Source organism: Actinoplanes lutulentus (assembly GCF_003259845.1).
Lineage (GTDB): Bacteria > Actinomycetota > Actinomycetes > Mycobacteriales > Micromonosporaceae > Actinoplanes > Actinoplanes lutulentus.
In genome coordinates this window covers 1-111,700 of sequence record NZ_QLMJ01000016.1, presented here as the reverse complement: position 1 = coordinate 111,700, position 111,700 = coordinate 1, and the positions used below count along the sequence as shown (strand labels likewise).

Annotated in this window: 109 protein-coding genes and 1 pseudogene (1 of these 110 cut by a window edge); 57 read left to right on the top strand and 53 right to left on the bottom strand. The window is 69.5% G+C overall.

Annotation, left to right across the window (positions count from 1 at the left end):
- The 3 genes from B0I29_RS30170 to B0I29_RS30160 all read left to right on the top strand — a co-directional run.
- On the top strand, window positions 1-2,141 hold the 3' portion of the coding sequence (locus B0I29_RS30170) for a chemotaxis protein CheA (RefSeq protein ID WP_111652508.1). The gene continues 16 nt to the left of window position 1, outside the view; 2,141 of the gene's 2,157 nt are visible here — the last part of the coding sequence; its start codon lies off the left edge, out of view; its stop codon occupies window positions 2,139-2,141.
- 309 nt (window positions 2,142-2,450) lie between these two features.
- Window positions 2,451-3,686 (top strand): RNA-guided endonuclease InsQ/TnpB family protein, encoded by a 1,236-nt coding sequence (locus tag B0I29_RS30165; protein ID WP_111652647.1) that lies wholly within the window; start codon window positions 2,451-2,453, stop codon window positions 3,684-3,686.
- Between the two features lie 96 nt (window positions 3,687-3,782).
- On the top strand, window positions 3,783-4,151 hold the full coding sequence (locus B0I29_RS30160; RefSeq protein WP_111652507.1) for an MFS transporter: 369 nt from the start codon (window positions 3,783-3,785) through the stop codon (window positions 4,149-4,151).
- Here B0I29_RS30160 and B0I29_RS30155 read toward each other — a convergent pair.
- A complete protein-coding gene (locus tag B0I29_RS30155) occupies window positions 4,103-4,951 on the bottom strand; it encodes an SDR family NAD(P)-dependent oxidoreductase (protein WP_111652506.1) in 849 nt (282 codons plus the stop codon). The genes B0I29_RS30160 and B0I29_RS30155 overlap by 49 nt on opposite strands.
- Complete coding sequence (locus B0I29_RS30150) at window positions 4,948-6,447, bottom strand: flavin-containing monooxygenase (RefSeq protein ID WP_111652505.1); 1,500 nt, start codon at window positions 6,445-6,447, stop codon at window positions 4,948-4,950. Before B0I29_RS30150 ends, B0I29_RS30155 begins: the two co-directional genes overlap by 4 nt.
- A gap of 116 nt (window positions 6,448-6,563) precedes the next feature.
- Here B0I29_RS30150 and B0I29_RS30145 point away from each other — a divergent pair, with 116 nt between their 5' ends.
- On the top strand, window positions 6,564-7,793 hold the full coding sequence (locus tag B0I29_RS30145; protein ID WP_181558041.1) for a PucR family transcriptional regulator: 1,230 nt from the start codon (window positions 6,564-6,566) through the stop codon (window positions 7,791-7,793).
- A gap of 21 nt (window positions 7,794-7,814) precedes the next feature.
- Here the strand turns inward: B0I29_RS30145 and B0I29_RS30140 are convergent, their stop codons facing one another.
- Window positions 7,815-8,678, bottom strand: coding sequence for an LLM class F420-dependent oxidoreductase (locus B0I29_RS30140; RefSeq protein WP_111652503.1), 864 nt, complete (start codon window positions 8,676-8,678; stop codon window positions 7,815-7,817).
- A gap of 75 nt (window positions 8,679-8,753) precedes the next feature.
- On the opposite strand from B0I29_RS30140, the gene B0I29_RS30135 reads away from it, so the two are divergent.
- A complete protein-coding gene (locus B0I29_RS30135; RefSeq protein ID WP_111652502.1) occupies window positions 8,754-9,305 on the top strand; it encodes a dihydrolipoyllysine-residue succinyltransferase component of 2-oxoglutarate dehydrogenase complex in 552 nt (183 codons plus the stop codon).
- 63 nt (window positions 9,306-9,368) lie between these two features.
- Here the strand turns inward: B0I29_RS30135 and B0I29_RS30130 are convergent, their stop codons facing one another.
- Complete coding sequence (locus tag B0I29_RS30130; protein ID WP_111652501.1) at window positions 9,369-10,628, bottom strand: YhgE/Pip domain-containing protein; 1,260 nt, start codon at window positions 10,626-10,628, stop codon at window positions 9,369-9,371.
- Between the two features lie 124 nt (window positions 10,629-10,752).
- Between B0I29_RS30130 and B0I29_RS30125 the strand changes: the two genes are divergently transcribed.
- Window positions 10,753-11,334 carry a TetR/AcrR family transcriptional regulator gene (locus B0I29_RS30125; RefSeq protein WP_111652500.1) on the top strand — a complete coding sequence of 194 codons (582 nt, stop codon included), beginning with the start codon at window positions 10,753-10,755 and terminating at the stop codon, window positions 11,332-11,334.
- Here the strand turns inward: B0I29_RS30125 and B0I29_RS30120 are convergent.
- Entirely contained in the window at window positions 11,300-12,283 is a 984-nt protein-coding gene (locus tag B0I29_RS30120) for a GlxA family transcriptional regulator (protein WP_111652646.1), read from the bottom strand. The two genes, B0I29_RS30125 and B0I29_RS30120, sit on opposite strands and share 35 nt — an antisense overlap.
- Window positions 12,284-12,350: 67 nt before the next feature.
- Here B0I29_RS30120 and B0I29_RS45980 point away from each other — a divergent pair, with 67 nt between their 5' ends.
- The 3 genes from B0I29_RS45980 (at window position 12,351) to B0I29_RS30110 (ending at window position 14,625) form a co-directional block, all read left to right on the top strand.
- Complete coding sequence (locus tag B0I29_RS45980; RefSeq protein ID WP_181558040.1) at window positions 12,351-12,701, top strand: DUF6616 family protein; 351 nt, start codon at window positions 12,351-12,353, stop codon at window positions 12,699-12,701.
- On the top strand, window positions 12,698-13,360 hold the full coding sequence (locus tag B0I29_RS30115; protein WP_181558039.1) for an HD domain-containing protein: 663 nt from the start codon (window positions 12,698-12,700) through the stop codon (window positions 13,358-13,360). Before B0I29_RS45980 ends, B0I29_RS30115 begins: the two co-directional genes overlap by 4 nt.
- Before the next feature lie 131 nt (window positions 13,361-13,491).
- The gene (locus B0I29_RS30110; protein WP_111652498.1) at window positions 13,492-14,625 is read left to right on the top strand and encodes a glutamate--cysteine ligase; all 1,134 of its coding nucleotides are present in this window, start codon (window positions 13,492-13,494) and stop codon (window positions 14,623-14,625) included.
- A 3-nt stretch (window positions 14,626-14,628) separates the two neighbouring features.
- On the opposite strand, the gene B0I29_RS30105 is transcribed toward B0I29_RS30110, so the two are convergent.
- The 4 genes from B0I29_RS30105 to B0I29_RS30090 all read right to left on the bottom strand — a co-directional run bounded on the left by B0I29_RS30105 (window position 14,629) and on the right by B0I29_RS30090 (window position 18,204).
- Window positions 14,629-16,215, bottom strand: coding sequence for a peptide chain release factor 3 (locus B0I29_RS30105; RefSeq protein ID WP_111652497.1), 1,587 nt, complete (start codon window positions 16,213-16,215; stop codon window positions 14,629-14,631).
- 93 nt (window positions 16,216-16,308) lie between these two features.
- Window positions 16,309-16,812 (bottom strand): glutathione peroxidase, encoded by a 504-nt coding sequence (locus B0I29_RS30100; protein ID WP_111652496.1) that lies wholly within the window; start codon window positions 16,810-16,812, stop codon window positions 16,309-16,311.
- A gap of 52 nt (window positions 16,813-16,864) precedes the next feature.
- Window positions 16,865-17,191, bottom strand: a complete 327-nt coding sequence (locus B0I29_RS30095; RefSeq protein ID WP_111652495.1) for an STAS domain-containing protein — start codon at window positions 17,189-17,191, stop codon at window positions 16,865-16,867.
- A 224-nt stretch (window positions 17,192-17,415) separates the two neighbouring features.
- Entirely contained in the window at window positions 17,416-18,204 is a 789-nt protein-coding gene (locus B0I29_RS30090; protein WP_111652494.1) for a GNAT family N-acetyltransferase, read from the bottom strand.
- 84 nt (window positions 18,205-18,288) lie between these two features.
- Here B0I29_RS30090 and B0I29_RS30085 point away from each other — a divergent pair, with 84 nt between their 5' ends.
- Entirely contained in the window at window positions 18,289-18,657 is a 369-nt protein-coding gene (locus B0I29_RS30085; protein WP_111652493.1) for a YciI family protein, read from the top strand.
- Here B0I29_RS30085 and B0I29_RS30080 read toward each other — a convergent pair whose 3' ends face one another.
- From B0I29_RS30080 to B0I29_RS30045, 8 genes are all read right to left on the bottom strand, one after another.
- Window positions 18,658-19,875 carry a right-handed parallel beta-helix repeat-containing protein gene (locus B0I29_RS30080; protein WP_245972820.1) on the bottom strand — a complete coding sequence of 406 codons (1,218 nt, stop codon included), beginning with the start codon at window positions 19,873-19,875 and terminating at the stop codon, window positions 18,658-18,660.
- Between the two features lie 37 nt (window positions 19,876-19,912).
- Complete coding sequence (locus B0I29_RS30075; RefSeq protein ID WP_181558038.1) at window positions 19,913-21,391, bottom strand: dienelactone hydrolase family protein; 1,479 nt, start codon at window positions 21,389-21,391, stop codon at window positions 19,913-19,915.
- Window positions 21,392-21,450: 59 nt separating this feature from the next.
- Window positions 21,451-22,158: a hypothetical protein gene (locus tag B0I29_RS30070; RefSeq protein WP_111652491.1), complete on the bottom strand. Its 708-nt coding sequence runs from the start codon at window positions 22,156-22,158 to the stop codon at window positions 21,451-21,453.
- A 28-nt stretch (window positions 22,159-22,186) separates the two neighbouring features.
- The gene (locus B0I29_RS30065; RefSeq protein ID WP_181558037.1) at window positions 22,187-25,021 is read right to left on the bottom strand and encodes an NACHT domain-containing protein; all 2,835 of its coding nucleotides are present in this window, start codon (window positions 25,019-25,021) and stop codon (window positions 22,187-22,189) included.
- A 319-nt stretch (window positions 25,022-25,340) separates the two neighbouring features.
- Window positions 25,341-26,315 (bottom strand): LacI family DNA-binding transcriptional regulator, encoded by a 975-nt coding sequence (locus B0I29_RS30060; RefSeq protein ID WP_111652489.1) that lies wholly within the window; start codon window positions 26,313-26,315, stop codon window positions 25,341-25,343.
- A gap of 31 nt (window positions 26,316-26,346) precedes the next feature.
- Complete coding sequence (locus B0I29_RS30055; RefSeq protein ID WP_111652488.1) at window positions 26,347-27,117, bottom strand: hypothetical protein; 771 nt, start codon at window positions 27,115-27,117, stop codon at window positions 26,347-26,349.
- Between the two features lie 766 nt (window positions 27,118-27,883).
- Window positions 27,884-28,534 carry a response regulator gene (locus tag B0I29_RS30050; protein ID WP_111652487.1) on the bottom strand — a complete coding sequence of 217 codons (651 nt, stop codon included), beginning with the start codon at window positions 28,532-28,534 and terminating at the stop codon, window positions 27,884-27,886.
- On the bottom strand, window positions 28,531-29,733 hold the full coding sequence (locus B0I29_RS30045) for a sensor histidine kinase (protein ID WP_111652486.1): 1,203 nt from the start codon (window positions 29,731-29,733) through the stop codon (window positions 28,531-28,533). Before B0I29_RS30045 ends, B0I29_RS30050 begins: the two co-directional genes overlap by 4 nt.
- Window positions 29,734-29,857: 124 nt before the next feature.
- Between B0I29_RS30045 and B0I29_RS30040 the strand changes: the two genes are divergently transcribed.
- The 16 genes from B0I29_RS30040 (at window position 29,858) to B0I29_RS29965 (ending at window position 48,251) form a co-directional block, all read left to right on the top strand.
- Window positions 29,858-30,583, top strand: coding sequence for an ABC transporter ATP-binding protein (locus B0I29_RS30040; RefSeq protein ID WP_111652485.1), 726 nt, complete (start codon window positions 29,858-29,860; stop codon window positions 30,581-30,583).
- Window positions 30,580-31,272 carry a hypothetical protein gene (locus tag B0I29_RS30035; protein WP_111652484.1) on the top strand — a complete coding sequence of 231 codons (693 nt, stop codon included), beginning with the start codon at window positions 30,580-30,582 and terminating at the stop codon, window positions 31,270-31,272. Before B0I29_RS30040 ends, B0I29_RS30035 begins: the two co-directional genes overlap by 4 nt.
- Window positions 31,273-31,361: 89 nt before the next feature.
- Window positions 31,362-32,534 (top strand): LLM class flavin-dependent oxidoreductase, encoded by a 1,173-nt coding sequence (locus B0I29_RS30030; RefSeq protein ID WP_111652483.1) that lies wholly within the window; start codon window positions 31,362-31,364, stop codon window positions 32,532-32,534.
- A gap of 20 nt (window positions 32,535-32,554) precedes the next feature.
- Window positions 32,555-33,739 carry an LLM class flavin-dependent oxidoreductase gene (locus B0I29_RS30025; RefSeq protein WP_245972819.1) on the top strand — a complete coding sequence of 395 codons (1,185 nt, stop codon included), beginning with the start codon at window positions 32,555-32,557 and terminating at the stop codon, window positions 33,737-33,739.
- 17 nt (window positions 33,740-33,756) lie between these two features.
- Window positions 33,757-35,112: an NtaA/DmoA family FMN-dependent monooxygenase gene (locus tag B0I29_RS30020; protein ID WP_111652481.1), complete on the top strand. Its 1,356-nt coding sequence runs from the start codon at window positions 33,757-33,759 to the stop codon at window positions 35,110-35,112.
- A 350-nt stretch (window positions 35,113-35,462) separates the two neighbouring features.
- Window positions 35,463-36,512: an ABC transporter substrate-binding protein gene (locus B0I29_RS30015; RefSeq protein ID WP_220091431.1), complete on the top strand. Its 1,050-nt coding sequence runs from the start codon at window positions 35,463-35,465 to the stop codon at window positions 36,510-36,512.
- Window positions 36,509-37,300, top strand: coding sequence for an ABC transporter ATP-binding protein (locus B0I29_RS30010; RefSeq protein WP_111652479.1), 792 nt, complete (start codon window positions 36,509-36,511; stop codon window positions 37,298-37,300). The genes B0I29_RS30015 and B0I29_RS30010 overlap by 4 nt, the downstream gene beginning before the upstream one ends.
- A complete protein-coding gene (locus B0I29_RS30005) occupies window positions 37,281-38,132 on the top strand; it encodes an ABC transporter permease (protein ID WP_220091430.1) in 852 nt (283 codons plus the stop codon). The genes B0I29_RS30010 and B0I29_RS30005 overlap by 20 nt, the downstream gene beginning before the upstream one ends.
- Window positions 38,129-38,788, top strand: coding sequence for a YcnI family copper-binding membrane protein (locus B0I29_RS30000; protein ID WP_111652478.1), 660 nt, complete (start codon window positions 38,129-38,131; stop codon window positions 38,786-38,788). The genes B0I29_RS30005 and B0I29_RS30000 overlap by 4 nt, the downstream gene beginning before the upstream one ends.
- A 3-nt stretch (window positions 38,789-38,791) precedes the next feature.
- Window positions 38,792-40,339, top strand: a complete 1,548-nt coding sequence (locus B0I29_RS29995) for a copper resistance CopC/CopD family protein (protein ID WP_111652477.1) — start codon at window positions 38,792-38,794, stop codon at window positions 40,337-40,339.
- A 10-nt stretch (window positions 40,340-40,349) separates the two neighbouring features.
- On the top strand, window positions 40,350-41,228 hold the full coding sequence (locus tag B0I29_RS29990) for a MetQ/NlpA family ABC transporter substrate-binding protein (protein WP_220091429.1): 879 nt from the start codon (window positions 40,350-40,352) through the stop codon (window positions 41,226-41,228).
- Window positions 41,225-42,718 (top strand): MFS transporter, encoded by a 1,494-nt coding sequence (locus B0I29_RS29985; protein WP_111652475.1) that lies wholly within the window; start codon window positions 41,225-41,227, stop codon window positions 42,716-42,718. Before B0I29_RS29990 ends, B0I29_RS29985 begins: the two co-directional genes overlap by 4 nt.
- Before the next feature lie 284 nt (window positions 42,719-43,002).
- Window positions 43,003-44,061: an aldo/keto reductase gene (locus B0I29_RS29980; RefSeq protein ID WP_220091428.1), complete on the top strand. Its 1,059-nt coding sequence runs from the start codon at window positions 43,003-43,005 to the stop codon at window positions 44,059-44,061.
- Entirely contained in the window at window positions 44,058-45,380 is a 1,323-nt protein-coding gene (locus B0I29_RS29975; RefSeq protein WP_111652473.1) for an acyl-CoA dehydrogenase family protein, read from the top strand. The genes B0I29_RS29980 and B0I29_RS29975 overlap by 4 nt, the downstream gene beginning before the upstream one ends.
- A 20-nt stretch (window positions 45,381-45,400) precedes the next feature.
- Window positions 45,401-46,618, top strand: a complete 1,218-nt coding sequence (locus B0I29_RS29970; protein ID WP_111652472.1) for an acyl-CoA dehydrogenase family protein — start codon at window positions 45,401-45,403, stop codon at window positions 46,616-46,618.
- A gap of 10 nt (window positions 46,619-46,628) precedes the next feature.
- Window positions 46,629-48,251, top strand: coding sequence for an alpha-amylase family glycosyl hydrolase (locus B0I29_RS29965; protein WP_111652471.1), 1,623 nt, complete (start codon window positions 46,629-46,631; stop codon window positions 48,249-48,251).
- On the opposite strand, the gene B0I29_RS29960 is transcribed toward B0I29_RS29965, so the two are convergent.
- From B0I29_RS29960 to B0I29_RS29950, 3 genes are read right to left on the bottom strand one after another with little or no spacing between them, the layout of a single operon-like run.
- Window positions 48,241-49,332 (bottom strand): alpha/beta hydrolase family protein, encoded by a 1,092-nt coding sequence (locus tag B0I29_RS29960; protein WP_111652470.1) that lies wholly within the window; start codon window positions 49,330-49,332, stop codon window positions 48,241-48,243. The two genes, B0I29_RS29965 and B0I29_RS29960, sit on opposite strands and share 11 nt — an antisense overlap.
- The gene (locus tag B0I29_RS29955) at window positions 49,329-49,652 is read right to left on the bottom strand and encodes a transcriptional regulator (RefSeq protein WP_111652469.1); all 324 of its coding nucleotides are present in this window, start codon (window positions 49,650-49,652) and stop codon (window positions 49,329-49,331) included. The genes B0I29_RS29960 and B0I29_RS29955 overlap by 4 nt, the downstream gene beginning before the upstream one ends.
- Complete coding sequence (locus B0I29_RS29950; RefSeq protein WP_111652468.1) at window positions 49,645-50,376, bottom strand: hypothetical protein; 732 nt, start codon at window positions 50,374-50,376, stop codon at window positions 49,645-49,647. Before B0I29_RS29950 ends, B0I29_RS29955 begins: the two co-directional genes overlap by 8 nt.
- Window positions 50,377-50,478: 102 nt before the next feature.
- Between B0I29_RS29950 and B0I29_RS29945 the strand changes: the two genes are divergently transcribed.
- Entirely contained in the window at window positions 50,479-51,258 is a 780-nt protein-coding gene (locus tag B0I29_RS29945) for an alpha/beta fold hydrolase (RefSeq protein ID WP_181558036.1), read from the top strand.
- Here B0I29_RS29945 and B0I29_RS29940 read toward each other — a convergent pair.
- From B0I29_RS29940 to B0I29_RS29925, 4 genes are all read right to left on the bottom strand, one after another.
- The gene (locus B0I29_RS29940) at window positions 51,244-53,328 is read right to left on the bottom strand and encodes an iron ABC transporter permease (RefSeq protein ID WP_111652467.1); all 2,085 of its coding nucleotides are present in this window, start codon (window positions 53,326-53,328) and stop codon (window positions 51,244-51,246) included. The two genes, B0I29_RS29945 and B0I29_RS29940, sit on opposite strands and share 15 nt — an antisense overlap.
- Window positions 53,325-54,377, bottom strand: coding sequence for an ABC transporter substrate-binding protein (locus B0I29_RS29935; RefSeq protein WP_111652466.1), 1,053 nt, complete (start codon window positions 54,375-54,377; stop codon window positions 53,325-53,327). Before B0I29_RS29935 ends, B0I29_RS29940 begins: the two co-directional genes overlap by 4 nt.
- The gene (locus B0I29_RS29930) at window positions 54,377-55,207 is read right to left on the bottom strand and encodes an ABC transporter ATP-binding protein (RefSeq protein WP_111652465.1); all 831 of its coding nucleotides are present in this window, start codon (window positions 55,205-55,207) and stop codon (window positions 54,377-54,379) included. The genes B0I29_RS29935 and B0I29_RS29930 overlap by 1 nt, the downstream gene beginning before the upstream one ends.
- A gap of 105 nt (window positions 55,208-55,312) precedes the next feature.
- The gene (locus B0I29_RS29925) at window positions 55,313-56,149 is read right to left on the bottom strand and encodes a helix-turn-helix transcriptional regulator (RefSeq protein ID WP_111652642.1); all 837 of its coding nucleotides are present in this window, start codon (window positions 56,147-56,149) and stop codon (window positions 55,313-55,315) included.
- A gap of 77 nt (window positions 56,150-56,226) precedes the next feature.
- On the opposite strand from B0I29_RS29925, the gene B0I29_RS29920 reads away from it, so the two are divergent.
- Window positions 56,227-56,844 (top strand): DUF5701 family protein, encoded by a 618-nt coding sequence (locus B0I29_RS29920; protein ID WP_111652464.1) that lies wholly within the window; start codon window positions 56,227-56,229, stop codon window positions 56,842-56,844.
- Between the two features lie 10 nt (window positions 56,845-56,854).
- Here B0I29_RS29920 and B0I29_RS29915 read toward each other — a convergent pair whose 3' ends face one another.
- The 4 genes from B0I29_RS29915 to B0I29_RS29900 all read right to left on the bottom strand — a co-directional run bounded on the left by B0I29_RS29915 (window position 56,855) and on the right by B0I29_RS29900 (window position 61,011).
- Window positions 56,855-57,967, bottom strand: a complete 1,113-nt coding sequence (locus tag B0I29_RS29915; protein ID WP_111652463.1) for a flavin-containing monooxygenase — start codon at window positions 57,965-57,967, stop codon at window positions 56,855-56,857.
- Window positions 57,968-58,015: 48 nt separating this feature from the next.
- The gene (locus B0I29_RS29910; RefSeq protein ID WP_111652462.1) at window positions 58,016-59,407 is read right to left on the bottom strand and encodes an FAD-dependent oxidoreductase; all 1,392 of its coding nucleotides are present in this window, start codon (window positions 59,405-59,407) and stop codon (window positions 58,016-58,018) included.
- 21 nt (window positions 59,408-59,428) lie between these two features.
- Complete coding sequence (locus tag B0I29_RS29905) at window positions 59,429-60,361, bottom strand: LysR family transcriptional regulator (RefSeq protein WP_111652461.1); 933 nt, start codon at window positions 60,359-60,361, stop codon at window positions 59,429-59,431.
- Window positions 60,362-60,465: 104 nt separating this feature from the next.
- Window positions 60,466-61,011, bottom strand: a complete 546-nt coding sequence (locus B0I29_RS29900) for an adenylyl-sulfate kinase (RefSeq protein WP_220091427.1) — start codon at window positions 61,009-61,011, stop codon at window positions 60,466-60,468.
- 23 nt (window positions 61,012-61,034) lie between these two features.
- On the opposite strand from B0I29_RS29900, the gene B0I29_RS29895 reads away from it, so the two are divergent.
- The 5 genes from B0I29_RS29895 to B0I29_RS29875 all read left to right on the top strand — a co-directional run bounded on the left by B0I29_RS29895 (window position 61,035) and on the right by B0I29_RS29875 (window position 64,750).
- Window positions 61,035-61,433, top strand: coding sequence for a PPOX class F420-dependent oxidoreductase (locus tag B0I29_RS29895; protein WP_111652641.1), 399 nt, complete (start codon window positions 61,035-61,037; stop codon window positions 61,431-61,433).
- An 83-nt stretch (window positions 61,434-61,516) separates the two neighbouring features.
- A complete protein-coding gene (locus B0I29_RS29890; RefSeq protein ID WP_111652640.1) occupies window positions 61,517-61,996 on the top strand; it encodes a cupin domain-containing protein in 480 nt (159 codons plus the stop codon).
- A gap of 101 nt (window positions 61,997-62,097) precedes the next feature.
- Window positions 62,098-63,048 (top strand): MetQ/NlpA family ABC transporter substrate-binding protein, encoded by a 951-nt coding sequence (locus B0I29_RS29885; RefSeq protein WP_111652459.1) that lies wholly within the window; start codon window positions 62,098-62,100, stop codon window positions 63,046-63,048.
- Complete coding sequence (locus B0I29_RS29880; protein WP_111652458.1) at window positions 63,049-64,089, top strand: methionine ABC transporter ATP-binding protein; 1,041 nt, start codon at window positions 63,049-63,051, stop codon at window positions 64,087-64,089. It abuts the gene before it with no gap.
- Between the two features lies 1 nt (window position 64,090).
- Entirely contained in the window at window positions 64,091-64,750 is a 660-nt protein-coding gene (locus tag B0I29_RS29875) for a methionine ABC transporter permease (protein WP_111652457.1), read from the top strand.
- Between the two features lie 149 nt (window positions 64,751-64,899).
- On the opposite strand, the gene B0I29_RS29870 is transcribed toward B0I29_RS29875, so the two are convergent.
- The 6 genes from B0I29_RS29870 to B0I29_RS29845 all read right to left on the bottom strand — a co-directional run bounded on the left by B0I29_RS29870 (window position 64,900) and on the right by B0I29_RS29845 (window position 70,329).
- The gene (locus tag B0I29_RS29870) at window positions 64,900-65,775 is read right to left on the bottom strand and encodes an STM4011 family radical SAM protein (RefSeq protein WP_111652456.1); all 876 of its coding nucleotides are present in this window, start codon (window positions 65,773-65,775) and stop codon (window positions 64,900-64,902) included.
- On the bottom strand, window positions 65,762-67,054 hold the full coding sequence (locus B0I29_RS29865) for an STM4012 family radical SAM protein (RefSeq protein WP_111652455.1): 1,293 nt from the start codon (window positions 67,052-67,054) through the stop codon (window positions 65,762-65,764). Before B0I29_RS29865 ends, B0I29_RS29870 begins: the two co-directional genes overlap by 14 nt.
- On the bottom strand, window positions 67,051-67,848 hold the full coding sequence (locus tag B0I29_RS29860) for an STM4013/SEN3800 family hydrolase (RefSeq protein ID WP_111652454.1): 798 nt from the start codon (window positions 67,846-67,848) through the stop codon (window positions 67,051-67,053). Before B0I29_RS29860 ends, B0I29_RS29865 begins: the two co-directional genes overlap by 4 nt.
- Window positions 67,836-68,873 (bottom strand): STM4014 family protein, encoded by a 1,038-nt coding sequence (locus B0I29_RS29855; RefSeq protein ID WP_245972817.1) that lies wholly within the window; start codon window positions 68,871-68,873, stop codon window positions 67,836-67,838. The genes B0I29_RS29860 and B0I29_RS29855 overlap by 13 nt, the downstream gene beginning before the upstream one ends.
- A complete protein-coding gene (locus tag B0I29_RS29850; protein WP_111652452.1) occupies window positions 68,843-69,763 on the bottom strand; it encodes an STM4015 family protein in 921 nt (306 codons plus the stop codon). The genes B0I29_RS29855 and B0I29_RS29850 overlap by 31 nt, the downstream gene beginning before the upstream one ends.
- Before the next feature lie 188 nt (window positions 69,764-69,951).
- Window positions 69,952-70,329, bottom strand: coding sequence for a VOC family protein (locus B0I29_RS29845; protein WP_111652451.1), 378 nt, complete (start codon window positions 70,327-70,329; stop codon window positions 69,952-69,954).
- 78 nt (window positions 70,330-70,407) lie between these two features.
- Between B0I29_RS29845 and B0I29_RS29840 the strand changes: the two genes are divergently transcribed.
- Window positions 70,408-70,614 carry a hypothetical protein gene (locus tag B0I29_RS29840; protein WP_111652450.1) on the top strand — a complete coding sequence of 69 codons (207 nt, stop codon included), beginning with the start codon at window positions 70,408-70,410 and terminating at the stop codon, window positions 70,612-70,614.
- On the opposite strand, the gene B0I29_RS29835 is transcribed toward B0I29_RS29840, so the two are convergent.
- Together B0I29_RS29835 and B0I29_RS29830 are read right to left on the bottom strand one after the other, a co-directional pair.
- Complete coding sequence (locus B0I29_RS29835) at window positions 70,595-70,960, bottom strand: GntR family transcriptional regulator (protein ID WP_111652449.1); 366 nt, start codon at window positions 70,958-70,960, stop codon at window positions 70,595-70,597. The two genes, B0I29_RS29840 and B0I29_RS29835, sit on opposite strands and share 20 nt — an antisense overlap.
- A complete protein-coding gene (locus tag B0I29_RS29830; protein ID WP_111652448.1) occupies window positions 70,957-71,721 on the bottom strand; it encodes a hypothetical protein in 765 nt (254 codons plus the stop codon). Before B0I29_RS29830 ends, B0I29_RS29835 begins: the two co-directional genes overlap by 4 nt.
- 80 nt (window positions 71,722-71,801) lie before the next feature.
- Here B0I29_RS29830 and B0I29_RS29825 point away from each other — a divergent pair, with 80 nt between their 5' ends.
- The 4 genes from B0I29_RS29825 to B0I29_RS29810 are packed head-to-tail and all read left to right on the top strand — an operon-like array spanning window position 71,802 to window position 74,442.
- Window positions 71,802-72,608, top strand: a complete 807-nt coding sequence (locus tag B0I29_RS29825) for a hypothetical protein (RefSeq protein WP_146616921.1) — start codon at window positions 71,802-71,804, stop codon at window positions 72,606-72,608.
- Entirely contained in the window at window positions 72,559-72,966 is a 408-nt protein-coding gene (locus B0I29_RS29820; RefSeq protein WP_220091426.1) for a VOC family protein, read from the top strand. The genes B0I29_RS29825 and B0I29_RS29820 overlap by 50 nt, the downstream gene beginning before the upstream one ends.
- A gap of 40 nt (window positions 72,967-73,006) precedes the next feature.
- Window positions 73,007-73,333 carry a PadR family transcriptional regulator gene (locus tag B0I29_RS29815; protein WP_111652445.1) on the top strand — a complete coding sequence of 109 codons (327 nt, stop codon included), beginning with the start codon at window positions 73,007-73,009 and terminating at the stop codon, window positions 73,331-73,333.
- Window positions 73,330-74,442 (top strand): periplasmic substrate-binding domain-containing protein, encoded by a 1,113-nt coding sequence (locus B0I29_RS29810; RefSeq protein WP_111652444.1) that lies wholly within the window; start codon window positions 73,330-73,332, stop codon window positions 74,440-74,442. Before B0I29_RS29815 ends, B0I29_RS29810 begins: the two co-directional genes overlap by 4 nt.
- A 917-nt stretch (window positions 74,443-75,359) precedes the next feature.
- On the opposite strand, the gene B0I29_RS29805 is transcribed toward B0I29_RS29810, so the two are convergent.
- The 4 genes from B0I29_RS29805 to B0I29_RS29790 form a co-directional block, all read right to left on the bottom strand.
- Window positions 75,360-77,297: an ArnT family glycosyltransferase gene (locus B0I29_RS29805; RefSeq protein ID WP_245972815.1), complete on the bottom strand. Its 1,938-nt coding sequence runs from the start codon at window positions 77,295-77,297 to the stop codon at window positions 75,360-75,362.
- Between the two features lie 88 nt (window positions 77,298-77,385).
- Window positions 77,386-77,868 (bottom strand): hypothetical protein, encoded by a 483-nt coding sequence (locus B0I29_RS29800; protein WP_111652443.1) that lies wholly within the window; start codon window positions 77,866-77,868, stop codon window positions 77,386-77,388.
- A complete protein-coding gene (locus tag B0I29_RS29795; protein ID WP_245972813.1) occupies window positions 77,865-78,365 on the bottom strand; it encodes an RNA polymerase sigma factor in 501 nt (166 codons plus the stop codon). Before B0I29_RS29795 ends, B0I29_RS29800 begins: the two co-directional genes overlap by 4 nt.
- A gap of 148 nt (window positions 78,366-78,513) precedes the next feature.
- Window positions 78,514-78,945: a hypothetical protein gene (locus tag B0I29_RS29790; RefSeq protein WP_146616920.1), complete on the bottom strand. Its 432-nt coding sequence runs from the start codon at window positions 78,943-78,945 to the stop codon at window positions 78,514-78,516.
- 449 nt (window positions 78,946-79,394) lie between these two features.
- Between B0I29_RS29790 and B0I29_RS29785 the strand changes: the two genes are divergently transcribed.
- Genes B0I29_RS29785 through B0I29_RS29775 form a run of 3 tightly spaced genes read left to right on the top strand, consistent with a single transcriptional unit; the run spans window position 79,395 to window position 82,687 of the window.
- The gene (locus B0I29_RS29785; RefSeq protein ID WP_111652638.1) at window positions 79,395-80,315 is read left to right on the top strand and encodes a glycoside hydrolase family 16 protein; all 921 of its coding nucleotides are present in this window, start codon (window positions 79,395-79,397) and stop codon (window positions 80,313-80,315) included.
- A 3-nt stretch (window positions 80,316-80,318) separates the two neighbouring features.
- Window positions 80,319-81,959, top strand: a complete 1,641-nt coding sequence (locus B0I29_RS29780; RefSeq protein WP_111652440.1) for a glycosyltransferase family 2 protein — start codon at window positions 80,319-80,321, stop codon at window positions 81,957-81,959.
- On the top strand, window positions 81,956-82,687 hold the full coding sequence (locus B0I29_RS29775; RefSeq protein ID WP_111652439.1) for a biotin/lipoyl attachment domain-containing protein: 732 nt from the start codon (window positions 81,956-81,958) through the stop codon (window positions 82,685-82,687). The genes B0I29_RS29780 and B0I29_RS29775 overlap by 4 nt, the downstream gene beginning before the upstream one ends.
- Window positions 82,688-82,742: 55 nt before the next feature.
- On the opposite strand, the gene B0I29_RS29770 is transcribed toward B0I29_RS29775, so the two are convergent.
- From B0I29_RS29770 to B0I29_RS29735, 8 genes are all read right to left on the bottom strand, one after another.
- Window positions 82,743-82,946 (bottom strand): hypothetical protein, encoded by a 204-nt coding sequence (locus B0I29_RS29770; protein ID WP_111652438.1) that lies wholly within the window; start codon window positions 82,944-82,946, stop codon window positions 82,743-82,745.
- 140 nt (window positions 82,947-83,086) lie between these two features.
- The gene (locus B0I29_RS29765) at window positions 83,087-83,752 is read right to left on the bottom strand and encodes a hypothetical protein (protein WP_111652437.1); all 666 of its coding nucleotides are present in this window, start codon (window positions 83,750-83,752) and stop codon (window positions 83,087-83,089) included.
- 143 nt (window positions 83,753-83,895) lie between these two features.
- Window positions 83,896-84,396, bottom strand: coding sequence for a GNAT family N-acetyltransferase (locus tag B0I29_RS29760; RefSeq protein ID WP_111652436.1), 501 nt, complete (start codon window positions 84,394-84,396; stop codon window positions 83,896-83,898).
- A complete protein-coding gene (locus B0I29_RS29755; protein ID WP_111652435.1) occupies window positions 84,393-85,391 on the bottom strand; it encodes a quinone oxidoreductase family protein in 999 nt (332 codons plus the stop codon). Before B0I29_RS29755 ends, B0I29_RS29760 begins: the two co-directional genes overlap by 4 nt.
- Complete coding sequence (locus B0I29_RS29750) at window positions 85,388-85,750, bottom strand: hypothetical protein (protein ID WP_111652434.1); 363 nt, start codon at window positions 85,748-85,750, stop codon at window positions 85,388-85,390. The genes B0I29_RS29755 and B0I29_RS29750 overlap by 4 nt, the downstream gene beginning before the upstream one ends.
- Window positions 85,747-86,610 (bottom strand): DODA-type extradiol aromatic ring-opening family dioxygenase, encoded by an 864-nt coding sequence (locus tag B0I29_RS29745; protein ID WP_111652433.1) that lies wholly within the window; start codon window positions 86,608-86,610, stop codon window positions 85,747-85,749. The genes B0I29_RS29750 and B0I29_RS29745 overlap by 4 nt, the downstream gene beginning before the upstream one ends.
- A 13-nt stretch (window positions 86,611-86,623) precedes the next feature.
- Window positions 86,624-87,391, bottom strand: a complete 768-nt coding sequence (locus B0I29_RS29740) for a citryl-CoA lyase (protein ID WP_111652432.1) — start codon at window positions 87,389-87,391, stop codon at window positions 86,624-86,626.
- Window positions 87,376-88,512 carry a CaiB/BaiF CoA transferase family protein gene (locus B0I29_RS29735; protein ID WP_111652431.1) on the bottom strand — a complete coding sequence of 379 codons (1,137 nt, stop codon included), beginning with the start codon at window positions 88,510-88,512 and terminating at the stop codon, window positions 87,376-87,378. Before B0I29_RS29735 ends, B0I29_RS29740 begins: the two co-directional genes overlap by 16 nt.
- Window positions 88,513-88,679: 167 nt before the next feature.
- On the opposite strand from B0I29_RS29735, the gene B0I29_RS29730 reads away from it, so the two are divergent.
- The 5 genes from B0I29_RS29730 to B0I29_RS29710 all read left to right on the top strand — a co-directional run bounded on the left by B0I29_RS29730 (window position 88,680) and on the right by B0I29_RS29710 (window position 93,501).
- Complete coding sequence (locus B0I29_RS29730; RefSeq protein WP_111652430.1) at window positions 88,680-90,113, top strand: amidohydrolase family protein; 1,434 nt, start codon at window positions 88,680-88,682, stop codon at window positions 90,111-90,113.
- 4 nt (window positions 90,114-90,117) lie between these two features.
- The gene (locus B0I29_RS29725; protein WP_111652429.1) at window positions 90,118-90,921 is read left to right on the top strand and encodes an IclR family transcriptional regulator domain-containing protein; all 804 of its coding nucleotides are present in this window, start codon (window positions 90,118-90,120) and stop codon (window positions 90,919-90,921) included.
- Between the two features lie 51 nt (window positions 90,922-90,972).
- Window positions 90,973-91,668: a hypothetical protein gene (locus B0I29_RS29720; protein WP_111652428.1), complete on the top strand. Its 696-nt coding sequence runs from the start codon at window positions 90,973-90,975 to the stop codon at window positions 91,666-91,668.
- A 9-nt stretch (window positions 91,669-91,677) separates the two neighbouring features.
- Window positions 91,678-92,148: a hypothetical protein gene (locus tag B0I29_RS29715; RefSeq protein WP_111652427.1), complete on the top strand. Its 471-nt coding sequence runs from the start codon at window positions 91,678-91,680 to the stop codon at window positions 92,146-92,148.
- Between the two features lie 63 nt (window positions 92,149-92,211).
- A complete protein-coding gene (locus B0I29_RS29710; protein WP_111652426.1) occupies window positions 92,212-93,501 on the top strand; it encodes a metallophosphoesterase in 1,290 nt (429 codons plus the stop codon).
- A 3-nt stretch (window positions 93,502-93,504) separates the two neighbouring features.
- Here B0I29_RS29710 and B0I29_RS29705 read toward each other — a convergent pair whose 3' ends face one another.
- Window positions 93,505-94,473, bottom strand: a complete 969-nt coding sequence (locus B0I29_RS29705) for a quinone oxidoreductase family protein (RefSeq protein ID WP_111652425.1) — start codon at window positions 94,471-94,473, stop codon at window positions 93,505-93,507.
- Between the two features lie 150 nt (window positions 94,474-94,623).
- Here B0I29_RS29705 and B0I29_RS29700 point away from each other — a divergent pair, with 150 nt between their 5' ends.
- Window positions 94,624-95,046: a DUF6188 family protein gene (locus tag B0I29_RS29700; RefSeq protein WP_111652424.1), complete on the top strand. Its 423-nt coding sequence runs from the start codon at window positions 94,624-94,626 to the stop codon at window positions 95,044-95,046.
- Between the two features lie 20 nt (window positions 95,047-95,066).
- Here the strand turns inward: B0I29_RS29700 and B0I29_RS29695 are convergent, their stop codons facing one another.
- Entirely contained in the window at window positions 95,067-96,347 is a 1,281-nt protein-coding gene (locus B0I29_RS29695; protein WP_111652423.1) for an aminotransferase class I/II-fold pyridoxal phosphate-dependent enzyme, read from the bottom strand.
- A gap of 270 nt (window positions 96,348-96,617) precedes the next feature.
- The gene (locus tag B0I29_RS29690; protein ID WP_111652422.1) at window positions 96,618-97,175 is read right to left on the bottom strand and encodes a CGNR zinc finger domain-containing protein; all 558 of its coding nucleotides are present in this window, start codon (window positions 97,173-97,175) and stop codon (window positions 96,618-96,620) included.
- An 85-nt stretch (window positions 97,176-97,260) separates the two neighbouring features.
- Between B0I29_RS29690 and B0I29_RS29685 the strand changes: the two genes are divergently transcribed.
- The 9 genes and pseudogenes from B0I29_RS29685 to B0I29_RS29645 all read left to right on the top strand — a co-directional run bounded on the left by B0I29_RS29685 (window position 97,261) and on the right by B0I29_RS29645 (window position 107,621).
- Entirely contained in the window at window positions 97,261-97,722 is a 462-nt protein-coding gene (locus tag B0I29_RS29685; RefSeq protein ID WP_111652421.1) for a mycothiol transferase, read from the top strand.
- Entirely contained in the window at window positions 97,719-98,813 is a 1,095-nt protein-coding gene (locus B0I29_RS29680) for a MalY/PatB family protein (RefSeq protein WP_111652420.1), read from the top strand. Before B0I29_RS29685 ends, B0I29_RS29680 begins: the two co-directional genes overlap by 4 nt.
- A gap of 31 nt (window positions 98,814-98,844) precedes the next feature.
- Complete coding sequence (locus tag B0I29_RS29675; RefSeq protein ID WP_111652419.1) at window positions 98,845-99,339, top strand: GNAT family N-acetyltransferase; 495 nt, start codon at window positions 98,845-98,847, stop codon at window positions 99,337-99,339.
- Between the two features lie 49 nt (window positions 99,340-99,388).
- Entirely contained in the window at window positions 99,389-100,384 is a 996-nt protein-coding gene (locus tag B0I29_RS29670; protein WP_111652418.1) for a LacI family DNA-binding transcriptional regulator, read from the top strand.
- 117 nt (window positions 100,385-100,501) lie between these two features.
- On the top strand, window positions 100,502-102,652 hold the full coding sequence (locus B0I29_RS29665; protein WP_111652417.1) for a carbohydrate-binding protein: 2,151 nt from the start codon (window positions 100,502-100,504) through the stop codon (window positions 102,650-102,652).
- A 24-nt stretch (window positions 102,653-102,676) separates the two neighbouring features.
- Window positions 102,677-104,617, top strand: coding sequence for an alpha-galactosidase (locus tag B0I29_RS29660; protein WP_111652416.1), 1,941 nt, complete (start codon window positions 102,677-102,679; stop codon window positions 104,615-104,617).
- A 9-nt stretch (window positions 104,618-104,626) separates the two neighbouring features.
- Window positions 104,627-105,937 carry an ABC transporter substrate-binding protein gene (locus tag B0I29_RS29655; RefSeq protein WP_111652637.1) on the top strand — a complete coding sequence of 437 codons (1,311 nt, stop codon included), beginning with the start codon at window positions 104,627-104,629 and terminating at the stop codon, window positions 105,935-105,937.
- 17 nt (window positions 105,938-105,954) lie between these two features.
- Window positions 105,955-106,743 (top strand): annotated as a pseudogene (locus B0I29_RS29650) (carbohydrate ABC transporter permease); the annotation flags it as partial.
- 65 nt (window positions 106,744-106,808) lie between these two features.
- Complete coding sequence (locus B0I29_RS29645) at window positions 106,809-107,621, top strand: carbohydrate ABC transporter permease (RefSeq protein WP_111652415.1); 813 nt, start codon at window positions 106,809-106,811, stop codon at window positions 107,619-107,621.
- Window positions 107,622-107,683: 62 nt separating this feature from the next.
- On the opposite strand, the gene katG is transcribed toward B0I29_RS29645, so the two are convergent.
- Window positions 107,684-109,918: a catalase/peroxidase HPI gene (katG, locus tag B0I29_RS29640; protein WP_111652414.1), complete on the bottom strand. Its 2,235-nt coding sequence runs from the start codon at window positions 109,916-109,918 to the stop codon at window positions 107,684-107,686.
- A complete protein-coding gene (locus tag B0I29_RS29635; RefSeq protein ID WP_111652413.1) occupies window positions 109,915-110,361 on the bottom strand; it encodes a Fur family transcriptional regulator in 447 nt (148 codons plus the stop codon). The genes katG and B0I29_RS29635 overlap by 4 nt, the downstream gene beginning before the upstream one ends.
- Before the next feature lie 129 nt (window positions 110,362-110,490).
- On the opposite strand from B0I29_RS29635, the gene B0I29_RS29630 reads away from it, so the two are divergent.
- Complete coding sequence (locus B0I29_RS29630; protein ID WP_111652412.1) at window positions 110,491-111,096, top strand: hypothetical protein; 606 nt, start codon at window positions 110,491-110,493, stop codon at window positions 111,094-111,096.
- The last annotated feature ends 604 nt before the right edge of the window (window positions 111,097-111,700 follow it).

Below are 111,700 nucleotides of genomic sequence, written 5' to 3'. Positions count from 1 at the left end.
ACATGCGCGAAGCGCTCGACATGTTCGTGACCGAGGCCCGCGACCTGGTGCAGGGTCTCGAAGAGGGCCTGCTGGAACTCGAGGACCAGCCGGCCGGCGGTGAGACCGTCAACGCGGTGTTCCGGGCCGCGCACACGCTGAAGGGCTCGTCCGGGCTGTTCGGCCTGCGGCACCTGGTGGAGTTCACCCATGTCGTCGAAACCGTGCTGGGCTCGGTCCGCGAGGGCCAGCTGGACGTCACACCCGGGCTGGTCAGCGCGCTGCTGCCGTGCACCGACCACATCTCCGCGATGATCGAGGGGATCGCCGAGGGACGCCTCGAACCGGACGCCTCGCAGCTCGCCGACGGCACCCGGCTGCTGGCCGGGCTCTCGCCCTACCTCGACGGTGGCGCGGCACCCGCCGCCAGTGTCGCCACGCCCGGGGCCGAGGCGGCGCCGGCCGAGGCGGCCTGGCGGCTCGGTCTGCGGTTCGGGCCGGACTGCCTGCGCAACGGCATGGACCCGCTGTCGTTCCTGCGGTACCTGTCCACCATCGGCACGGTGACCGGCGTCGTCACCGACGCGAGCGGCCTGCCGGACGCCGAGGAGATGGACCCGGAGTCCTGCTACCTGAGCTTCGACGTGGACCTGGTCACCGCCGCGCCGAAAGCCGAGATCGAGGCGGTCTTCGACTTCGTCCGCGAGGACAGCGACATCCGGATCACGCCGTCGGAGAGCCAGCTCGACGCGTACGTGCGGGCCATCCGGGCGATGCCGGAGAACGACCGGATCGGCGACGTGCTGGTCACCAGCGGCGCGGTCACCGAGATGGAGATGGCCGAGGCGCTGCGCGTCCAGCAGGAGCGGGCGGTCCGCGAGGGCACCCAGCCGGTCCCGATCGGGGAGATCCTGATCGAGCAGGGCATCGTCCAGCGCGACATCGTCGACGCCGCCCTGACCCGGCAGCGCCGCACCACCGAGACCCGGTCCCAGGACACCCGGACCATCCGGATCGACGCGGCCCGGCTGGACAAGCTCATCGACCTGGTCGGTGAGCTGGTGATCGCCCAGTCGAGCACCGGTGTCACGCCCGGTGTCTCGGCGGAGACCTCCAACGAGGCTCAGGGCGAGGTGATGCGGCTGGTCGACGAGGTGCGGCACAGCGCGCTGTCGCTGCGGATGGTCCCGATCGGCACCACCCTGCGCCGGTTCGAGCGGGTGGTCCGCGACGTCAGCATGGAGCTGGGCAAGGAGGTGTCGCTGACGATCACCGGCGGCGACGCCGAGATGGACAAGGCCCTCGTCGAACGGATCAGCGACCCGCTGCTGCACCTGGTGCGCAACTCGCTGGACCACGGCATCGAGCCGGCCGCCGAACGCCGTAAGCACGGCAAGACCCAGCAGGGCACGCTGCGGCTCAACGCGTATCACGACGCCGGCAACATCGTGATCGAGGTGGCCGACGACGGCTGCGGCCTGGACCGCGACCGGATCCTCGGCAAGGCGATCGAACGCGAGCTGGTCGCGCCGGGCACCGCGCTGACCGACGCCGAGGTCTACAACCTGATCTTCGAGCCGGGGTTCTCCACCGCGGAGAAGGTCTCCAACCTCTCCGGCCGTGGCGTCGGCATGGACGTGGTGAAACGCAACGTCACCGCGCTGCGCGGCAGCATCGAGGTGGAGACCACCCGGGGGATCGGCACCACGATCCGGATCCGGCTGCCGCTCACCCTCGCCATCATCGACGGGTTTCTGGTCGGGGTCGGGCCGTCGTCGTTCATCGTGCCGCTGGACCGGGTCACCGAGTGCGTCGAGCTGCCGCCCGGCCCGCTCGGCCGCGACTGCATGAACCTGCGCGGCGAGGTGCTGCCGTTTATCCGGCTGCGGCAGCTCTTCGGGATACCCGGCGAGCCGGCGCGCCGGCAGAACGTGGTCATCGTCGAGCAGTCCGGGCAGCGTACCGGCCTGGTGGTGGACAGCCTGCTGGGTGAGCTGCAGACGGTGATCAAGCCGCTCGGTGTGCTGTTCAGCCGGGTGCGGTGCATCAGCGGGTCCACGATCCTCGGTAACGGCGAGATCGCGCTGATCCTCGACGTGGGCACGCTGATCGCCGGTCACTCCGACCGTGAGCACACCCGCCAGGCGGTCGCCGTCGGCTGAGCAGGGAGGTACTGCCGGTACCTGGTCCGGCAGGGACTCCCACACCGTTGAGCCGGCTGATCTGCTGAATGCCGGATCGGAACCTCAACGAACAAGGACCATCTCTCATGCGTACGCCGGCCGGCCCAGCGGTGATCCTGACGATCATCTGCCTGAGCTACCGGAATGCGGGCCAGTGCTCCGGCCTTCAGGCTGGGGGTGAAGGCCCGCGCTGGGAGGGCCGCCAGGCCCGAGCAGTGCCTTAACCAGGACGGCTCTGCTGCTCGATGGCATCGGGTTTTGTCATACCCCAGTGGCACAGTGCTTCTCGTGCAGCTGCGTTACAACTTCCGTGTCTACCCGACGCCCGGCCAGCAGATCGATCTGGCGCGGGCGTTCGGGTGCGCGCGGGTGGTTTTCAACGACGGGCTGCACCTGCGCCGGCAGGCCAGTGAGGCGGGTGAGAAGTACGTGTCGGACGGCGAGTTGTCGCGCCGGATCATTACCGAGGCCAAGGCGACCCCGCAACGGGCCTGGCTGGGCGAGGTCTCGGCCGTGGTGTTGCAGCAGGCCCTCGCCGATTTGAACACCGCGTACCGCAACTTCTTCAACTCTCTGGCCGGCAAGCGCCAAGGCCGCAAGATCGGGTCGCCGCGGTTTCGGTCGCGTAAGGACAACCGGCAGGCGATCCGGTTCACCAAGAACAGCAAGTTCAAGGTCCTCGGCAACGGCCGTCTGCGGCTGCCGAAGATCGGCGACCTGCCGGTGCGCTGGTCGCGTAGCCTGCCGTCGGATCCGTCCAGCGTGACGATCATCAAGGACGCGGCAGGCCGGTATTTCGCCTCGTTCGTCGTGGCCATCGGCGAGGACGAGACGTCGCCTGCGGTCGACGCCGAAATCGGGATCGACCTCGGGCTGACCCACTTCGCCGTGATGTCCGACGGCACGAAGATCGCCGCGCCGAGGTTTCTGCGCCGCGCGGCCCGCAAGCTCAAGCGGTTGCAGCGAGCACTCGCGCGCAAGACCAAAGGCAGCAACCGTCGCAAGAAAGCTGTCGTGCAGGTCGCTCGCGCTCACGCGCGGGTGGCGAATACCCGGCGGGATTGGCAGCACAAGCTGTCCACGACGTTGATCCGCGAGAACCAAGCGGTGTACGTCGAGGATCTGTGCGTCGCCGGTCTCTGCCGGACCAGGCTCGCGAAGTCCGTGCGCGATGCGGGGTGGGCCAGTTTCACCGCCATGTTGCAGTACAAAGCGGAACGGTACGGGCGCACCTTCGTCAGGATCGACCGATGGTTCCCGTCCACCCGGATGTGCTCGGCCTGCGGCCGGATCAACGACAAGATGGCGCTCAACGTCCGGGAGTGGGACTGCCCGTGCGGCAGCCATCACGACCGGGACGTCAACGCCGCCATCAACATCCTGGCCGCCGGACAGGCGGACAGGCTAAACGACCGTGGAGCGCACGTAAGACCAGGACTCGTCCCGGCGGCGCGCAGAGAAACGGTAACCCACCCAGACGCCGCGCGGTCCACGCGCAGCGTGGAGGGAATCTCCGTCCGTTAGGGCGGAGAGGATGTCAATTCATGGTCATCCTCGACAACGGCCTGGCTCAGCCGCGCCGGCGCGGGCAGCGACTATCTCGTCGCGGTCGCGCTGCCGATGATCCTCATCGGTGCGGGGCAGGGGCTGGCGTTCGCGCCGATGACCTCCGCCGGGCTGGCCGGTGTCGCCACTGCTGACGCGGGCGCCGCCTCGGGGCTGATCAACACCTTCCACCAGCTCGGCAGCGCCCTCGGGCTGGGGATTCTGACGTCGGTCGCCGCCACCGCCGTTCCGCCGGGTGCCGCCGCGCAGACGGCGCTCGTCGACCGGTTCGGCGCGGCGCTGACCGGTGGCAGCGTCCTGCTCGCGGTCGCCCTGCTGCTCGCCGCCGGCCTGATTGCCGCACACCCGCGCCGCGAGCGGCCGGGTCAGCCGGGTCAGCCGGACAGGGTTCGGCGTTCGAACAGGACGGTGAGCCGCGGGTAGAGCCGGGGCAGCAGCCGGACCATCAGGTCCACCGCTTTGACGTCGCTGCCGACCAGGATGCGGGGCTTGCCGGCCTCCACCCCGTTCACCACGATCCGCGCGGCCTGGTCGGCGGGCATCTTCAGCAGCTTGTCGTTGTAATTCCGTACCCTTGCCTGTCGGTCTTGACTGACCGCGCGGCCCTGCTGCTGGGCGTAGGCAAGCGACGCTGTCGCGATGTTGGTCTTGACCCCACCGGGGTGGACGACGGTGACCCGCACCGGATGGTTGTCGAGCAGCATCTCGGCGCGCAGGCTCTCGGTGAAGCCGCGGACGGCGAACTTGCTGGCGCAGTAATCGCTGCTGCGGGCCTGGGCCATGATGCCGTTGAGGCTGGACAGGTTGACGACGTGCCCGTCACCGGAGGCGATCAGGTGCGGCAGGAACGCCGTGGTGCCGTGGATGACGCCGAAGAGATTGATGCCGAGGGTACGGTCGTATGCTGCCTCGTCGTTCTCCAGAACGGTGTTCCCGAGCCCGGCGACGCCAGCGTTGTTGTAGAGCTGGTGCACCACGCCGAACTGCGTGACGACCGTGGTGGCGTACGCGTGCACGGCGGCCCGGTCACTGACGTCGAGTGGCGCGGCGTGCACCTCGGCGCCGATGGCTGTGATCTGGCCGGCGGTCTCGGCGAGGCCGCTCTCGTTGATGTCGGAGACGGCGAGCCGGGCGCCGCGGCGGGCGAGTTCGAGGGCCAGCTGCCGGCCGATGCCGGAACCGGCACCGGTGACCACGGCGACCTTGTCGCAGACGCTGCTCATGAGGGTGCTCCGATGCGATGGTCGGCGGAGTGGGCGAAATGCAGCTCCGGGTCGGTGACGCTGTCGGCGCGCAGCAGCTTCACGTCGGCGTGGTAGCTCATCGAGGTCAGCCACGGCATCCGGTCGCCCTGACGCGGCAGCTGGTCGACGGCGCGCCGGATGTACCCGGCGCCGAAGTTCAGGAAGGGCCGGGTCGGCATGTCCGGATCGGCGAGCTCGGGCCGGCAGATGTCGTACCCGTGCGCGTCCATGTGCTTCAGCAGGCGGCAGAAGTGCTCGCAGAGCAGGCCGATCTTCAGCGTCCACGAACTGTTCGTGTAACCGATCGCAAAGGCCAGATTCGGTACGCCCGACAGCATCATGCCCTTGTACGCGATCGTGTCCCGCAGCGCGACGGGCTCGCCGTCGACGGTGAAGCCGACGCCGCCCATGGCGTGCACGTTCAGGCCGGTGGCCGTGACGATGACGTCGGCCTGGAGTTCCCGGCCGGACTCCAGCAGCACACCCTTCTCGGTGAAGGTCGCGATCCGGTCGGTGACGATCTCGGCGTCGCCGCTGCGGATCGCCCGGAACAGATCACCGCCGGGCACCGCGCACAGCCGCTGATCCCACGGGTCGTACGGGGGGTTGAAGTGCTCGTCCACCGGATAGCCGGCCGGCAACTGCTGGGTGTTGACCCACCGGATCAGCCGCCGGGCCGCCTTGGGATAGCGCTGGCAGAGCCGCCAGACCGCGGTGCCTTTCAGGATGTTCTTGCGGCGCGTCAGGGCGTACCCTCGCTGTTCGCCGAAGATCCGGCGCAGCCGGTTCGCGAGAGCGTCCTTGGCCGGGACCGGCAGGATGTACGACGGGGTGCGCTGCAGCATCGTGACGTGCGCGGCGGTTCCGGCCATCGCCGGCACGAGGGTGACCGCGGTGGCGCCGCTGCCGATCACCAGCACCCGCCTACCGGTGTGGTCGAGGTCCTCGGGCCAGTGCTGCGGGTGCACGATCTGGCCGGTGAACCGTTCCCGGCCCTCGAAGTGCGGCGTGAATCCCTCGTCGTACCGGTAGTAGCCGGCGGCGCAGAACAGCCAGCCGGCGCTCAGCTGAATACGCTCGCCGGTGTCGGTGCGCTCGACGTCGACCAGCCAGCGGGCCTCGGCACTGGACCAGGCCGCCGCCACCAGCTTGTGGTGGTACCGGATGCGGTCGTCCAGGCCGTTCTCGGTCGCCGCCTCCCGCAGGTACCGCAGGATGCGCGGTGCGGACGCGATGGACTCCTCGTCGCGCCAGGGCTTGAACTCGTACCCGAAGGTGTGCAGGTCGGAGTCCGACCGGATGCCGGGGTACCGGAACAGGTCCCAGGTGCCACCGGAGGCGCCGCGGGCCTCCAGGATGGCGAAGGTCTTCGACGGCAGCTCGGTCGTCAGGTAACGCCCGGCCCCGATCCCGGAGATCCCGGCGCCCACGATCAGGACATCGAGGTGCTCGACCGGCGGCTGATCGGTGGTCATAACGGCACTCCAAATACGGGATCGGTACGGCTGGGTGCCAGCATGCGCGTCGCGAACCACCGGGCACCAGGACATCGCGCACCAGATTAGATGCCCCGCTGGTGCATACTGCTGCGATGGCATCGGAGTGGCCGGTCGTGTCCCCGCGAGTCCGGGAGTTGTTCCGGCGCGGCGCGGAGGTCGCCGCGAACCCCCGCGCCGACTGGATCGAAGAACTGCACCGGGCATCGCTGAGCGGCGCCCGGATGCGGGCGGTCGTCGACGACCCGGTGCTGGCCGCCGCGACCCGCCGCGCGAACCTGGCGAACCTGCTGCACTGGGCCGCGGCCAACGTCCGTGATCCCGGCGACCGGGTGCCGGTGACCTCCGGCCCGGAAGTCCTGGAAGCCGCCCGCGACCTGGTCCGGCGCGGCCTCGACCAGGGCGGCCTCGACGCGTACCGCACCGCGCAGAGCGTCGCCTGGCGCCGATGGATGGAGATCTGCTTCGACCTCGGCCCCAGCCCGGCGGACCTGCGCGAGCTGCTGGACATCTCGTCGCTGTCGATCAGCACCTTCATCGACGACACGGTCGCGGCCATCGCCGAACGGATGGCGGCCGAGCGCGCCGAACTGACCCGGGGCGCCCACGCCGAACGCCGCGCCACTGTCACCCTGCTGCTGGAGGGCGCCCCGATCAGCCGGGTCCGTGCCGAGGCGCAACTCGGTTACGGACTCACCGGGCCGCACACCGCGTTCATCCTCTGGAGCCCGGCGGCCACCGGCACCGGACCTCTCGAAGCCGCGGCCGAGGCCGTCATGCGGGCCACCGGCGCGGCACACCGGCTGACCGTGCTGGCCAGCGCCGCTGCCCTCTGGGTCTGGCTGCCCGCCGCCACCACCTGTGACAGCGCCGAGGTCACCGAGCGTCTGGCGCGCACTCCCGGCGTCCGGGTCGCGGTCGGCCGTCCCGGCACCGACGTCGACGGATTCCGCCGCAGCCACCTCGACGCCATCACCACCCAGCGCATGCTGACCCGGCTGGCATCATCCCAGCAGATCGGCCGTTACCGGGACGTCCAGCTCGTCGCCCTGCTCACGGCCGACCCCGCCCGGGCCGACGAGTTCCTCACCGACACCCTCGGCGACCTGCTGCACGCCGACGCGACCCTGCACGAGGCGGTCCGGACGTATGTGCGGGAGCTCGGCAACACCTCCCGCACCGCCGAACGGCTCTTCACCCACCGCAACACCATCCTGCGCCGCCTGGCCCGGGCCGACGAGCTGCTGCCGCGCCCGCTCGCCGACGACATCGTCACCGTCGGCGCGGCCCTGGAGGTGCTGCGCTGGCGCACCGGCTCACCCTGATCTCAGATCAAGATCCTGATCTCAGATCAAGATCCCAGCGAGGGTACGGAACGCGCCGGCCGGGAAGCTGCGGGCGTCGCCGCCGTTGAGCACCTGGATCGCCACCTCGTCCGCACCGGCCTGGTAATGCTTCTCTAGCCCGGCCGCGACCTTCTCGGGCGTACCCCAGGGGATCAGTGCGTCGACCAGGCGGTCGCTGCCGCCACCGGCGAAGTCGTCGTCGGTCCAGCCGAAGCGCCGCAGGTTGTTGGTGTAGTTCGGCAGGGTGAGATATCCGGCCGTGTACTGCCGGGCGGTGGCCCGGGCGGTCTCCGGGTTCGCGTCGACGACCACCGCGACCTCGGGGGCCAGCAGCCGGTCGGGTCCGAGCGCGGCGCGGGCCTCGGCGGTGTGCTCCGCCGTGGTGAAGTACGGGTGCGCGCCGGTTGACCGATCGCGGGACAGCTCCAGCATCCGAGGTCCGAGCGCCGCCAGGATCCGCGCCTCGGCGGGCAGCCCGGCAGCGTCGAGACCGTCGAGGTACGCCACCATCTTCGAGTACGGCTTGCGGTAGTCGGTGCCGTCGTTCTCCACCAGCACCGCGTGGCTGGCGCCGAGACCGAGCAGGAACCGGCCCGGATGGTCGTGCTGCGCGTCCTGGGCGAACACGGCCACCTCGGCCGGCGACGAGTGCCAGATGCTCACGATCCCGGTGGCGACCCCGATGCGCTTGGTGCCGTCCAGGATCTCCCGGAATCGTGGGTGGACGTTCTCCCCGAAGCCGCCGGAGAACCAGATCCGCGAGTAGCCGAGCTCCTCCAGTTCGATCGCGGCGTCGATGGCCGCGTCCTGACCGGCCTTGCTGAGGAAGAACGGTTGCCAGACGCTGACGAGTCGCTGTGTCATAGGAGAACCCTACGACTGTTCAGATCGTGCCCCGCGTTGCCGACGGTAGGAGCTCCCTCTTCTAGGAGTCTTCTCATGCGGATGCGCCGTACCGCTGTCGCTGTCGCCATGACCGTCGCGGTCGTGGTTCCCGCCGTGAGCACGGGCGTGGTCGCCTATGCCCAGGCGGGTTCGTCGCCCTCGACCGGTCAGGTGGTGGCGGCCAAGAAGCCGACCGCTACGCCTACTAAGAGCTCGGGTAAGAAGGTGAAGGCGACCTTCTCGGCGACGGGCACGGTGACCGCTGTCGATGCGGCGAAGGGTACGGTCACGGTCGCGGTGAAGGGTGGCACCAAGGACGTGAAAGGCCGGACCGTGACGATCGGTGTGCCGTCGAGCGTGCGGATCCTGTTGAACGGCAAGAAGGTCGCGGTGAGCGCGCTCGCCGCCGGAAACAAGATCACTGTGGCCGGCACCCGGATCGATGCGGCGTACACCGCTACGAAGGTGCAGGCGAGCGGGAAGGCCAAGCCCACGCCACGGCCGAGCGTCACGCCCACCACGCCGGCGCCGTCCACCGCACCGTCCGCGACGCCGTCGGCCGAGCCGACCGAGTCCGAGGACCCGGAGGCGGACGAGACGCCGTGACCGCTCTCCCGGATGCACGGGCCGCGGCTCGCGGGTGCCCGGCTGTGGCTCGCGGGTGCGCGGTCACGGCTGCGGTACGAGGACCGGCGCCGGCGTCGCGGTGACCGGATGCCGGGTCAGGCGGGGGTTGCGGTCGTAGAGCCACGCCGCGAGCAGGCCGAGGGCCGCTCCGGCGACGGCGCCGATGCCCAGCCGGATCCAGGCGTGGCCGAGGCCTGCCGCGCCGCGGGCGTCGAAGAACAGGATCGCGCGGACACCGTCCAGGACCGGATGCATCGCGGTGACAGTGGTGAGCGAGCGCAGCCAGCCGGGCAGCGCCTCCACCGGAACGGTGGGCCCGGAGGCCAGGGACAATGCCACGAAGAAGAACGTGTTGAGGAGCGCGCCCGGGCTGCCGAACGCCGCGAAGACCGACAGTGCCCCGATGCCGACGGCGACGATCGTGGCGGTGAGCAGCAGCCACAGCTCGACCGGGTGGCTCACCGGCACGCCGATCGCCGTCGTGGCGACCAGTTGCAGCAGGGCGGCCGCGAGGGGCGCGACACCGGCCAGGACCGCGAACTTCGCGAGCAGCGTGGTGACCCGGCCCGCCCACTGGTACGGGCGGCGGCTGGTCAGCGGGCCGAGTTCGCTCGGTGTGAAGCCGATCGCGGCGTCCAGGGACGGGTGGATCGTCGACGCGCCGATGAAGCCGATCAGGATCGCCACCAGGGCCAGGTAGAACGGCGTCAGGCCGTACCCGGACCTGGCCGGCAGCACCTCGTGCGGCACCGTCGACACGGTGAACGGCTCCCGCAGCACGAGTGACTGCGCGGGGGTGAGTGCGGTGCCGGCGGCGGCTCGCAGCTGGTCGCCGAGGGCGCGCTGGGCGGCGGCGAGCACGGGTCCGAGGTTGCCGCTCACCAGGCCGGCCGCCAGGCTGCCGTCGCCGGCGTTGGTACGCACGGTGACCACCGGCCGCACGATGGCGGCGTCGCCGGTCAGCGTGGACAGCGAACGCTCGAAGTCGGCGGGGATGACGACGGCTCCGTAGATGTCGTCGTCGGCGAACCGGGTGGACATCTCGGTGGCCGACATGGTGGTCATATCGAGTTTGTCCGGGTCGGCGCCGGCGCGGATGCCGTCGGCCAGAGCCTCGGCGGCACCGGCCGGGCCGCCGGGTTCCTGGGTGGCGAGCACCAGAGCGACCGGCAGCTTGCGCAGATGCCCCTGTGGGTCCGCGATGCCGCTCAGATAGCAGGCCGGCAGGGCGATGCTCAGCAGCACGATCATGATGACCGGAATCCGCCAGACGCGCGGATTGCGGAAGTGGCGAAGTCGCATTTCTGTCACCGTTCGTCGAGGCCCCAGGGCTCTCGGGGCCGTTCACCGAGATTTATACGCTCATCGGTAAACAGGTGTAAACCGTTGAGTGGGGCGTCACAGTAAACGCGTGTAAAGTGTTGGCGTGACGAGGACTCAGAACACCCGGGGGCAGGGCGAGCGACTGCGCGGGGAGCTGGTGGACGCCGCCTTCGGCGTGCTCGACGAGCAGGGTCCGGCGGGCGTGACCCTGCGAGCGGTCGCGCGCGCCGCCGGGGTCACCGCACCGGCCGTCTACCGGCACTTCGCCGACCTGCCCGCCCTGCTGGCAGAGCTGCGCCGGGACACGTTCGCGCAGGTCATCCAGGTCACCGCGGCCGCCGAGGACGGTCTGCCGTCGCCGGCGGCCCGGCTGCTGGCCCGCGCTCGTGCCTATGTGGAGCTGGGCCTCGCCCGCCCGGCGCGGTACGCCCTGATCTTCACGCACGTGCCGGGCTCCGACGCGCTGGCCGGCGCGGCACTCGACAAGATGGTGGAGCTGATCGCGGCCTGTGCCGCTGACGGATCCTCAGCCTCGGCCGACCCGCGCACCGACGCGGTCCACCTGCTGGCCGCCCTGCACGGCGTCATCGGCGCGCGGCTCTCCGCGCCCGGGTTCGGCTGGCCGCCACTGGACCGCACGGTCACCGAGATCACGACCCGCCTGACGTTGCTCCGGGCATCGTGACGCCAAAAGTCCGCCGGTAATGCGACGGGCTGGTGCGGGTGTGCGCGTGGAAATGCACCCGCAAGGATTCGGCCGAGCCGAAGCCGCAGCGGTGGGCGATCTCGTCGACACCCAGCGACGTGGTCTCCAGCAGAGCGCGAGCGCGGGCCACCCGCTGCAGGATCACCCAGTTGAGCACGCTGGTCCCGGTCGCCTCGCGGAAGCGGCGGCGCAGCGTCCGCGAGCTCAGGAGGCTGTGACCGCTGATCAGCTCCAGGGTGAGCGGCTCGTGCAGGTTGAGCTGGATCCAGGCGAGCAGCCGGGCGATGTCCGGGTCGCCGCGCGGAGTCATCGGCTCGATGAACTGTGCCTGGCCGCCGTCGCGGTGCGGCGGGCTGATCAGAAACCGGGCCATGTCGTTGGCCGCCGCCTGGCCCAGATCGGTGCGGAGCAGGTGCAGGCACAGATCAGTGCCGGCCAGCACGCCGGCTGACGTGTAGACGCCGGTGTCCGTCACATACAGCTCCGCCTCGCGGACCTGGACGGCCGGGTGGCGGTCCCGGAGCAGCCCGGCCCATCGCCAGTGCGTCGTGGCCGCCCGGCCGTCCAGGATACCGGCCGCTGCCAGGGCGAACGCGCCGGTGCAGATGGACACCATGCGGCTGCCCCGGGCGTACGCGGCACGCAACTGCTCGACGAGGGCCGGGTCCGGGGGCACCGACGGATCGTCGACACCGGGCACGATCACCGTCCCGGCCGACGCGATGCGCTCCAGCGGCTGAAGGTCACGGGGCACCAGCGGTCCGTCGATCGGGCCCGCGCCGGCCACGGCCAGCGTGTACGGGTTGGCCGCGGCCAGGTGCTCCGGCCAGCGGCCGAACACCTGGATCGGCACGGCCAGGTCCAGCGCGACCGTGCCCGGCTGGACCACCACCGCGACGTTGGCCAGATCCTTGGGATCAATGTCCATCAGGCCATCGTACGGGGGCCAGCCCCGCTCGTAGCGTGGTGCCACACCCCGAGAGAGGACACCGACCATGTACGTCGTCGTTGAGATCTGGACACCGAAGCCGGCCTTCCACAGCGCGGACGAAGCCACCCGTTCCGCCCTGTTCGCGGGTATCCGCGAGGCGATCAAGCAGCTCGCCGGGATCGGCGTGGTGACCCTCGGCTGGGGCGCCGCCGATCAGGACGTCGCCTACGCGAGCCCGCACCAGTGGTTCGCCGTCTGGCAGGCCCCGTCGCGGGAACTGGCCGCGGCCTTCCTGGCCGGCGTCGAGCAGTCCGGCTGGTACACGTACTTCGAGCAGACGAACCTCGCCGGCGAACTGCGCGACGCCGAGACGGTCATCGCGGACCACGTGGCGCTGACGGAAGCCGTACGGTGAAGGACCTGACCGCTCTTCCGGAGCTGATCGGCAGCTGGCCGCGCACCGCGGCGGCCGAGGCCGCGCTGCGGCTGGCCACCGAGCACTCGCCGGCGTTCCTGCTCAACCACAGCGTGCGCAGCTACTTCTACGCGCGCAGCATCGGCCTGGGGCGGGGACTCGTGGCCGGGGCCGACTACGACGACGAGGTGTTGTTCGTCGCCACCGTGCTGCACGACATCGGCCTGACCGGGGAGGGCGACGGGCCGAACCGGTTCGAGGTGGACGGTGCCTTCCGGGCCGCGGAGCTGGCTCGCGAGTACGGCTTGCGGGAACCGGCTGTCACGCTGATCTGGGACGCCGTCGCGCTGCACACGTCACCGGGCATCGCCGCGCACAAGCGGCCCGAGGTCGCGCTGGCGCACTTCGGCATCGGTGCGGACATCTTCGGGTTCGGCGCCGAGGAGGTGGATCGGGCCGTGCTGGAGTCCGCCCATGCCGCGTTCCCGTGGCTGGACCTGCGGGAACGGCTCATCGAGACGGTGGCGCGGCAGATCGATCACCAGCCGTCGAAGTGGGCGCCACTGTCGTTCGTCGAGGCCGCGTACCGCCGGGCGCGACCGGAGAACCCGTTCCCCGGCATGGACGAGCTGGCGGCCGCTCCGGTGCTGCCGGGCTGAGATGGTGGAGGGTGGCGGCGAGCCACCCTCCACCGCGTCGCGGGCGGGAGGAGTGGGGCTGGCCACGGCCCATCGCATCGATCGGAGTTGACGGGTAAGATGTGAATCATGATCATCGGCGGGGCCGGTTCATGACCATTGACTTCGGCTCCTCGGTGAGGTCGCGTCTCGGCATCGAGTGGGAGATTGCGTGCGTCGACCGGCGCAGCGGTGAGCTCGCCCCGGCCGCGCCGGAGCTGCTGGCGAAACTCGGGCCCGCGGAGTCCTTCCCGCACGTGACCGGTGAGCTGCTCACCAACACCGTCGAGATCGTCAGCGCGCCGCACCACCGGACCCGGGACGCCGTCGACGACCTCACCCGGCTCGTCGAGCGGGTCAGCGGGTTCGCCGAGCCGATGGGCGTCGACCTGCTGTCGTCGGGCACGCACCCGTTCAGCCAGTGGTTCCAGCAGCGGGTCACACCGGACAATCCGCGATACGACACGCTCATCGACCGTACCCGATGGTGGGGCCGGCAGATGATGATCTGGGGCGTCCACGTCCATGTGGCGGTCGAAGACCGCCGCAAGGTCTTTCCCATCATCGACGGGCTGCTCAGTTACCTGCCGCACTTCCAGGCGCTCAGCGCGTCGAGCCCGTTCTGGGCGGGGGAGACCACCGGGTACGCGTCCAACCGCGCCCTGATGTTCCAGCAGCTGCCGACCGCCGGGCTGCCGCCGCAGTTCACCGACTGGGGACAGTACGAGTCGCTGGTCGCCGACCTGAAACACGTCGGCGTCATCGAGGAGCTCAACGAGCTGCGCTGGGACATCCGCCCGTCGCCGAAGTGGGGCACGATCGAGGTGCGCACCTTCGACGGCATCCCGACCGCCCACGAGATCGGCGCGATCGCGGCGCTGACCCAGTGCCTGGTCGAGCACTTCTCCCGCGAGCTCGACGCCGGGCGCGAGGTGCCGAAGATGCAGCCCTGGTTCGTCCGGGAGAACAAATGGCGCGCCGCCCGGTACGGGATGGACGCCATCATCATCCAGAACGCGGCCGGCGACGAACGGCTGGTCACCGAGGACCTCGGCCACCTGCTGCCGGCCCTCGCCCCGATCGCCGACGCGCTCGACTGCGCGGGCGAGCTGGAGCACGTGCACGACATCATCCGGCAGGGCGCCAGTTATCAGCGGCAGCTGAAGGTCGCCGCGGCCAGCGGCGGAAGCCTCAAGGCCGTCGTGTCGTCCCTTGTGAGGGAACTGCACGACGGCCGGCCCGGCTGAGGGTCAGTCGTCGAGACGCAGGTCGGGGTGCCGGCCCGCGACGGAGCGCATCCGCCACCGGTGCGGGAAGAGCGCGAGCAGGGCGCCGTCGCGTACCCGGGTCATGACCTCGACGTTCGACTCGGTCCGCAGGATCTCCCGGCCGGCCTCGTCGGTGCGCGCCGCCACTTCGTACGGAAGGTGGTTGAGCTGGGTCTTCACCCCGAACTCGGCCTCCAGGCGGTGGGTGGCCACCTCGAACTGCATCGGGCCGACGGCCGCGAGCACCGGGGACTGGTCGCCACGCTGATCGGAGCGCAGCACCTGGACCACGCCCTCGCCGTCGAGCTGTTCGATGCCGCGCCGGAAACGCTTGAACGCCGCGGTGTCCGAGGTGCTCACCACCGCGAAGTGCTCCGGCGGGAACGACGGCAGGGCCGGGTACTTCACCGGCTCGCTGACGTAGAGGGTGTCGCCGATGCCGAGCGCGGTCGCGTTGACCAGACCGATCACGTCGCCGGGGAACGCCTCGTCGATCGTGTCGCGGCCCTGGCCGAAGATCTGCTGGGCGTACTTCGTGGTGAACGGCCGACCGGTGTCGCCGTGCGTCACGAGCATGCCGCGCTCGAAGCGGCCGGAGCAGACGCGTACGAAAGCGACCTGGTCACGGTGGGTGCGGTTCATGTTCGCCTGGATCTTGAAGACGAACCCGGAGAACGCGCTGTCGACCGGCTTGTCGGTCCCGGACACCGTCGGTCGCGCCGACGGCGGCGGCGCCAGCTCCAGAAGAACATTCAACAGCTGTCGTACGCCGAGGTTCGCCACCGCCGCGCCGAACAGCACCGGCGTGCTCCGGGCCGCCAGGAACTCCTTGTCGTCGAAGTCCGCGCCGGTCATCGCGAGCAGCTGCAGTTCCTCGTTCGCGGTCTCCCAGTCGGCGCCGTAGAGCTCGGCCGCCGCCTCGGGGCTCATCTCCTCCTCGATGGCGAGGTCGGCGCCACCGGGGGAGCGCTGCATTCGGGTGAACACCTCGGTGCGGCGGTCGATCACGCCGCGGAAGTGCCCGGCGATGCCGACCGGCCAGGTCAGCGGCGTCGGCTTCAGCCCGATCCGCTCCTCGATCTCGTCCATCAGGGCGAGAGCGTCGTGGCCGGGCCGGTCCCACTTGTTGATGAACGTGATCACCGGGATGCTGCGCTGCCGGCACACCTCGAACAGCTTCAGCGTCTGCGGCTCCAGGCCTTTCGCCGCGTCCAGCAGCATGACCGCGCTGTCCACCGCGGTCAGCACCCGGTAGGTGTCCTCGGAGAAGTCGGCGTGGCCGGGCGTGTCCAGCAGGTTGATGACGACGTCCTGGTAGGAGAACTGGAGCGCGGCCGAGGTGACCGAGATGCCACGCTCCTGCTCCATCGCCATCCAGTCGGACACGACGCCCCGGCGGTCACCCTTGCCGTGCACCGCGCCGGCCTGCCCGATCACCCGGGCGTGCAGGGCGAGGGCCTCGGTCATCGTGGACTTACCGGCATCCGGGTGCGAGATCACCGCGAACGTACGCCTCCGGCCCGCCTGTGCGGCAACCCCCGCCGACGACGCCAGCACGTTCTGACTCACGATCCGCTCCCCATTTTTTCGACGATCCTGTAGGTGACTCTATGTCGTCGCCTGCCGTGACCGGTCTCACCCACCCCGGGGTCAGGGCGTCGCTTATTTGACCGCCGGCAGCGCCGCTTCGATGGCGGAGACCACGGCGGCCTCGTCGGGGCTGGTGCGCGGGCCGAACCGGGCGACGACACTGCCGTCCGCACCGATCAGGAACTTCTCGAAGTTCCACCGGATGTCGCCGGTGTACCCGTCGGCGTCCGGCTCGGTGGTCAGCGCGTCGTACAGCGGGTGCCGTCCGTCGCCGTTGACCTCCACCTTCTCGGTCATCGGGAAAGTCACGCCATAGGTCGCGCTGCAGAACTCGGAGATCTCCTCAGCGGTGCCGGGCTCCTGGCCGGCGAACTGGTTGCACGGCACGCCGAGCACGCTGAAGCCCTGGTCGGCGTACCGTTTGTGCAGCTCCTCGAGCACCGCGTACTGCGGGGTGAGCCCGCAGCGTGACGCCACGTTGACGACCAGGGTGGCGGTGCCGCGGAACTGGGCGAGATCCAGCGGCTTGCCCTGGAGATCGGCGATCGCGACGTCGTAGATGACCGGCTGGGTCATGGAGCCCTCCTGGGGTTCTGATCTTGGATGCGAATCGTAGCGCCGGCGCCGGTCAGCCGCCGAGACCGAACGCCGCCGACAGGCCGGTCACCGCGATGGCCTTCGCCACCGGCGGCGACGGGTGGATCAGGGTCAGCGTGACGCCCGCCGCGGCGGCGGTGTTGCGGGCGCTGATCAGCGCGCCGAGGGCGTACGAATCGATCAGATCGACGCGGGAGACGTCCACCTGCAGGAACCGGCACTGCGAGGCCTGCGCGGCGGCCGCGAGGTTGTCGCGGACCTCGTCGGCGTCCGCGAGGTCCAGCTCCCCGGCCAGCGCGGCGCGCAGGGTGATGCCGTCACTGCTGGTCTCATACATGATCAACGCGTTGCCCGACATGTGTCGACCGTATCGGCCCGGCGCCCGGCCCGCCTGGTGAGGGTCTCCTGCGTGGGGTCAGCCGGAGCCGCTGCACTGGGGTGCGGCGTACCTGCCCTCGGCGGTGGTGGAGGCGAGCAGCTTGCCGTCCACGGTGATGGTGCAGGTCACCGGTCCGGCGTCACCGCCGTCCTTGCGCTGCGCGATGAGTACGAACGGCGGCCACCCAGCGCCCGCTGGGACGTCTACTTCGGTGGGTTCCAGTGGTAGTGCCTCGATGTCGTGATTTCCTGGAAGCCGCGGCGGCGCAGGATGGGGGCGCTCTCCGGTGACGCGTCGACGTGCAGCAGCCGGAAACCGCGGGCGGCCGTTTCCTGGGCCCGGGCGGCGAGCAGTGCGCCGTACAGGCCACGCCCGCGCCACTCCGGCAACGTCGTGCCGCCGAGCAGCGCGACAAAGTCGGAGCCCGAGTGGTAGATCACCCAGGCGGAGCTGACGACCCGGCCGCCGGCCTCGGCGACCAGGATGGTCATCTCGTCGGGGCCGGCGTCCACCCGGGTAGTGAGGTCGTCCTCGACCCAGGAGCAGTCGAACCCCCACACCGCGGTCTGCTGCTCGGCGATCCGGCGCATGTCCGCGGGCTCGCTGACCTGGCGCAGCACCACACCGTCGGGCAGGACCGGCTCGGCCGCGACCTCCTCGGCCATCCCGATGAGCACCGCCGACGGTTCCCCGGCCACGAAACCGGCCGCGACCAGCCGCTCGGGAAGATCCGTGGGCAGGTCGTGGCCCCGCACCTTCCACTCGACGCCCTCGCCGCGGGCCTGGAAGTAGTCCCGCTGCCGGGCGATCAGCCGGTCCAATGCGGCACCGGTGACACCGATGTCGCGCGGTGCCCGGACCCGCCCCACGTGCGCGCCGACCACCCGCAGGACCGGTCCGTCGTGCTCGTGGGTCACCCCGGCCGGGACGGCACCGGGCGGCATGCGCATCTGCGCGTCATAGGCGGCCAGCAGCGTTGCGGTATCGACCATCGCCACATCATGCCCGAGTCGGGCACCGCCGGCTGTCCGGTCGCATACTGGTCCGGCTGACCGCGACTCGGAGGGAGTCATCCGATGACCCACTACCTGATCTCGTTCGACGACGGCGCGATGAGCCACATCCGCGACGAGGACTGGCCCGACGTCGGCAAGGCCTCGCACGCGGTGGTTCAGGAGGCCATGGACGCCGGGGTCTGGGTCCTCGGTGGTGGCGTCGAACGGCAGACCGCGACCATCGTGGCCACCGACGGGACGATCGCCGAAGGCCCGGACCCCGCCGCCAAGGTGGCCGTCGGCGGGTTCGCCGTCGTCGACGTGGCCACCCGCGAGGAAGCCCTCGCGTGGGCCGCGAAGATCGCCGCCGCCTGTCGCTGCGCGCAGGAGGTCCGGGAGATCATGCCCGACGCCGATCAGGAGGCCTGGCTCCGCCAGACCCGCAGGTGATCAGATCTTCGCCCCCACCGCTGATCCGTTCGCCGGGACGAGGAAGCTCGACGACGGGATCGAGCCGTCCGCGGCCCGCGCCCCGGTGATCACCGATGTGCTGGTGCTCAGCAGCGTCCAGGTCCCGCCGATGTTCCACGAGTTCCCCGAGGCGGTGGACTTGCCGAGCGCCACCGCGGTGCCGTTACCGGACGCGAGGTTCGCGGTCAGCTTCGAGGTCGAGCCGCCGTCGACGTCGAAGCCGGTCTTGACGTTCTTGTACGCCGTGGACCGCCCCACCGTGATCGCCCCGGTGTTCCCGTTGTCGGTGAAACCGTGCGCGGCGTTGCTGAACGCCATGCTGTTGCTGACGGCGTGGCTCGCGGCCGGCCCGGTGCCGCTGCTGCCGCCGAGCTTGAAGCCGTTGCCGTCGCCGGAGAAGTTCGGGATGCTCCAGCGGTTGTAGCCGTTGCCGTACGCGATCGAGTTCTGGATCGTGATCGGTGAGCTGAAGCTCCAGGCGTCGAATCCGTCGTCGACGTTGTTCCACAGCCGGGCGCCGCGCACGATGTTGCCGGTGCCGCTGCCCTCCTTGATGCCGAGGCCGTCGGCGCTCTCGCCGTTCTTGCGCGGATCACGGTTCTGGTAGCTGTCCAGGTTCAGGATTAGGTTGTTCGCCGAGGCGCCCTGCAGCTGGAACCCGGTCTCGTAGTTGTCGTGCACGACCAGCCGGTCGAACGTGTTGTTGTTGCATTTGTTGCAGTACACGCCGTAGGGCCCGTGGGTGATCTCCAGGCCGGACAGCTTCCAGTACGACGCCTCCATGTGGATCGCGCCGCGCTGCGCGGCCGGGATCGAGGAGCCCACGGCGCCCGGGGTGTATCCCAGCGCCTCACCGTCGATGATCACCTTCTCGCTGTTGTAGGCGGTCAGCGTGATCGGTGCGGCGGCCGTGCCGCTCTTGGTGATCTGAATGTTGCTGGTCAGCGCATGCGTGCCGCCGCGTACCGCGATCGTGCCGCCGGCCGCGACCGCGCCGATCGCTTTCTGGATGGTCGCGAACGGGGCGGCGAGGGTGCCGGCGTTGCTGTCGCTGCCGGTCGTCGCGACGTAGAAGGTGGTGGCAGTGGCGGCGTCGGCCGTACCGATCGCGGCGATGCCGGCGCCCGCCACGGTGAGGACGGACGCCGCGGTGATCGCGGCTTTCTTCAGCAGCGTGCGGCGAGAATGTGTGGTCACAACCGGACAAGTGGCCGCCGGACGCGAAAAGGTTGCCTCAGATGAGGGGCAGCGCTACCGCGAGCGGCCACGCCACGACGATCGAGCCGGTCAGCGCGATCACCCAGGCGGATACCGCGAACCGGTTCAGGATCGCGCTCCACACCGCCTGCCACAGCATCAGGCCGATCAGAGGGAACAGCGCCAGGATCACAAAACCGTGGGTCAGCCCGGTGACGGCCGCGGCCGCCAGGACGATCACGAAGACCGCGGCGATCGCGAGCAGGCTCAGCGCGTCGCCTCCGGCGACACGTTCGCCGCCGTAGGCGAGCAGGGCAAAAGCCAACCAGAGGATCAAAAGCAACCACCAGCGGTTCCCCACCGGCCAGGCGTGGGTCATTCCCACATGCACGGGTACGGAAATAGCGAGCACCGCATACGGTACGGCGAGCAGCAGACGGGGACGGCTGATCGCGGTTTTCGTCGATGCGGGGCGGGTCCTCGCGTACGCGTACAGAAGGACTCCGGTGACGGCCGCGTACCCGATGACGTATCCGGCGATCGCCAGCGGCAGCCGGGTCGTCGGCAGGAACCGGGCGATCACCGCGCCGATCACTGCCGCGACGGCCGCCACCGCTGTGAGCCGGGCTGTCGTCGCGATGCGGGCCTTCATCGGCCGCGGTTCGGCCGCCGGGTTTCCCAGACGCGGCCGGGGATCGTTGGCCGGGTCGGCGAGCAGCGCGACGAGCGGATAGAAGCCGATCAGGAAGGCCAGCACCAGCAGAACCGTGCCGGCGAGGCGTCGCGCCGGGAACGGGATCGATGCGGTGTCGCGGTGCCGATCGAAGCTGGAGTCGAGCCACGTGACTGTCTCACGGTGCGCCTCCGGGGCGTACAGAATGGAGATGTGCTCGACGCCGGGGACGATCCGGACCGCGCGGTCGCCGCGCTGCGCGGCGACCGTGGAAGCGACCCAGCGGAAGCCGGAGAATTCCAGGGCGCCGGCTATGGTGAGCAGGCGTGCGGGTCCTTCGGGGGAGGCGACGGCGTCGTCCGGCAGCGAGATCGCCACGGTCGCTGTGACGTCGGGGTGCGCGGCGGCGTAACGGGTGACGGCGCCGGCGCCCATCGAGTGCCCGACCAGCGCGACCTGGGCGGGGTCGACGTCGGGCAGGGAGCGCAGGTGGGCGAGCGCGACGCCGAGATCGTGCTGCAGGGCACGGGTGGACGCGTCGGTGCCGGCGGCCTGATCCGGCAGGGGTGTGGTGTTGGCGCCGTGGCCGGTGAAATCGAGCAGGACGACCACGTAACCGCTGGCCGCGAGGGTGTCGCCGAACGGCGCCATCAGCTTCGCCGACCCGGAGAATCCGTGCGCGACGACGACTCCGGGGTGACGGCCGGTGGTGGCCGGGTGGACCACGTCGAGCGGGACGCCGGCAGAGGTGACGTGCTCGCGGCGCAGGTCGTGAGCGGCACCGGCGATCAGCCAGCCACCACCGGTGACGAGGACGAGCAGGAGGAGCAGGGTGCGTTTCACGGAGCTCTCCCTGCGATCATCCGGCGGAAGCCGGATGGTACCGGGGCCGCGCACGGACCTCACATGCCGACGGCGGCGTTGAGCTGGTCGATGCCGTGCTGGGCCAGAACCTGCACTTCATTCCGTGCGGCAGTCGCGGCGATGGGCATGAGGAACCCGCGGAGTGCGGCGACGGCCCGGCGCACCCGGCGTGGCTCCGGCTGAGGCCGGCTGACCTCGGCGAGGACCTCATTGGCGGCGTCCTCGGCATCCTGCCGGTCGTCCGGGTCCAGGCCGTACGCGGGGAGTCCGGCGAGGATCGTGGCCACGGCGTGGGCCAGCGGCTCGAACCCGGGCGCGATCTCCGTGACCGTGTGGTTCTGCGTCACGTCGCGATTACCCCATGCCCATTGGCCTCCCTGGGTATTGCCGTGAAATACCGGTCCCTGGTTGATGGTCGGCCCGTAACCACGCTGGTTGCGGAGGTACTCTGCCACGTCGCCCTTCCAATCGGTGGCGCAATCTATGCCGTCGGTGGTGATGTCCGCCCGGATAGGACCCCGGATCTGGGGGACGACGGCACCCTCGATCAACTTCTTGTGGGCGAGGTACTCGGCCGCGTCCTGTACCTCGCTCGACGAGAAGGGGACGTTCTCCCACACCGCGGTTTCGTCGTTGGCGAACTCCGCCGTGATCGGCAGATAGACGTTGGCGATCCGCTGCTGATAGAACCAGCGCAGAAGGCTGTTGCGGCAGGCGCGGGAACGCTGTTCGGGACTTTCCGGCACGGGATATTCCTCGGGTAGATGATCTGGATCAAAGGCTGTTTCCGATAATCGACAGGCGGTTGGAAGCATTGAGCTGGGCGCGGTCACGGATCGGGCGCAACGCGTTGTCAATGGCGGATATCCGATCGCGGTAACGCAGTGTCAGAAAATAGGACTGCGCAACGAGAAAGGCGAGAGCGGCGACGGCTACCGGCCAATTCGTCCAGCTGGCGACGGCACTCAACGCCAATGTTGTCAATCCGCTGACGGAGACCGCGGCCCAGAGCGCCACCGCCCACGGGTACCTGCCGACGAATTTCTCGAGGAAGTCCACAAGCGGATCGGCGAAATTGAAAGCGTCGAAGATGTCGTTGATGAACGCGAAGAACGCGACAGCCAGAACCGGAATGACCAGGATGGTGAGAACCGCGCTGAGGCCGGGCGGACCCCAGGGCCAGACGCCGGCGACGGTGCCGACAGCGCGGCCGATGCCCAGCACGATGAGGCAGGCGACCAGGAGTCCGACCGACAGGTACGCACACGACTTCAGAAGCCGGGGCTTCGCCGGGTCGTCCTGGACGGTGAGCCACTGCTCCTTCGACGCCTTCGGCCGGAAACGGCAGAAGACCCGGACGATCGCCTCGACGTAGGTCCGGTCGTCCATCATCCGGATGATGCGCTTGCGGTACGGCGAGACGTGGTGGGCGTCCAGGACGTGGTCGCAGACGGAGGCGACCCGAGCTGGCATCGTGGTCTGATAAAAGGAACTCAAGGCGCGTTCACCCGCCAGCCAATGCGGAAACTGCCGGACGTTGAGACCGAGAGAGCCGAATTCCCGCATGAGGTCCTCGCTCGGTGACGTGTCCACGGGCTTCAGTTCGGAAACCGCGGCAATGATTCCTAACGGAATGGCCAGTCGAGGGTCGATCTGCTTGACCTCGGAAGGAATCTCCTGGATGAATCCTCGATCGACGAGATAGGCGACACGGCCGACGATGATTTCGAACTTGGTGGAGGCCCCGTTGCTGAACGGCTGCCACACCCAATCAATCCTTTTGCATTCGGTCCGGACGCTGACGTCACTGAGACGCAGATTCGCCTCGATTTCCGAATTCTGCATGAGAGCGGCAAGATGCCACGCCGACCGTACTGCTTTGGCGTCGTCGTTCCAGAGCATGGAGGTGAGCGCTTCGCTGGCCGCCGGTGTGCCGACGACGGCCAGGTCGTCGAGGGCTTGCAGCGAACCTGCCCAGGCCGCGGACGTCAGCGCGGTGATGGCTTGCTCTCCCATGGACCGTAGCGCCGCGCGTGCCTGCGGATCGCCCGCTGCGGCGAGCTCGGAGAGGAAGGCGGCGGCGCGGGGGAGCCGGGTGCCGGCGAGGGCGGCCATCGACCATCGCGCTCCAGGTTCCTCGCCGCCCTTGGCTTGATCGACGAGAAGGTTGAACGTGAACTCGCCGCGCGGCCTGCCGTCCGCGGCGACGGCTGCGAAAGCGGCCGTCACCGCCCTTTCGTCCCAGCTCAGGGACGTCGTCGCCCGCATCGAGTCGACGATCACCTCACGGGCGAACGTGTCGTCGATGCGTTTGGCCTCCGCCAGGCACTCCAGGGCGAGGATCTGGTCCCCATGACTTGCCGAGTTGAGGATCGTGCGTACGACGTCGGTGCAGTCTCTGCTGGAGGCTCCGCACCAGAGCTTGACGGTCTCCCGCCACGCGGGCCGATCGGCGAAGTAACGCTGCAGCAGCGTCTCCGGCTGGGCGGTCAGCTCGACCGCGGCCAGGTACTCCTGGAGGGTGAGGTGCGGAAAGGCGTACCGGGAGCTGCGCCTGTCGAGCTTCACGAGGAGCTGACTTCGCTGATCGATCTCGTCGATCAGCAGCTTCGCGTGCTCCGGGCCCAGGTTGAGGTCCGGCAGGATCCGCTTGGTGATGGCGATGAGCTCGGCGCCGTCGATCGATCGCCGGTCAGGGCGGGTCGTGGGGGTCTCCTGCAACGTCAACGCGATCTTCTGCAGGACGGCGAGCTTCTCCTGCCAGTCGTATACGGAGATCGCGTTGTGGCGTGCCAGGTCATGATCTCGTTTGAGGAGGTGGTCGATGGCCATCTCGTAGAAGGCTGGTCGATTCCCGGGCAGGCTACGCCCGTTTTTCGCGAGAACTTCGGTGTGAATGTAGGCGATCATCGTCAGTAGTAACGGACTCGCCGCCAGGCGCATCAGATTCTGATTGTGCTGAAGGTCGTAGAAAAGCCTGGTCGAATCCGCGTCCGTCATGTTCGGCCAGTTCGTCAGGAACCGTCGAATGTTGGCATCGTCGAAATCCGCGACCTGCACGTGCTCCATGAATTCCGTCTGCAGCTGGCCGGAATAAGCGGCGGAACGACAGGTCACCAGCATTTGGCACCCTGAGTACTTTCGCGCGAAGTCCCTCAGTAGCATCGACACGCGATTCTGATCCTCCTGGCTCACCTCGTCCAGGCCGTCGAGCAGAAGTGCCAGCTTGCCCTCGCGGAGCGAGATGTCCAGGAGAGCGGGGTTCATGCGGATGTCGTTGCGGGACAACTCCTCATGGATCATCTGATCGAGTGTGGTGTTGTTGGCATTGCAGCGATGGAGGTCGATCAGGACCGGCAACCGGGCTGACCTTGGGGTGCTCTCACCAGCCCAGATGAGCATCGAATGCTTGAGCAGCATGGATTTTCCGGCGCCGGGTGGGCCAAGGATGACCACCCGCATCTGACGGCGTAGCCACTCGTAGACGTCTTTGCGTTCCTCGCCGGCCTGATATTCCAGGGGCACGTATATTTTCATCACGTCGACCGTGCTCGTGGCGGTCTGTTCGTTGACGAAGCCGAGGCGGTGACGTGCGAAATTCTCCTTCACGGCTCGGCGGTACCGTCCGACGAGCCGCTTGGGTAAGAGTCGCCCTGAAGATCCCCGGGCGAGACGTATGGCAGGCCACGACGCGTGCCACAGGCTTTGGCGATCCATGGGCCGTATTATGTTTATTTGATCATGTTGGAGCAACTTACTGGTGGAACTGTAAACGTGATCTTACTCAGCGATATGCAAACAAGATCTAAAAGGCGGACTTCGCGAGTGTGACTCGCATTTAAAGTGGCATTGCGCATTGCCTGATCTTGTGTGCTGGCGGATTTATGGATCATTGGCTCGGGGAGCGTTTGCTGCCCCGAGTCAAGCTTCAGCTGGAGCCGCGGACCGTCAGGGTGGTCGGCAGCCGGCCCGGTGCCGGCAGGGCCGGGTCGAGCAGGTGGTGGATCGCCGAGGCGGCCTCGTCCTCGACCGGCATGTACACCGAGGACAGATCGGCGGCCTCGGCCAGGGTGCTGCCGTCGAAGCCGACGACCGCGACGTCGTGCGGCACCCGGCGGCCGGCCTCGCGCAGCGCCTGGAGCACACCCATCGCGGTGACGTCGCAGGCCGCGAAGACCGCGTCGAGCCGGGGCTCGCGGGCCAGCAGTTCGACGGTCGCCGCGTACGCACGGGCCCGGGTGAAGTCGCCGTCGGCGGCGACCACGGTCTGGGCCGCGCCGGCCATCACCCGCAGGAATCCGGCCCTGCGTTCCAGCGCGCACGGCGTGGGCGGGCCGAAGACCGCGCCGATCCGCTGGCGGCCGGTGCTGACCAGATGCATGGCGGCCTGGTAGCCGCCGCTGTCGTTGTCCGGGGCGACGAATGTGACGCCCGGCGCCGACCGGCCCAGGGCGACCGTGCGGGAACGTCGTGCGTACGCCGCACCGGCCGGCCCCGAAACGTTGATGAGCAGGCGTCCGAACGGTGGGTCGTCGTCTCGGGTGCCAGGGGCTGCCGGGGCCTCGGCGACACGGCGTACCTCCAGGGAGATGTCCTGATCGCCGAGCGCGCGCATGGCGCCGGTCAGCACCCGGCCGTAGAACGGCTTGGCGCTCATCGCTGCCGGATCCGGATCGACGATCAGCACCTCGATGCGTTCACGCCGCGCCGCGCTCGCTTTGCCGGTGGCCAGCGCGCGGGCCACCGTGTGCGGCTCGAAACCGAGCCGCGCGGCGACCGCGCGCACGTGGTCACGCATGGTCTCCGACGTGCCGTACATGCCGTTGATCGCCCGGGATGCGGTCGCCCGCGAGACCCCGGCCACGCGGGCGACATCAGCGAGGGTGGCGCGCTTCCCGTCCATGCCGGCAACGATAACGCCGATCGATGCCGGCCTACGGACGCGGGAAGCCCATCGTCGGGTGCGGCGGGCCGTCCAGGGCCGCGGAGACGAGATCGGCGAGCTCCCAATACGACACTTCACCCTGCTCCGAGGCGTGGTACGCCAAGGCGTTGACGATTCCCTCCCAGTCCGAACCGCTCATCGTCACCTGCGCCCGGGATGACGTACTCCTGGCAGCGATCGCGATCGGCTCGTGGGCCGAGGTGCCGCCGCCGACGTATGTCTCGACCGGCCCCATCACGTCGCTGATCCTGCGCCAGGTCGCGGTGGGCAGCACGACGTCGTATCCGCGGCTGTCGTCCAGACCGAGGTCGTCCAGGGTCTTGCCGGCGATGGTGAACTCGCACCACGGCGACCAGCCGCCCGCCGGAACGGACGGCGGGGTGCCGCGCACCCGCCAGCGGTACGACTCACCCTGCCGCAACCGGGTCCCGAGCATGGCGAGATCCAGTTCGGCGGTCAGGACACGCTCACCGAAGCGGTAACCGGGCTGGTCGAGGTCCTGAGCGTGGGCGCGGTCGCTGATGCCGCGCAGCTGAACGGTCGAGGCGATCTCGGTAAGGCCGGGCACTGGCGTGAACGACGAGGACAACACCGGGAACACCGTGTCCAGGACCGGCCTGTTCGGCCCGGTCACGCAGCCCCGGCCGTCAGTGGACAGGCCGGTCGGCAGAGCGGCGCCGGCGTATTCGGGGTCGGCGGGGTCGGCGGGGTCCTCGTTTGATCGTCCGGCGGTGCTGGTCCAGGTGTAGTCGCAGGTCACCGCGTCAGATCTGGGGTAGGGGCGCGTTGCGGTGGCGATTTGACAGGCGGCAATCGAGAGGGGCGCGCCGGACTGGGAGGTCGAGGGTCCGGTGCTGGTTGGTTCGGTGCTGGTTGGTTCGGTGCCTGTCGGTTTGGTGCTTGTCGGTTTGGTGAGCGTCGGCGCTGCGCTTGTCGAACCGGTAGGTTCCGGCCCGGCGAAGCGGGTTACTCCGGCCACCGTGAAGACGACAGCCACCGCCCCGATCGCGATCCACCGACGTGCCATCCGACCCCCTCCTGCCGATCCGAGTAGATCGGCAGGAGGGGCGGTGGGTTGAGTATTTTCGGCTGGGTCTTGTGGCGCGGCCAGTCGAGCCGGGGTGGTGAGCTGAGCGGGGGCGGGGTGCCGAGCCGGGGGTGGCGAGCTGAGTCGGGGGGTGGCGAGCTGAGCCGAGGCGGCCAGCTGAGCAGACGCGTGCGGGTGCGGCGACGCGTGCGGGTGTGGCGAGCATCCGGCGTTCCCGGATCAGGGCGCGCCTGAGGCCGGGCCGAGGAGGTTGGCGGGGTGGCTGGTGGTCGTTGGTTTCGGGCCAGGCTCAGGGCGCCCGTGGCTGGGGTGGCGGCGGTCGGCGGGGATGGCGGTGGTCGATGGTGGCCGGTGGCCGGTGGCCGGTGGCCGGTGGCCGGTGGCCCGTGGCTGGCGGCCGGTGGCCCGTGGCTGGCGGCCCGTGGCCCGTGGCTGGCGGCCCGTGGCTGGCGGTCGTTGGTCGCTGGTGGTCATTGGTTCAAGGGGCGACGAGGCCGGCGCGGTAGGCGAGGATGACCAGCTGGATTCGGTCGCGGGCGGTGAGTTTGGACATCAGCCGCCCGACGTAGCTCTTCACCGTCGGCGTGGTGATGTGCAGCCGCTCGGCGATCTCGGCATTGGTGGCGCCCATGCCGACCAGGACGAGGACCTCGCGCTCGCGGTCGGTGACTCCGGACAGGTCGGGTAGCTCGGTGACCGGCCCGGGACGGCTGGTGATCATCTGGATGAGGCGGCGGGTGACGCTCGGGGCGATCAGCGCATCGCCGGCAGCGACCACCCGGATCGCGGCGACGATCTCGTCGAGAGACATGTCCTTGACGAGGAAGCCCGAGGCCCCGGCCTGCAGAGCGCCATAAACGTACGCGTCCTCGGGGAACGTCGTCAGCACCACGATCCTGGGCGGCTCGGCCGTGGCGGTGATCAGCCGGGTCGCCTCGATGCCGTCCATGCACGGCATCCGGATGTCCATCAGGATGACGTCCGGCTTGAGCTCGGCGGCGAGCCGGACAGCCTCCACCCCCGTCGCAGCCTCTCCGACGACCTCGATGCCGTCGGCGTCGGTGATCACCATCTGTAGTGCGTCGCGCACCATGGCGTGATCGTCGGCGAGAAGTACCCGCATGGTCATGTCGTCTCTCCACCCGGGTCGACGGGCAGCCGGGCAGCCACCCGGAAACCGCCCTCGGCGCGGAACCCGGCGCTTATCGTGCCGCGCAGCAACGCGACGCGTTCGTGCAGGCCGAGCAGGCCGTATCCACCGTCCGTGCCCTCCCCGCCCTCCCCGCCCTGGCCGTCGTCGACCACCTCGATCTTCAGATCGGCCGGAAGGTACGACACCGAGATGTCACAGGTCCCGGCATCCGCGTGCCGCAGCACGTTGGTGAGCGACTCCTGGATGATCCGATAGGCGGAGAGCTCCACGTCGGCGGGCAACGGCCGGCGGTGACCGGCCCAGTGCACCTCGACCCGTACGCCGGAGCCGGAGGCTGCGGTGCTCACCAGGTGGGTGACGTCGGCCAGCGTCGGAGCCGGTCTCAGTGGCGCGGCGTCCTCGTCATGGGGGAGGCGCAGGCCGCCGAGCATCCGGCGCAGGCCCGCAAGGGTGTCGCGGCTGATCGTCTCGATAGCCTCCAGCGCGTCGCGTGCCCGGTCGGGCCGGGTACCGATGACCCGGGCCGCGGCACCGGCCTGGAGGGCGATGACGCCGACGCTGTGCGCGACATGGTCGTGCAGCTCGCGAGAGATGCGGAGCCGTTCCGCCACGACGGCCTGCGCGGCGGCCTGCTCGCTGAGTCTGCGGGCGTAGCCGCGCGCCTGGCGGATCGAGAAGCTGAGCAGACCTGCCACGACGAGTGGCGACAGCATGTATGCCACCCAGAGGGTCCAGCGCATCGGCAGCCCGGCGGTCAGAGCCATCAACGGCGGGGCTGTCAGCATCGGGACCAGGGCGACCGCCCATGTCCACGGCGGGCGGGACACGACGAGGTAGCCGAAGACGATGTCGGCGGCGAGCAGGAAGTGAGCGAGCAGGGTCTCGGGAGCGTTCGCGAGACCCTGCTCGCCGACAGCGAGGATCAGCACGACCGCCGGGACCACCAGAAGGAACAGTGCCGGGAGCGGACGGGAACGGATCTGCCAGCACGCCACCGCCGCTGCGGCGATCGAGAGCGCGACCAGGGCCCAGCGCCAGGCCGGCCGGTCGGCGAGCCCGCCGGGCATGCCCGGCAATCCGGAATAGCCGCGCAAGGTGACGAACGCGGCGATGCCCCAAATCAACGCCGCCCAGCCGGCGAGCGGCAGGGGGCGGAATCGCGACGTGGCAGGCATGCCGCCGATCGTATCGACGCCGGCGGAGATGCGAATCCGACCACGGTCTGACTACCCAGGTCGATAGTGGATGCCTGCCGTGGGCCGATGACGCGGCGATGCGGCCCGCGAGACCGTAATCGGCATGATTCAAGTCGACGAGCTGGTCAAGCGCTACCGGGCCACCACCGCGGTGGCGGGACTGTCCTTCATCGCCCGGCCGGGCCGGGTCACCGGTTTCCTCGGGCCGAACGGCGCGGGCAAGACCACGACGCTGCGGGTGCTGCTGGGCCTTGACGCGCCGACCAGCGGCAGAGCCACCATCAGCGGGGTGTCCTTCCGGTCCCATCGGCGCGGCTTGCGGCATGCGGGCGCGCTGCTCGACGCGCAGCAGGCCCACCCTGGCCGGACGGCGGCCGTTCACCTGGCGGCCCTCGCCCGCAGCAACGGACTTCCCCGCGGCCGGGTCGACGAGGTGCTCGGCGAGACCGGCCTGACCAGCGTCGCCGGCCGCCGGGTCGGCGCGTTCTCGCTCGGCATGCGCCAGCGCCTCGGCGTGGCGACCGCGCTGCTCGGCGACCCGCCGGTCCTGATTTTCGACGAGCCGGTCAACGGGATGGACCCGGAGGGTGTCCGCTGGGCGCGGAGCCTGTTCCGGCGGCTCGCCGCCGAAGGCCGCACCGTCTTCCTCTCCAGCCATCTGATCGGTGAGATGGCGGAGACGGCCGACGAGATCGTCGTCATCGGGCAGGGCCGGCTGCTGGCCGCCGGGCCGATCCAGGACCTGGCCGGCCCATCGGGTTCCCTGGAGGAGGCCTTCTTCGCACTGACCGCGGGCAGCGTCGATTACCGGGCCGGTGGTGCCCGATGACCGCCCTCATCGCTTCGGAGTGGTTGAAGGCCCGCTCGCTGCGCTCTACCTGGTGGACGCTCGGGCTGACCGTCGTGGTCGTCCTCGCGTCGGCCGCGATCGACAGCGAGGACACCTTCTTTCCTCTGGCGGGTTGCCTGGTGCTGATCGTGGCGGCCACCGCGTCCGGCGCGTCCGCCATGGCAGGCGAGTACAGCAGCGGCCTGATCCGGGCGACGGCCGTGGCCGTGCCGGCGCGGTCGGCAGTGCTGCTGGCGAAAGCCGCCGTGATCACCCTGATGTGGACGGTGGTGGGCGTGGGCGCCACAGCGGGCTCGGTCGCTGTCGCGGGGCAGTCGAGGATGCCCGGCATGCCGGAAACGGTGGCCGCGATTCTGGTCGGGCCGGTGTGCGCCCTGGTCGGGCTGGGCATCGCGGTGATCTTGCGGCACGCCGGCGCGGTCTATGTGACCGGTGTCCTGCTGCTGGTGGCCGCACCGCAGCTGCTGACCGGCGACGACCCGGCCGTCAGGGCGGTCCACCACGCGATGATCCTCCCGGGCTGGCAGCGCCTGACCATGGCGTACGGCGCTCCGGAAGCCGTCGGCGACCTTTACACGAGCGCGACGACGGCATGGCTCGCGTTCCTGCTCTGGCCGCTGGTGTTCCTGGCCGTGGCCCTCGCGGTGCATCGAAGGCGGGACGTGTGAACGTCACGCATAACATTCTAATCCTATAGCTTTAATAGACTAATCGCTCACGGGTCTCTAGAGTCCGAAACAGGGAACGGAGGACATCAATGACCACGACGCCCCTGGCGGTTCTCGACCTCATACCCCTCAGCAGCGGCGACGGCCCGGCCGAGGCCGTGCGCAACGCGATCGATCTCGCCCAGCACACCGAACGTCTCGGATACCAGCGGTACTGGTTCGCCGAGCACCACCTCAACCCCGGTGTCCTCGGCGCCTCGCCGGCCGTCTCGATCGCGCTGGTGGCCGGAGCCACCAGCACCATCCGGGTCGGCTCCGCCGGGGTGCAGCTCGGCCACCGCCAGCCCCTCGCCATCGTCGAGGAGTTCGGGCTCCTCGACGCCGCCTACCCCGGCCGCCTCGACCTCGGCCTCGGCCGTTCGATCGGCAGACAGAAAACAGCAGGTGACGCCGAGGGAGGAAACGCCGAGGCTGTCGCGGCGTACCTCGCCAAACGAGGGAACGGCGCGCACACCGTCGAGGAGACCGCCGACAACGGCCTGCTGCTGCCCAAGCAGTACGACTTCACCCGGCTGCTGACCACCTCGGCCACCAAGATCGCCACCCAGCTGGCGTTGCTGCAGCAACCGGGCGCCTACACACCGGACTACACATCGCAGATCAGCGACATCCTCGCCTTCCTCGCCGGCACCTACACCTCACCCGCCGGTGTCGGAGCGCACGCCTACCCCGGCGAGGGCGCCGCGATCCAGGTGTGGATCCTCGGCGCCTCCGGTGGCGCCAGCGCGAGCGTGGCCGGGGAGAAAGGTCTGCGATTCGTCGCCAGCTATCACCACAGTCCGAGCACCGTCATCGACGCCGTCAGCGCGTACCGAAAAGCCTTCCGTCCGTCGGCGGAGCTCGCGGAGCCGCACATCTCGGTCTCCGCCGATGTGGTCGTCGGCGACACCGATGCGCACGCGGCCGAGCTGGCCGCCGGGTACGGCCTGTGGGTACGCAGCATCCGGAAGGGATCCGGCGCGATCCCGTTCCCCACACCCGAGCAGGCAGCCCGGCACGAGTGGAGCGAACAGGATCGCGAACTCGTCCGGGACCGCACCGAAACCCAGCTCACCGGCTCTCCCCGGACCGTCGCGGACAGGCTCGAGCAGCTGCGCGACGCCACCGGCGCGCATGAGCTGGCGATCACCACCATCACCCACGATCACACCGACCGGGTGCGTTCCTACCAGCTGCTGGCTGAGGAATGGTCCCGGCGGTGAGTGCCGGAAAGGAAACCTCTGTGACTCAGCTTCATCTCGCCGTCGCCCTGGACGGCGCCGGCTGGCACCCGGCCGCCTGGCGCACCCCGCAGGCACGGCCTCGCGACCTGCTGACCGCCGGATACTGGTCCGGCCTGCTAGCCGAGGCCGAGCGCGGATTGCTGGACTTCGCGACCATCGACGACTCGCTCACCATCCAATCCGCCGACCCCTTCGCCCCGGACGAGCGCACCGACCAGGTCCGGGGACGGCTCGACGCCGTGGGGATCGCGGCCCGCGTCGCACCCGTGACCGAGTACATCGGTGTCGTCCCGGTCGTGACCACCACCCACACCGAGCCGTTCCACACCGCGAAGAACATCGCCACCCTCGACTACGTCAGCACCGGCCGGGCCGGCGTCCAGATCCGGACCGGTGGCTTTGGCGGCGAGGCAGCGCTGTTCGGCCGCCGGGAGCTGCCGGACCTGAACCTGCGGCTGCTGAACACGCCGGAGATCCAGCAGTTCGTCGCCGAGCGCTTCGACGAGGCCGCCGACTACGTCGAGGTGGTCCGCCGGCTCTGGGACAGCTGGCAGGACGACGCCGAGATCCGCGACGTGACGACCGGCCGGTTCATCGACCGCGACCGGTTGCACCGGATCAACTTCGAGGGCCGGTGGTTCTCGGTGCGAGGCCCGTCGATCACCCCGCGGCCGCCGCAGGGCCAGCCGCTGGTCACCGCGCTCGGGCACGCGACCGTGCCGTACCGGCTGGCCGCCCGCCAGGCCGACGTGCTGTTCGTGACGCCACTCGACACCGCCGGCGCGATCCGGATCCGTGACGAGGTGCTGCGGGAGGTGGCCGCGGCGGGCCGCGACGGCCAGCTGAAGATCTTCGCCGACCTGCTGGTCCACCTCGACACGGACAAAGCAAGGCCGGACAAAGCAAGGCCGGACAAAGCCGCCACGAGCGACCACGTCTCCGACGCGCGGATCCTGGCCGGCAGTGTCACCACGATCGCCGACCACATCGAGGAGCTGCACCAGCTCGGTTACGACGGGGTGCGGCTGCGGCCCGGTGTGCTGCCGGACGACCTGACCGCGATCACCGGCCTGCTCGTGCCGGAGCTGCAGCGCCGAGGCTTGTTCCGGACGCGGTACACGTCGTCCACACTGCGCGGCCATCTCGGCCTCGACCGCCCGACCAGCCGTTACCAGCCCGTTTAGAACGAACGGAAGTCACTGTGAGCAAACCCCGGAAACAGATCATTCTCGGTCACTACCTGGGCGGGGTGAACCACTCGACCGTCTGGTCGGACCCGGACGCCGGCAGCCAGATCGACTTCGCCACGTTCCGGCACGCCGCGCAGGCCGCCGAGCGCGGCAAGTTCGACTTCTTCTTCCTCGCCGAAGGCCTCGCGCTGCGGGAACGCCAGGGCGAGATCTTCGACCAGGACGTCATCGGCCGCCCGGACGCGATCACCGTGCTCACCGCTCTCGCCGCGGTCACCGAGCATCTCGGCCTGATCGCCACGGTCAACGCCACCTTCAACGAGCCGTACGAACTGGCCCGCCAACTCGCCACGCTGGACCACCTGTCCGGAGGCCGGGCCGGTTGGAACATCGTCACCTCGTCGGACGCGTTCACCGGCGGGAACTTCCGCCGGGGTGGCTTCCTGGACCGGGCCGACCGATACACCCGCGCCGAGGAATTCCTGGCCGCCGCCCGGCAGCTGTGGGACTCGTGGGCCGACGACGACATCGTCGCCGACAAGGAGAGCGGGCAATTCCTGCGGCGACCGGACGCCGGGTCGTTCGCGTTCAGCGGCCGGCAGTTCGACATCAGTGGCCGGTTCACCGTGCCCCGCAGCCCGCAGGGACAGCCCGTCATCCTGCAGGCCGGAGTCTCCTCCGAGGGGCGAGAGTTCGCCGCAGGCGGGGGACCGGACGCGATCTTCTCGCCGTACCACACCCTGGCCGAGGCGCAGGCGTTCTACCGCGACATCCGGCAGCGCTCCGGGGTACCCGGGCGTCCGAAGGTGCTGCCCGGCGCGTCGTTCGTGCTCGGTGACACCGAGGCCGACGCGATCGAACGGCACCGCGAGATCACGTACGCGCAGATCAGCGGCCGTGGGGCGCAGGTCCTGCTGGAGACCGTCTGGAACCGTGACCTGTCAGCCTTCGACCCGGACGGTCCGCTGCCCGACGTGGATCCGGACACCGAAGCGCCGCCGTTCATCCAGGGCCGGGCGCGGATCCACCAGAACGCGCCCGAGACGGTCGCGCAGTGGCGGGAGATCGCCGAGGCCAACAAATACACCCTGCGTGAGCTGGCGATCCACGTGTTCGGTCGGACCGAGTTCGTCGGCACACCCACACAGGTGGCCGACCGGCTCGACGCCTTCGTGCAGAGCGACGGCTCCGACGGCTTCATCATCGGCTCGCACCTGACACCGGCCGGGATCGACGAGTTCGTCGATCGCGTGGTCCCGCTGTTGCAGGAGCGCGGATCGCTGCGTACCGAATACGAAGGCACGACCCTGCGCGACAACCTGGGCCTGCCCGCGCTCACCGGACAGGTGACACCGGCCCGGGTCTGAGACCGGGCAACAGCCGTACACAACGCCACGGCGGTGCGCGAACGCGCGCACTGTCCCGCAGCCATGCCCTGCCACAAGAAGACCGCGCACGGCTCCAGAAAAGGCCGGGCATGGCTGCGGGAAAGGCCGTGCCCTGCCCGGAGAACCCCAGGTGAGAACGGCACAAGCGTGAAGCTCAGCTACAGCATTCGTGAAGCCCGGCAGCGTTGATAGCCGACTACGGCCACTTGAGACTGATTCGAGTACCGACCAGGGCAAACGCGCTGGCGGAGGCCTGAGTCTGCACCGTAAGGAAAGGAACCGCCATGAGCCCTTCCGGTAGAAAGTGGAGAGCGACCGCAGCAGGTGCGGTGCTCGTCACCGTCGCCTCGCTGCTGGCCGGCTGCGGCGGCGACGACGCCGGCGGTGACTTCGTGAGTTTCCGGTTCGCCAACTCGCCGACCGCGCTGTCGCTGGTCCGCATCGCCGACGAGCTCGGTTACTGGAAGGACGCCGGCGTTCGCCCCGAGTACGTCGGGCCGGCGACCACGGTGCCCGCGACCCAGCTGCTCGACCAGGGCAAGGTGGACATCGCCACCGGTATGCAGAGCGACAACATCACCGCGTACTCCAAGGGCGTCAAGGGGTTCACGCTGATCGCCTCCAGCATGCTCGACCTGCCGGAAGAGCCGCACATGTCGTACTTCACCAAGGCCGGCTCGCCGATCAACAAGAACAACTGGAAAGCCATCGAGGGCGGCAAGATCGGCGTATCCGGCTTCAACAGCTGCACCGACCTGGTGATCAAGCGGCTGCTCAAGGACAACGGCGTCGACCTGAACAAGGTCGAGTTCGTCGAGCTGAAGAACGAGCTGGTCGCGCCGGCGCTGGACAAGGGCGAGATCGACCTCGGCGTCTTCCACCCGCCGCTGATCGGCGTGCTGCTGAGCCAGAAGGAGAAGTTCACTCAGATCGCCACGTCGTTCGACGACTGGGGCGAGCTGGGCGGCCAGGCGCCGTTCAAGGCGAGCAACATCTGGCTCAAGAAGAACCCCGAGGCGGCCCGTGAGTTCGTCGGCATCATCGCCAAGACGGCGAACTGGGCCAACGAGCACCCGAAGGAGTCGGCCGAGATCGCCGGCAAGACCACCGGGTACCCGGTGGAGCAGACCACGAACTGGCACTACGCGCCGAACGCGCTGCTCGACAAGGAGAGCCTGCAGCTCTGGTGGGACCTGGTCGAGGAGGTCGGCGAGGTCACCCCGACGTGGCGTGAGGTGACGATCGAGCAGATGGCGACGAACGCCTACAACCCGTACGCCAAGACGGCCGACCTGCTGGTCTCGCAGACCCAGAACAAGACGATCATCAGGGACACCCAGAACACCGGGATCCTGGACAGCCCGCTGGTGCAGAAATGACGACGGCCGTTCAGACCGCCAAGATCGCGGCACACGGCGTCGAGAAAGAGTTCCCGGGCAACAAGGTCCTCGAGGACTTCGACCTCCAGATCAAGGGCGGCGAGTTCCTCTCCCTGCTCGGGCCCAGCGGCTGCGGCAAGTCGACGTTCCTGAACATCCTGGCCGGCCTGGAGACCTACGACGGCGGTGACGTCCTGGTCGACGGCAAGCACGTCGAGGGTGTGAACAAGGACGTCGGCGTCGTCTTCCAGAGCTACGCGCTGTTCCCGTGGCTCACCGCGCAGAAGAACGTCGAGGCCGGCCTGAAGATCCGGGGCGTGCCCCGCAAGGAACGCCGGGACCGCGCCGCCGAGGTGCTCAGGACCGTCGGGCTGCAGACGGCCGCGAACCGGCTACCGCACCAGCTCTCCGGCGGCATGCGCCAGCGTGTCGCGATCGCCCGGATCCTCGCCTACGAGCCGGACGTCCTGCTCTTCGACGAGCCGTTCGCCGCCCTGGACGCACAGACCCGCGAGTTCCTCCAGGGCGAGCTTCTGCGGATCTGGGAGAACGGCACGACGAAGAAGACCGTCCTCTTCGTCACCCACTCGATCGACGAGGCGATCTTCCTGTCCGACCGGATCGCCGTGATGACCCGCGCGCCCGGCCGGGTCAAGGCCCTGATCGACGTCGATCTGCCGCGTCCGCGTACCAGCGAGTCCCGCAACACCGAGGACTTCATCCATATCCGTTCGCAGGTCGCGCGGATCCTCGAGGAGGAGGTGCGCCTTGGCACCGACAATCACTGAGCCGCAGCGGGCTCAGAAACAGGAGCCGGCCGCGCCGCCGATTACCAGACCCCAGCGCCGCAAAGCACTCAAGTACGACAGCCTGATCTACGGCACGGTCGGCCTCCTCGGCTTCCTGCTGGTCTGGTGGCTGGTGATCGATCGCGGACTGATCAGCTCGCTGTACCTGGCCACCCCGCAGGAGACGCTGAAGGCCTTCGTCGACGGCATCGCGGACGGCTCGATCCCGGCCGACGCGTGGCCGAGCATCCAGCGCGCGGTGATCGGCTTCGGGATCGCCCTGGTCGTCGGGATCGTGCTGGGCATCCTGGTCGGCTCGGTCCCGGTCTTCGGCAAGCTCGCCGAGCCGGTCCTGCTCTTCTTCCGCAACCTGTCGCTGCTGGCCCTGCTGCCGGTCTTCGTCGCGTTCCTCGGCATCGGCGAGGAGTCGAAAGTCGCCATCGTGGTCTGGGCCTGCTTCTGGCCGATCTTCATCAACGCGGTCGGCGCGGTCGGCGGCGTGGAACGCATCCTGATCAACTCGGCCCGCACGCTGGGCGCCGGCAGGCTGTACATATTCAGTCAGGTGGTGCTGCCGGCGGCGCTCCCGTCGTTCTTCCCCGGCATCCGGCTCGCCGCCGCGAACGCCTTCACCGCCCTGGTCGCCGCCGAACTCGTCGGCGGCGCGCAAGGCCTGGGCATCTACATCAACAACGCCAGTTACCGATTCCAGACCCCGCAGATCTACGCGGGCATCCTGACCCTCGGCCTGCTCGGCATCCTGGTCAACGCCCTGATGTCCGGCGCCGAGCGCTACCTCACCCGCTGGCAGCGAGGGCTGACAAGCCGATGAGGACGCGACTCACGGCGGTGCTCCTGCTGGGCGCGACACTCACGCTGATCATCGCGCCTCCGGCGCAGGCTCATGTACGCGTAGAGGGCTCCAGCCCCGGCAAAGGCGGATACGGCCTGGTCCGGTTGACCGTCCCGACCGAGAGCGACACCGCCTCGACGATCGGGCTGACCGTGACCATCCCCGATGACGTCACCCTGAGCTCGGCACGGGTGCTGCCGATCCCCGGCTGGTCGGCGACGGTATCGACCACCGGTCAGCGGGTCACCACCATCACCTGGACCGCCGAGGACAAGAAAGGCCTCGGCCCGGCGGAGTTCGGACTCTTCACGTTCTCTGCCGGACCGTGGCCGAAGGACCGCGACGAGGTGCCGCTGCCCACCACTCAGCGGTACAGCGACGGCACCTCGGTGGAATGGAACGAGGTCGCGGTCGACGCCGTCTCCGAGCCGGAGCATCCCGCCCCGATCGTCACCCTCGGTGAGGCGGCGACCGACCACCACGGCGCGGTGACCACCCACGAGACCCAGCTCGCGGCATCGGAGCAGCAGACGGAGGAGGACACGGACGGCAACGGCACCGAACTCGCGCAATGGGCCCTGATCGGTATCGCCGTCATCCTGGCCGCGTCCGCCGCGGCTCGGCGGGGCCGGTAAGACATGGTCCGCCGACTGGTCGTCGTATTCCTGCTGGCGCTGCTGGGAGCCGGAACAGCACCGTCGCCGGCATGGGCCCACGCGACCCTGGTCGGCACCACCCCCACCGACGGCAGCCACCTGGGCCAGGGTCCGTCCCAGGTGGTCTTCACCCTCAACGAGGCGGTCGCCCTGGTCGAGGGATCGGCGCAGGTCATCGACCAGGACGGCACCCGGCACCGGGTCACGACGGCCGAGCTGAACGCGGACCGCACCGTGGTCACGATCCGTCTCGCCGCAGCCCTGCCGGACGGCTCGTTCCTGGCGACGGCACGGCTGCTCTCGGTGGACACGCACGTCGTGTCGGTGTCGGCTGCGTTCACCGTCGGCGCCGGCGCCGGCCTGCTGACCGCGCCCACCGCCCAGGCCACCAGCAGCGCCGACACGATCGCCTCCTACCTGGCGAAACTGGCGGTGTACCTCGGCGCGGTGTTGTCCAGCGGTGTCCTGCTGGTCAGCGCCTGGCTCTGGCCGCACCTGCGGGAACGCCGCGGCTGGCAGCGCATCGTGCGGTGGGGGAGCGGTTTGCTGATCACCGGCCTGGTGACCCGCCTGGTCATCGAAGCTGGTCATCGCGCCGGCGGCGTCACCCGGATCTCCAGCGAAGCGGCGGGCAGCCTGCTAACGGTGAACCCCGCATTCGGGATCTCGGCGCTGGTCGCGCTCGCGGTCACGATCGTACGGCTGAACCTGCCGGATGTGGGATCGGTGCGCCGGAACCGGATCCTGGCGGTGGTCGTTGCCGCGGCCACGGTCACGGCGGTGGCCTACGGCGGGCACGGCGCCGACCCGCAGCTGTTTCCGTTGCCGCTGGTGCTGACGCTGACGCACGTCTACGCGGTCCTGGCCTGGCTCGGCGGCGTCGCGGTGATCGCGTTCCTGCTGCGCCGCGACATCCCGCGGGCGACGTGGCATCGCTTCGCGGCAACCCACGCCGCGGTGGTGGTGAGCACCGGATTCGGGCTGGGGCTGCTGCGCATCCCTTCGCCCCTGGCCTTCTTGGGTACGGGGTACGGGCGAACGCTGCTGATCAAAGTGGCGCTGGTGGCGCTGGCCCTGGCCGCGGCGGGGCTGGTCCATCGCCGCATCGCGCCCCACCACTTCCTGCGTGCCGAACTGCTACTGGTGACTGCGGTGTTCGGTGCGACCGGCGTGCTGTCGTCGGTGGCTCCGGCGACTGTCACTTACGACCCGCCGGTCAGCACGACGGTGAATTTCGGCAACGGCGCGGTCCTGGACATCACGATCCCGTCGACGCGTCGCGGCCCGCAGCAGCTGATCGTCGCCGCCGCGGCCGGCGCGGACTCCTCACCGGCCGTCGACCTGTCCTCCCGCGAGGCCAATGTGGCGCGCCTGCCGGTCACTTTCGGCGGCGGCGAACCCACTGGCGAGGGCGTGCGCTGGAGCAGCCGTGACCTGGTCGTCCCGGTCTCCGGCAACTGGCAGGTGACGATCACGTTCGACACTCCGGCCGGCCCGCGGGTCGCCTCCTTCTTCTACGACGTCCTCTAGAGGTGCGGTGATGCGACGAATCCGGATGATCGCGGTCCTGGCGGCCTCCGTGATCGGGCTGGCGGCCTGCGGCTCCACGGCCGAGGTCAGCTACAACCGGCCCGACGAGGGCACCCTTCTGATCTACACCGGCGCCGGCGCCTTCCGCGACGTCCTGCGGTACACGGTCGACAACCTGCTCCCGCCGACCACGAAGGTCCAGCTGGTGGACGCGCCCGCGGATGCCAACGAGCGGATCGAGGCAGGAGACGCCGACCTGGCCTTTTATCAGCAGGCGCCGGCGTTCGAGCAGGGCAAGGCGTCCTACCCGTCGCTCAGCGTGGTGTCAAAGGTCAGCGTCGAGCCCTACGCGCTGTACTCGGCGAAGTGGACGGACCTGAAGGAGACCCCGTCCTGGGTCAACATGGGTGTCGTCGAGGACGAGGTCACCGGGCAGAGCCTGCCGCACGGCTCCAAGATCGTCCTGCCGGGCAGCACCGAGAACTTCGCGCGGGGCCTATACCTGCTGCAGAGCGCACACCTGGTCGAGCTGGACCGCCCGTTCGGTGGCGTCACCCCGGTGGACCTGAGCATCACCGAGGCCAACGTCAAGGATTCGCTGCGGCACCTGTCGCTGCTCGGGCTGCACTCCGACGAACGGCTCACGGAGATCTATCCGCAGTACGACGCCCTGGTCCTGAGCCCGCGGCAGGCGGCGATCCTCGGCCTCGACCCGAAGAAGGACGCCCTCGCCGTCGAGCCCGGCCCGAAGAACCCGTGGGCGACAGTGCTGGTCGCCCCGTCCCGGCTGGCCGGCGACCCGCGTCTGCTGGAGCTCACCCACGCGCTGGAGAGCCCGTCGGTGGCCACGTTCCTGACGAGCGGCCCGAACCTACCGGCCACACCATGACGAGCACCCACCCGAACACCGACAGCCACGCCGAAAACCGCGCCAAAGACCGCGCCGAAGACCTGGCCAGAAACCGCGCCGAAGGCCTCGCCGGACGCCCGGTTAAAGCCCACGCCGGGAACCCCGTCGAGGGCCACGCCGACAACCCCGTTGAAATCCACGCCGGGAACCCCGTCGAAACTTACGCCGAGCTGCAAAAACGCGCGTTGCGGGTGCTCGCCGCCGGGCAGGTCGTCGGCGCGGCCGCGCTCGGTTCGGCGATCACCGTGGGCATCTACGTCGTCGAGGACATCGTCGGCGTCGACACCCCGTGGCTCGGGCTCGCCGGCGCCTGCGTCACCGCCGGCGCGGCGATCATGGCGCAACTGCTGTCCCGGGTGATGCGCCGGCGCGGGCGTCGCGCCGGCATGCAGCTCGGGTACGGACTGGCGGCGCTCGGCAGCCTGCTCGCCTTCGCCGGCGTCGAGACCGGCCTGCTGCCGATCTTCCTGGTCGGCCTGGTGCTCTTCGGGGCCGGCACCGCCACCAACCTGCTCGCCCGGTACGCCGCCACCGACCTGGCCGCTCCCGGCCACCGGAGCACGGCGATGGGCCGGATCCTGTTCGCCTCCACATTCGGCGCCATCGCCGGGCCGCTGCTGATCATCCCGGCCGAGCAGGCGGGCGAGTCCTGGTTCGGCCTGGCGAAATATTCCGGCCCGTGGCTGCTCAGCGCCCTGCTCTTCACCGCCACAATGATCAACGTAGCGGTCCGGCTGAGACCCGACCCCTTGCTGATCCTGCAGGTGGTAATGGGAAAAACCAGCGCCACCGCAGGAGCAACCAGCGCCACCACAGGAGCAACCAGCGCCACCACAGGGAAAGCCGGCGCCGCCACGGAGAATGCCGGCGCCGCCACAGGAACAACCAGCGTCGACCGGCCGGTGAGCCTGCCTGTCGCGCTCGCCGCGATCCGCAACGACCCGACCGCCCGGCTGGGCCTGATCGCGATGGTGCTCACCCAGCTCGTGATGATCGGGCTGATGGCGATGGCCCCGGTCGTGATGAAGCATCAGGGCCACGAGACCCTCGGCCCGTTCGTGCTCTCCATCCACCTGGTCGGCATGTACGCGTTCAGCCCTCTCGCGGGCCGCTACGCCGACCGGTTCGGCCCGCGTGCCGCCCTGCGCGCCGGCGTCTGGGTGATGATCGGCTCCAGCGTGCTGTCGCTGGTCGCCGGCCACAGCGTCCTGATCATGTTCCTGTCGATGGGCGCCCTCGGCATCGGCTCCACGATGGGTCTGATCGCCGGATCCAGCCTGCTCAGCGACAACGTCCCGGCCGACGTGCGGGTACAGGTGCAGGGCACCGCCGACCTGCTCACCGCCGCGTCCGGAGGCATCGCCGGCCTAGCCGCCGGCGTCATCCTCACCACGATCGGCTTCGGTCTGCTGGGCGTCGTAGCAGCCCTGCTCACCCTGCCGATCCTGCTCGCTCTCCGGCAGAGCTAGAGGTCAGCGCATGTGCAGCCGTTCGTGTGCGCTCACCGTCGCTCTCCGTCTGGGGCCTCGCGAGCTGCGCGTGTCGACGGTCGTTGCGCAACCTCGCTCACCGCCCCTCTCCGTCCGAGGCCCCGCGAGCTGCGCGTGTCGACGGTCGTTGCGCAACCTCGCTCACCGCCCCTCTCCGTCCAGGGCCCCGCAAGCTGCGCTTAACGATGGCCGTAGCGCAACCTCGTTGTTCGCCCGGCCCGCCCTTTCCATGCTGGAGACACCCGCAAGAAAAGGACAAAGCATTGACGTACCGCACGCTCGGCAGGACCGGTGTCAAGGTCAGCCCGCTGACGCTGGGGGCGATGAACTTCGGCGCCCGCGCGACCGGCGACCACCACGAGGCGATCGCGATCATCCATCGGGCGCTGGACGCCGGCATCAACATCATCGACACGGCTGACGCCTACTCACAGGGCGAGAGCGAAGTGATCGTCGGCAAAGCGATCCAAGGGCGCCGCGACGACGTCATCGTGGCGACCAAGTTCCACAGTCAGTGGGGTGACGGCGTCAACACCCGCGGCAGCTCGCGGCGCTGGATCTTCACGGCCGTGGAGAACTCGCTGCGCCGGCTCGGCATCGACCACATCGACCTGTACCAGCAGCACAAACCGGATCCCGACGCCGACATCGCCGAGACCGTCGCCGCCCTCGACGACCTGGTGAAACAGGGCAAGATCCGCTACTACGGGACCACTACGAACGAGCCGCACCTGCTCGTCGAGGCACAGTGGGCGGCCAGCCGGTCCGGGCGGAGCCGGCCGGTCACCGAGCAGGTCCCGTACTCGATCCTGGCCCGTGGTGCGGAACGTGCGACCCTGCCGGTCGCTGCGAAGTACGGCCTCGGCGTGCTGACCTGGAGTCCACTCGCGGGCGGATGGCTGTCCGGACGGCACGTCGCCGGCAGCGTCGCCTCGCCGTCGGCGCGGGCCGCGAAACAGCCGGCCCGGCACGACCCGGCGGTGCCGGAGAACCAGATCAAGCGGGACCTCGCGATCAAGCTCGGCGAGCTCGCGGCGAAGGCCGGCATCACCCTGCCGCAGCTGGCGGTCGCGTTCGTGCTGCGTCACCCGCAGGTGGACAGCGTGCTGGTCGGGCCGCGCACTCTGGATCATCTGGAGAGCCTGCTCGGCGTACCCGAGATCGTTCTTGACGACGCGATCCTCGACGCCATCGACGAGCTGGTCCCGCCGGGGGTGACGGTGAACCGCGCCGACGAGGGCTGGTCACCGCCCTGGCTCGGCCCCGACATCGACGCCCGCCGCCGTCCCGTCCCGCGCCACCGCATCAAGGAGCACGCATGACCCTGACCAGCACCACGACACCCGCCGCACCGGCACCCGACACCGCCACACCCGTCACCGCGGCACCCGACGACAGCACACCGGCCGCGCCGGCACCCGACCACAGCACACCCGTCACCCCGGCACCCGACGACACCAGGCCCGTCGCCCCGGCGCTCGACTCCGCCGAGCTCGCCGAAATCATCAGCGCGATCGCCGCCGACGCCCGCCGGCGCCGCACCGAGGCCCCCGGCGAACACCCACACAGAGCCCTCGACCTCATCCGCCGCCACCGTCTCGGCGCGATACGCATCCCGAAAGCCGACGGCGGCGCCGGATACACCAGACGAGAAGCGTTCACCCTCTTCATCCGTCTGGCCGAGGCCGACCCCGATGTCCCGCACATCCTGCGGCTGCACTACGGCTTCGTCGAGGAGCTGCTCGCCCGCACCGAGCGACCGTGGCTCGCCGAGATCCTCGACGGCAAACTGTTCGGCGGGGCCGCCGCCGAGCTCGGCAACCGGGCCGGCGTCTACAGCTACGACACCACGCTCACCCCGGACGGAGACGTGTACCGGCTCAACGGCCGCAAGTTCTACAGCACCGGCGCGCTCTACTCCGACTACCTGCGCCTCGCCGCGAACGACACCGAGGGGAACCGGGTCAACGCGCTGATCCCCGCCGACCGTGCCGGCATCAGCCACGACGACGACTGGGACGGCATCGGCCAGCAGCACACCGGCAGCGGCACGACAGTGCTCACCGACGTGGTCGTCCACCCGGGCGAGCTGCTGCCGTTCACCATCCCCAACCCGGACCGGCGCAACGGCGCCCAGTCGCAGCTGCTGCTGCACGCCATCGCCGCCGGCATCCTGCGCGAGCTCACCGCCGACGCGGCGGATCTGGTACGCGGCCGCACCCGCTCCTACTCGTGGGGCAACCACGACGACACCCGCCACGACCCGCAGATCTTGCAGATCGTCGGCGAGCTGTCGTCGGCCGCGTTCGTGGTGGAGGCCGCCGTGCTGGCGGCGGCCGACGCCCTCGATCGGGCCGACGGGCATCTTCGTGAACACGGGGCTGCTTCGCGCGTACGCGAGGAAGAGGCCGCGTTGCAGGCGTCGCAAGTGAAAGTCGGGGTTGAGGAGATCGCGTTGCGCGCCGCGGGCGCGATCTTCGGGGCCGGGGGAGCGTCCGCGACGCGCGCGTCGCACCACCTGGACCGGCACTGGCGCAACCTGCGCACGCTGTTCAGTCACAACCCGACCGTGTTCAAGGCCCGGGTGATTGGTGACGTCGTCGTCAATGCCGGCGAGCTGCCCGCCGTCGGCTATTTCTGATCATCGTCCGGAGGAAAAACATGACCCGCTTCCGTCCCCTCTTCGACAAGATCGCCGCCGGCGCGCTGGACCGGGACAGGACCCGCGCTCTGCCTCTGGACGAGGCCCGCGAGCTCACCGCTCTCGGTTTCGGTGCGCTGCGCGTCCCGGAAGAGCTCGGCGGCTCCGGCGCCAGCCTCTATCAGCTCTTCGACCTGCTCATCGAGCTCGGTGCGGCCGACTCGAACCTGGTCCAGGCGTTCCGGGTGCACTTCCGCTTCACCGACGACCGCTGGGAGGAGCGTGACACCGACCGCGGCCGCGCCTGGCTGAAAAGGATCGGTGACGGCGCGTTCGTCGGCAACGCCAGCAGCGAGCGCGCCGGCAACGTGCGCGGCCGCACCAACACCACGCTGCGTCACGAGGGCGGCCGGCTGCTGCTCAGCGGCACGAAGTATTACTCCACCGGAAGCCTCTACGCCGACTGGATCTCGGTGGCGGTCACCCGCGACGACGACGAGAAGGTCACCGTCCTGGTTCCCCGCGACGCACCCGGCGTCGAACTGATCGACGATTACTCCGGCTTCGGCCAGCGCACCAGCGGCAGCGGCACATCCGTCTTCACCGATGTGGCCGTCGATGATTTCGACATCATCCCCTACCAGCCGCGCCTGGCCGGCACCAACTCCGTCGTCCAGCTCGTGCACCTGGCGACCCTGGCCGGCATCGCCCGCCGCGCCGTCGACGACATCGCCGAATTCGTCCGCCGGCGCCGCCGTTCCTACAGCCAGGGCAGCGCCGACCTGCCCGCCGACGACCCCCTGGTCCAGCAGGTGCTCGGCCGCGTCGACGCGATCGCCCACACCTCCCGCCAGATCGTCCTCCAGGTCGCTGCCGACCTCGACGCCGCGAAAAACGCGCGCTACGCGCACCGGACCAACCCCACTTCGGTACGCGTGAACGACGTCCACGAGCTCGAAAAGCACGCGGAGCTCGGCGTGCTGCGCGCCCAGTCCGTGGTGATCGACCAGGTCCTGCACGCCACCACGGAGATCTTCGAGGTGGGCGGCGCGTCGGCGGTCGAGGAGAACCTGCGCCTGGACCGGCACTGGCGCAACGCGCGGGTCCTGTCCTCGCACAACCCGGCGATCTACCGCGAGCGGCTGATCGGCGAGCACCTGCTGACCGGTGAGCTGCCGGTCTTCATCCCGGGGGTCGGTGAGGCCCCGAGCCTGCCTGAGCAGGAGCACAATCCGTAGCATCCTCGTCATGGGCCGTGACTGGTTTGCCGACGCTGTTCTGTACGAGATCTACCCGCAGTCGTTCGCCGACGCGAATGCCGACGGCGTCGGGGATCTCCACGGGGTCATCGCGCGGCTGGATCACATCGCGTCCCTGGGCGTGAACCTGATCTGGTTCAACCCGTGTTTCGCGTCGCCGTTCGCGGACGCGGGTTACGACGTCGCCGACTATCTGGCGATCGCTCCCCGGTACGGCACCAACGACGACATGGTCGCGCTCGTCGCCGCGGCGAAGGAGCGCGGCATCCGGGTCATGCTCGACCTCGTCGCGGGGCACACCTCGATCGAGCACGCATGGTTCCAGCGGGAGCTGAACGCGGACGGGCCGGACCCGGACGGCGACCGGTACATCTGGTGCGAGGAACTGCCGGACCGGGCGTGGACGAGGGACATCCCGGGCACGCCGGCCTGGGTACGGTCACCGGGCCGGCGTAAGGGCTACTACCTGAAGAACTTCTACGACGAGCAGCCGGCGCTGAACTTCGGATGGGTGCGACGGCCGGGGGACGAGTCGTGGCGCGATGCGGTCGACGCGCCCGGCCCGCGCCGCAATCGGCAGGCGCTGCGGGACATCCTCGCGTTCTGGCTCGACCGCGGTGTCGCCGGCTTCCGCGTCGACATGGCGTTCTCGCTGGTCAAGGATGAGCAGCTGGACGAAGGCCTGGCCCAGACCGTGGAGCTCTGGCGGGAGATCCGCGAGTGGCTGAACACCGCGTACCCGGACGCCGTCCTGATCCCCGAGGGTTCCGAGCCGCGGACCGGCGGGCCGTTCGCTTTCGACGCCGATTTTTTCCTGGTCATTCACGAGGCGCACAGCAGCCTGTTCGACAACCACTACGCCGGGCTGCTGCCGTTCCACGAGCCCGGCGAACCGTTCTTCGCCGCCGAGGGGCAGGGCACCACCCGGACCTTCCTCGATGCCTGGGACACCGCTCGCCTCGCCGACCCGGACCGGCTGATCGTGATGTCGACCGCTGACCACGACTTCAACCGGCTGTGCTGCGGGCCGCGTACCGCCGAGCAGCTCGGCGCGGCGCTGACGTTCCTGTTCACCTGGGGCAGCGTGCCCTGCCTCTACTACGGCGACGAGATCGGCATGCGATATCTGCCGGATCTGCCGGACGTGGAGGGGTCGATCTGCAATCCCGCGTACAACAGGTCGGGCTGCCGCACGCCGATGCAGTGGGACGCGGGTCCGAACGCCGGTTTCTCCACCGCCGGGGCTTCCCAGCTCTACCTTCCGGTCGACCCGTCGCCGGAGCGGCCCACGGTGGCCGCGCAGGACACCGACACGTCGTCGACGCTCCACCTGGTCCGCGAACTGATCGCCCTGCGGCGGGCCGTCCCCGCCCTCGGAACCCGGGCGGGGACGCGCGTCATCAGCGAGGGGTACCCGTTCGCGTACGTCCGCGGCGAGTCACACCTGATCGTCGTCAATCCCCGCCGGGAACCGGCGACGCTCGTCGCCCCCGAGGCCGCCGGTGCCACCGCGCTGCTGTCGAGCGGCGTCTCCGTAACCGAGGACGGCCTGGTGGTGGCCGGTTTCGGCTACGGCATTCTCGCCGGGGAGCCTGCGCGGGTCAGGGGATGAACCGCACCTCGCGGAAGGCCCGGCTCGGACCGTCGAGCAGCCGGCTGCGGGCGCCGCGCAGATGCCGGTCGAAGAACGCCAGCGGATAGGCCTGCTGGATCCGCATCGCACGGTCCGGGTCCAGCGTGCCGATCCAGCCCTCGGCCTCTTTCTCGTCCGCACCCATCCGCGTCAGCAGCTGCGGGATCACCGTCTCGTAGTCGCAGTACGCGACGTGCCGGCTGCCCTTGGCGTGCACGTTGAGCCGCCAGCCGCGCAGCAGCTGCCAGAACTCCTCGACGGGTGGCGCGGCGGCTCGGGTGAAGTCCGCGCTCATCAGCATGAACGGCCGGTCCAGGGCTTCCGGCCGTGGCCCCGACTCCATCTGACCGTCGAAGCTGAGACCGGCCCGCACGCGGCTGTCGGCGTTCATCACCAGGGCGGCGGCGGTGGCGCCCTTGGAGAAGCCGTACACGCCGAGGTTGCGCAGGTCGAGCGCGGCGGCCAGGCCGGCGGGCAGAGAGCCGGCGCGGATCTTCTCGAGGCGGCCGAGAAGGAACAGGATGTCCTCGGCATGGGTCCACGGCGTGGTCGGCTCGTCGTCGGGGACGGCGACCCGGCCGTCGGGGAACTCCACGTAACAGTCGTGCGGGTGGTCGATGGCAGCCACGACGTAACCGTGGCTGACCAGCTCCTGCGCCACCACGGCCGTCTCCGAGCGGTGCCCGCCGGTGCCGTGCGAGAACAGGATCACCGGGTAACGGCCGGGTCGTGCCGGAGCGCCCTCCCGGCTCGCGGTGAGCGGTCCCGCCGCCGCACCGGGATCGAAGCCGTTGTCGGTGAGCAGCGCCCGCAGCGGCGCGGCCGGCAGCCAGGGTGCCCGCGGATAACACCCTGCGCCGGGCGCGGCCGGGTACCACAGGGTGGCCATCGTGTCCCGGCCGGCGAGATGCAGCGACACCGTGCCGACCGGATGCGGACCGGTGGGCGCGGGCAGCGTGAGGCGGGCGGCGGCGGCCGTCACCGGCACCCCGCCGCCGGCGGTCACGGCGACCGGGACGGCCAGGCCGGCGGCGAGCAGGCTGCGCCGGGTCAGGCTCATGTCTCCTCCGCCGGGGTCTCGACGCGGGCGATCAGCACCTTCAACCGGCCGATCTCCTCGGCCAGGGCGGTGGTGCCGTCCCGGGTGAGCGTGATCCAGGTGCGGCCACGCTTGCCCTCGTAGCCCTTCTCGATGTCGATCAGCCCGGCCGTCTCCAGCACCGACAGGTGTTTGGAGAGGTTGCCGGCGGTCAGGTCGAGCTGGGTACGCAGGTACCCGAACTCGACACGCCGCGCCTCGTGGGCGATGGCGAGGATGCCCAGCCGCACCCGCTGGTGCACGACCTCGTCGAGGCCGGTGACCGGGTGGCCGTCAGGCACTGCGTCCTCCGGCCGGGCTTGACGAACGGCGTGCCCTGGCGAAGCCGATCCCGCCGGCCAGCAGCACGACGCCGACGATGAGCTGGGGCAGCGCCATCGACAGGCGGATCTGGGCGTTCGTCCCGGACACCCAAGCCGGTGCTGACATTCCCTCGGTCGTCGGCAGCACGAGCAGTACCAGCACCAGGTACGCCAGTGTGAACACCAGCAGCGGGACGTTGCGTTCCAGGTGGGACAGCACCAGCAGCGCGAGCCCGATCAGGCCCCACGGCGCGATCAGCCGATCCAGCACGATCCACCAGAACGGCATCGGACCGCCGTCGAACGGCGGGTTGCTCGGGAAGTACGCGGCCGCCGCCGTGTACGCGGCGGTGAACAGGACGGCTGTCACGGCGCCGGTGATCGCGTACGGCAGCACGCGGGCGCCCAGCCCCCGTTCCCGGGCGGCCCGCACGTAACTGACGGCGATCGCCGCGTAGGCGAGCAGGAGCGCGGGCGGCCAGTAGTAGAGCATGCCGCGGCGGGCGAACACGCAGCCGCTGTCGTCGCAGTCCAGCTTCAGGAAGAACCAGTCGAACGGGATGGCCACGAGGGTCACCGCGGCCAGCACCAGCAGTGCGACCCAGGTCAGGCGCTGGTCACGGCGTACCCGGCCGGTCAGGTCGCGCACGTCGGCGAGGAGGCGGTGCGGATCATCGCCGGTGGATACCGAATCAGTGGTCATGCCAATAGGTTTCCACAGCAAACCTATTGGCGCTACCCCTGATCTGAAACGGACACGTACGCTGTGCCGGTTCCCGATCCAGCGAGACAGACGGCGGAGTGCATGAGCTACATCCGGATCGGCGATGCCGACCTCTACGCGGAGGTCGCCGGCGCCGGCGATCCCGTCCTCCTGCTGCACGGCGGCTTCTGCTCCCTGGAATCGCTGCGAGCACAGTCCGACGTCCTCGTGAAAGACCACCGTGTGTACGCGTTCGAGCGCCCCGGCCACGGCCGCTCCGCCGACATCGAGGGGGAGTACGACTACGCCCGGGGCATCGCCGACACCCTGGCCTACCTCGACGCCGCCGGCCTGGAGTCAGCGCACATCGTCGGCTACAGCGACGGCGCGATCATCGGCCTGTTCCTGGCCCTGGACCACCCGGAACGGGTCCGATCCCTCACCGCGATCAGCGCCAACCTGGACCCGTCGGCGTTCGAGGACGAGGGCGCTCCGGTGCTGACCAGGCCGGCGAAGCCCGCGAAACAGGAACCCGACGCGAAGCCCGCGGAAAAGAAGCCCGACGTCGAGCGGATGCACTACGAACGCCTCTCGCCGGACGGTCCCGAGCACGCCGACGTAGTCCTGGCGAAACTGTTCCGCCTGTGGACCACCGAACCGCACATCGACCCGGCCGACCTGGCCCGGATCACCGCGCCGACCCTGATCGTCTCCGGCGACCGGGACACGATCCGCCCCGGCCACAGCCTGCTGATGGCCGCGTCGATCCCCGGCGCACAGCTCTGCATCGTGCCGGGCACCACCCACAACCTCGTCGCCGAGCGCCCCGAGCTGATCAGCACGCTGATCCGCGACTTCCTGCCAAGGTCAGGATCGGCGTAACAACCACACGAAATACGGCGCCCCGACCAGCGCCATCATCAGCCCGGCCGGGATCTGCGACGGCGCGATGACGGTACGCCCGAGAGCGTCAGCGACACAGACCAGCAGGCCACCGAGCAGCATCGCCACCGGGATGATCCGCCGATGCCCGACCCCGACGAGGCTCCGGGCGATGTGCGGCGCGACCAGCCCGACGAAGCCCACCACCCCGACCGCGGTCACGCTGACCGCCGCCGCGAGTGCCGCGATGGTCAGCAGCACGAACCGCGTCCGTTCCCGGCGAACGCCGAAGATCCGCGGGGTGTCCTCGTCGATCGACAGCAGATCGAGTTCCCGGCGCATCCCGAAGACCACGGGCACGGCCAGGACCAGCACGACGACGACGGGCAGCACGTCGTCGAAGGTCCGGCCGTACGTCGTACCGGACAGCCAGGTGAGGATCCGCGGCGTGTCCCACGGGTCGGCGCGCAGAAGTAGGAACGTGCTGATGTCGGTGAGCGCATAACCGCAGCCGATGCCGATCAGCAGGAACCGGTCCGGCAGCAACCCTCCACGCCAGGCCAGCAGCGTGATCAGCCCGAACGTGGCCAGCCCCATCACGACAGCCGTGACGATCAGCGTGGTCCGCCCGCCGGGCAGATCCGACGTCACCACGATCACCGCGCCGAGGCCGGCGCCGGCGGTGATGCCGAGGACGCCCGGTTCGGCGAGGGGGTTGCGGACCGTGCCCTGCACGACGGTTCCGGCCAGGGCCAGCGCCGCACCGGCGACCACGGCGGCCGCGACCCGCGGTGCCCGGTCGTCGAGCGCCCGCCCGATCAGGTCCGGCGCGGTGCCCTGCAGCCAGAGCGCGAGGTCGCCGGTCCGCAGCCACAGGCTGCCGGCCAGCAGTCCGGCGGTCACCGCCGCGACGAGCAGCACGGCGGCGACGACGGTGACCGTCAGGAAGCGCCGCCGGGAGCGGACCGCGACCCGGGCGCGGGGCGCTTCCCGGGTTGATCCGGCGTCGCGCAGCCGCAGAGCGAGAACCACGATGACGACGGCGCCGAGCAGCGATGTCGGGATGCCGGTCGGGATCGAGGCGGCCGCCTGAGCGCCCATCACGGCACGCAGCACCGCGTCGGCGAGCAGCACGAACAGCGCCCCGACCAGCCCGCAGGCGGGGATCAGGAAGAGGTGCCGGCTCAGTACGCCGATGCGGTTCGCGACGAGGCGTACGGCGACCGGCGCGGCCAGCCCGACGAAGGCGATCGGCCCGGCCAGGGTCACTGAGATGCTGGTCAGCAGGACGGCGCCGAGGATCGCGAGGATCCGGGTCGAGCGGATCGGCACACCGAGCGAGGCGGCCGTGTCGTCACCGAGCCCGAGCACGTCGAGGCGGCGGGCCAGCAGCAGGGCCCCGCCGAGCGTGACGGCGATGACCGGGGCGGCACGCAGAGCGGCGTCGATGTTCAGCTGTGCCAGGGAACCGCTGCCCCAGGCGTACAGACCTGTGGTGTTTTCTTTGAAGAGGATGAGCAGGGTCGCTGTCGCGGCATCGAGGGCCATCGCGACCGCCGAGCCGGCCAGGATCAGCCGGGTCGAGGCGATGCCCGAGGCGCTGCCGACGAGGCCGAGCACGAGGATCGCGGCGAGCAGACCGCCGGCGAAGGCCACGGCGCCGGAGGCCCAGAGCGGCACGGTGAGGTTGAACGCGGCGACCGCGCACAGCGCGAAGTACGAGCCGGCGGTGACGGCGAGGGTGTCGGGGGCCGCGAGCGCGTTGCGGGTGACCGACTGCAGCAGCGCCCCGGCCGCGCCGAGCGCCACTCCGACGGCGATCCCGGCGAACACCCGCGGCAGCCGCGAGCCGGTCACCACGTCGGCGATCGGCACGCCGCCGACCTGCTCCCGGGCGCCGAACACGAAGCGGACCAGATCCCAGAATCCGACACCGGAGGTGCCCTGGGTGACGTGCCACAGACCGGTCGCGACGACCACGACGAGCAGGGCGGCCAGGACGGCCGCCCCGCTCGCGCCGCGCCCGAGCCCTACGGCGGGCAGTGCCCGCCGCACCCGGGTGTCGCTCACGCCTGGGTCAGGATCTTCACGTACGCGTCGATCGCCTGCTCGTTGGAGAGCGGGCCACCGGCGCCCCAGACACCGGCGGGGAAGGAGTACGCGCGCTTCTCCTTCACGGCCGGCAGTGCCGTCCAGATCGGGCTCTTCACGAGTTCCTTGACGTAGCTGTCCGGCGTCTCGTCGTCGGAGTAGAACAGGGTCGCGGTGCCGACCGCGGTGAGGCCTTCGATGTCGGTCTGCGCGAGACCGTACGACGGGTCGACGCCGCCGCTGCCGTACGAGGCGTTGATCTTGTCGGTCCAGGCCGCGGTCATCCCGAGCTGCTCGCCGAGCTCGGTGAACAGGGCACCCTTGCCGTACGGGCGGATGACCACGTTGCCGCCCTCGATCCAGCCGTCGAAGAACAGGAAGTCGGTGGCGGTCACCTTGGCGGCCGCGACCTTCGCCTTGGCCTCGGCGAGGTGCTCGTCGAACTGCTTGAGCACCAGGTCGGCGCGCTCGGTGCGGCCGGTGGCCGTACCGATCATCGAGAAGACCTTCTTCATGTTCGCGATCTGGCCGGACGCGTCGGCGCCGACCGTGGCGAGCACCGGCACACCCCGCTTCTCCAGCTTGGTGATCATCTCGTCGTCGGCCTTGTACGCCTCGACGACGATCAGGTCGGGGTTCGTCGCGTACAGCGCGTCGAGGTCGGGCTCACCGCGCTCGCCGGTGTCGACGACGTCGGCCGGCAGGGTCTCGGCCTTCACGTACGTGCCGTACCCCTTGGCGTCGGCGACCGCGACCGGGGTGAGGCACAGCGTCAGCAGGTCCTCGGTCTGCTGCCATTCCAGCACCGCGACGCGCTGGGCGGGCTTGGCGAGCTCCACCGTGCGGCCGACGCCGTCGGTGATCGACACCGGGCCGGTCGCGGTCGTCGTGGTGTCGTCGGCACAGGTCTGCGACGTCGGGGCGGCCGAGCCGGCGGCGGCCGGCTCCTCGACCTCGGTGGTGCCACAGGCCGTGACGGTCACGGCGACCGTCGCGGCGAGCGCCGCGAGGCGGATGAGGGATTTCATCAGAGTCCTTCTTTAGATGATGCGAATTTCCGATTGCGGGCGGGATGCCGCCCGACAGGGTCGATGCGCAGCCGCCCGGACCGCGGGTCGGCCTCGACCTCGACGCGCAGGCCGTAGACCTCGCTGAGATGCTCGGCGGTGAGCACCTCGACGGGATCGCCGGCCGCGTGGACCCGCCCGGCGTGCAGCAGCACGAGGGTGTCGGCGACCCGGGCGGCATGGTCGAGGTCGTGCAGCACGATGCCGACGGCAACGCCGTGGTCGTCGGCGAGATCCCGTACCAGATCGAGGGTTTCGATCTGATAGCGCAGGTCGAGGTGGTTGGTCGGTTCGTCGAGCAGCACGACGCCGGTCTCCTGCGCCAGGCAGGCGGCGAGCCACACCCGCTGCATCTCGCCGCCGGAGAGCTCGCCGACCGCCCGCTGCGCCATGTCCCGCACGCCGGTGACGCCCATCGCACGATCGACGGCGTCGCGGTCCGCGGCGGACGGCCCGGCGAAACGGCGCCGGTGCGGATGGCGGCCGAACGCGACGACCTCGCTCACGGTCAGGCCGTGCGGGGCCTGCCGGGACTGCGAGAACAGGGTGACCTCGCGGGCGAACTCCCGCGCGGTGAGCAGTGACACGGCGCGCTGGTCGAGCAGCACCTCGCCGTCGTCGACGCGATGCAGGCGGGCGAGGGCGCGCAGCAGCGTGGACTTGCCGCTGCCGTTCGGTCCGACCAGCGCCGTGACCTGGCCGGGCGCCAGGGTCACCGAGACGCCGTGCACCACCGCGGTCTTCCCGTAGCGAAGCAGCAGCTGTTCACCACGGAGGAAGACAGGGGACATGGGAGGGGCTCCATAAGTAAGGGTTGCCTTGCCTTACGGAGGCTAGGTGATGATCAACTTGTCGGCAATCCCGCACTCAGGACAGGCGATACGGGAATCCGGACATCAGGCCTGAGACGAGGACGCCTTGGCGAGTAGCCCCGGCGTCACCTTCATCACCCGCCGGAACGCGGCGATGAACGTGCTCGGCTGGGAGTATCCGAGCTGCTCGGAGACCTCCCGGACGTCAGCGCCCGCGGACAGCAGGGCGAGCGCCTCGTGCACCCGCAGCGCCTGCCGCCACTGCGCGAACGACAGCCCGGTCGCTTCCCGGAACGCCCGGGTGATAGTCCGCTCACTCATCCCCAGATGCGCCGCCCACTCCCGCAGGCCCCGATCGTCGGACGGGTCGTCGAGGAGCGCCTCGGCGATCGGGTCGATCCGCGGATCCCCGGGCAACTCCAGCGCGAGCTGCCGCTCCGAAGGATCAAGAACATCAAAGACAACAGCTTCGGTACGCGCCCGCGCATCAGCGTCGAGGTCCCTGCGCGCCAGCCGGAGCAGCAGCGACTCCAGTAGCGGCGTCATGGTGATCGACGTCGGCCCGGCGAACTCGACGGGTGTGCGCCCAGGGTCGAAGAAGGCGTCGTGCAGTTCGGCGGCCGCCGTGAGCCGGCCGCCGTGGATCACCCCGGCGGGCAGCCACAGGCCGAACCCGGCCGGCACCGTGAAGATCCGGTTCCCGATCCGCGAGGTCAGCGTGCCGCCGCGCACCCACACCAGCTCGTGCATCGGGTGCGCGTGCGGCAGCCAGTCGGTCGGCGCGCCGGGCACCTCCGACTCGGCCACGATCGCGAGCGGCCCCAGATCGCCGGCCGGCACCGACACGGCCCGGCGGACCACCGTCCCCGGATCACGCCGCCAGGTGCCGAGGCTGAGGTCGTCGTGAGCCGGCGCGAACATGCGGGCGAGCATACGCGGGGAATACTCCGTACACTATACGGTGTTCTGCCGTCATCAACCTCGCACCGGGAGACCGCATGAGCGTGAACCGCCAGCTCCACCGCCTGCTCGAAGCCGGCGTCGCCGACGTCACCGGCCGCAGCGCGGCAGAACTCACCGCCTGCGTCGCCGCGCTGCCCGACGAGCCGCAGAGCGTGCTGGTCGTGCATCCGGCACTGGCCACGGCCCGTCAACTGGCGCCGCTGCTGCGCCGCGACGACAAACCCGGCTTCGTCGTCGAGGACATGACCGACCTGGAGGAATTCGTACCGATCGAAGGTCTGGACCTGCCCGATCGCCCGCTCTACCTGATCCGCGAGCCCGACCGTGGCGACGACATGCGCAACTGGAGCCCCACCGAGGCGCTGCCGGTGATCCGGGAACGCGGGCGGACGCCACTCACCGTGAACGAGGGCATCAGCTGGCTGCTGCAGGACCCGAAGGTGCTCGAACCCAACCACTGCTTCATGACCATCGGCGACCGCAAACGCAGCCGAACCGGCCTCGACGCCCGGACGCCGGCCATCTGGATCAGCGGCGGCACCGGGCGTGACGGCACGGCCCGGCGGCGGGCGCCGAAGGTCGGCTGGTGCTGGGCCGGCAACCGGCACACCTGGCTGGGGTTCGCCTCGGCCCGCGACCGGCTCAGCTCTTGACGGCCCGGGCTTAGCTGGTGACGGCCCGGGCGACACGGCGGGACTCGATCGCGATCTGGCGCAGCATGCCGCCCAGTGTCACGTCGTACCCGAGGAAGTGGAGCCCGGGCCGCGCGGCCGGACCGCCGTGCACGTGCGGGACCCCGGTCTCGTCGAACAGCGACGGGTCGTCGAAGAGTTCGCCCAGGCCGGTGCCGTACCCGGTGGCCGCGACGACCACGTCCGGTCGCAGGCTGGTGCCGTCCGCGAGCAGCACCGATGTCGCGTCGAAACCTCGCACCGCGGCGACCGGGCGGACCCGGCCGGCGATCACGTCGCGCACGATGCCGACGTCCTGCACCGGCACGTACCGCTCGGTGCGCAGCCGGGTCTTCAGCCCGGTCACCGGGCGGTCGATTCCGTACGGTCGCAGGTCCGGCATCTCCATCCGGCCCATCGTGGCGGCGAGGGTGTTGAAGACGCGTTCCGGGAGGCGGCCCAGGATCAGGCCGTTCATCTGCGCGGGCCAGCCGGCCGTCTCGCGGCGCACGATGTGCGGCGGCGTGCGGATCGCCAGGCTCACCGAGGCGGCGCCGCCCTCGGCCAGGTCGGTGGCGATCTCGGCGCCGCTGTTGCCCGGGCCGACCACCAGCACGTCCTTGCCGGCGAACGGGCCGGCGTTGCGGTACCGCGACGAGTGCAGCAGCGTGCCGGTCCACTCCTCGCGGCCCGGCCATTGCGGCACGACCGGCGTGTGCAGATATCCGGTCGCCACGACCAGGGTCCGGGTCGCGTGCTCGGAGCCGTCCGCCAGCCGCAGCGACCAGCCGTCGGCGCCGGGCTTCACGCTCGTCACCGTCGTCTGGGTGCGCACGTCGAGAGCGAAACGCCGTGCGTACGCCTCCAGGTAGCGCACCAGGTCGTCCTTCTTGACCCATCGGCCGTACTCGCGGGGGATCGGCATGCCGGGCAGGCCGGACAGGCCGCGGATGGTGTGCAGCCGCAGCCTGTCGTACCGGCCACGCCAGCTGGACGCCACGCCCGGGCCGCGTTCCAGCACGACGCTGTCCACGCCGCGCGCCGTCAGCTGAGCGGCCACGGCGAGACCCGCGGCCCCGGCGCCGAGCACTGTCACGTCTGCCATGCGAGAGAGTGTCCTCGACGGAGGATCGGCGCGCAGCCCGCTGAACCGTCAATTCCAGACGGCGTGCTCGTACTCCTCGCGGGACGGCGTGGCGGCGGGTCCGGCCGGGGGAGTGACCCGGCCCAGGTCGGCCAGGACCAGGTCGCCGACGATCGTCTCGACCAGGCGCGGAACCCCGCCGCGCAGGCTCAGCACGTCACCGACCGGCAGGCCGAAGCTCTGGCTGGCGGCGGCGTTGAAGACGTGGATGTTCGGCACCCACGCGGCGTCCGCGGCGTCGCGGGCGGTCAGCTGATAACCGGCACCCAGGTACGGGAACGCCCCGAGATGCTCCGACTCGTACGCGGCCGGCGGCTGGTAGACGTCCCGCCACAGCGCGATCCGGTCGGCGATGCCGGCCAGCTCCGGCCGGGTCCGTGGATCGTGCTGATATCCGGTTCCGGCGATGACGAAGTCCGCGGTGTGCGTACCGTCGGCTGCTTCGATTTTGACTTGCCCACCGATCTCGGTGGCTCGGGTCCAGGGGGCGGCCAGGTGGATCCGGAAGTTCGGGTGGGCGGTGGCGCGCAGCACCGAGTCGAGCGGCACGCTGCTGGTGAACGCGGAGCGGCGGCGCCAGCGTTCGGCGTCCGGCAGCCGGTGGAACGTCTCGACCTGCGCGTGGCTCGGGCCTTTGCCGCCGGGGCGGATGACGATCAGGTCGGGCCGGCGGGTGAAGAGATGGACCTCGGACGCGCCGGCTTCGAGAGCGGTCGCGGCGGCGTCGAACGCGGAGGCGGCGGAGCCGAGAACGGCGACGGACCGGTTCTGGAGAGTCCGGTAGTCGAGCTGGTGTCCGGTGTGGGCGAAAACGGACGGCGACAGGTCGGCCACCTCGGCGGGGATCCGTGGGCCGCCGGTGCCTTCGACGCCGGTCGCCAGGATTACCTTGCGGGCGACCTCGATGGTGCCGTCGCTCGTGGTAATCCGGATGTTCCCGGAGATATCTGGTTCCAGCTTCGCCACCCGGACACCCCGGCGCACCGGCACCTTCACCTGCCGCTGGAACCATGCCAGATAGCCGATCCAGTCGGCGGTGCTGATCCGTTCGATCGCGGCATACGCCTCCGCGCCCTCGCGCGCCTCGAACCACGCACGGAAACTCAGCGCGGGATTTCCCAGCTCAGGACCAGGGTTCGTCTTCGGCGTCCGCAGGGTCAGGTTCCGGGCCTTGGCGGCCCAGCTACCGACGTGCTCGCCATCGGAGGCGTCGAGCACAGTTACTCGCTCGATGCCGGCACGCCGTAGCGCGTACCCAATGGTCAGCCCGCTCTGACCGGCACCGATGACCGCCACGTCATGGTCGGTTCCGGCGAAGTGTGGCACCCAGGCGGCGGGTGCCGGCCCGAGCAGTCGCAGGGATTCGCTGGCAGCGAGGTCGGGGTTGCCCGGCCGGCTCATGTGATGGCCCTCCTGAGGTTGTTAGGCGGCAATGCCGAGACGATTTCCGCGGACGACCGGCGCGGTCTCCTCCGCGATGGTGCGCAGCGCCCGCAGGATCGACGCGATGTTCGGATCGCGTTGCCGGCCCTCGCGGACCAGGGCGCTGACGGTGCGTCCGCCCAGCTCCAGGCCGTCGACGATCAGCCCCTGCAGGTGCCCGGGCACGGACAGCCGGGGGACGATGGCGGCGGCGACCTCGGTGGCCGCCATGTCGCAGATGTTCTGCGCGCCGATCATCCGGTGCTTGATCTGCGGGACGTATCCGGCGGAGCGGCCGGCGCGCTGGATCGCGGTGTCGATGCCGGAGTCGCGCCGGCCGCTCACCCACGGTTCGTTCGCGAGGGCGCTCAGGCCGCGGCTGCGGATCCGCAGGTGCAGATGCGACGGCGCCATCAGCACGAGCGGTTCGTAGAGCAGGTACTCCCCGGCGAGCCCGCTGAGCGGTTCGTCGGCGTCGAAGTCGTACCGGCAGGTGATGGCGACGTCGACCTCGCCCTGGCGCAGCAGCCGGGCCGCGGCCGGACTCGGCGCCTGCTGGACCTGGATGTGCAGGTCGGGCTCGGCGACCCGCATGTGCTGCATCATCGGCGCGGCCAGCATGGAGATCCCCATGTTGAACGTGGCGATCGCGATCTGCCCGGAGACCTGCCCCTTGGTGGCGGCGACCGCGCTGATCGCCTCGTCGACCGCGCCCAGCACCCGCCGTACGTGCTCGACCAGGACGTGGCCGCTGCGGGTGAGGCTGAGCGTGCGCCCGTCGCGCCGGAACAGGATCGCGCCGGTCTCCTTTTCGAGGACGCGCAACTGCTGGGAGACCGCCGAGCTGGTGATGCTGCGGCGTTCCGCCACCGCGGTCACCGTACCCAGATCGGCCAGATCGCTGAGGAGCATCATCCGTCGCAGATCAAGCATCAGGCACCGCCCCCGACGCGTCGGTTCGGCCCGTTTCCGCTGGTGACGTATGCCTGCTTCACGAAATCCAATATGGCACAGCAGGCCGCTATAACCTAGTTAACCTATGTAACTGATAGGTTATTAATGCATCGGCTCCGGGTGATGGCCGCAGCGACGTCGCGAGGCGACCCGTGCCCGCCGTCGACCACCGCGTCCTCGACGGACGCTTCCCGCAGGATCCGATCGAGCGTGCCGCACCGCTGGAGATGCCACGCCAGCCCGGCCGGATCGTCACGATGCCGCCGGCGCAGCCGCTCCCGCACGATCTCCAGGCTGGTGCCGAGGCGGCACACCGCCATCGGCACACCGATCGCGTCCTGGTAGCGGTCCCGCTCGGCCCGGCTCTCCACCACGCCGGCCAGCACCAGCAGCCGGGCACCATCGTTCACGAAGTTGTGGGCGACGGCCCGCAGGTTCCGCAGGGTGATCCTGCTGTTGAACGGATCATCGGGCGGACTCGGCCACGACCGCCGCAGCCAGTCGACATCGATCACCGCATGCGGAACCCCGCGCTCCGCGAGAAGATCACCCAGCGCCTCCGCGACCGCCGTCTTTCCGGCACCCACGGTGCCGGTGACGAGCAAACCCCCTGGGGTACGCGTGTTCACGATCGTCCTCCACCATGGAGAGCATGACGACGACCATCATCCCTGAAGACCAGCTGGACCTGCTCGAACGGCCGCTCATCGCTGATCTGGCGACGGTCCGGGAGGACGGAACCCCGCAGGTGAATCCCATGTGGTTCGCCTGGGACGGCGAGTTCATCCGGTTCACGCACACCAACTTCCGCCGCAAGTTCCGCAACATCTCGGCGAACCCGGCGGTCGCGATCTCGATCATCGACGCGGAGAACCCGTACCGCTACATCGAGGTGCGTGGCGTGGTCGAGCGCATCGACCCGGACCCGACCGGAGCGTTCTACGTGGAGCTGGCGAAGCGTTACGACGCGCCGTTCGGCACCGAGGCACCGAAGGACGCCCCGGACCGGGTGATCTTCGTGGTCCGCCCGACGGCGGTCGGCCGCCGCTGACCCTTTGTGGCGCTTGCCGGTAGGGCATCCAACTAGGTTCCTAGGATGCTCTACCGGTGGTGCCGCTCGGCATAATCGACGCCATGACGTATCCGCCCCCGCTTTACCACGGCGACAAAGGCGAGGTCTCCGCCACGTACCGCCCCGCCGCCACCGAGCCCGAGCTCGTCTACCCGAACGGCACCCGGATTCATTACCTCTCGACCGGGGAGTCGACGAACGGCCTCTTCGGCCTCTACCGCTGGGAGTGCGGCCCCGGCGTCACCGGCCCCGAACCGCATTTCCACCACAGCCTGGCCGAGTCGTTCTACATCCTCGACGGCGTGCTGCGGATCTACGACGGCAGTCGCTGGATCGACGCCGAGCCCGGCGACTGGGTGCACGTCCCGCCCGGCGGCATCCACGCCTTCAAGAACCACTCCGGCGCCCCGGTGAAGATGCTGCTGCACTTCGCGCCCGGCGCACCCCGCGAGGGCTACTTCGAAGGCCTGACCGAGATCGCCGAGATGACCGACGCCCAGCGCACCGCGTTCTATCTGGAGCACGACAACATCTGGCAGTGACGGCGGCCCTCCGCGGGTAGACGTAGATTACATTTTACCTATGGGAAAGGTAGGTTATTGTGAGCGTCTTCTGATCCGCACGAATACAACCGGAGCTATCTGTGTCCGAGCCGACACCTTCTGAGAACCCGTCCGACCAGCCGGTTCTGCCCACCCGGCAGCGCAGCCGCTGGCCCTGGATCGCCGTGGCGGCCGCTGTCGTCGTCGCGGTCGGCGTGACCGTCGCGGTGGTGGCCACCCGTGACGGCGCCGACGACGCGCAGACCGTCCGCATCGGTGTCGCCGACGCGGCGTCGCCCTACTGGAAGACCTACGCGGACCTGGCCAAGGAACGCCTCGACGTGAACGTCACGCTGGTGAACTTCAACGACTACAGCCAGCCGAACCCGGCGCTGAAGGAGAAGCAGCTGGAGCTCAACCAGTTCCAGCACATCCAGTACCTCGCGAACTACAACGTCACCGCGGGCGACGACCTGCAGCCGATCGGGGCCACCGCGGTCTACCCGCTCCCGCTCTACTCGCTGAAGTTCACGGCGGTGACCGACCTGCCGGCGAACGCCAAGGTGGCGATCCCGAACGACGCCATCAACCAGGCGCGTGGCCTGCTGGTGCTGCAGGCGGCCGGCCTGGTCACGCTGAAGAACGGCGGCACCGCCTTCTCCAGCACGACGGACGTCGAGACCAAGAAGGTCGACGTGGTGACCCTGGACGCGTCGCAGACCGCGGGTGCGCTGCAGAGCGGCTCGGTCGCGGCGGCGATCGTGAACATCAACTACGCCACGAACGCGAAGCTGCCCAAGACGGCCGTTGTCTTCCAGGACGACCCGGCCAGCGCGAGCGCCGCGCCGTACGTCAACATCTTCACCGCACGGGCCGAGGACAAGGACAACGAGACCTACCTGAAGCTCGCCGAGCTCTACCACGACCCGGCCGTGGAGAAGGGCGTGCAGGAGGCCAACAGCGGTGTCGCGGTCCTGCGTACGGTGCCCGCCGCGGAGCTGCAGGCGCTGCTCACGACGGTGCAGGACCAGGCCGTCGCGGCGCAGAAGTAAGTGACGACCACCCCGCCGCACGTACGGCTGACCAACGTCACCAAGACGTTCAGCCGCGGCCGTAACGGGACCCAGGTGGTGGCCCTCGACGACGTCAGCTTCGAGGTCGCCAAGGGTGAGGTGTTCGGCGTCATCGGCCAGTCCGGCGCCGGCAAGAGCACGCTGATCCGGCTGATCAACGGGTTGGAGTCGCCGACCTCCGGCCAGGTCCACGTCGGCGATCAGGAGATCACCGCGCTGTCCGAACGGGACCGTCGTGGTGTCCGCCAGGACATCGGCATGATCTTCCAGCAGTTCAACCTGTTCCGGTCCCGTACGGTCGCCGGCAACGTCGCCTACCCGCTCAAGGTGGCCGGCGTGGACCGGGCCGAACGGGATCGGCGGGTGGCCCGGATGCTGGATTTCGTCGGACTGCTGGACCGGGCGCACGACCACCCGGAACAGCTGTCCGGCGGGCAGAAACAGCGGGTCGGCATCGCCCGCGCGCTGGCCACCGAGCCGTCGCTGCTGCTCGCGGACGAGGCGACCAGCGCGCTCGACCCGCGTACCACCACCGAGGTCCTGGCCCTGCTCGGCCGGGTCAACCGCGAGCTGGGCGTGACCGTCGTGCTGATCACTCATGAGCTCGACGTGATCCGTACCGTGGCTGATCGGGTCGCGGTGATGGATCGCGGCCGGATCGCGGAGAGCGGGACCGTCTATGACGTGTTCGCCCATCCGCGCAGCGAGGCGGCGGCCGACATCGTGCGGGGCGCGCTGCGCGACCGGCCGTCGGCGGAGACCCTGGCCCGGCTGCGCCGCAGCCACAGCGGCCGGATCGTCACCGTGGCGATCCGCGACCGCACCGGGTTCCAGACCGCTCTGGCCCGGACGTTCCTCGCGCACAACGTTGCCGCCGACATCATCTTCGGCGGCATCAGCGAGCTGCAGGAACGGGCGGTCGGCAGCCTCACCTTCGAGCTGACCGGCCCGGCCGACGGGATCGACGAGGCGCTGGCGGCCTTACGGGCCGACGGCGTCGAGCTGACCGAGGAGGACTGACGTGGACGAGTTCCTGACCAATCTGCCGGTCTTCCGCGAGGCGATCTGGCAGACGTTCTACATCGTGTCCATCTCGGTGGTGGCCGGCGGGCTGCTGGGCCTGGGCCTCGGCCTGGTGCTCTACGCGACCCGTCCCGGCAGCCTGATGTCCAACCGTGCCGTCTTCATCACGGTGAACATCCTGGTCAACATCGTGCGGCCGATCCCGTTCGTGATCTTCTTGACCGCGATCCAGCCGTTGATGCTGGTCACGATCGGCACCACCATCGGTACGAACGCGGTCACCTTCGCGCTGACGCTGGCGGCGGCGTTCGCGGTCAGCCGGATCATCGAGCAGAACCTGCTCGCGGTCGAGCCGGGCGTCATCGAGGCGGCCCGGGCCGCCGGCGCCCGCCCGATCAGCATCCTGCTCACCGTGATCGTCCCGGAGGCGCTGGGACCGGTCATCCTCGGCTACACCTTCATCTTCGTCGGTGTGGTCGACATGTCCGCCCAGGCGGGCCTCTTCGGTGGCGGCGGCCTGGGCGACTTCGCGGTCACCTACGGCTCGCAGCGCTACAACTGGCCGGTCGTCTACATCACGGTCGCCGTGATCATCGTGATCGTCCAGGCCGGTCAGTTCCTCGGCAACGCCCTGGCCCGCAAAGCCCTGCGGCGCTGAGCGTCCGGTGCTGGTCAGCGCGTCGCTGACCAGCACCGCGGCCCGCCGGCAGCCCACAGCAGGCCCCGCTCGGTGCACACCGCGAACCCGCCCGGGTCTCCTGCGCCGGGGTGAATGCCCGTCCCCGCCACCACGAACCATCAACGCCTTTACGAAACAACCTCCAAAGGCCACACCGCGGGAATGCGTTCGAGCAGCCCATCGGCGTACACATCGCGCAGTTGCAAAGGCTTGAGATGCACGTAGCCGATGTGGCAGTCGCAGAGCGAGTTGCCACAGGCTCGCGGGCGCAGGCCCGCGCGCCATGTCCCGTCGTAGAGGTTCCCGATCGGCGCCGGAATGAAATGGCAGCGCCGCACCGTGCCGTCGCCGAGCACCGAGATCGCGGTCTCGCCGGCATGGCAGGGCTGGCCGAGCGACGCGTGCGGCCGGACGCTGTCGCCGAAGCGCGGATCCAGTGCGGTCCACCGCCGTTCCTCGTCGGCGGTGTAGACGTGCCCGTCGGCGGCGTTGATCCACAGATAGACCGACGGTGGCAGTGCGGCTCGCAGCGCGACCGCATCGTCGAAGTGGGCGGGGAGTCCGACGACACCGACCGAGTACCGGACGCCCAAGGCGTCGAGTTCGCGGCACCGCGACAGAAACCGTTCGATGGTCACCTGTCCGGGGTGAAATGTCGCCCACAGCGCCGCCACCTGCGGATTCGCCGCCGACAGCCAGCCGGTGCGGGCGGCCAGGTTCGTCTGGATGGCGACCCGGGCCACGTGCGGGAGGTGGGAGAGTTCGACGATGGCGTCGCGGTACCAGGATCGGGTCAGGCCCTCGCCCCACGGGGTGAAGAGCACGGACAGCCGCCGATCCGTCGTCTCGCGAACCCACCCGACAAATCTCTCTAAATCCGATTTGTCACCGCGAAGCAATTCCGGCGGATCAACCCGCTTGGCGAACGGACAGTAGGGGCAGTTGTAATTACAACTGGCGAGCGGCCCCCGATACAACACATACAGATCGTCACCGAACGACATAGGCCCGCATCGCTTCCCGAACCGGCCCGGAGACCAGCCACGGCCCGATGGCGTCCGAATACGCCAGTCCTTCCGCGGTCAGCACCGTCCGCGACGAATCCAGCCAGCCCTGGTCGACCAGCGTCGACAGCTGCGGAAAGTCCTCGTCGTGCCGTGTGCCGAAGCGTGCCTGATATGCGGCGGAGTCCACGCCGTCGGCGCGCAACAACGACTTCAGCAACCATCGCCGCCGCTGCTCGATCTCATCGAGCCGGAACCCGATCTCCGCGTACCGGAAATCCCCGGCCGGCCGTGACAGGTAGTCATCGATGACCGCGCGAACCTCCGAAACCGCGACGGCGTAGTCGAACGAGTAGTGCAGCGACGTCGTATACGACCGCGCGCCACACCCCAGCCCGATCATCCCGTCGTCCTGGCAGCAGTAATCCGGCCCCTCCACGACAGGCGCGTCCGCCCGCCGGAACTGCCGCATCGACTGCTGCACATATCCGGCATCGGTCAGCACCGCCACGGCCTGCCGGTACAGCGCCAGCCGGTCCCGATCCCAATCGTCCCGGGTGGCGGCCCGCCGCCCGAGCCCGGTCAGCGGCCGCACGTACAACGGGTACAGATAGAGCTCCTCGGGCCGCCATCGCAGCGCCTCGTCCAGCGAGTGCTGCCACGTCTGCGCGGTCTGCCCGTCGATCCCGTAGATCAGATCGACGTTGAGCACCGGAATCCGGCTGTCCCGGATCGCTTCCAGCGCGGCGTGCACCTCGGTCAGCCGTTGCGGCCGCCCGGCGGCCCGCGCCTCACTGTCGAGGAAGCTCTGCACACCCATGCTGATCCGGGTGGTGCCGTGCGCCGCGAGCACCGCGAGCCGATCCGGCGTGGCGGTGGCCGGCGACGTCTCGACCGACAACGGCAGCGAGTCACCGAACGCCGACGAGACGATCTCGAAAAGCGACGTCAGCTCGGCGGCGGTGAGATAGGTCGGCGTGCCGCCCCCGATCGCCAGCTGCGAGAACGACGCCTCGGGGGAGAGGCTGGATCGAACCTCGTGCGCCTGCCGGCGCAGCTGCGTGAGGTACGCCCGAACCTGCTCCTCGGGAGGATTGGCCCGGGTGAACAGGTTGCAGAACCCGCACCGCATCTCACAGAACGGCAGATGCACGTACCCGAACAGCGCGTCCTGCCGTTCGGCTCCCCACACGTCACTCAGCAGCGGCCGCGGTTCGAGTTTCCGATAGGCGGTCTTGTGCGGATAGGCGTAGAGATAGCCCTGATATGGCGACGTCATGCCGGATCCAGAACGAAGTCGGCGTACGGCACCGTCCACACCGTCTCGTGCGCGACCCGATGCCCCACGTGCCCGTCCTCGCCGTACAGCGTCCCGTGATCCGAGCAGATGATCACCTGGCAGGGCCGCCCCCGCCCGGCGACCAGGCCGAACAGCCGATCGAGCTGGCCGTCGACGTACTCCAGGGCAGCGGCCTGAGTCTCCACGGAGTCGGCCGGGGCTCCCGGAACGTAGTGCTTGTTCGGCTGATGCAGAGCGGCGACATTGAGAAACGTGAACACAGGCTGACCGGCGTCAACCTGATCGAGAACCGCTGACAGAACCCCGATCTGCGCCCCCAGACCGTCCACCGCTGTCACCCCGAACGACGGGTACCAGTGGGACTCCGCGAACATCCCCGGCAGCACCCGCCCGAGCGGCGCCGCCGGGTTGAAGAACCCCACCCCGCCCAGGCAGACCGTGTGATAGCCCGCCGCGGCCAGCCCCGCCGGCAGGTCGCCCGCGTCGAAGACGAACGTGTCCGGCCCGCTGGACTCACTGCCGCCGAACCGGGCCGCGAACAACCGCTCGTGCGGCCCCGGCGTCACCGGCGTGGGCAGGAATCCGGCGAAGAACGCGTGATGTGCCGCGTAGGTGAAACTCGCCGGCGTGTGCCGCCGTTGCCACACCCCGCCGGGCAGCACTGCCGCCAGCCGCGGCGTCCGGCCCTGGTCGAGGCAGCGCGCCGCCACGTCGTACCGCAGCGTGTCCAAGGTGACGAACAGCAGATCATGGGTGCCGATCAGCGAACGCATATCGCCGCCACCTGGTCACCGTAGGTGTCGTGGCCGTTGAGCAGGTCACCGAACGCGTTCACCTCGGCCACCGCATGGTCACGCCACCCCGCCCGGAACATGAGATCAACACCGACGTGCAGGGTACGCGGAAACAATGCACCCACCCGGGCGCAGGTCTCCATCGCCGCCGCCCACGCCGTCTCCCCGGCCGCCGCCCGGACGGCGTCCACATCACCGCGCGCGTTGCCGAGGTGCAGGTTCGTCATCGGCGACCGGCTGGTCCGGACCACGATGTGCCGGGGCTCCCCGGCGATGACCAGCACCCGCAGGTCGAGGACCCGGTCACCGAGGGAGGCTTTCGGAAACCACCGCTCGACGTGCAGCCCGTCCGGCGCCAGCCCGTCGACGATCGCGGCGATGGTGGATTCGTCGTCGTATCGGCGTACCCGAAGGCTGTTGAAGAGCAACCCACCGCTGAGCTCGACCGAGGTGACCGCCATGACCCGCCGCCCGGAGGCGGCGAGAGCGAGCACGCCGGAGGCGGACGAGCCGTAGGCGGGTTTCACGAAGACGCGGTTCCAGCCGGACGCCCGCAACTCGGCATAGCCGCTGACCGGCGGAAGCGCGTCCGGCACCGGGATCCCGGCGGCGGACAGCAGCGCGTGACAGTCCGGCTTGGACGTCATCGTCAGGATGTCGGCGGGCTGGTTCAGCAGCGTCCCGCCGCCGGCCTCGACCCGGGCCAGCGCGACCCGCAGCCCGGCGAAAGCGGCAGCGGTCCCGAGGATCTGCCCGTCCAACGCGGGAGAACCCGACCGCAAGAGCTGATCAACCTCGGCGTCCTCACCCGGCGAATCGATGCGCACGAGACAGTCCGGACCCGGCACCCGGCCGGAAACCAGCACGTCACGCCACGGATAGACCTCAGGCGCGGGCAGCCCGGCCCGCCGCACCGCGTCCAGGAACAGCGTGACCCGCCGGTTGGCCGGATTACCGACGACGGCGAGAGGCATCACTCCGAGACCGCTGTGTAGCGGCCCCACTCCTCCTCCTGCTGCCGGTCGGACACGTCGACGGCGACACCCGGCAGCTCCTCGACGATCCGCTGCGCCAGCTCCGGCGACAGGAAGTGGTGGCTCAGATCGAGCGTTTTCAGATGGGTGAGCGGCTGCCCGGCCAGCAGCGCCTCACCACCGGCGTCACCGAGCGTGCCTTTCGACAGGTCGAGGCTGGTCAGCCGGGCGACGATCGGCGCCGCCGCGACCGCCTCAGCGATCTGGTCGGCGATCTCCGCGTTGCGCAGGCCGAGGTGGGTGAGCGCCGGCAGCGACCGCCCGGCCAGGATCGGCGCCAGATCGTCGATGGTCGCGTCACCGCCGTAGTTGTCGACGCCGAGCCACAACTCCAGATGCGTCAGGTTGGGCACGTCCCAGCCGGCGACGTTCTCCACCACGCTCGCGGGCAGCCCGCCGGACTGCAGCACCAGCTCCCGCAGCCCCTGATGATGGATGCGTTTCTTGAAGGCGAGATCCTGCGACCCGCGCACCCACAGGCTCTCCAGCTGCGGGAACGTGAGCAGGATCGGCGTGAGATTGGTCTGCTGGATCCAGGAGATCTCACACTGCTCGAAGCTCATCTCCCCGATGAACAGCGCCCTCAGATGCGGCATCCGCTCCGCGTTGTCGACCAGCAGCTCCACCGGGAACGGCGTGTCGTTCGCCTCGCCCCACTCACCGATGATCAGCGCGGTCGGCCCTTGCGGCCCGATCCGGTCCAGGAGCTGCGAGAACGCGGCGGTGAAATCGTCCTCGCTCGCTTCATACTCCATGTCGATCCGCCACGCCACCGCCCCCGGATCACCCGGGCTCTCCGGCGCGTCAGCCGCCACCACGGGCAGCCCCGCGAACGTCGTCAGAAACTCGTTGATGGTCACCGGACTCCCTCGGCCGCCGTCGACAACGCCGGAAACCTAGCAGCCCCCACCGACACTTTCGCGCGCGCTCCGTTTTTGGTCCCTCTCCCTTTTCGGTACGCGTACCGAAAAGCCCCCGTGATCCTCCGGGCGACTGACGTCCCTTCCGCCGGCTCACACCGCCGCCGGCCCCGGCGTCACCTCACGGGTCAGCCCTGGGGCCGGTACTCGATGGCCTGCAACGACCAGCTGTTGCCGTCCGGGTCCCGGAAGTACACGAAGTTGCCCCACGGCTGCACGTCCACCTCGCCGGCCTCGACCTCCGCCGCCAGCAGCTGTTTCCGAGCCGCCTCGGCGTCCGCCACGACAACCTGGATCTCCTGGCTGCCCGGCACCTTCTCGGTGATCCCGTCCCCGATCACGATCGAGCACGCCGACCCGGGCGGCGTGAGCTGCACGAACCGCAGGCCCTCGTGCACCTGGTGATCGTGGTCGGCGATGAAGCCGATCCGCTCGTAGAACGCCTTGGCCCGGTCGACATCAGTGACCGGCACGGGAATGAGCTCAATCTTCCACGTCGCTGTCATAGGTCCATCCTGGCCGCGATTGCGGTCAGTTCCTGTCCTTTGAACACCGGAACCGTGCCAACGGGGTAAGAGAGTGTCATGGCGACCTGCAACCTGTGCCCGCCCGGCGAGCGCGACTTCCCCGACGCCGAGATGGCCGCGCACCTGCGCTCCACCCATCCCGACGTCGACCTCGACGGCACCCGCAAATCCGACGACAGCACGATCGTCCACGACGCTTCCCTGGGCCCGGCCAACGCGCAATCGTCCGATCCCGCCGCGGGCCTCAGCCCGCCGACCCGTTGAGCAGTGCGGCCCGAATGATCCGGACGGCTTCGTCGGTGTCGATCCCGACGCTGGCGACCACCGCCGCATACTCGGCAGCGGCCCGCAACGCCCGCTCCCGCCCCTGCTCACCGGCCGCCGACACGAACGACCCCGCCGCGCCCCGGGTCTCGATCAGCCCCGCGTCCTCCAGCTCCCGGTACGCCCGGCCGACCGTGTTCACCGCCAGCCCCAGGTCGGCGGCGAGACGGCGGATCGCCGGCAGCCGGGCGCCCACCGCGAGACTGCGGTCCTGGATCTGCCGGGCCAGCTGCCCCCGGAGCTGCTCGAACGGCGGAACCGGCGACGCCGAGTCGATGACGATCACGGGTTCACCGTCACACCCATGGCGAGCCGCGCCACCGTGCCGCTGGACGGGGTCCGCGCGTTGATCACGATGAGTGCGACGGTGCCCAGCACGATGAAGACGAGCCAGGCGGCCGTCCACCAGCCCGGCACCGCGGCCAGCAGCGACACCACGGGCAGGCACCACACCACGGTCGGCGCGGCCAGGTTGCGGGCGTCCTCGACCCGCATGATGGCGTCGGCGGTCAGCGACACCTCGTCGTCGGCCACCGCCGGATGGGTGAGCAGGTGACGCAGCTGCACGCCCATGCCGGCCGCGACCCCGCACAGCCCGATGAGCAGGATCGCCGCCTCGATGCCCGGCAGGGCGCAGATCGCCGCCACCAGCGCCCCGGCGAACGTGACAACAGCGAAAACCGCACGCGGCAGGCCCAGGACGGTACGCCAGCCGAGCCGCCCCGGATGGGCCACCCGCCGCACCAGCGTCGCGGCGGCCCGCCGGTCGGCCCGGCGCACCTGCCTGTCGATCAGCGCCAGGCCCGCCACCAGCGCGATCACCGCGGCGCTCAGATACAGCAGAGACGTACTCGGGTGTGCCTCGTCGCGAAGGGTGAGCGTGTAGACGAGGGCGACCACGATCAGGAACAGGGCGAGCAGCACGCTGGCAGCGATGCCCGCTCGCCGCCGGACCGTCAGCCGGGCGGCGATCAGCGGTGTCGCCCGCTCGCTCGCCAGCCCGTGCTGGGCGAGCCACACACCGGCCTGCTCGATCTCATCGGCCATGACGATCACCTCGATGTCTCAAGTCTTGTCGCATCAGCTTGAGACAACACTTGAGACAAGTCAACTGGCAGACTCACGACGTGCGGCATCAGCAGATTGTGGACAAACTGGCGGCTTCCGGCCTGGTCAAGGCCCTCGACGAAGACCTCGCGCGCGGAATCGGGCACCAGATGCTCGGCGCCACGAAGAGCCCGGACGCGCTCCGTGAGGCGGTGACCGGGCCGATTCTGGAGCGCTGGCGACCCCGTCTCGACAGTGCCAAGGTCCGGCTCGCGCTCGCCGCCCTGCTGCACAAGTACGGCATGGCGTCACCGGACATCACCGATCAGGCCCTGACGGCCATCGACGAACTCGAACGTGGCGTCGTGCTGTCCGACGCGTTCTCCCGGCAGGTCCCGGCGATCAGAGAGCTGCTGCTGTCACCGCCGGTGCCGCTGACCCGCAGGCCCCGGCAGCCGAAGCCCACGACCTTCCACCGCCCCGGCGATGTCATCAGCTTTGAGCTCCGCTCACGCTTTCATGCCGCTTTCGTACGCGAGGTGCACGGCGCCAACGAGTACCCGATCGTCGAGTTCTACCAGGGCGTCTTCGACCGCGTTCCGGTACCGTCCGAGCTGGTGGGCCGGCCGTCAGCCCGAGACCGGGGCAGAGCCCGGTTCGCCGTGATCGGCATGACCTACGTACCCGATCCCGCCGGGCAGGTCGTGGTGATCGCCTCCGGGCAGCCGGACGGACCGGTTGGCGAGGAGCCCCGCCCGGGGGAGGGCCTCTACACACTGTCCGACATCCTCGGTGTCCAGCGCGCCATACTCGGTTTCCATGAAGGCCAATCGCTCCATGCCGGCGGCCGCAGTGGTGCCGATCCTGACCTACCCGGACGTCCGTGAGGCGGTCGCCTGGCTGTCGGCGGCGTTCGGGTTCGCCGAGCGGATCCGCATCGGCGAGAACCACCGGGCCCAGATGCGGTGCGGCGACGGCGCCCTGATCGTCGCCGACGTGGCGAAGGACCGCCGTCCGCCACGGCCCGGCGAGGTCACCCACGCGGTGATGGTGCGGGTGGACGACGTGCGGGCGCACTGCGAAAAGGCACGGGCGCACGGCGCGCGCATCCTCCTGGAGCCGGTCGACTTCGAGTTCGGCGAGCGGCAGTACCAGGCCGAGGACCTGGCCGGGCACCACTGGACGTTCTCCGAGACCCTCGATGACGTCGCCCCCGAGACGTGGGGCGGCGAGCCGGTCATATAACGGTTGACGTTATATTCAGTCGAGCGTAACGTCACCGCCCATGCAGGAACCCACCTTCTTGATCCTCACCGCCCTGGCGGAGGAGCCCTCGCATGGTTACGGGGTGATCCGCTCCGTCCAGACCCTGTCCCAGGGCGAGGTGGTGCTGCGGCCCGGCACGCTCTACGGTGCCCTCGACCGGCTGTCCGAGCAGGGGCTCGTCGAGGTCGACCGGGAGGAGACGGTCGACGGCCGCCTCCGGCGCTACTACCGGCTCACCAGCGACGGTGCCGCCGCTCTGTCCACCCAGGTCGAGCGCCTGCGCCGTAACGCCGCCGCGGCCGAGGCCGGCCTGCGCCGCTTCCCCAACCTGGGAGTCGCCCGATGACCACGATCAGCATTCAGGACGAGCGGCGCTACCGGCGGTTGCTTTTCGCGTACCCGGGCGCCTACCGCCGCCGGCACGGCGACGAGATCCTCACGACGCTGTTCGACCTCGCCGACGACGGCAACGGGCGGCTCACCGCCGGGCAGACCCTGCACCTGGTCGCCTCCGGCCTGCGGCAGCGATTCCGGGTGCCGCTGCGCCCGCTGACCGTGCTGGCCGCCCTGCTGGCCACCGTGACGCTGGGCGGGTTCGGTGCCGTCGCCGGCAACTGGCTGGCCTGGCAGAGCGCCGATCGGGTGCCGTCACCCGCCGAGACGAGCGCGCTCACCTCGGCCATGGCCGGCTTGCCGGGGCCCAGCATCGAGCAGTGGCAGACCGCGATGAACGGTCCCGGCATCATCGCCACCACTCGCGGTGCCGGCACCTACGACCCCGATCGGGTCAAGACCGCCCTGACCGCGGCCGGCTGGCACATCACGTCCTTCACCGAGGCGATCAACAAGATCGCCATCGGGTTCGGCACCCCCGAGGAAACCGTCGCCCCGGAGCGGGCCGCCCAGTTCACCGCGACGAAAGACGGCCTGACTCTCCAGGGCGCCACCTCGACCATGGACGGCGGGCCATGGCCGGACATGGACGGCGGCAGCTTCGGGAGCCTGGACATCACGACCGACGTGACCGGTGCGATCGTGCCCCTGACGATCGCGGGCCTGCTGCTAGGCGCCCTCACCGGCTGGCTGCTGACCGCGGCCGTCTCCTACCGCATGCGCACGGCGTCCGACCGCATGGGCACGGCGTCCGACCGCATGCGCACGGTGTCCGACCGCATGCGCACGGCCGGCTCCCGCCCCCGCCGGACAGCGGCCGCCCTGTCCGCCCTGGCCCTGACAGCGACGGCGGTCCCGGCCTCCGTGGCCTATTGCGAGTTCTACCAGGTGATGACCTACGACCCGCACGCCTCCAACCAGTACGTCGGCTACGGCCCCCACGACCAGATCCCGGCCTACGCGGTGCTGATCGCCACAGCGCTAGCCGCCCTATCCCTGGCCGCAGCCATCCGAGCAGCCACCCACCACCCCGAGCCCAACCTAACCCCGATCAGCTCCTGACTGGGCCAGCCCCTGACCAGGCCAGCGCGGCTGACTTGGGCCAGCCCGTGACCAGGCCAGCGCGGCTGACTGGGCCAGCGCCTGATCGGGCCAGCGCGCCTGACTGGGCTAGCGCCTGATCGGGCCAGCTTGTGGCCGGATCAGCTCTTGGCCCCGGTCCCGCCGAGGCTCGCCATCGCCGGAACCGAGTAATCGCCTGGGTCCCGGTGGCGCCATTGCCCGTTCTGGATAGCGTCACCGTTCTGTCCGGTGCTTAGCGGGGCCACCGTTCTGCCGGGTGCTTGGCGAGGTCACCGCCCCGCCTGATCGCCTGATCGCCTGATCGCCCGACTGCCCGACTGCCCGACTGCCTGGCGCCCGGCGGCCGGCTGGAGACCTTTTGTGCGATCGGGGTTTAGCTGGCAATCGTCAGCTGCACGTCTTCGCGCGCGCCCGTTTCTGGTCTTGTCGACTTCCCCCGAACTGGTTGCGCAGAAATCCACAAGATCGGCGAGCCCTTGCGGATCTTGTGGATTTGAGCGGTACTCGACTTTCGCCTCTGCGGTGATGGGTGGCCACGGCTCAGGGACGCTTTCGACGGGAACCGCGTGTCCCGCCGGGCGGTGCCCATCACCCTCCCGGAGCCGTCACGGAGGGTGAGCGCCAGGCAAGGGGGCCGCCGTTTCCGGGCGAATCTTGGAGACCTGTGGGTGTTCTGGACACCACAGGGTTCCAAGATTCGGCGCTGTTCGCCGTTTATGGTGGCAGCGCGTGATCAGGGTGCTCGCGGGTCACCTGAGGTCGACACGCTGTGGGCGGCCTTCCCGGAAACTCGTGCGTTCGCGGTCGAAATAGGATCGCCAGTCACCACCTGTCTATAGGTCGGTGGTGACTGGCGGCGCGGTGTTCGGGCTGGGCGAGGCTCTGGTTGCGGTGCGTTACTCCGGCATGGGGCCGATTCTGCCGACGGTGATTTGCTGGGTGCAGAGGGTTACGTTCGGGTCGTTGGCGCGGAGTTCTACCGCGTCGCCCTGTGCTTGCAGCTGGAAGAAGATCTGGCTGAGGCCCCGTCGCGCCTCGAACGTGTGGGTTGACTCGCCCATCCGGAAGGTGATGGTCGAGTCGCCGGAGCTCATGTAGCCGATGTGGATCCACCACGGCCAGTCCTGGGCGGTTCCCTCCAGGGGGATGCGGAGGGCGCGGCCGGAGGCGATCCGGTGGCCGCAGTCGGCTACCGGGCCGGGGACGATGTCCAGGCCGTCGACGATCGCCGGCCGGATCCGGCCCTTGTCGTCGAACATCGACGCCTGCACGGCCTCGGTCACGAAGACCGGCTTCAGGCGCGCGGCACGGAAGAAGTGCGACTGCAGGTTGTCCGGGTGGAAGTAACCGGCGACGACCCGGTCCGGCACGATGTTGTCCACCATGGCGGTGCCGGGTGGTGCCCCGGCCAGCTCGTCCTGTGCCGTCGACAGGTACTCGCGCCCGTCCTTCGTCGCCCACACGTCGTTGAAGCGGTCGATGCTCCACAGATTGCCGGCGGCGAGAATCGCGACGACGACCGCGGCGGCCACCCTCATCGCGTACGCGACGGTTCCTCGCACCGGCGGTGGCGACGCCGCCGCACCGGGCTCGTGCTGGGAGACGACAGCGCCGGGCTCGTCCTGGGGGACGACAGTGGTGCGGCCCTGTGCGTCGGCGTTGCGCAGGCCCAGGAGCGCGACGCCGACGCACAGCGCCGCGACCACCGCGACGTCCGACAGGTAGCGGGGAACCAGGCCGGCGATGCTGCCGAGGCTGGTGCCGAGGCGGGTCACGACGAACAGCCCGGTCACGATGGCGACGAACGAGAGCAGCGTCAGCCACGCCCGGCGTGCCACGGCGCGGCGCCGCACGGTCACCACGACCACCACCAGGAGTACCGCCCAGGCGAGCCAGACACCCGGTGTGGGCGTGAAGATCAGGGGCGGGCCGTCGCCGGCGTGCGTCCATCGCCAGGGGCCACCGACCAGGGCGGGCACCAGGTTGACCCCGATGAGATCCCGTATGAAGTTGACGATGTTGCCGGGTTCCGTGTTCTGCTCCAGCTCCGGTACCGGGCGAGTCAGGTAGAACGGCAGGTAGGCAAGGCACAGCACCGTCAATGACACCCAGCCGACCCAGAACCGGCGGATCGCCTCCCCGATGCTGCTGATCAGGCCCCCGCTGCAGAACAGGGCGGCGGCCAGCACGAACAGCAGGGGGACGGTCAGCAGGGCCTTGGTGTCGAAGGCCAGCCCGAGCAGCACCGCCAGCACCACATGGATCGCGTACCGGTGCCGGCCGGTGCGGGCGTACCGCATCTGGGCCGCGATGGCGAGAACCATGGACAGCTGGACCGGCAGGATCAGCAGGCCGACCATCCACAGCGAGCTGACCTCCAGGGTCAGCGTGCTGAACAGGAACATCGACAGCGGCACCAGCAGGGCCCACCCGGGCCGCAGGAGCGTACGCAGCAGCAGATAGAACGCCACGCTCACCGCGGCCTGTCCGACCACGAGCATCAGCGCCCAGGGCCAGCCCGCGAGCCCGTCGACGCGGACCAGCAGCCAGGCCAGCAGAAGGCCACCCGGCATCAGGTGACCGTTGAAGACCTCGAACAGGAAGCCCGGGGTCAACCCGGTGTCGATCGCCCGGGCGGCGATCACGAACTCGTCCTGGGAGAAGTAACCCCGGACGGCGATGACCGCCCGCCAGGCCACCGACACCACGATCAGGGCGAGGGCCACCGCCCGGACCCGGTCCCGGTCAATCCACCGGGCGATCCGGTCGGGTTCCCACGGTTCCTGCCCTGCGGTACTTGAATATTCAGCCAGATCGTCGGCGGGCATCGACATGATCAATAAGATGCCACAGGTTCCGCCGCGGCGATGTCCCGTCCGTGCCCGGGGTGACCGCCGCGACACGCGGCGAGGCCGGAGCGGCTCAGCGCGTGGTGGGTGTGACGGTCCGGCCGGCTTCGGACGCGGTCGGCTGCGGCTCGGCCGTGGACGATGAGCGCTCGGGCGTGGGCGGTGTGACGGACGGGCCCCTTTCCGGGATGGAGGTCGGCGAAAGGCGCGAGGTCGGCAGGGCAGGCCGCGCCGGTGAGGTGGCGGATCCGGACGTCGCCGTCGAGGTGGGTGATGCGGGCGCGGCGGGTGAACCGGACGAATCGGGGGCGGCAGGGGACGCGGGTGAGGCAGGCGGCATCGGCGTCGGCTCCGCCGGCCTGAGCAGCGCGAACGCTGTGATCGAGACCGTCGCGGCGGCGAGGCCCGCGGCCAGCGGCAGCCACCAGCGGGCCGTCGTGCTCCGGTCGGCGGCCCGGGAGGGCACCGGCTCGTACCGCAGGTCCCGGCTCGTGACGGTGGTGGCCCGGGCGGACAGTGCCGCCCGCAGGCGGCGTTCCAGATCGTTGTCGGTCATTGTTCCCCCAGCTGGGCGCGTAACAGCGTCAGGGCGCGGTGCGCGGTCGACTTGACGGTTCCGGTGGTGATCCGCAGGGCGCCGGCGATCTCCCGTTCGGAGAAGCCCGACCAGTACCGCAGGACCATGACCTGACGCTGACGGGTGGTGAGCCGGCCGAGCGCCCGGATCACCTCCCGGTCGCCGGCGCCGAGCAGGGCCTCGTCCTCGGCGGCGGGCGCCGGATCCGGGCGTGGCGGCAGGTACGCCCGCGCGATCCGCCGCCAGCGCAGCGCCGACCGGGCGGCGTTCATGACGGCCGACACCAGGTACGCGTTCGGATCGGCGATGTCGCCGAGACCGGTGCCGTGCCGGCGGTAGAGCCGGGTGAAGACGTCCTGGACGATGTCCTCCGCGGTGGGCAGGTCGTCGACCATGAGGACGGCCAGCCGGACCAGTGGCAGGCGCCGTTCCCGATAGAGCTCGTCGATCGCGGGTGCCGCGGGAACAGCCGTCACGACGGGGCTGGCCGAGGCCCCTCGCCTCCAGCGCAGCAGCGAGAGGGGTATCGGCAACACGAAGATCACAAAGGGCCTCGCGGGGTGGGTCGGAGTGGCGGGCGGACCGGGGGCGCGCCGGCCACCGTACGGCCGGCGCGCCACACCCTCAGGAAGCGGTCCGGGTCGGCGCCGGCGTCCGGGTCTCGGCGATCCGGGTCGGCTCCGGGGTCACCTCACGGGCGGAGACGGTCGGCGCCGGTGCGGCGGTCGCCCTGCGCGTGGAAGCGGTGCGCGCCGGCTCGGCGGTCACCGTGCGCTCGGCGGCGGTGGGTTCCGGCGCGGGGGTGGCCTCGCGAGCGGAATCCATTGTTGTCGGCTCGGCATCCGGGACGGCGGTGGAGGCGGTCTGTTCGGCCGTGGTGGCCGCTGGGGTCGCTTCCACGGTCCCGGTCGCCGCCGTTGCCGAGGCCGTCGAGGTGGCCGGCACCGGCGCGGGCGGCGCTTCGTCGGCGAAGGCCATGGCGGTGGTCACCCCGCCGATGGCGATGACGGCCACGGCTCCGGCGGCGACCGCGAGGGTCCGGGTGGATCTGCGCATCTCAAGCTCCAGCACTGTCGGTCGGTGCACTGTCACCAGGGAGGACGCGCAAGCCCGGTAAAGGTTGGCGGTCCCGCTGTGATCCGCGACATATCCGTCGGAGTCATTGCGTGTCGGGCTTCACAGCACCGAATCGCCCACACCGGCGGCGAGCGTGCCGCAGGGGTGGGTGCGGCGTAGCCGCATGGGGTGAGGGTGACCACGCACGCAGGCCGTTCTCCCCGGGAGGGCCCCAGGGTGACCACCCACTCAGGCGGGCACATGAATGTGAATTTGATCTTCTGAAGTATTGACTTGCGTCACTTTTTAGGGTGCGCCATCTGACAGGCGGGCGTCGATGCTCTGCGGACCTCCGGCGTTGTCGCTAGCGTGATGGTGCGGCCCCGGACCTCGGCCACGATCAACCCGCCAGCGTGCGGAACTGCGATCCCCCGAGGTTGACCGATTTGATGCACCCTCTTCTCTCTCGATGGCCTGCTGTCCTCGGTCTGGCGCTGCTCGTCGCCACCGCCGGTGTGGCCTGCACACCATCGGCACCGGAATCTGAGTCCGGCTGGACGCTCGTGTGGAGTGACGATTTCGACGGGCCGGCCGGTAGTGGGCTGCCGGCATCGGACTGGCTGCCCGCGACCGGCACCGGTTATCCCGGCGGGGCGCCCGCGTGGGGGACCGGGCAGGTCGAGACGTCGACCGACAAGCCCGCGAACGTCCAGCTCGACGGCGACGGGCACCTGGCGATCACGCCGCTGCGTGACGGTGCGGGCGCGTGGACGTCAGCGAGGGTGGAGACGCAGCGTTCCGACTTCGCCGCGCCGCCCGGTGGGAGCGTCCGGATCGAGGCCGTTCTGCGTCAGCCAGATGTGACCGGCGCCGAGGCGGCCGGGTACTGGGCGGCGTTCTGGGCGCTCGGCGAACCCGCCCGGCCGGTGGGATCGACGAACTGGCCGCACGTCGGCGAGTGGGACGTCATGGAAGCCGTAAACGGCCGTGACTCGGTGTGGCAGACGTTGCACTGCGGGGAACCGGTCGCCGGGCCCTGCGGGGAACCGACCGGGATCGGCAGCGGCGAGCAGCCGTGCGCGGGGTGCCGCAGTGATTTCCACACCTACGCCATCGAGTTCGACCGCAGTGTGACACCCGAACAGCTGCGCTGGTACGTCGACGACAAGCAGACCTTCACCGTGTCCGCCGACAAGGTCGACGCCGCCACCTGGGAGAAGGCGAACCATCACGGCTTCTTCGTGATCCTGAACGTCGCCATCGGCGGCGCTTTCCCGGCCGGATTCGGTGGTGGCGCCACCGCCGCGACGAAACCCGGCGTTCCCATGCTCGTCGATCGTGTCGCGGTCTCCACGAAGAAAGGTGCCTGACCGATGAGCATCGGGCCCGTCAGCGAGCTGTCCTGGCAGCCGATCCAGCGATCCACCCGCGTCGTCGTGTTCGTCGCCCTCTGCGTGACGCTCTTCTACATGATCTTCCTGTTGAACCCGGCATATCGGGGCAACGTCTGGATCTGGGGACTGGTCCTGTTCGCCGAAGGAATCACGATCTTCAACGCCCTGGCGATGTGGTGGACAGTGCTGGCCAACAACTACCAGCCCGACCCGCCGGAGGTCTTCGCCTGGCGGCGCCGGCTCACCACCGGCGCCCTGGCGCCGTCGATCGACGTGTTCATCACCGTCTACGGCGAGCCGCTGGAGATCGTTCTGGTCACCGTGCGCGCCGCCCGCGACATGCGGGTCGCGCACCAGACCTGGGTCCTCGACGACGGCAACAGCGACGCTCTGCGCGACGCCTGCGCCGTCGAACGCGTCGGCTATCTGCGCCGGACAGAGCATGTGTACGCGAAAGCCGGCAACATCAACGCGGCACTGCGCCGGACCGACGGCGAGTTCGTGGTGATCCTGGACGCCGACCACGTGCCCAGTCCGGACTTCCTGCTGCGCGCCCTGCCGCACATGCAGGACGCCAAGGTCGCGTTCGTGCAGACCCCGCAGGCCTTCCCCAGTGCGAAAGGCCTGGTCGCCGAGGGGGCGGCCGAGTCACAGCGGATCTTCTACGAGCTGGTGCTGCCGGGCCGCAACCACTTCAACGCGGTCTTCTGCGTCGGCACCAACGTGATCTTCCGGCGTACGGCGCTGCGGGAGATCGTCGGCATGCACACGGCCAGCAACTCCGAGGACATCTGGACGTCCATCGAGCTGCATCGGCGGGGCTGGCGCTCGTTCTTCGTACCCGAGGTCCTGGCTCGTGGTCTTGCCCCGGACAGCCTGTTGCCCTATTTCAAACAGCAGTTCCGGTGGGCGTACGGGGCTTTCGAGGTGATGTTCCGTGGCGGCCTGTTCCGCCGCAGCGCGCTGACCATGGACCAGCGGTTCCAATACCTGCTCGCCGGCGTCAACTATCTGCTGTCGGTGGCGGCGCTCATCCTGATGTGCCTGCCGGCGGTGTACCTGCTGTTCGGGCTCAGCCCCATCCAGGCGGACCTGAGCACCTGGCTCGTGCACTACGCCCCGTTCTACGCGCTCATCATGATCGTGACTATTCTGCAGCTCGGCGGCTTCAAGGTCTCCGCGATCGTCACCAGCATCGGTGCGGCCCCGATCCACGTACGCGCGCTGGTCATGTCGCTGTTCAAACGGCACGTGAAGTGGACGGTCACCAACGCCGGCCCGTCCGGGCTCCCCGGGATCGAACTGGTCCTGCCGCACGTGGCCCTCTTCCTGCTGAACGCGCTGGCCATCGCGGTCGGCGTCAGCACCCTGCCGCTGCTCGGCACCGACGTGGCGGCGGTCGGGCTGTCGATCGCCTGGGCCTCGATCTACGTGCTCGTGCTGGGCCGGATCATCGCCGAGGCGGTGGTCGCGCCGCGGGCCATCAAACAACGGCTGGAACGACGCAAGGCCGGCGCCCTGCTGGCCCGGGCGCTGCCCTGGCCGGCCCGCTGGGAGGAGACCGACGAACTGGTCAGCTCGGCGATGGCCGACGTGAGCGCTGAGAGGACACCGAGATGACCGATACCGCAGTCGCTTCCTACCTGGAGACCCGCCGGCCCGCCAAGACGACCGGCCGCAAGTGGCGGGCTCGGCTGATCGTGCTGTTCATGGTGGCCGCCGCGGTCCTGATCTTCGTGAAGCTCACCGCGGACCGGGTGACCGACGCGGCCCGCATCGATCTCGGGACGGTCACCCTCACCGCTCAGCCCATCCCCGTCGAAACCCCGCGCCCGGGACAGATCACCCAGGTTTCGGTACGCGCGGAGCAGCAGGTCAAGGCCGGTGCGAAACTCGGCGTCGTCGAGGTCACCACGACCGACTCGGACGGTGAGCCGGTGCTGCGCAAGCTCACCCTGGTGGCGCCCCGGGCCGGCATCGTCGTCGACCAGCCGGCGACCATGGGGAGCACCCTGCAACCAGGCCAGCCGTTCGTCGAGCTGTACGACCCGGCCGAGCTGACGTTCGTGACCGACGTGCCGGTGGAATCACTGCCGGAGCTCAGCCCGGGCATGGTCGCCCGGCTCGAGGCGGAAGGGCTGGATCGCGTCGTGAAGGCCACCGTGCAGCGGGTCGTGCCGCGCGTCGACGACGGGGACGGGGCGGGCGCCGCTCCCGGATTCCTGCGGGTGGTCCTGCTGCCGGCCGACGCCGCGGAGGTTCGTGACCTGGTGCCGGGAATGCGGTTCACCGGGGCGGTCGACATCCGTACCGGTGCGGCGGACGCGAGGCTGGTCGCCCTGCGATGAGCCTCGGTAACGGCCGCACCCAGCAGGGTGCGGCCGTCACCAGGCGTGGTGAAGATCAGCCGCTGCGGCGGTTGCCGTACTGGCGAGGGCTCTGCACCGTGCCGGAACGGCCATGGACGTGGCCCGAGCCGTTGTCGGCGTGGTTGGCGGCCGCCTTGCCCTTGGAGCGGCGGGCAGCCCGGTTCTCGAAGGGCTGCGGTTCGTCGGTTCCCGTTTCCGCGTCAGCGGTGGGATCGGCGTCGCCGGTGGTGTCGGTCATCGGTGTCTCCTCGTGCAGATCAAAGACCGGACGGATCGCTGCGGATCGTCAAACGGCCGCCGCGATAACCAGACGGTAGCGCGCATACCAACCCGAGCCGGGACCGGCCGCGCAGAAAAGAAGATCCGGTCACGCCGGTGCTATCGGACGTATTCGGCGTGCAGCTCGCCGTACGGCCGGCGCCGGTCGGAGTGGAACCGGATCCGGCCCATGCCGATCTCGGCGCAGCAGTGCGCATCGGGTGTGCCCGCACGATGCGCCGGTCCCTCCTCGGCCAGGGCGCGGATCTGATCGCTCTCCAGGTCGAACGCCTCGCGGCTGCCGGTGAGTATCAGCGTGCCGGCGGCTATCTCCCACCGAAGATGATCACTGAAGTCCCGGTGCCAGGCCCGCCGATGGTCGGCGATCGGCTTCGACGGCCACGCGTCGCTGGGCAGGCTGACGCTGTGCGGCCTGCCGGTCCCCAGCCGGGCACGAACCTGCTTCCACCGCGACGGCGGGAACGCGAGCCGGTGGTGCAGCATCACCAGGTCGAGCGGCTGCCCCGAGCCGGTGCCCGGGGGGAGTTTCGCGCGGCGTAGTGGCAGGTAGACGATCGTGTACGGCGACCGGGCGGCCAGAGCCCACGCCTGGGCGAACGTCCTCGCCGTGTCCTTGTCGAGGTTGAACTGGGCGCCGAGGCGGCCCTCGTGGAGCCCGGCGAACTCGGGCGGCTTCGCGGGTCGCACGACCCGGTACTGCCGATGCCCGAGCCGGACCTCACTGACCATGACCTGCCAGGTGAGCCTGTCCAGCCGTCGACCCATGGCGCCACCCCCTCTCCGGCGAGCATTGTCGCGAACCCGGGACGAGGCGTCGACGGATTTCCGGACGGTGACGGTGGCTTCGTTCCATCCCGTCGCTGTTCGCCTCGCTGTTCCTGCGCTCTGGTGGTGTGGGACGCCCGGCGTCAGCGCGTCTGAGGAAGGACTTCGGTACGGAACGGGCGCAGGCCCCGGCTCCGGTAGTTCGGCAGGGCGTTGGGGTGGTCGCTGCTCGCCGTGTGCAGCCACACCCTCGTCACGCCGGGCACCAGGTCCCATGCTCTCCACAGGCCGAGCGTCAGTGCGTATCCGCCCAGGCCCCGGCCGGTGAACTCCGGGAGCAGGCCGAACGTTTTGATCTCCACCTCGTCACCGGGGTGCGGGTCGTAGGCGACGATGCCGGCGGGTTCGCCCTCGAACGACAGCATCCAGTGCCGCCGGTCCGGGTACTGGGCGCGGATCTCGGCCCACTGCTCCGGGGTGCGGCCGGCGCTCGACCACCCGAACGGCGCACCGACCCGGGCGGGCAACTCCCGGGACAGCGGGGAGTCCGGGCTCAGCGGTTCCAGCGTCAGACCCGGCACCGCAGGCGCCGGGCTGAGCTGATCGGGCGCGGTCATCTCTAGATAGGTCACCGTTGTCGTCACCGGTCGACGATAGACAGAACCATCCTTCCGTACGCCTTTCCGATGGCCTGACGTGTCCACGCCTCGGCAACCGCGGCGAGTGGCACCACCTCGTGGGTGACGGTCAGGGCGCCGGCGGTCGCGTGGGCGGCGATCTCGGTGAGGGCGGACGCGCGTTCGAGGGTGGTGAGCGCGTTGTTCGTGTAGCCGACGATGCGCAACGAGCCGCTGCGCAGGGTCGCCGAGTCGAACGGGGCGGTCGCGCCGGCGGCGGAGCCGAGGTTGACCAGGGTTCCGCCGGGGCGCAGCACGCGCAGGGCGGCGGCCGCGGGCATGCCGAAGACGGGGTCGATCACCAGGTCGACCGGGCCCTCGGCGGCGTCGCGCAGGCAGTCGGCCAGCCCGGTTTCGGAGTCGTCGGGCAGCAGCGGGACCGTGGCGGCGGCGCCCAGGGCGGCGGCCCGGGCCAGGGATGCGGGGGAGCGGGTCACCGCGATCACCCGGCGGGCGCCGCCGAGCAGCGCCAGCTGGATGGCGGCCTGCCCGACGACACCACCGGCGCCGAGCACCACGACCTGACCCAGCCCACCGTCACCACCAGGTGTAGAAAGCGCAGAAGAACCAGCGCCTGCCCGCAACGCGCTCAGTGCCGCCACCGCCGACAGCCCGAGCGCCGCGATCAGCTCCAGCGGGGCGCCCGGCGGCAGCGGCACCACGTCGTCCGACCGGACCGCCACGATCGACGCCATGCTCCCGTCCCCGGGGCGCATGCCGGCGGACGTCGCGAACCACACCGCCGTCCCGTCCGGGAGACAACCCACCCCTTGAACACCGGGGACGTACGGCGTGGCCGGAGCCCCGAAATAGCTCGCCCCGGACGCGCACAGCACATCCAGCGGCGTGATCGGCGCCGCCACCACCTGGACGAGCACCTCGTCGTCAGCCGGAACCGGCACCGGACGCCGGGCGATCGTCGGCGGCTGCCCGCACACCCGCAACACCGCCGCGTCGATCACGTGGTGATGTCCGGATAGGGGAGCGTGAACCCGGCCAGCGCGGCACCGTACGCCTTCTGGTACTCCAGCGGTGACGTGTTGTCCCGTTCGAACATGGCGATGAACAAGGTCAATGTGAGAAAGGGGTGGGAACCGAGTGAGAACAGCTTCACGTGATCGTGGGCGATCAGTGCCTCACGCTCCTCATCCGTGAAGGCGAGCCAGGTGCTCGCCTCGCCGCTGTGACAGTTCAGCAGAGTGTTGGCCGTCGTCGACTCCCACCATTCGACCAGACCGCGCGGATCCGCGCGATACCGCTCGACCAGTTCCGGATCCCGATCCACCGTGAACAGGAACTTGTTCAAGAGATATTTGCTCATGCCGCCACTCCGTTCGGGTACCAGGTGAAGTAGGCCTCCATCGTGTGGAAAAGGTCGAAGGTGTCCACGTAATCGGCTTTCACGCCGGCACCGGCGACGCCCATCATCAGCATGAAGTCCATGAATCCGTGGGTGGCGTTGCCTGGCGCGTGCAGGCTGTCCAGGCTGACCTCGCGCAGGCATCCGTCGAGGTCACCGTTGGCGATCCAGCTGACCGCCTTCTCATCGAAGGATGGGTCGGGACCGTGCGGGCCGAACTGCCGGGGCCCACCGAGCTCCAGCGAGAGGTGACCGGTTCCGATCACCGCGACCCGCAGGTGCGGCGGCCACTCGTCAATGATCTTGCGCAAAGCGGAACCCAGCTGCACGAAACGCGAAGGCTGCGGCAGCGGCGGCGCGAAGATGTTCGTGTAGATCGGCACGATCGGCAGGTCCGCCTCCGGCCGCAGCGTGATGATCGGGCAGGTGATGCTGTGGTCGATCCGCAGCTCGTTGCTGAACGCCAGGTCGAAGCCGGCATCCAGCCCGGACCGCAGGATGTGTGACGACAGGTCCTCGTGGCCCTTCAGCGTCATTCGCGGCAGGCCGAACTCGCGTTCCTCGTTGTACCAGTTCGCGTCGTAGACCGGTGCCTTGCCGACCAGGAACTGCGGCATGTTGTCCAGCCACAGCTGGTGAAAGTGATCAGAGCCGACCATGACCAGCACGTCCGGGTTCGCGCGGGTCAGCGTCTCCCGGAACGCGAGGATCTTGCGGGTCCACTCGTCGGCGAACGGCGGCCGGTCCTCGCCGGTCGACGTGCTGGCCCGGTAATAGAAGGGGTGATGCGTCGAAGCGATGACCGCCACGATGCTGGCCATGCGAATCCTCCAACTAAGGCTCGTAAACGGCGTTCCGGTCGACGGTGAGATAGATCTGGTTGGCGATCGGGCGGCGTTTCTCCTCGGCGATCTGCCCGAGCAGCCCGGCGGCGCGCGCGAGCAGCGCGAATCCGCGCAACAGATCGACAGGCAAACCCAGATCGGCGAGCGCGGCGCCGCACACTCCCGCGCCGTTCAACGGCAGCTTCCGGTTCAAAACCTTTTCGTGTACGCGTCCGATGGCTTCGAAGAGCCGCAGATGAGGGCCATAGAACCCTTCTTCCTGGGCGATCCGGATCAGCACCGGAGTCCGCGGGTCCTGCACTTTGTGGACCGGATGCCCGAGTCCCGGAACGAATCGGCCGGCGGCTTTCGTGGTGCGCACGGCCTCCAGGGCGATGGCGTCGAAATCATCACCTGAGGCCGACGCCAGAACGTCAGCCAGGTACCGGCCGCAGTCCTCGGTCACCCCGAGGAAACGGGAGCCTCCGCCGAGGAGTCCGGCCGCCAGAGCGCCCTGCAGCGAGTCCGGCGCCGACAGATAGGTCAGCCGGGCCGCGATCGCTGTCGGCGTGAACCCGTGATCGGCGAGCGCCACGAGTACCGCCTCGAACAGCCGCACCTCGCCGGGGCTCGGCCGCCGCCCGGCCACCAGCCAGAACGCCAGCTCGCCGAACCCGACCTTGCCCATCAGGTCAGCGGCCAGGTCCTGCCCGAGCAGCGAGATGCTGTCGGCGTCGGACGTGCCGAGGCCCGTCGGAAATCTCAGCTCTTCAGCCACGCGCGGATCTCCTCGCCGTGTTCGTCGAGTCCCGGCGGCGGCAGCTCGTAGGTCGCCGGCGTCTCCGAGAACGTGATCGGGTTGCGGACGCTCGGCACTCCGCCGACCGTCACGACGGGGTTGAGGCCGAGCTCCTCGGCCAGCGCCACCCCGCCGTCGATCGTGTTGATCGGCGCGCACGGCACCCCGGCGGCGAGCAGGTCCCGGAACCATTCGTCCTTGGTCCGCGATTTCAGCCGGTCGACCAGCAGGGGACGCAGTTCTTCCCGGTTGGCCGTACGGTCCTGATTACGGCCGAAACGAGGGTCGTCGGGCAAGGCCGATAAACCCATTACTTCGCACAATTTCCGGAACTGCCCGTCATTTCCGGCGATGATGATCAGCTCGCCGTCCGCAGTGGGCAGCGGCTCGTACGGGAACAGGCTCGGATGCGCATTCCCCATCCGATAGGGGACAGTCCCGCCCGCCACGTAACCACTGGAGTGGTTCACCAGCCCGGACAACGCCGAACTCAACAGGTTGACCTCGACATGCTGCCCACGCCCGGTCGCCGAGCGCGTGTGCAGCGCCGCCAGAATCCCCAGCGAAGCGTGCAGCCCGGCCATGACATCGAAGACCGAGATGCCGGCGCGGAACGGCGAACCAGAAGGATCACCAGTTAAGCTCATAAGTCCGGAAATGGCCTGGACCATCAGGTCGTATCCCGGCATCGACGCTCCCGCGCCGGACCCGAACCCACTGATGCTCGCGTAAATCACGCCAGCATTCGAAGCCGCCACCGACGCGTAATCCAGGCCGAATCTAGCCAGCCCGCCCGGCCGCATGTTCTCGATCAGAACGTCCGCCCGCCGTGCCAGCTCCTGCGCCGCCTCCCGGTCCACCGGGTCCTTCAGGTCCAGCGCGATCGACCGCTTGTTCCGGTTGATGCCCAGGTAGTACGTGGACACGCCGTCCCGCACCGGCGGCATCCAGGTGCGGGTGTCGTCCCCGGCCGGCCCCTCCACTTTGATCACCTGCGCGCCGAGGTCGGCCAGGAGCATCGTCGCGTACGGCCCGGCGAGGATCCGGGAGAAGTCGGCGACGAGCAGGCCGTCCAGCGGACCTTTGGGTTGGTCAACCATGAGTAACCGCCCGTTCCGCGGACACCTGTCCGCAGAAGCAGCTTCCCCAATCCGACCTGCGCTTGTCAACGCCCCGGAAACATGTCCTTGACAAGTCAAAAACACCGGAACACGCTGTCGTACACAGCGCTGCCCGCCCAGCGGACAGCAGTCCGAAGGAGCTGCGAATGAGCGTCGAAAGACCCGTGATATTCCGTAACGGACTCGTTCTGACCATGGACGACGCGCATACCGTGCTACCCGGCGCCGACGTGCTCGTGGTCGACGGCCGCATCGCCGAGATCGGCCACAACCTGAGCGCCCCGGACGACGCCGAGGAGATCGACGCCTCCGGTGGCATCGTCATGCCGGGCATGATCGACACGCACCGGCACATGTGGCAGACCGCGATGCGGGGGTACGGCACCGACTGGACCCTCACCCAGTACTTCGTCTGGTACTACCTGGAGTCCGGCCGGCACTTCCGGCCCGAGGACATCCACGCCGGCAACCTGCTCGGCGCGATCGAGGCCCTCGACGCCGGCGTCACCACCACTGTCGACTGGTCACACGGGCTGCAGACCCCGCAGCACGCCGACGCCGCGGCCGACGCCCTCGAGGCGGTGCCCGCCCGGTTCGTCCTCGCGTACGGAAACATCCAGCAGGGACCGTGGGAGTGGACCACCTCCGACGGGTTCCGCGACTTCTACCGGCGGCGCGTGGAGAACGGCAAGCTGGCCGGTTTCCAGCTCGCGTTCGACGTCACCGGTGACCCGGCGTTCCCGGAGAAGGCGGCGTTCGAGGTGGCCCGCGAGCTCGGCGTGCAGGTCACCACGCACGCCGGCGTGTGGGGTGCCACGAACGACGAAGGCATCCGGCTCATGTACGAGAACGGCTTCATGACCCCGGGAACCGTCTACGTGCACGCCGCGACGCTGAGCAGTGACTCGTACCATCGGATCGCCGCGACCGGCGGCTCGGTCTCGGTCTCGACGGAGAGTGAGCAGAGTGCCGGGCAGGGATATCCGCCCACCTGGGCGCTGCGCCGGCACGGCGTGCCGGTATCGCTGTCGATGGACACCAGCGTGTGGTGGAGCGGCGACCTGTTCTCCGCGATGCGCACCACGCTGAGCGCCGACCGGTCCCGCGAGCACTTCGAGGCGCACGCCCGGCAGGAGACGGTCACCCACCACCCGCTGCGCGCCGAGCAGGTCGTCGACTGGGCGACCCGTGGCGGCGCGAAGGCTCTCGGCTTCGACGCGGAGCTGGGCGCGCTCACCCCGGGCCGCAAGGCCGACGTCGTGCTGATCAAGAACGATGACTCGCCGGCGATGTTCCCGATCCTGAACGCTTACGGTCACGTGGTCTTCCAGGCCCAGCGCGGCGACGTGCACACCGTGCTGGTCGACGGAAAAGTCGTGAAAAAACACGGCAAGCTGGTCGGCGCGGACCTGGCAGCGGCGCGCGCCGCAGTGGGCAAGACCGTCGATCACCTTCGCGAAACCCTCGGCGAGGAGGCCTGGCGCAACGGGCAGAACCCCGACCTTCCCCAGGCCGACCTCTTCGACAACCCCTATCAGTACACCGACTACGACGCCGGATCCGCTCAATGGAAGCATTGAGCGCATGACCGAACCCGGAAGGGGCGCGGGGCCCGACTTCATCGAGGCGCTGGCCCGCGGCCTCGACGTCGTGCGCACCTTCCGGCCCGGCACGCCGTCGATGACCCTCAGTGAGATAGCCGGGCTGACCGGTCTGGCCCGGCCCACCGTCCGGCGGATTCTGATCACCCTCGAGACCCTGGGGTACGTGCGTGGCGCCGGCCGTGGCTACGCACTCACCCCGCGGGTCCTCGACCTCGGGATGGCCTATGTCAACGCGCTGAACATGTGGGACGTCGCCCGTCCGCACATGGAGAAACTCGTCGTGCAGACCAACGAGTCGACGTCGATGGCCCAGCTCGACGGCAGCGACATCGTCTACGTGGCGCGGGTCGCCGTACCCAAGATTGTGACCTTGGCAGTGAACATCGGGACGCGCTTCCCGGCGGCGGCGACCTCGATGGGCAAGGTGCTGCTGGCGGCTCTGCCGCCGGCAGCGGTGCCGGTGGTTCTCGCCGAGGCCTCCCGGTCCGGCATCACCCCGCGCTGGCAGCCGGCGCCCGCCGAGCTCGAGTCGTCGCTGCGGGAGATCCGCGCGAAGGGCTGGGCGCTCGCCGACCAGGACCTCGCGCCCGGCGTCCGCTCGGTCGCGACCGGCGTGCGCGACGGCGACGGCACCGTGATCGCCGCCGTCAATGTCACAGTGCACGCCGCCGAGACGTCGGTCGAGACCCTGCTCGACGAGCACCTGCCGAAACTGCTGCGCACCGCCGCCGACATCGGCCACGACTGGGCGCTCACCGCGACGATTCCGTCCGTCATCGCCTGATTCCTCCCCAGGGGGTGTCAGAGGCGGCCGGACCGGGCATGTGCCTGAAGCATGCAGATCAACGCGTTCCGAATCGCCGCCGCCGGGCTGCTGACCGCCTCCCTGACGGCGTGCAGTTCCGCTTCCGACACGACCGCCTCGGCCGCGTCCGTCCCGCCGTCACCCTCCGGCTCGGCCTCGGCTGCGCCTTCGGCCTCGGCCGCTGTGGGCATTCCAGGCGGTGCGCTTCTGCAGCCTTCTGATGTACGCGGGGCGGAGTCGCAGCCGCTCGAAAAAGGCGAGTTCTCGCACGTCCGGCCGCTGCGCCCGTGCGGGGACGGCCGCTACCCGAGTGACGAGAGCCGGACGGCAGCGGTGGCGATGCGCTACACCGTCGGGGGCGCCGAGGGCGGCAGCACCCCGACCGTGGTGACCGAATTCGTCGGCCTGCACACCGGAACCGGCGCGGCCGACCAGTTCACCGCGATCCAGTCCGGCCTCAAGGAGTGCCCGGGCGGCCTGGGTGACGGCGAACGCAGGTGGGTCGTCCTGGACACCGGCGACGACGCGCTGGTGGTCCGCATCGACCAGCGCTTCAGCTACGCCGACGAAGCCCCGTCGACGGTCAGCCACTACGCCGCCGCTTCCCGCGTCGGCAACGCCATCGTCGTGGTCGCCGACCTGGGCTGGGAGAACCTCGGCGGCTCCGAGGAACTGGTCCGCGACCTGATCACGAAAGCCGAGAAGCGAGCGGCCACTCTGGCCTAAATTGGGCATATGTCTGATCCGATGCTGGACTCGCTGACCGTGCGCAACGACTGGGCCGAACCGGACAGCGTGCTCGCCAAGTACGTCTCGTTGACGGATCAGCTCGTCGAGCACCAGGAGCCCGGTACGCCGTTCACGCTGACCGTGGGCGGTCTCGTCGTCGACGGCTTTCTGATTCCGCAGTGGCAGTGGTTCGCCGAGCTCAGTGAGCTCAACGACCACGAGGACGCGTACTACGTCGGTATGGCCGAGTACGTGAAGGAGCAGTCCGACCTCGCGCACGCCGCGGTGAAGAGCCGTGACATCGGTGAGGAGATCTCGTTCCGGCAGTACCAGGCGCTGTCCGCGCCGACCCGGTACATCCACCTGCGGGACGCCCGGATCTCGCGGCCCGGGCAGCTCGCCGGGGTGCCGGGGCGGCTGTGGCGCGGGCGGCTGCGGGACGTGTCCGGGTGGACGCCGGGCCGCGCCGACGGATGATCATGCTGTGGGTGTACTGAGAGCCGCTTCGTGCTCGTCCGCGGCGGGGCATAACCTCGGCCGGTGATCCTCGTCTTCGTGCTCGTGCTGGTCGTCATCCTGGCGATCCTCGGGGCCGCACACTGGTACGTCTGGCGGCGCCTGGTCCGTGACACCACCGTTGTCCGTTCGCGGTGGCGGCGGGCCGGCAACGCCGTGTTCATCGCCGGGCCGATTCTCGCGGTCGGTGCTCTGGCCGGGGAGCAGGCCGGGCTGCCGCACGCGGCGGCCCGGGTCGTCGCCTGGCCGGGTTATCTGTGGCTGGCTCTGCTCATCTATCTGTTCCTCGGGGTGGTCGTGGGCGAGGTGGTGCGGCCGTTGCTGAGGCTGTGGCTCGCGCGGCGCGCCGAGAAGTCGCCGGCTCTGACCGCGCCGGCGAGCGACACGACAGCGGCCTCGCAGGGAGATGCCATGCCCTCCGAGGCTGAGGCGGTCGACACGGTGTCCGAAACTGACGGGCCGTTGGGCGTATCAGAGGAGAGCGTGAGGGTCTCGCGCAGAGTTTTCGTGTCACGGGTTGTAGGCGGCGCAGCCGCTGCGGTTGCTGTCGGTACGGTCGGAGCGGGCGCGTTCGGGGTGCTGAACGGTCCGAGCGTCAAGCGGATCACGGTGCCGCTGGCGAAGTTGCCGCGCAGTGCGCACGGGCTGCGGATCGCGGTGGTCAGCGACGTGCACCTCGGGCCGATCCTGGGCAGTGGCTTCTGCCGGCGGGTCGTCGAGACGATCAACGGGACGCAGCCGGACCTGATCGCGGTGGTCGGTGACCTGATCGACGGTGACGTGGAGGACCTGGCGAGCTCGGTCGAACCGCTGCGCGGGCTGCGGTCGAAGCTCGGGACGTTCTTCGTGACCGGTAACCACGAGTACATCTCTGGTGTCGAACCGTGGGTGACCAAGGTTCGTGAGCTGGGCATGCGGCCGCTGCGCAACAGCCGGATCGAGCTGCCCGGTTTCGATCTCGCGGGCGTCGACGACCTCGCCGGTGAGGACGACGGCGCGGGACCGGACTTCGCCGCGGCGCTCGGTGATCGGGATCGGTCACGCGCGGTGGTGCTGATGGCGCATCAGCCGGTGAACATCTACGACGCGGTGGATCAGGGCGTCGACCTGCAGCTGTCCGGGCACACCCACGGCGGGCAGCTGTGGCCGGGCAACTACATCGCCGAGATGGCCAACCCGACAAACGCCGGGCTGGAGAAATACGGCGATACGCAGCTGTACGTGAGCCGCGGCGCGGGCGCGTGGGGCCCGCCGGTGCGCGTCGGTGCGCCGTCGGACATCACGATCGTGGAGCTGGCGTCGCTGCAGGCCTGATCGTCACGGAATGATCAGCACGCGGCCGAAGGCGGCACGCGACTCGATGTATCGGTGGGCGTCGGCGGCCTCGGAGAGCGGGAACTCGCGATCCAGGACCACGGTCAGCTCGCCGGCGGCGACCCGGGCGATCAGTTTTTCGATGAGAGCCCGGGTACGCGCCGGGTTGAACTGCATCTCGCCGCCGAAATAGACGCCGTTGAGCGTGGCGCTCTTGAACATCAGCGGGCCGATCTTCGGCGGGGTCGCCTCACGGCCGGCCTGGCCCACCCAGCTGATCCGGCCGCGGTAGGCGAGCGCGTTGATGCTGCCTTCGAGCGTGGTGCCGCCGACCGGGTCGAGAACCAGGTCGACGCCGCGGCCGTCGGTGAGCTCCTTGACCCGGGTGACCACGTCGGCGTTCTTGTAGTTGATCGCGTGGTCGAGGCCGAATGTTGCCAGCCTGTCGAGTTTCTCGTCGCTGGACGCCGTGCCGAGCACTGTCGCGCCGGCCTGCTTGGCGAGCTGCACGGCGGCCAGGCCCACCCCACCGGCGGCGGCCTGGATCAGCACGGTCTCGCCGGCGCGTAGACGACCGAATTCGAACAGGCAGTCGTCGGCCGTGCCGAACTCCACCGGAATCCCGGCGGCCAGGCGTGGGTCGAGGCTGTCGGGTACGACGTACACGTCCCGTTCGGCGACGGCTGCGAGTTCCGCGTGCGACCCGTGGGACATGAACGCGACGGCGCGCTGTCCTTCCTTGACGCTGGTGACCCCGGCGCCGACGGCCGCGATCGTGCCGGCCGCCTGATATCCCACGATGTGCGGGACCGAGGCGAGCGGGCTGACCTGCCGGTGCAGCGTGTCGCCGCCCTGCACGCCGACGGCGGCGATGCGCAGCAGCACCTGACCGGCCTTCGGTTCGGGGTCGGGGACGTCCTCGTACCGCAGGACCTCGGGTCCACCGTTCTCGTAGTACACCGACGCTTTCATGCCGTTGATCGTGCCACCGGCGCCGCAGGAGCGCAGGAGAACTCCGGAGCCTGATCGTGGCCTTGATTTAAGGCTCTCTTATGGAACGCGCCACTAGCGTCCTGCCCGTAACAGATGTAACAGCCGGACGAGCCGATCGAGGTGTGTGCCATGTCCTCACTGGAGGCCGCCGCGCGGCCGATCAACGTGCTCGCCGGGCGGGAACTGGAGTTCGTCCAGCTCGGCCACGCCATCGTCCTGGGCTTCTCCGGCGGCCGCCGGGTGGTCATCGAATCCGTAGCCCACCTCTGTGCCGGCCCGCTCGGTGACGACGTGCTCGTCGAACCGGGCTACGACTCCGACGACTCCGCTGCCTCGGACGCCCTGGCCGTGCTCCTCGGCGACGTGGTCCGCGAAGCCCGCGCGGGCTTCGACGGCGAGTTGCGGATCTCCTTCGCCCGCGGCGCCGAGCTGCGCATCGACGCCGACGCGGACGCCGAGTCGTGGGCCGTCACCGGCCCGGACGACTTCCTGATCGTCTGCATGCCCGGCGGCGAACTGGCCGCCTGGGGCGGCGCCACCGCCGGCGCGTAGCCCTCCGAGAGAGACGGGAGTCAGCTCTCGAGTGCGACCACGCGTCGCAGCGCGGTTTCCAGACGGCTCAGGTCGTCGGGAAGGTGAGCAGCGGTGGCGCACAGCCGGAGGCGTGACTGGCCCTCGGGAACGGCGGGAGCGGGCACGGCGGAGGTGTAGATGCCGTCGTCGAGCAGGTGACGCGCCCAGGCGTAACTGCGGAGGGTCTCACCGAGGATCACCGGGACGATCGGCGTCCGGCTGCCGCCGCTGTCCAGGTCGAGATCGTCGATGATGCCGCGCAGCCGGGCGGTGTTCTTCCACATGTTCTCGAGGTGCTCGGGCTCCTCGCGGATGACGCGGACGGTTTCGCGGATCGCCGCGGTGCTGGCCGGCGTGGTCGCGGAGGAGAACATGTACGGCGCGGATCCGTGTTGCAGGTAGTTGATCAGGCCGCGGCTGCCGGCGACGAATCCACCGCCGGACGGGAACGCTTTGCCGAGCGAGCCGGTGATGATGTCGACGGTGGCCGGGTCCACCGCGGCGTGCGAACAGGTGCCCGCGCCGTCCGGCCCGAGCACGCCGATGGCGTGCGACTCGTCGAGCAGCAGGAACGCGCCGTGCCTGTCCTTGACCGTGATCAGTTCGGCGAGAGGGGCGATGTCGCCGTCCATCGAGTAGACGCCGTCGACCGCGACCAGCACCCGGGTTCCGCCGACGGCATGCTTGGCGAGCAGTTCATCGAGGTGGCCGGTGTCGTTGTGCCGGAATCGGATCGTTTTCGCCCCGGACAGCCGGCACCCGTCCAGGATGCTGCGATGTGCTTTGGCGTCGATGATCGCGATGTCGTGCCGGCCGATCAGCGCGGAGATCGCAGCGATGTTCGCGTCATAACCGCTGGAGTACAGCGCCGCCGATGCGGCACCGATGTGCGCTGCCAGTTCCTGCTCGGTGTCGAGATGCAGTTCGAGGGTGCCGGTCATCAGGCGCACTCCGCCGGTGGTGGTGCCCCACCGGTGCGCGGCTTCGGTGGCGGCGGCGACGATGCGCGGGTGCCCGTTCAGCCCCAGGTAGCTGTAGGTGGAGAACAGCAGGAGCTCGCCGCCGGCGAACCCGGCACGCGGCCTCGCCGCGGTGTCCAGTGGCATGCCGAAGCTGTACAGGTTGGCATCCCGGCACTGGTCGATACGTGACATCCACTGTCGTGCCGGCTCGATGTCCAGCAGACCACCCGGCTGGACGTCGTCGGTGTAGCGCGCACCGGCCGGATAGGAGCGGTAGGGGTCGGCGGCGAACGCACGGATTTCGTCGGAGCGCGACAAGTCGTGATTCCTCGATCATGGGGGAGATGGCGACCGAGAACCGACGATAAATTGACGACCTGCGCTGCCGGAAGGCATGTCACCCGAGCTCAGCACAGCGTCCGCCCAGGTCGGACGAGACGGCTGAGCCGTCCTGCCGATCATCTGATACCCCACCGCGCGGACGTCACTGACAGAGCGCCGTCGGGCCGGCTCGGGGACGACACGTTTGGTGCGCCACACCCACTGCGGGTGTGGGCACGCCCGCAGCGGGTGTGGCGCTTGTTTCGATCACCCGTCCAGGCGGGCGGCTTTGCGGGCTCGGTATTCGCGGGCCTTCACCCGGTTGCCGCACTCGCTCATGCCGCACCAGCTGCGTGTTCCGCCGCGTGAGCGGTCCACGAACAGCCGGGTGCACGCCGCTCTCTCGCACTCGCGGACCCGGGGTGGCGTCTCGCCGTACATCTCGCCCAGCAGCGTGACGGCCGCGCGCGCGACCTCGGCGGCGGCGGCGTCCAGGTCGCCGGCGCGCTGCGCGCCCCGAGCGGTCAGGGTGAGCGCGGCAGGCGTTCCGGCTGCGGCTTCATTGAGGGTACGCAGATCGGCCGCGCCCGGGTCGTCGCCGGCGAGCACCCCGCGTACGAGCCGATAGGTGGCCTCTCGGAGTGCCAGCAACCTGGTCAGATCGTCGGTCCCGGAGGCCGGCGGGTCGGTGAGCAGCCCCGCCTCGACGGCCCAGCGGGCGGCCGCACCCGGCGCGTCCAGGCCCTCTTCCGGCTCGGTGCGGCGCCACTTGAGCGTGCCGAGCAGGTCGAGGGCGGCGTTTCCGCTGACGAAGACGAATTGCACGTCACCACCTTGACAGGTGACGGAGGCTTCCTGCAAGGTTCTCGACGTCACCGGCTAAGGGGGTGACGTTGCGGAGGAGAGTGCGTTGATATCCAGGGACGACTATCTGTATTTCGCCGGCCGGGCACTTGACGGCATGACCGGCATCGTCGCCGGGCTCGGGGACGACCTCGCCAACACCCGGCCGCCGCTGCCCGGGGCGAACACGCCGTATGCCCTGCTCACCCACTGCCTCGGCGTGATCGAGTTCTGGTCGGGATCGCTCGTCGCCGGGCGCAGCGTGATCCGGGACAGGGATGCCGAATTCGTCGCCGCCGGCCCGGTTGCCGCGCTGGTCACGGAGGCTTTAGCCGTACGGAAGCGTCTTGAATCGGACGTGCGTGACGCGGAGCCGCAGGCGGCGCTGCGAGGGCGGCCGCCGGAGTCCTTCCAGGGTCCGGACCGGGAGCTGAACCGGGGTGCGGCGCTGATGCACGTCTATGAGGAGCTGGCGCAGCACCATGGCCAGATGGAGATCATGCGAGACGCGATCCGGGCGATGGCATGACCGTTTTCGATTCCCGGGTGGACATTGCGCGGCTACGGTCCGGGCACGGGGTGAAGTGGGGCGCGCTGGAGCCGGGCACACTCGGCGCGTGGGTGGCTGACATGGACTTCCCGGTGGCGCCGGTGATCCGGCAGCGGCTGAGCGAGGTCACCGATCACGGATATCCGCACTGGCCGGGTGGTGATCCGGTGGTGGCGGCGTTCCGCGATCGGATGGTGGCGCGGTTCGGCTGGGAACCCGCGCCCGGCCGGACCCGGGTGTTCACCGATCTGATCCAGATCCTGCAGGTGATCATCGAGGTGGCGACGTCGCCGGGGGACCGGATCGGGGTGTATCTGCCGAACTATCCGCCGTTCCTGGCCAGCATCGCTCGCGCCGGCCGTCAGATCGTGTCCGTTTCTGATCCGGCTGATCTGGCGGGGTGCGCGCTGCTGTTGCTGGTCAATCCGCACAATCCGACCGGCCGGGTCTTTCGTCGCGACGAGCTGGCCGCGCTGGCTGACGCGGCGGCGGAGCACGACGTCATCGTGCTGTCCGACGAGATCCACGCGGACCTGGTGTATGCCGGGCATCAGCACGTCCCGTTCGCCTCGATCAGTGCCGATGCGGCGGCGCGCACGGTGACCGCGACGTCGGCGACGAAGGCGTTCAACATCGCCGGGTTGCGGTGCGCCGTGGCGCATGTGGGTCCGGCGTCGATCCGGGCGGCGCTGGACCGGTTCCCGCTGGACTATTTCGGACAGCCGAGTACGCACGGGCGGGTGGCCACGGTCGCGGCATGGCGCGAGGCGGACGACTGGCTGGCCGGCTTGATGGATGTCCTGACCGCCAACCGTGCCCAGGTCACACGGTGGGCCGCCGCCCTGCCGTGGGACACCCGTTATCGGGAGCCTGCGGGCACCTATCTGGCGTGGCTGGACTTCGCGCCGCTGGGTACCGACCCGGCGGGGTTGCTGGAGGAGAAGGCGCTGGTCAGACTGGGGCGAGGTGCGGACTTCGCACCGGAGACGGCGTCGTTCGTGCGCATCAACTTCGCCACCGGCCCGGACGTCCTCACCCAGATCCTGACCCGGATCACCGAGTTCCTCTGACTCCCATGCACCCGCGCCCCGCAGGAGATCGATGACCACGACCGTCGCCCCGATGACCGGCGAGCATGCCGCGAGCGTTCTGGAGATCTATCGGCTGGGGATCGCGACCGGCAACGCCACCTTCGAGACGGAACCGCCGTCGTGGGAGCGGTTCATCGCGTCCCGGCTGCCCGGGCAGCGCTTCGTCGCTCTCGACGCCGGCGCAACCGTGATCGGCTGGGTTGCCTGCGGTGCGGTCTCGGATCGCCGCGTCTACGCCGGTGTGGTCGAGCACTCGGTGTACGTCCACCCCGGAGCCGGCGGCAGGGGAGTCGGCCGGGCGTTGCTCGACACGCTGATCACCGCCACCGAGGCGGCCGGGATCTGGACCATCCAGTCCGGTGTCTTCCCGGAGAACACCGCGAGCCTGGCCCTGCACGCCGCCTGCGGTTTCCGTACCGTCGGCACCCGCGAACGGGTCGGCCGGCATCATGGCGTCTGGCGGGACGTGGTGCTGATCGAACGCCGCAGCCCCGCCATCGGCTGATCGGGCCGGGCACTAGGGTGGTGACCGTGCGGTCAGGGGGCGGCGGGTCATGAAGCGGGATACGCCGCAGATCCGTGACGTGGCGGCCGCCGCCGGAGTGTCGTACCAGACGGTGTCGAGGGTGTTGAACAACTCGCCGAACGTGCGGCCGGACACCCGGCAGATCGTCCTCGACGCGATGGAGCGGCTGCAGTATCGGCCGAATCGCGCGGCCCGCGCGCTGGGTCGCGGTCGCGCCGGCGCGGTCACCGTGGTCACTGCCAACACCACCCTCTATGGGTACGCCGGAGTGCTGCAGGGCGTCGAAGAGGCGGGCCGTCTGCTCGGGCTGACCGTCGGGGTCCGCGTGGTGGCGTCCGACGCGGCCGTGGACGTGCGTAACGCCGTTGAGTACGTCACCGATCCGAGCTGCGGAAACGTGGTCGTGGTGGCGTTCGACCGGGCCGGTTCCGGCGTGCTGCGGGCGATGCCGGACGGCGTGCCGATGGTGGCCGCGACCGAGGCCGGCGGGCTGCCCGGAGTGGACCGGCCGATGATCTTCCTGGACGAGCGGCAGGCCGCCGCGGACGCCACCCGGCACCTGCTCGGCCTCGGCCATCGGACCGTCCATCATGTGGCGATCCCGTCCGAGGTCCGGGACAGCGCCCGGCAGAGCGGCTGGCGGCTCGCGCTGGAGCAGGCCGATGCTGAGGTGCCCGAGGTGCTGCCGGCCGGATGGGACCTGGCGAGCGCCCACGCGGCCGGGAAGTACCTGGCGAACGACAGCAGCGTCACCGCGATCCTGTGCGGCAACGACGACACCGCCCTCGCGGTGCGACGGGCACTGCACGAGGCCGGCCGTGACGTGCCGGGTGACGTGAGCATCGTCGGATTCGACGACGTGCCGGGCGCTGCGTACTGGACGCCGGCGCTGACCACGGTCCGGATGGATTTCGTGGCCCTGGGCCGGGCGTGCGTCGCGGCGGTGGTCGAGGGAGCGGAGCAGGTTCGCCTGGACCCACCGAGTTTGGTGATCCGCGAGTCGACCGCCGCACCGCGCGGCTGACGGAACGCTCCACGTAACAAAACCGTAACGTGCTCTTCCGCCCGATGCGTGTGACCGGTCACACTCGACCCACTCACCCGCTCGTGTGACCGGTCACATCTCCAAGAGGAGACCCCCGTGCGATCGAGACACATCACCGCCTCCGCGCTGGCCGCCGCCGTCCTGGCGGCCAGCCTCCCCGCCACACCGGCCCATGCCGCCCCGTCCCAGTTCACTGTCGACCTGGCCGCCTCCACCGGCGCGCTGCGGTACGGCGCCACCGGATTCCTCTACGGTCTCGGCGACGAGGGCATCCCCACCGAGACCATGCTCGCCGCCCTGAAACCTCAGGTCACCGCCCAGAAAGCGCCCGACGGCCTGCAGCACCCGAACGGCGACGCCCTGAAGATCGCGCCGATGTTCAAGCGGGCCGGCGGCCGCGACATCCAGATCTACATGCAGGACGTCTACCAGCAGTGGCCGTACGAGAACCTCGGCATCACCGACTATCTCGCCAAGGTCGACACGATGACCCGCAAGGTGGTCGCCGACCCGTACCGCAGCTCGTACGTCTACGTGCCGTTCAACGAGCCCGACCAGATCTGGTACGCCGGGAACCTGAACGGCCTGCTCGCCGACTGGAAGAGCGTCTTCCAGAAGATCAGGTCGATCGACCCGTCAGCGCGGATCGCCGGCCCGGGTTTCGCGGCCTATCGGTCGGCGGATCTGCGGGCGTTCCTCACCTACGCCAAGGCGAACAACGTGCTGCCGGACGTGATGGCCTGGCACGAGCTCGGCGACGACTTCTACACCAGCTGGCAGCAGCACTTCGACGACTACCGGGCGATCGAGACGAGCCTGGCGATCAGCGCGCGCCCGATCACCATCAACGAGTACGGCCGGTCCAGCGGCGACCTCGGCGTGCCCGGCAACCTCGTGCAGTTCGTGGCGAAGTTCGAGGCCAGCAAGGTGGACGGCTGCCTCGCGTACTGGACCACCGCGGGTGGCCTGAACGATCTGGTCACCCGCAACAACCAGGCGACCGGCGCGTGGTGGCTGTACCAGTGGTACGGCGCTCTGACCGGCAACACTGTCGCTGTCACGCCGCCGTCGCCGAGTGGGTCGCTGCAGGGCCTGGCGGCCCTGGACGCGAGCAAGAAGCAGGCGCGGGTCATTCTGGGCGGCAACAATCCCGCTTCAGGTGTGTACGACACGAACGTCGTGGTCCGTGGCATTCCGGCATTTCTCGGGTCCACCGTCCACGCGACGGTCTGGGGTGTCGACGCGTCGGGAACCAACCCGTCGGCCGGGCCCTATGTGGTCAAAGAGGGCGACTTCACGGCTTCCGGCGGTCAGGTGACGGTGCCGTTGACGGGGCTGAAGGGCCAATCCGCGTACCACGTGATTCTGACGCCGGACCGGGACCTGACGACGGCCGTGAGCAGCCGCTACGAGGCGGAATACGCCGCCCTCGGCGGCACTGCCAAGGTCACGTACGGGACGAACAGCGGGTACTCGGGGACCTATTTCACCGAGGGTTACGGAGCCAGCAGCACGGCGAGCACCGGATTTGTGGTGACCGCGCCGGCCGACGGCTACTACAACCTGGCGCTGCGGTACGCGGCCGGGCCCTACACCGGCGCGCCGGCCAACCGGTCGGTCCGGTTGCGCGTCAACGGCGCTGATCTGACCGATGTGAGCCTGCCCGGCACCGCGAATTGGAACACCTGGAACACCGTCACCACGAAGGTCTATCTGCCGGCCGGGATCAACCGGATCGACTATCGCGCTTTTGCCGGTGACGACCGGGATGCCGTGAATCTCGATTATCTGGATCTGTCGGCTGCCACGGGTGTCGTTTCCGCGTACGAAAGCGAAAGCGTGAGCAACACGCTCAGCGGGACCAGCGTGGTGGTGAGTGATACGGCCGCCTCGGGCGGCCGATATGTGGGCTGGATCGGCGCCGGCGCGGGCAACACGCTGCGCTTCAACGGCGTGAGCGCGCCTGCGGCCGGGAGATATCGCCTGGTCGTGAGCTATGCGAACGCCGAAGTGGTCGGTGAGCACGCCTACAACAACAACATCGTGGATCGGTACGCCGAGATCAGCGTCAATGGTGGCGCCGTGAAGAAGGCGTTCTTCCGCAACACCCTGGCGTGGAATACCTATCGGACCGCGATCGTCGATGTCGACCTGGTCGCGGGTGCCAACACCATCACGTTCGGCAATGCCTCCAGCGGTTTCGCGCCGAACATCGACCGCATTCAGGTCGCCGCAGTCCTCGGCTGAGGATATCCAAAGGAGAAACACAAGGTGCGTTGGGGAAATCTGGTCATCGACACGCCCGCGGACGGACCGGCGCGGCTGCGTGGCACCGGGCAGCCGCTCGTCGAGATCCTGATCGCGGGGGAGGGCCGTGATCATGTGTCCCGGCGCTTCTCGGAGACCTCGATCGGTCGCCGGCTGCGGATCACCGAGGTCACACCGGATGTGATCACGCAGCGTGACGAACGGACCGGGCTCATCGCGCGGCTGACGCTGCGTCGCACCGACGGCGGCGTGCAGGCCCGCACGACGGTGACCAACGACGGCGCCGAGCCGATCCTGCTGCTCGGCGTCACCTCCCTGGTGGTCGGGCTGCCGGCGAACCCGGACGATCTCGACCTGCTCACCGGTGACAGCGAGTGGCTGGGTGAGGGCCGGTGGACCCGGCGTCCGCTCCGCGATGTGGTGCCCGACCTGCACCTTCGAGCGCACGGCCAGGACGGCCGGGGCTGTCACAGTGTGATCAGCTCCGGCACCTGGTCGACCGGTACGCACCTGCCCGGCGGGGCCCTGATCGGCTCGGACACCGAGATCCACTGGCAGATCGAGCACAACGGGCCGTGGCGGTTCGAGGTGGGTGAGCGCCGGGACGGCGTCTACCTGGCGTTGCTCGGCCCGACCGATGTGGACCACCAGTGGCGGCAGTGGCTGGCGCCGGGGGAGTCGTTCACGACGGTCCCGGTGTCGGTGGCCTCGTCCATCGAGGGCTTGACCGCGCATCGGCGGGCCCTGCGCCGCTCCGCGCCCGATCACACGATCATCTTCAACGACTACATGAACACGCTGATGGGTGATCCGACCACGGCGAAGCTGCTGCCGCTGATCGACGCGGCGGCCGCCGCCGGCGCCGAGGTCTTCTGTGTGGACGCCGGCTGGTACGACAACGGCACCGACTGGTGGGACAGCGTCGGCGAATGGCAGCCGTCGCAGACCCGGTTCCCCTCCGGGCTCGAGGAGGTGATCGGCCGGATCCGCGGGCACGGGATGATCGCCGGTCTGTGGCTGGAGCCGGAGGTGATCGGGGTGCGCAGCCCGATGGCCGACAAGCTTCCCCTCGAAGCGTTTCTGCAGCGTGGCGGGGTGCGGGTGGTCGAGCACGGCCGGTACCACCTGGATCTGCGGCACCCGGCCGCGGTCGCGCATCTTGACGAGGTGGTCGACCGGGTGGTCGAGCAGTTCGGGGTGGGCTATTTCAAGCTGGACTACAACATCGATCCCGGTGTGGGGACCGATCTTGACGCGGAGAGCCCTGGTGCCGGGTTGCTCGGGCACAACCGGGCGCATCTGGCGTGGCTCGTTGGTGTGCTTGATCGGCATCCCGGGCTGATCTTGGAGAATTGTGCGTCCGGGGGGATGCGGGCTGATCAGGCGCTGCTGCAGCGGACGCATCTGCAGTCGACAAGCGACCAACAGGATTTCCGGATTTATCCGCCTATCGCGGTGGCGGCGCCACTGTCGATGCTGCCGGAGCAGGCGGCCAGCTGGGCGTATCCACAGCCGGAGATGAGCGACGAGGAGATCGCGTTCACGATGTGCACCGGGATGCTCGGGCGGTTGTATCTGTCCGGGCGGCTGGACGCCATGTCGGTTTCTCAGGCGGCTCTGGTGCGCGACGGGGTTGATGCCTACCGGGAGATCCGTTCGGTGTTGCCGCGATCAGTTCCGGTCTGGCCACTCGGGTTGCCGGGGTGGGACGACGGGTGGCTCAGCCTCGGGCTGCGGGTGGGGGGCACCACCTATCTCGGTGTCTGGCGGCGGCCGGGCGCTTCGTTCGAGGTCGACCTTCCGCTGCCGGATATCGCCGACGTCGAGGTTCTTTATCCGCGAACGCTGCCGGGGTGGGCGTACTCCTGGGAAAACGGCTCCCTCAGCGTGAGCACCGACAGTTCTTATTCTGCTCGCATCTTCCGTCTCACTTCACATTTCTAAGGAATGGCGATGAAACGTTGGATCAGCGCCGTCAGCGCGCTTCTGCTCACCGTCGGGCTCACCGCCTGCACCGACCCGGGCGCCGAGGAGAGCGCCACCGATCCGGGTTCGATCACCTGGCCGGACGCCACCGCGAAGCTGGACGGGGTGAAGCTGACCATCTGGGCCGCGCAGAACAGCAACACCGTCCCGACCGCGGTGATCAAGGGATTTCAGGCGGCCACCGGCGCAAGTGTCGAGGTCGTGACCATCCCCGACCCCTATGAGCAGGGTATTCAGACCAAGGTCGCGACCGGGGACAAGCCGGATCTGGCATTCTGGCAGCCGACGGCGTCGATGCTGACCGCGCTGAACGCGAAGACGAACCTGCAGTCGCTGGACGGGGCGCCGTGGCTGTCGAAAGTCGATCCCGCGCTGGTCGATATAACCGGTATTCTGGATAAAACGCGATATGCCGCTCTGGTCACCAGCCCGGCTGTGGAGGGGGTGTATTACAACAAAGAGGTTTTGGCGGGGGCCGGGATTTCGTCGTTGCCCACGTCTTTCGACGAGCTTGTGGAAACGGCCCGTTCCTTGAAGGCGAAGAACATCACCCCCTTCTACGAAATGGGCGCCGACCGCTGGGCCACCCAATGGTGGGTTCAGATCCAGCTCGCCGACGCCGCGAAAGCCGGCCTCTGGGACCGGATCAACACCGGCCAGGAGAAGTTCACCGACGCCACCGTTCTGGACACCGTCAAGCGGTACGACGCCCTGATCAAAGAAGGACTGTTCAATAGCGACATCAAGACCGCGAAGTTCGAGGACCAGGGCACCGCGCTGCTCGACGGCAAGGCCGCCATGGTCGTTCAGGTCAACTCGTTCTTCGGCCAGCTGCAGGCAAAAGCGGACACCGCCACTCTGGATAAGAAGATCGGCTTCTTCCCGATCGCGCCGTCCGGCAACGTCGGCACGTTCATCCCGGACCAGTCGAACGCCCTCGTCGCCTTCAAGACCGGCGACGCCAAGCGGGAGGCGGCGGCGCGGCAGCTGCTCTCCTACTGGATGGGTCCGGGTTATCAGGACTTCATCACCGTCCGTAACACTGTGTCACTGCAGACGGGTGTGTCGAATCCGCCGGGCGTACCGCAGGCGCTGCTCGACGTGCACGCCGCGGTCGGCGCGTCGGCCGGGTCGATGCAGGCCCTGGCCGTCGCCAACCCTGACCTGTACCTGAACCTGGCCGACATGATCGCCGGGACGATGACGCCGGAGCAGGTCGCCGAGGCCACCCAGAAGCAGTTCGAACAGCTCGCGAAGGCTGCTGGTTACCTGAAGTGACCGCCACGGCTCTGACGATGACCCGGGCGCGGCCTGCGCCGAGCCCGGGCACCATCACGCGACGCACGCATCCGCTGTGGTTCCTCCTGCCCGCGTACGCCCTGCTGCTCCTGTTCTTCGTCCTGCCGACGGTCTACCAATTCATCTACGCCTTCACCGACTGGTCCGGGTTCAAGGCCTCGATCAACCCGGTCGGCCTGGACAATTTCGGTCAGCTGGCCTCCGACGGCACGCTGTTCCGTGCGCTGCGGATCACCGTCGTCTACGCCGTACTGGTCGCGATCTTCCAGAACCTGTTCGGTTTCGGTCTGGCCGTCCTGCTGGAACGCGACACCGTGATCAACCGGATCGCCCGGACGTTCTTCCTGATCCCGGTGCTGATGTCGGCGCTGGCCGTCGGCTACATCTTCCAGGCGCTGTTCAAGGGGACCGGCCTGCTGGCCGACACCACCTGGACCATCGTGGTGGTCTCGCTGATCCACGCGTGGAAGTGGATGGGTCTCGCGATGCTGATCTACCTGGCCGGTCTGAAGACCATCCCGCTCGACGTGCTGGAGGCGGCCCGGATCGACGGCGCCTCCCGGTGGCGGACGTTCTGGAGTGTGCGCGCGCCGCTGCTCGCCCCGGCCGTGACGTTCAATGTGGCGACCGCGCTGCTCGGGTCGATGAACGGGTTCGACGTGGTGCAGGCGACGACCGGCGGCGGGCCGGCCCGGACCACCGAGCTGCTGAACATCTTCATCTACCGCACGTTCGGCCAGGGGCTGTTCGCGCAGGCCACCACGATGAGCCTGGTGCTGTTCCTGATGGTCGTGGTGTTCGCGTTCCCGGTCATCCGGTTGCTGCGCGCGCGAGAGAGGTCGATGTCGTGATGAAGCGTGGTGTGCAGCCGGTTTTCACGGTCCTTCTGACGGCCGTGGTGATCGGGATTCCGTTGTGGCTGGTCATAGCCACCGCCGGCAAATCGCAGGGCGAGGCGATCGACCCCGACCTCAGCGCGCCCTCGTCCTGGCAGCTGCTGGCGAACATGAAACAGGTCTGGACCGACGCCGACGTGCCGGCCGCGTTCCTCGGCAGCCTGCTCATCGTGGTGCCGACCGTGGCTCTCGTCCTGATCCTCGGCTCGATGGCGGCGTGGGTCCTGGCCCGGCGTTCTTCACGGATCACAGGCCTTTTGTACGCGTTGGGAATCAGCGGGATCATCCTCCCGCCGGCCGTGGTCACCGTGGTCCTGCTGCTGCGCCAGCTGGGCCTGGCCGGAACGGCGATCGGGATGATCGGCGTCTACCTGGGCATCTATCTGTCCACGGTGATCTTCTTCGTCACCGGGTTCGTCCGGACGATCCCGGCCTCGCTGGAGGAGGCGGCGCAGATCGACGGCGCCGGGCCGGTAGCGGTGTTCCGGCGGATCGTGCTGCCGCTGCTGCGCCCGGTGCTCGCCACCGCCACGATCCTGATCTGCCTGTACGTCTGGAACGACGTGTTCTACGCGTTCTTCGTGGTCGGCGGGCGGCTCGACACGTTGCCGCTGAACCTGTTCCGGGTGGCCAGTGCGGGGCTCTACCTGAACAACTGGCATCTGATCTTCGCGTACGTGATCCTGATGAGCCTGCCGCTGGTGGTGGTGTTCGCGGTCGCCCAGCGCAAGATCATCTCTGGGATCACCGGTGGAGCGGTGAAGTAGTAGTTATGGGGCGAAGCCCCGGCTGATCCGCAACCATCAACCGGGGCTTCACTGCGTCACACTCAGACCAGGTCGTAACGGTCCAGCTCGGTGACCTTCGTCCACGCCTTGACGAAGTCGTTGACGAACTTCTCGGTGGCGTCGGAGCTGGCGTACACCTCGGCCAGGGCCCGCAGCTGCGAGTTCGAGCCGAAGATGAGGTCGACCACCGAGGCGGTCCACTTCACCTCACCGGTGGCGAGGTCCTCGATGTCGTACACGTGCTCGGTGTCCGACGCCTTCCACTTCGTACCCGGCGAAAGCAGGTTGACGAAGAAGTCGTTGGTGAGGACACCCGGCTTGTCGGTCAGCACACCGTGCGTGCTGCCGGCGAAGTTGTTGCCGAGCGCGCGCAGGCCACCGACCAGGACCGTCGCCTCCGGCGCGGTCAGGTTCAGCATGTACGCGCGGTCGATCAGCAGGATCTCCGGCTGGGTCTTCTCGCCCGGGCGCAGGTAGTTGCGGAAACCGTCGGCGCGGGGCTCCAGAACGCGGAACGACTCGACGTCGGTCTGCTCCTGGCTGGCGTCGGTACGGCCGGCCCGGAACGGCACGGTCACCTCGACACCGGCGTCCTTCGCGGCCTTCTCGACGGCGGCGTTACCGGCCAGCACGATCAGGTCAGCGAGGGAGATCTTGGCGCCACCGGCGGCGTTGAACTCCTGCTGGATCTTCTCGAGGGCGTCGACCACCGGGATGACCGGCTGGTTGACCTCCCAGCTGCGCTGCGGCTCGAGGCGGATGCGGGCGCCGTTCGCGCCACCGCGCTTATCGGTGGAACGGTACGTGGCGGCCGACGCCCAGGCGGCGGAGACCAGCTGCGCGACCGAGAAGCCGGAGTCGAGGACCTTCGCCTTAAGTGCGGTGACGTCCGCGTCGCCGACGAGCTCGTGGTCGACGGCCGGGGTCGGGTCCTGCCACAGCTGAGCCTCGGGCACCCACGGGCCGAGGAAGCGGTCGACCGGGCCCATGTCACGGTGCAGCAGCTTGTACCAGGCCTTGGCGAAGGCCAGCGCGAACTCGTCCGGGTTCGCCAGGAAGCGGCGCGAGATCTTGTCGTACGCCGGGTCGACGCGCAGCGACAGGTCGGTCGTCAGCATCGTCGGCTTGTGCTTCTTGGCGCCGTCGAACGCGTCCGGGATGATCTCGTCGGTGGTCTTGGCGACCCACTGCTTCGCGCCGGCCGGGCTCGTGGTCAGTTCCCACTCGTAGCCGTAGAGGATCTCGAAGAAGCGGTTGCTCCACTCGGTCGGCTTGTCGGTCCAGGTGACCTCGAGGCCGGAGGTGATGGCGTCGGTGCCCTTGCCGCTGGCGTGGGTGCTCAGCCAGCCGAGGCCCTGCGCCTCGATCGGCGCGCCCTCGGGCTCGGCGCCGACGTGGTCGCCGGCCGGGGCCGCGCCGTGGGTCTTGCCGAACGTGTGACCACCGGCGATCAGCGCGACGGTCTCCTCGTCGTTCATCGCCATCCGGGCGAAGGTCTCCCGGATCACGTGCGCCGCGGAGAGCGGGTCGGCGTTACCGCGCGGGCCCTCCGGGTTCACGTAGATGAGGCCCATCTCGGTCGCGCCGACGCCCTCGGGCAGCGCGTTCTCGTCGAGGTAGCGGGCGTCGCCCAGCCAGGTGTCCTCGGGACCCCAGAAGATCTCCTCGGGCTCCCACACGTCGACGCGGCCGAAGCCGAAGCCGAAGGTCGTGAAGCCCATCGACTCCAGGGAGACGTTGCCGGCGAGAACGAGCAGGTCAGCCCAGGAGACCTTCTGGCCGTACTTGGCCTTGACCGGCCAGAGCAGGCGGCGCGCCTTGTCCAGGTTCGCGTTGTCCGGCCAGCTGTTCAGCGGGGCGAAGCGCTGCCCGCCGTCACCGGCGCCACCGCGACCGTCCTGGATGCGGTACGTGCCCGCCGCGTGCCAGCTCAGACGGATCATCAGGCCGCCGTAGTGGCCGAAGTCAGCCGGCCACCAGTCCTGCGAGCTGGTCAGAACCTCGGTGATGTCGCGCTTGAGGGCCTCGACGTCGAGCTTCTGGAACTCCTTGGCGTACGCGAAGCTCTCGCCGAGGGGGTTGCCCTTCGCCGAGTGGGCGTGCAGGACCGACAGGTCGAGCTGATTCGGCCACCAGTCACGGTTGGTGCGCGGGCGGCCGCCGGTCTTCGGGGTCGGCGCGTCGATCGCCGGGTTCTCGCTCTCGCTTCCGCTCGCGGTCACGGAGTCGTGCGCCACCGGGCACTTGCCCGCTGCGCTGTCCTGGGTGTCGCTCATGTGCTTCCTTCTTCCGAACTGGCGGTGTTGGGGGTCAAGCAGCTGGGGCAAACACCCCAATAGACGACCTCCGCCTCGTCGATCACGAACCCGTGATCGTCGGAGGCGGTGAGACAGGGGGCATGGCCGACCGCACAGTCGACATCGGCGATCGCGCCGCAGGAGCGGCACACCACGTGGTGGTGGTTGTCACCCACCCGCGACTCGTAGTGGGCGATCGCGCCGGCGGGCTGGATGCGACGCACCAGTCCGGCATCGGTGAGCGCACGTAGCACATCGTAAACCGCCTGGTGAGAGACGGCAGGAAGATCCGCCCGTACGAGTGCGATCACCGCGTCGGTGTCGATGTGAGGGTGGTCCCGCAGCGCGGCGAGCACCGCGAGCCGGGGCCGGGTGACGCGCAACGAAACCGCCCGAAGCTGTGCCTCAAGGTCGGCCGTCATGGCGAAGACCTTAGGGCAGTTTTCTGGAATGAATCAAGTTTCGTAACCTATGTGTCGGCGGGCACACCACTTCTTGGGTACGCCTTATCGGCGCGAACAGCTTGTTCCTGTGGATTACCGTCCGTCCTCGTGAAGCTCGCGCGCGCCGCGTTGATGTCCTTCGCCGTGGTGGACGTGGCCGCCACGGTGCTGGCGGTCGGCCATTACGAGGACCGGATCACGGTGGTGACCCACGGCCGGCCGGACATCGGCCTGGCTTTCTATGCCTACGGGCTCGCGGAGTTCGTTCTGGGCCGCGACGTGCTGACGATCGCCGGGGCGGTCTGGGTGTTCGTGCTGGTGGCGGCCCTGACCCTGACCTGGCGGGTGCTGCGCCCTCGCCGGCAGGCGCCAGTTGCGGGCAGGCGAGCGCTAGTTCCGAGCGGGCGCGCACTCGTTGCGGGCGGCCGGGTGCTCGTTTCGGGCGGGCGCGCATTCGTTGCGGGCGGCCGAGTGCTCGTTTCGAGCGGGCGGGTGCTGCGTGAGGAGCGGCCGGTTCTCGTCATCGCCGGGGTGTTGGTAACGGTGCGGGCGGTGCACTACGCGCTCACGGCCCCGCCCAGCCCGATCATCGACGGCCTGCTGAACACTCGCCCGATCGCCTATCCGCTGTGGACTGTGGCAGCGGTGGCGGTGGTGGTGGCCGCCGCGCGCCTGGCCGCCCAACTCCGCGAGCGGGCCCCCGGGCCCGCATGATCCCGGCAGGGAGCGCGCCCGCGTGATGCTGGCAGGGCAGCGCCACAACCGGAGCCGGCCTCGGACCGTGACAGCCCCGCGTCGCCGGGATTGTGTGTCGAGTCGGGGTTCGCTCCGCACCTGAATCCAACACAGTGCAGGGTCCGCGTGCTGGTGTGTCGAGTTCGGGTTCGCTCACACCCGCTCCACACTCGAACTCGACACACGCCCCGGAAACCGCTGGCCCGTGTCGAGTTGAGGCGTGATCCGCACCCAAAACCGACACCCACGACTGGTGCCTGCAACGCTTCGTAGCGGGGCCATCCTCTCAGCTGACGTGGCCAGCCCTCGTTGCATAGCCCAGCCGAGCGGTAGCCCAGCCGAGCCGTAGCTCAGATCGGTTATCGGCTGCTCATTCGGTGGCTGGGCTACGGCCGGCTCGGCTCAGCCGTAGTTCAGTAACGGTATCGACCTTTCGTAACAGGGCTGGGCTACGGCTCGGGTTCTGGTGCCGGGTGGGGCAGGGACGGGCCGATGCTCCTATGGATGTCAAGTGGTGGGTGGGGTGTGGTTGGTGGTGATGATTTGGTAGATCTCGCGTGCTATGTAGCGTTTGAGGCAACGG

What these genes read in the sequence shown, in the direction of transcription:
- B0I29_RS30160 (WP_111652507.1), top strand. Translation starts at nt 3,783, where the DNA reads ATGATCCTCATCGGTGCGGGGCAGGGGCTGGCGTTCGCGCCGATGACC.
- B0I29_RS30155 (WP_111652506.1), bottom strand. Translation starts at nt 4,951, where the DNA reads ATGAGCAGCGTCTGCGACAAGGTCGCCGTGGTCACCGGTGCCGGTTCC.
- B0I29_RS30150 (WP_111652505.1), bottom strand. Translation starts at nt 6,447, where the DNA reads ATGACCACCGATCAGCCGCCGGTCGAGCACCTCGATGTCCTGATCGTG.
- B0I29_RS30145 (WP_181558041.1), top strand. Translation starts at nt 6,564, where the DNA reads ATGGCATCGGAGTGGCCGGTCGTGTCCCCGCGAGTCCGGGAGTTGTTC.
- B0I29_RS30140 (WP_111652503.1), bottom strand. Translation starts at nt 8,678, where the DNA reads ATGACACAGCGACTCGTCAGCGTCTGGCAACCGTTCTTCCTCAGCAAG.
- B0I29_RS30135 (WP_111652502.1), top strand. Translation starts at nt 8,754, where the DNA reads ATGCGGATGCGCCGTACCGCTGTCGCTGTCGCCATGACCGTCGCGGTC.
- B0I29_RS30130 (WP_111652501.1), bottom strand. Translation starts at nt 10,628, where the DNA reads ATGCGACTTCGCCACTTCCGCAATCCGCGCGTCTGGCGGATTCCGGTC.
- B0I29_RS30120 (WP_111652646.1), bottom strand. Translation starts at nt 12,283, where the DNA reads ATGGACATTGATCCCAAGGATCTGGCCAACGTCGCGGTGGTGGTCCAG.
- B0I29_RS45980 (WP_181558040.1), top strand. Translation starts at nt 12,351, where the DNA reads ATGTACGTCGTCGTTGAGATCTGGACACCGAAGCCGGCCTTCCACAGC.
- B0I29_RS30110 (WP_111652498.1), top strand. Translation starts at nt 13,492, where the DNA reads ATGACCATTGACTTCGGCTCCTCGGTGAGGTCGCGTCTCGGCATCGAG.
- B0I29_RS30100 (WP_111652496.1), bottom strand. Translation starts at nt 16,812, where the DNA reads ATGACCCAGCCGGTCATCTACGACGTCGCGATCGCCGATCTCCAGGGC.
- B0I29_RS30095 (WP_111652495.1), bottom strand. Translation starts at nt 17,191, where the DNA reads ATGTCGGGCAACGCGTTGATCATGTATGAGACCAGCAGTGACGGCATC.
- B0I29_RS30090 (WP_111652494.1), bottom strand. Translation starts at nt 18,204, where the DNA reads ATGGTCGATACCGCAACGCTGCTGGCCGCCTATGACGCGCAGATGCGC.
- B0I29_RS30085 (WP_111652493.1), top strand. Translation starts at nt 18,289, where the DNA reads ATGACCCACTACCTGATCTCGTTCGACGACGGCGCGATGAGCCACATC.
- B0I29_RS30060 (WP_111652489.1), bottom strand. Translation starts at nt 26,315, where the DNA reads ATGGACGGGAAGCGCGCCACCCTCGCTGATGTCGCCCGCGTGGCCGGG.
- B0I29_RS30050 (WP_111652487.1), bottom strand. Translation starts at nt 28,534, where the DNA reads ATGACCATGCGGGTACTTCTCGCCGACGATCACGCCATGGTGCGCGAC.
- B0I29_RS30045 (WP_111652486.1), bottom strand. Translation starts at nt 29,733, where the DNA reads ATGCCTGCCACGTCGCGATTCCGCCCCCTGCCGCTCGCCGGCTGGGCG.
- B0I29_RS30040 (WP_111652485.1), top strand. Translation starts at nt 29,858, where the DNA reads ATGATTCAAGTCGACGAGCTGGTCAAGCGCTACCGGGCCACCACCGCG.
- B0I29_RS30035 (WP_111652484.1), top strand. Translation starts at nt 30,580, where the DNA reads ATGACCGCCCTCATCGCTTCGGAGTGGTTGAAGGCCCGCTCGCTGCGC.
- B0I29_RS30030 (WP_111652483.1), top strand. Translation starts at nt 31,362, where the DNA reads ATGACCACGACGCCCCTGGCGGTTCTCGACCTCATACCCCTCAGCAGC.
- B0I29_RS30010 (WP_111652479.1), top strand. Translation starts at nt 36,509, where the DNA reads ATGACGACGGCCGTTCAGACCGCCAAGATCGCGGCACACGGCGTCGAG.
- B0I29_RS30000 (WP_111652478.1), top strand. Translation starts at nt 38,129, where the DNA reads ATGAGGACGCGACTCACGGCGGTGCTCCTGCTGGGCGCGACACTCACG.
- B0I29_RS29995 (WP_111652477.1), top strand. Translation starts at nt 38,792, where the DNA reads ATGGTCCGCCGACTGGTCGTCGTATTCCTGCTGGCGCTGCTGGGAGCC.
- B0I29_RS29990 (WP_220091429.1), top strand. Translation starts at nt 40,350, where the DNA reads ATGCGACGAATCCGGATGATCGCGGTCCTGGCGGCCTCCGTGATCGGG.
- B0I29_RS29985 (WP_111652475.1), top strand. Translation starts at nt 41,225, where the DNA reads ATGACGAGCACCCACCCGAACACCGACAGCCACGCCGAAAACCGCGCC.
- B0I29_RS29975 (WP_111652473.1), top strand. Translation starts at nt 44,058, where the DNA reads ATGACCCTGACCAGCACCACGACACCCGCCGCACCGGCACCCGACACC.
- B0I29_RS29970 (WP_111652472.1), top strand. Translation starts at nt 45,401, where the DNA reads ATGACCCGCTTCCGTCCCCTCTTCGACAAGATCGCCGCCGGCGCGCTG.
- B0I29_RS29965 (WP_111652471.1), top strand. Translation starts at nt 46,629, where the DNA reads ATGGGCCGTGACTGGTTTGCCGACGCTGTTCTGTACGAGATCTACCCG.
- B0I29_RS29960 (WP_111652470.1), bottom strand. Translation starts at nt 49,332, where the DNA reads ATGAGCCTGACCCGGCGCAGCCTGCTCGCCGCCGGCCTGGCCGTCCCG.
- B0I29_RS29950 (WP_111652468.1), bottom strand. Translation starts at nt 50,376, where the DNA reads ATGACCACTGATTCGGTATCCACCGGCGATGATCCGCACCGCCTCCTC.
- B0I29_RS29945 (WP_181558036.1), top strand. Translation starts at nt 50,479, where the DNA reads ATGAGCTACATCCGGATCGGCGATGCCGACCTCTACGCGGAGGTCGCC.
- B0I29_RS29935 (WP_111652466.1), bottom strand. Translation starts at nt 54,377, where the DNA reads ATGAAATCCCTCATCCGCCTCGCGGCGCTCGCCGCGACGGTCGCCGTG.
- B0I29_RS29930 (WP_111652465.1), bottom strand. Translation starts at nt 55,207, where the DNA reads ATGTCCCCTGTCTTCCTCCGTGGTGAACAGCTGCTGCTTCGCTACGGG.
- B0I29_RS29925 (WP_111652642.1), bottom strand. Translation starts at nt 56,149, where the DNA reads ATGTTCGCGCCGGCTCACGACGACCTCAGCCTCGGCACCTGGCGGCGT.
- B0I29_RS29920 (WP_111652464.1), top strand. Translation starts at nt 56,227, where the DNA reads ATGAGCGTGAACCGCCAGCTCCACCGCCTGCTCGAAGCCGGCGTCGCC.
- B0I29_RS29915 (WP_111652463.1), bottom strand. Translation starts at nt 57,967, where the DNA reads ATGGCAGACGTGACAGTGCTCGGCGCCGGGGCCGCGGGTCTCGCCGTG.
- B0I29_RS29910 (WP_111652462.1), bottom strand. Translation starts at nt 59,407, where the DNA reads ATGAGCCGGCCGGGCAACCCCGACCTCGCTGCCAGCGAATCCCTGCGA.
- B0I29_RS29905 (WP_111652461.1), bottom strand. Translation starts at nt 60,361, where the DNA reads ATGCTTGATCTGCGACGGATGATGCTCCTCAGCGATCTGGCCGATCTG.
- B0I29_RS29895 (WP_111652641.1), top strand. Translation starts at nt 61,035, where the DNA reads ATGACGACGACCATCATCCCTGAAGACCAGCTGGACCTGCTCGAACGG.
- B0I29_RS29890 (WP_111652640.1), top strand. Translation starts at nt 61,517, where the DNA reads ATGACGTATCCGCCCCCGCTTTACCACGGCGACAAAGGCGAGGTCTCC.
- B0I29_RS29870 (WP_111652456.1), bottom strand. Translation starts at nt 65,775, where the DNA reads ATGTCGTTCGGTGACGATCTGTATGTGTTGTATCGGGGGCCGCTCGCC.
- B0I29_RS29865 (WP_111652455.1), bottom strand. Translation starts at nt 67,054, where the DNA reads ATGACGTCGCCATATCAGGGCTATCTCTACGCCTATCCGCACAAGACC.
- B0I29_RS29860 (WP_111652454.1), bottom strand. Translation starts at nt 67,848, where the DNA reads ATGCGTTCGCTGATCGGCACCCATGATCTGCTGTTCGTCACCTTGGAC.
- B0I29_RS29845 (WP_111652451.1), bottom strand. Translation starts at nt 70,329, where the DNA reads ATGACAGCGACGTGGAAGATTGAGCTCATTCCCGTGCCGGTCACTGAT.
- B0I29_RS29840 (WP_111652450.1), top strand. Translation starts at nt 70,408, where the DNA reads ATGGCGACCTGCAACCTGTGCCCGCCCGGCGAGCGCGACTTCCCCGAC.
- B0I29_RS29830 (WP_111652448.1), bottom strand. Translation starts at nt 71,721, where the DNA reads ATGGCCGATGAGATCGAGCAGGCCGGTGTGTGGCTCGCCCAGCACGGG.
- B0I29_RS29820 (WP_220091426.1), top strand. Translation starts at nt 72,559, where the DNA reads ATGCCGGCGGCCGCAGTGGTGCCGATCCTGACCTACCCGGACGTCCGT.
- B0I29_RS29815 (WP_111652445.1), top strand. Translation starts at nt 73,007, where the DNA reads ATGCAGGAACCCACCTTCTTGATCCTCACCGCCCTGGCGGAGGAGCCC.
- B0I29_RS29810 (WP_111652444.1), top strand. Translation starts at nt 73,330, where the DNA reads ATGACCACGATCAGCATTCAGGACGAGCGGCGCTACCGGCGGTTGCTT.
- B0I29_RS29805 (WP_245972815.1), bottom strand. Translation starts at nt 77,297, where the DNA reads ATGTCGATGCCCGCCGACGATCTGGCTGAATATTCAAGTACCGCAGGG.
- B0I29_RS29800 (WP_111652443.1), bottom strand. Translation starts at nt 77,868, where the DNA reads ATGACCGACAACGATCTGGAACGCCGCCTGCGGGCGGCACTGTCCGCC.
- B0I29_RS29790 (WP_146616920.1), bottom strand. Translation starts at nt 78,945, where the DNA reads ATGCGCAGATCCACCCGGACCCTCGCGGTCGCCGCCGGAGCCGTGGCC.
- B0I29_RS29785 (WP_111652638.1), top strand. Translation starts at nt 79,395, where the DNA reads ATGCACCCTCTTCTCTCTCGATGGCCTGCTGTCCTCGGTCTGGCGCTG.
- B0I29_RS29780 (WP_111652440.1), top strand. Translation starts at nt 80,319, where the DNA reads ATGAGCATCGGGCCCGTCAGCGAGCTGTCCTGGCAGCCGATCCAGCGA.
- B0I29_RS29775 (WP_111652439.1), top strand. Translation starts at nt 81,956, where the DNA reads ATGACCGATACCGCAGTCGCTTCCTACCTGGAGACCCGCCGGCCCGCC.
- B0I29_RS29770 (WP_111652438.1), bottom strand. Translation starts at nt 82,946, where the DNA reads ATGACCGACACCACCGGCGACGCCGATCCCACCGCTGACGCGGAAACG.
- B0I29_RS29765 (WP_111652437.1), bottom strand. Translation starts at nt 83,752, where the DNA reads ATGGGTCGACGGCTGGACAGGCTCACCTGGCAGGTCATGGTCAGTGAG.
- B0I29_RS29750 (WP_111652434.1), bottom strand. Translation starts at nt 85,750, where the DNA reads ATGAGCAAATATCTCTTGAACAAGTTCCTGTTCACGGTGGATCGGGAT.
- B0I29_RS29745 (WP_111652433.1), bottom strand. Translation starts at nt 86,610, where the DNA reads ATGGCCAGCATCGTGGCGGTCATCGCTTCGACGCATCACCCCTTCTAT.
- B0I29_RS29735 (WP_111652431.1), bottom strand. Translation starts at nt 88,512, where the DNA reads ATGGTTGACCAACCCAAAGGTCCGCTGGACGGCCTGCTCGTCGCCGAC.
- B0I29_RS29730 (WP_111652430.1), top strand. Translation starts at nt 88,680, where the DNA reads ATGAGCGTCGAAAGACCCGTGATATTCCGTAACGGACTCGTTCTGACC.
- B0I29_RS29725 (WP_111652429.1), top strand. Translation starts at nt 90,118, where the DNA reads ATGACCGAACCCGGAAGGGGCGCGGGGCCCGACTTCATCGAGGCGCTG.
- B0I29_RS29720 (WP_111652428.1), top strand. Translation starts at nt 90,973, where the DNA reads ATGCAGATCAACGCGTTCCGAATCGCCGCCGCCGGGCTGCTGACCGCC.
- B0I29_RS29715 (WP_111652427.1), top strand. Translation starts at nt 91,678, where the DNA reads ATGTCTGATCCGATGCTGGACTCGCTGACCGTGCGCAACGACTGGGCC.
- B0I29_RS29705 (WP_111652425.1), bottom strand. Translation starts at nt 94,473, where the DNA reads ATGAAAGCGTCGGTGTACTACGAGAACGGTGGACCCGAGGTCCTGCGG.
- B0I29_RS29700 (WP_111652424.1), top strand. Translation starts at nt 94,624, where the DNA reads ATGTCCTCACTGGAGGCCGCCGCGCGGCCGATCAACGTGCTCGCCGGG.
- B0I29_RS29680 (WP_111652420.1), top strand. Translation starts at nt 97,719, where the DNA reads ATGACCGTTTTCGATTCCCGGGTGGACATTGCGCGGCTACGGTCCGGG.
- B0I29_RS29675 (WP_111652419.1), top strand. Translation starts at nt 98,845, where the DNA reads ATGACCACGACCGTCGCCCCGATGACCGGCGAGCATGCCGCGAGCGTT.
- B0I29_RS29670 (WP_111652418.1), top strand. Translation starts at nt 99,389, where the DNA reads ATGAAGCGGGATACGCCGCAGATCCGTGACGTGGCGGCCGCCGCCGGA.
- B0I29_RS29655 (WP_111652637.1), top strand. Translation starts at nt 104,627, where the DNA reads ATGAAACGTTGGATCAGCGCCGTCAGCGCGCTTCTGCTCACCGTCGGG.
- B0I29_RS29645 (WP_111652415.1), top strand. Translation starts at nt 106,809, where the DNA reads ATGAAGCGTGGTGTGCAGCCGGTTTTCACGGTCCTTCTGACGGCCGTG.
- katG (WP_111652414.1), bottom strand. Translation starts at nt 109,918, where the DNA reads ATGAGCGACACCCAGGACAGCGCAGCGGGCAAGTGCCCGGTGGCGCAC.
- B0I29_RS29635 (WP_111652413.1), bottom strand. Translation starts at nt 110,361, where the DNA reads ATGACGGCCGACCTTGAGGCACAGCTTCGGGCGGTTTCGTTGCGCGTC.